Source organism: Micromonospora sp. WMMD882 (assembly GCF_027497255.1).
Taxonomy (GTDB): Bacteria; Actinomycetota; Actinomycetes; order Mycobacteriales; family Micromonosporaceae; genus Micromonospora.
Genome location: NZ_CP114903.1, coordinates 5974541 through 6087453 on the forward strand (window position 1 = coordinate 5974541; position 112913 = coordinate 6087453).

Below are 112913 nucleotides of genomic sequence, written 5' to 3' on the forward strand. Positions count from 1 at the left end.
CGGCGGTGAGCCGTTGCCACTCGTTGCCCCGGGTGCCGGCGAGCTCGGCCAGCCGGACGGTGAGCGGCGCGGTCTCGTCACCGCCACCGGCGAAGATCAGCGCGACGAGCAGGTCGTTCCAGACCCAGAGGAACTGGAAGATGCCGAAGGCCGCCAGCGCCGGGGTGACCAGCGGCAGCACGATGGTGCGGAAGATCTTCGGGTGGGTCGCCCCGTCGACCCGGGCCGCCTCCATCAGGTCCTTCGGTAGCTGCGAGATGAAGTTGTGCAGCAGGAACACCGCCAGCGGCAACGCGAAGCAGGTGTGCGCGAACCAGACCTGGACGAACTTCTCCTCGTCGGCGAGGTCCCAGGCGGGCATCAGGGTGACGCCGCCGACGCTGACCCCCGTGGAGAAGAAGCTGAGCAGGGGCACCAGGGCCATCTGCAGCGGCACGATCTGCAACGCGAAGATGCCGATGTAGATCCAGTCCCGGCCGCGGAAGTTGATCCACGCCAACGCGTACGCGGCGAGCGCGGCGAAGGCGAGCGGGAACAGCACCGACGGCAGGGTGATCACCAGCGAGTTGACGAAGTAGCTCGCCAACTGCCCGGAGGACGCCGACCGGCCGAAGAGCACGTCCTGGTAGTTCTGCAGGGTGAACTGCGGGTCGGTGAAGAACGTCCACCAACCGGTGGTCTTGATCTGGTCCTCGGGCCGGATGGAGGAGATGAACAGCCCGAAGGTGGGGATGGTCCAGACCACCGCGATGACGATCGAGACCAGGGTGGCGGTACGGCTGTTCAGCCGTTTCCGTACCCGGGCGGCGGCGGTCCTCGGCCGGGGTTCGGCCTGCGTGCCCGCGGCCACCGGGGGCGTGGTGGTGGTCATCTCAGCCCTCCCGCTGCTGCCGCAGGTTGCGGATCTGGTAGATCACGATCGGGATGACCAGGACGAAGAGGAAGACGGCGAGCGCGGAACCCTGTCCGGCCTGGCCGTACCGGAACGCCTGGTTGTACATCTCGTTGGCGATCACGTTGGTGGCGAAGTTGCCGTTGGTGGTGGTCCGGACGATGTCGAAGACCTTCAGCGTGGCGATCGAGATGGTCACCACCACCACGATCAGCGCCGGCCGGATGCTCGGCAGGGTGACCTGCCAGAACATCTGCCACGGGTTCACCCCGTCGAGCCGGGCCGCCTCGACGATGTCGGCCGGGATGGCCTTGATCGCCGCGGAGAGCACCACCATCGCGAAACCGGCCTGGATCCACACCATGATGACGATCAGCAGGACGGTGTTCAGCGGCGAGTCCAGCAGCCACTGCCTCGGCTCCCCGCCGAGGGACACCACGATCTGGTTGAGCAGACCGATCTGCTCCTGCTCCTCGCTCCGGAAGGCGTAGACGAACTTCCAGATGATGCTGGCCCCGACGAACGAGATGGCCATCGGCATGAAGATCAGCGACTTGGCCAGCGCCTCCATCCGGGCCTTGTCCACCAGCACCGCGTAGAGCAGGCCGATGGTGGTGGCGACCAGCGGAACGAGGGTCACCCAGACCAGGGTGTTGACCAGCACCCGGACGATCTCGTCCTGGGAGAACAGCCAGCCGTAGTTCCGCAGCCCCACGAAGTTGTCGCTGCCCCTGTCCATGAACGACAGGAGCGTGGTGCGCAGGGCCGGGACGACCAGCCCGATGAGCAGCAGCAGCACCGCCGGCAGCAGGAAGAAGACCGCGAAGAGCCCCTCCCGTGGCTTGGCCCGGTGGGCGGGGGCCGGGGCGCCGCCGGCCGACGCCGCGACCAGGTGGGCCTCCCGCCGTCGGGCGAACCAGGCCGGGACCGCGTCGAGCAGCAGGAGCAGCCCACCCACCACCACGACGAAGGCCACCAGGCCGTACAGCAACATGACGAGCTTCGGTGACTCGTCGGCGAAGTCGAAGTTCATCCGCACTCCCGGAGTTCTCGGCCCGGACGCCGGTGGCCCGGCCCGCGGGGCGCGGACCGGACCACCGGGCGACTCACTTGGGCCAGCTGCTCTCGATGCTGCCGAGCACGGACGCGGTGTCCTTACCGTTGATCCACTCGATCATCTGCTTCCAGAACGTCCCGGTGCCGACGGCGCCCGGCATCAGGTCGGAGCCGTCGAACCGGAAGACGGTCGCCTGGTCCTGGAAGATCTCGACGGAGAGCTTGTCGATCGGGTTGGCCACGTTCGCCACGTCGAGCTTGTTGTTCGCCGACGCCCAGTTGCCGAGCTTCGCCCGGGAGTTGGCGTACTCGCCGGAGGCGAGGTAGGTCTGCACCGCCTGCACCTCGGGGCGGTCGGCGAAGGCGACGGTGAACTCGCCGCCGCCGAGCACCGGCTTGCCCTGCGAGCCCTGCCGGGTCGGGAAGTAGAAGGCGAAGATGTCGCCGTCCTCGGCGACCTTGGTGCCCTCGGGCCACTGGTTGGCGTAGAACGAGCCCTGCCGGTGCATGGCGCACTTGTCCTGCAGGATCGGCGTGCCGGCCTCCTGGAAGGAGGTGGTGACGATGCTCTTCACCCCGCCGAAGCCGCCGTTGACGTACTTCTCGTTCTTGAGGATCGTGCCGGCCAGGTCGACCGCCTCGACGACCTTCGGGTCGTTGAACGGGATGCCGTGGGTGGTCCACTGGTCGTAGACCTCGGGGGTCTGGGTCCGGAGCATGAACTCCTCGATCCAGTCCGTGGCTGGCCAGCCGGTCGCCTCACCGGACTCGATCCCGACGCACCACGGCTTGGTGCCGTCGGCCGCGATCTTGTCGCTGAGCGTGACGAGCTGCTCCCAGGTGGTCGGGACCTCCCAGCCCTTGTCCTTGAAGGTCTTGGGGGAGTACCAGACAAACGACTTCACGTTCGAGCCGAGCGGGGCGCCGTAGAACTGACCGCCGACGGTGCTGTACTTCAGCCAGTCGGCCGAGTAGTTCTGCTCGGCCATCGCCTTGGTGTCGGCCGACGCGGGCTTGAGCTTGCCCGACTCCGCGAACCGGGCGAGCAGGCCGGGCTGCGGGATGAACGCGATGTCCGGGGCGTTGCCGCCGTCGACGCGCACCTGGAGCTGGGCCTCGAACTCGCCGCTGCCCTCGTAGTCGATCTCGATGCCGGTGCAGTCGACGAACTGCTCCCAGGACTGCTCCAGCAGGTCCGCCTCGGCGTCCCGGATGGATGCGTAGATGGAGACCTTCTTGCCGTCGTTGCCCTGGTACTTCTCGTATGCTGTGCACTCCGCCGAGTCGGCGTTGGTGCCGCTGCTGTCGTCGCTGCCGCAGGCGGTGGCGGTGAACGCCAGTCCGAGCGCGCCGATGATCGCGATGGCCTGGCGTGGCCTGGCGGAGACCGCCATGCCGTCCTCCTTCTCTAGGCGGCGCGGTCGTCGTCTGGTGACCTCGCCGATCCGATTGGGCGTCTCCACATGTAAGCGCTTGCATCCGGCTCGGTCCAGACCTCCCCGGACACGAGCGAGTAACAATCCAGAAACTCTCACGTTCGGATCAGGGTGGCCTGGGCTGCGCAAAGAGAGATCAGATCGATGCCTTTCGAACGGTGGAGTTTTCTGTCACGCTGACGAGTGACATCGAAAGCTTTCAACATCGGAGGATGCCCGTGCGTAAGAAGCGGTTGTCAGGGATGGCGGTGGCGGCGGCGCTACTGGCCGCGGCGGCGCTGCTGCCGGCGGCCCCGGCGCTCGCCGCGCCGACGTTCAAGGTGCCGTTCCCCTGTGGACAGTCCTGGTCCGGTCAGACCCGGACCAACCACAGCCCGCCGTACTCGATCGACTTCAACCGCGCCGACGACCAGGGCGACCCGGTGGTGGCCAGCGCCCCCGGCACCGTGGACCGGGTCACCGACCTGGGCGGCACCAGCTACGGCAAGTACGTCCGGGTCGCGCACAGCGGCGGCTACCACACCTACTACGCCCACCTCAACGGCTTCGCCGGCGGTATCACCGTCGGCAAGAGCGTCGGGTACGGCACGGTGCTCGGGTACGTCGGCACCACCGGCGGCTCGACCGGCCCACACCTGCACTACGAGCAGCGGCTCGACGGCAGCGACATCCAGATCCGGTTCAACGGCGCGCTGGCCCTCTACTGGGGCACCAGGACCTACACCAGCGACAACGGCTGCTCCGGCTCGACGGCCAGCGGGACGGTGAACACCAGCGGCACCCCGCTGACCGTCCGCTCCGGGCCGGGCACCGGCTACGCCGCGGTGGGCAGCCTCGCCGACGGCACGAAGGTCACCATCGGCTGCCAGACCACCGGCACCACCGTCACCGGCACCTACGGCACCAGCAACATCTGGGACCGGATCGGCTCCGGCCGGTTCATCGCCGACGCCTACGTCTACACCGGTCACGACGGTTTCATCCCGAACGTCCCGCGCTGCTGAGCGCCCGACGTGCGTACCCGCCGGCCCCGAGGCGTCCGCCCGGGGCCGGCTCAGGCCCCCGGGTCCGCGCTCAGTTCATCCTCCAGATGGCCAGGTTGAGCGCGGCGGCGAAGCTCACCCAGGCCCAGTACGGCAGCATCAACGCCGCCGCCGGCCGGCTCAGCCGCCAGAACAGCGCCACGGTCACCCCGATCAGCAGCCACAGCGCGACCACGACGAGGAAGGCCAACCCGTACCGGCCGGCGCCGAAGAAGACCGGCGTCCAGATCGCGTTGAGGACGAGCTGCGCGGTCCACGCCCACAGCGCCGGCCCGAATCCGCCCCGCCGCCAGGCCAGCCAGCCGGCCACCGCGATCAACGCGTACAGCAACGACCAGACCGGGCCGAACACCTCAGACGGCGGCGCCCAGGAGGGCTGGCGCAGGTTGGCGTACTCGTCGGCGGTCTGCGGCACGCCGAGCACGCCGATGCCGGCCGCGACGACCACCGCCGACCCGAACCCGAGCAGCGCCCACCAGGTCCGCGCGCCGCGCGTCCGGCGCGCGCTCCGTGTCGTCGTCATGTCGGAGGAAGTCCCCGGGCCACGGGGTGGGCAAACCGGCCCGGGGGAACCGGCCCGCGCACACGAGGACGCCGGGGTCGTCGGCGCCGGTCTCGTGTCTGGGAGGACTGAGACGCGGAATCGACGACCCCGGCGGGTCTTCGGGGGGTCGGGGGACGGGTAGTGCCGGCGTCAACTGAAGATGCTCACCCCACCGGGGCCGACGAGCAGGCCCACCACGATGAGCACGACGCCCCAGAGGATCTGCCGGCGGAACAGCGCCAGAATGCCGGCGACCACGAGGACTACTGCGAGAATCCAGAGAATCAGCTCCATGGCTGCTGAATACCCGGCGCGTCGATTCGGGAAACCTGGCTCAGTCGGAGTGGTTGCCCAGGTGGAAGACGCTGTAGGCCTGTTTGATCACGGGGTGCGCGACGTTGCGGACGCGTACCCCGCCGGGGGTGGTGCCCCGTTCGCTGCCGGCGTGCGCGTGCCCGTGCAGGGCCAGCGCGGTGGGCGCCGAGTCGATCGCCTGACCCAACTGGTACGCGCCGAGGAACGGGTAGATCTCCAGTGGCTCCCCGGCCAGGGTGTCCGGCACCGGGGCGTAGTGGGTGAGCGCCACCAGCACGTCGCACTCCAGGCCGCGCAGCGCCGCGCCCAGCCGGTCGGCGCTGTCGGTGGTGGTCCGGACGAACGCCTTCATCTCCGGCTCGCCGAAGTCGCTGGCGCACCGGCCGGCGAAACCGCCGCCGAAACCCTTCACCCCGGCCACGCCGAGCCGTTGGCCGTCGATCTCCAGCACCGTGCCGTCGCCCTCCAGCACCGTGATGCCCGCCTCCTGGAGCACCTTGACCACCTGCGGCACCTGGTCGCACTGGTGGTCGTGGTTGCCGAGCACGGTGATCACCGGGACGCCGAGCCCGCCGAACTCCTTGGCGACACAGCGCGCCTCGCTCTCCGTGCCGTGCCGGGTCAGGTCACCGGCGAGCAGCAGCACGTCGGCACAGTCCGGCAGCTCCTCCAGCGCCGGCCGGAACCGGCCCACCACGTCCTGGTCGACGTGCACGTCGCCGACGGCGGCGATCCGGATCATGACGTAACCCCCTTCACGGCAGTTCCTCGAAGCCGGTCGGGGCCTGCGCCCGGGTCACCCCGATGTCGTTGATCACCGCTACGTCCGGGAAGCTCTCGCTCACCCGGCGCAGGATCTCGTCCCGGCGGCGCGGGCTCTCCACCTCGCCGTACAGGACCAGGCCGTGCTCCCGGCGGGCCACGGTGATGCCCTGCTCGGCGACGGCCGGATCCTCGGTCAGCAGGCGCTGGATCTCGGCCTCGACGTACTCGTCCGGTGGCCCGGTGGCCGCCCTGAGATGCTCGGTCACGGTTGCTCCCTTCCTTCCGGGGCGCCGGCGTACGGCACCACGTCGAGCCGGTCCAGCAGCACCAGGAACGCCTCGGCGTACGGCGAGTGCTGGGTCTCCTTCCGTACCCGTTCCCAGTCGATTTGCTCCCGCAGCGAGCGGGCCAGGGGCAGGCCCCGGGCGAAGTCGCAGTAGTGCTGGGAGAAGCTGAGCAGCTTGTGCACCATGAGCTGGGTGGCGGAGAGCACCGGCATGTGGATCGCGTCGACCGGACGGACCACGGTGTCGGCGAAGGTCTCCTGGGTCACCGGGGTCTCGATGGGGCGGTGGATGAGATCCACCATCCGGCCGTCGTCGTAGACCTTGACCAGCCAGTCCTCCGGGGGGCGCTCGGCGGTGAAGCCCTCCGCCACCAGGGCCTCCAGGGCGGCGTCGACGTCCTGGTGCCGGATCAGGAAGTCGACGTCGTGCTCGCTGGAGTGCCCGCCGTGCGCGTAGACGGCGAAGCTGCCGCCCAGGGCGAAGGGGATGTCGGACTGTTTGAGCACGGCGGCGACCCGCTTCAACGTGTGCAACAGACTGGCGTCCCCGTTTTGGGCCATCGGAGTCTCCCCTGGGTCGGTGGGCGGGACAGGAGGTCGCAGTGAAGTTGCGTACCCGGCATTCCGATCCGCCACACCTGGCAACCGCCGTGGGGACTGCGGCCTACCGCAAATTTTAAGCGTTATGAGGCTTTTGGCAGTAGAGTGACTACCTATGCGGCGCGCCTCCGATATCCTCGGGCGGGTGGCCAGATCACAGCGGGCACGGCGCGGCACGGCCCGGCTGCGCGCCGTCGCCCTGATCGGCATCGACGGCTCGGGCAAAACCACCCAGGCGCACCGGCTCGCCGACGCGCTCACCCGGGCCGGGCTGCCGGCCACCTACCACCGCAACGCCGGCGGACGGGCCTGGCTCGGCCACCTCGCCCAGCGGGTCGGCCGGCGCGACGCCCAGGCGCTGGTCGGCCGCCGGGGCATGTTGACCGTCGAGTCGGTGCTGCGCTGGCTCGCCATCACCCGGGCCCTGCTCACCGCGCTCGTCAGCGGCCGGACGGCGGTGATGGACCGCTACGCGGTCTGCCAGTACGCCAGCATCCGGGCGCACGGGGGCCGCCCGGGGACGGCGTCCGGGGGCAGCCCGGGGGAGCGGCTGGCCCGGCTCGCCTACCGGCTCTTCCCGGCGCCGCAGGTGACCATCCTGCTGACCGTCGACCCGGCGGAGGCGTACCGGCGGATCGAGCGGCGCGGCACCGACCACGAGCCGATCGGGTACCTCGCCGCGGCCGACGCCGCGTACCGGTCGCTGCCGGAGTTCCCGACGTTCGTGCTGGTCGACGCGAACGGGCCGCCCGACGAGGTGGCCCGACGCATCCACGCCCACCTGGCGGCGTGGCTGCCGGCCACCGGGGCGGGCGTGCCCACGCCCCGACCGCCGCTGCGTACCCCGCTGCCCGCCACCGCCGCCGTCCTGCCCGCCCCGACCGCCGCCCCCTGATCGACTGCCGCCCCCTGACCGGCCCACCCCCGGTCAGGTCGCGGAAGTCCGGTGCGGGAGCGGCTTGCGGACAGGTCGGCGCGGGGCTCAGGCCCGGCCGTAGACCGGCACGGCGGCGCCGCTGGTGGGGGCGGACTCGTCACCGGCCAGGAAACGCACCACCGGGGCGATCTCGGCCGGGGCGACCCAGCGCGAGTGGTCGGCGTCCGGCTGGGCGGCGCGGTTGGCCGGCGTGTCGATCACGCTCGGCAGCACCGTGTTGCACCGCACCCCGGCCGACCGGTACTCCACCGCGACCGCGTTGGCGAAGGCCAGCACCGCCGCCTTGGCCGTCACGTACCCGGCCACCCCGGGAAACGGCGCGAGCGCGGCCCGCGCCGCCACGCAGACCACCGCGCCCCCGCCGGCCGCCACCAGCGCCGGCAACGCCGCCCGGGTCACCAGGTGGGTGGGCCGGAGGTTGAGGGTGAGCATCCGGTCGAACTCCTCGACCGGCGTCTCGTGCACCAGCCCGCCACCGGCGTACCCGCCGACCAGGTTGACCACCGCCCGCAGCGGGGCCGCCGGGTCGCCCGCGGCGGCCTCGACGGCGTGGGCCGCGCCGGCCGGGTCGGTGAGGTCCGCGGCGACGCCGGTCAGCCCCACGCCGTCGACAGGGCGCAGGTCGGCCACCACCACCCGCCAGCCGGCGGCGACGAACGCGGCGCTCACCGCCCCGCCCAGACCACCCGTCCCACCGGTCACCAGCACGCTCCGCTCCACCATGCGCCACAGGTTAGCGCCGCCGCCGCGCGGCCACGGGCGGCGGCCGGCGGCCCGGCTGTTCCGGCGGCCCGGCTGCGCTGCCGGCGTAACCGTTCTGCCCACGGCTAACCGGGCTGGTTCCGGGGCGCGGTCCGGTCCAGCATCGTGGCCATGCGACTGCTCATCCTCGGTGGTACCCAGTTCCTCGGCCGGGCGGTGGCCCGCCTGGCCCGTGCCCAGGGGCACGACGTCACCTGCGCCGCCCGGGGGGTCTCCGGCGCCCCCGTGCCGGGCGTCCGGTTCGTCGCCGTGGACCGCGACGACCCGGCCGGGCTCGCGCCGCTGGACGGCGACCGGTTCGACGCGGTGATCGACGTGACCCGACGCCTCGACCACGCCCGGCACGCCGTCGCGGCCCTCGCCGACCGGGTCGACCACGTCACCTTCGTCTCCAGCATCTCGGCGTACGCGCAGCCCGTCCCGGTCGGCAGCGCCGTGGCGGACACCCCGCTGCTGCCGCCCGCCCCGGCCGACGTGCTGGCCCCCGGCCCGGATTTCGAGCACTACGGCGAGCTGAAGGTCAGTATCGAGCAGGAGTACGCGGCGGCGTTCCCGCGGCTCTTCGTCTGCCGGGCCGGCCTGATCATCGGGCCGGAGGACCCCACCGACCGGTTCCCGTACTGGGTGCGACGACTCGCCGCCGGTGGGGAGGTGCTCGCCCCCGCCCCGCCCGACGCCCCGGTGCAGTACGTCGACGTCGACGACCTGGCAGGCTGGCTGCTGAACGCCGGCGCGACCGGGCTCACCGGCACGTACGACGGCATCGGCGCGCCGGTGCCCCGGGCGGAGGCGTTGCGCGCCGTCGCGGCCGGCGTCGGCGTGCCGGACGCGGAGCTGACCTGGGTGGATCCGGGTTTCCTCCAGGCGCGGGACGTCCGCCCGTGGTCGGGGGAGCGGTCCCTCCCGCTGTGGGTGCCCGACCCGGAGTGGGCCGGCTTCCTGGCCCGGGACGCCGGTCCTGCGCTCGCCGCCGGCCTGGTCACCCGCCCGGTCGCCGACACCGCCCGGGTGACCCTGGCCTGGATGCGGGCCCATCCGCAGGACGTCCGGCAGGGTGGTCTCGAGCCGGCGGAGGAGGCGGGAATTCTCCGGGAATGGCACGCTGCGGAAATCGGGTAACCCGATCGGGGATTGTTTTCCCGACAGGCTGGATCGTGGTTGACGCCCACGCCTGATGAAAGTAAGTTTCATCCGTGGCGAAGAGTCCGAAGATTTCCGCGAGAGGTGAGTCCGCTGGCGCGGGCCGGACGGAGCCGGGCGGCCCCGCGGGCCAGAGCCACGAGCCCGGGGGGCTGATCGTCCACATCAGCGGCCTGCTCCCGTCGCTGTCTCCGGCCGAGCAGCGGGTCGCCCGGCTGGTCGTCGCGGACCCGGCCGACGCCGCCCGCCGGACCATCACCGACCTCGCCACCGCCGCCGAGACCTCGGAGGCGACCGTCATCCGGTTCTGTCGTTCGGTCGGCATGGACGGCTACCCGCAGTTGCGGATCCGGCTGGCCGCCGAGGCGGCCCGCCGGGTGGAGCCGCCGGACGCCCGGGTGGTCGGCGGGGACATCCCGCCCGGGGCGGACCTCGCGCAGATCATCGCCACCATCGCGTTCAACGACGCCCGGGCCGTGGAGGAGACGGCCGAGCAGCTCGACCCGGCCGTCTGCGAGCAGGTGGTGGAGGCCATCTCGCACGCCGGACGCATCGAGATCTACGGCGCCGGGGCCAGCGGCTTCGTCGCCTCCGACTTCCAGCAGAAGCTGCACCGCATCGGCCGCACCGCGTTCTACTTCCCGGACGTGCACACCGCGCTCACCTCGGCCGCGCTGCTGGGCCGGGGGGACGTGGCGGTGGGCATCTCGCACACCGGCACCACCTCCGACGTGATCGAGGTGCTGGAGCAGGCCCGCGCGCGGGGCGCGGTCACCGTGGCCCTGACCAACTTCCCCCGGTCACCGATCACCGAGGGGGCCGACTTCGTGCTCACCACGGCGGCCCGCGAGACGACCTACCGTTCGGGCGCGACGGCCAGCCGGCTCGCCCAGCTCACCGTGGTCGACTGCCTCTTCGTCGGGGTGGCCGCCCGCAACCGGGCCCGGGCCCGCAAGGCCCTGGAGGTCACCGCCGAGGCGGTCCGGTCGCACCGGGTCGGGTCGAGCCGGAGGAAGGCATGACCACCGACCAGGCGCCGACCGGGGTCCGGCCGGCGGTCCGGGTGACCGCGCCGACCGAGCGGCGCAACCCGCTCAGCGCCGACCTCGACCTGATGTCGACCCGGGAGATGCTCGCCGTCATCAACGAGGCCGACCGCCGGGTGCCGACCGTGGTGGCCGGGGTGCTCGACGAGACCGCCGCCGCCGTGGACCTCGCGGTGACCGCGCTGCGGGCCGGGCGGCGGGTGCACTACTTCGGCGCGGGCACGTCCGGCCGGCTCGGCGTGCTCGACGCGGTCGAGTTGCTCCCCACCTTCAACTCGCCCCGGCACTGGTTCTGCGCCCACCTCGCCGGTGGACCGGACGCGATGTGGCAGGCGGTGGAGGACGCCGAGGACGACCGGCGGGCCGGGGCCGCCGAAGCCGACGAGTGCGTGGTCGCCGGGGACGTGGTGGTCGGCCTGGCCGCCAGCGGGCGCACGCCGTACGTTCTCGGGGCGCTGGCCGCGGCCCGGGACCGGCAGGCCCGTACGGTGCTGCTCTGCGCCAATCCGGAGGCCGAGTCCGCCGGGGACGTGGACGTCTTCATCGGGGTGGACACCGGCCCGGAGGTGATCACGGGGTCGACCCGGATGAAGGCGGGCACCGCGCAGAAGCTGGTGCTGAACGCGTTCTCCACGGCGGTGATGGTCCGACTCGGCCGGGTCTACTCGAACCTGATGATCGACGTCGTGGCGACCAACGCCAAACTCCGGGGCCGAATGATCACGATTCTGGTCGAGGCGACCGGGTGCAGCGAGGACGCCTCCCGGCAGGTGCTCCAGGAGGCCGACGGAGACCTGAAGACCGCCCTGGTCTCGCTGGTCTCCGGCGCGGGGGTCACCGACGCGCGGGCCGCCCTCGCCCGCTCCGCCGACCAGGTGCGCGGCGCGCTCGCCCTGCTCGCCTCCTGACGCCCGGCCCGCTCGTGCCGACTGACCGATCGGTCGGCGCCGCCGGCCACAGCCGACCTGTGGTCGGGCCGACCGGATACTTCCCGGCCCCCGGGGGTAATCCTGGACGGCATGGATGAACCGACGGCGCGCCGTACGCGTGTCTTCCAGTGACCAGGATCGCAGGCCGGCGGTGACGTGGATCGCTGTGCGTACGGGTACGTGATGGTGCGATACCCGTGGGCGGACGACCGACCTGTCGCCATTGCGCGCTGCCCACCGGTCGTCATTTCGGTGGGGTGCTGACAGCAAACATCGATCGGGCTTTCAGCTAGCACTCAGACACTCGTGACACTTTCGAACCATGACATGGAATCCCCGACGCTTCCCATCTGTTGTGTAGGTGTCAGCACCGGTGGGCACAGCGGAGATTACGGGGGAGGGCTGATGGACGTGGGGATGGCAAGGAACCGGGCGACCGGCGCGAGCGAGGGGACCGTGGGCAACGTGGACAAGAACATCGGCATGCGAACCGACGAGGTCGCCGAGGAGCGTGACCTGGTCGGAGTCTACCTTCACGAGATCTCCCGGACGCCGCTGCTGGACGCTGCCAAGGAGGTCGACCTCTCCAAGGCGATCGAGGCCGGCCTCTACGCCGAGCACCTGCTCGGCGAGGACCGGGTCCCCGACGGCGTGGACCGGGAGGACCTGGAGCGGCTGGTCGTCGAGGGGGAACGGGCCAAGGACCTGTTCATCCGGGCCAACCTTCGGCTGGTCGTGTCGATCGCCCGGCGCTACGTGCGTTCCGGGATGCCCATGCTGGACCTGATCCAGGAGGGCAACACCGGTCTCGTCCGGGCGGTCGAGAAGTTCGACTACGAACGGGGCTACAAGTTCTCCACCTACGCGACGTGGTGGATCCGGCAGGCGATCAGCCGGGCCATCGCCCAGCAGGAGCGCACCGTGCGACTGCCGGTGCACCTGGTCGAGGACGTCAACCGGATGCGCAACGTGGCCCGTCAGCTCACCCGTGAGCTGGGCAGCGACCCGGAGCCCGAGCAGATCGCCAAGGCCCTCGGCGTGACCGTCGAGCGGGTCAACGAGCTGGTCCGCTGGTCGCAGGACACCGTCTCGCTGGACACCCCGGTCGGGGACGACGGCGACACCAACCTCGGTGACCTGGTGGCCGACAGCGACGCCCCGTCGCCGGAGGAGATCGTCCTCACCGGCCTGGAGCGGCAGCGCATCGAGGGGCTGCTCAACCACCTGGACGACAGGTCCGCCGGCATCATGCGGGCCCGGTACGGCCTGGAGGACGGGCGGGAGCACTCGCTGACCGAGGTCGCGTCGCGCTTCTCGCTCTCCCGGGAGCGGATCCGGCAGTTGGAGATCCAGGCGCTCGGCCGGCTGCGTGAGCTGGCCCGCGCCGAGGGGCTCCAGGCCGCCTGACCCGAACGGCCCGAACACGTCCGGCCGGCGTCCGAAAGGGGGACGCCGGCCGGACGCGTTCGTCGGGCCGCTCACCGTACCCGGCCGTACCCGTACGGGGGCATCAGGTCGACGTCGCGGATCTCGACGTTACGGCCGAAGGTCGGCGCGTGGATCACCTTCCCGTCGCCGACGTAGAGCGCCACGTGCCCGAGACTGCGGTAGAAGACCAGGTCACCGGGGCGCAGCTCGGCACGGCGGATGTGCGCCACCACGTTCCACTGCATCGCGGTGTTGTGCGGCAGGGACTTCCCGGCCGCCCGCCACGCCGCCGAGGTCAGACCCGAGCAGTCGTACCCGCCGGGGCCGTCCTCGCCCCACCGGTACGGCTTGCCCAGCGCGCCGTACGCGTACCGCACCGCGGTCCCGGCCCGGCCGGAGGCGGCGGGCGTCTTCGTCTTCGGGGCGGCGACCGGCTTCGCCGCCGGTTTCTCGGTGGCCGACCCGTACGCCCGGCGGCGCAGCTCGTAGAGCCGGCTCAGGTCCGCCTCGATCTTCTTCCGGCCGGTGGCCAGCTCCCGGGACTGGGCGGCCTGCCGGGCCAGGGTGGCCTCCAGGCGGGTCTTCTGGTCGAGGAGCTGCCGCTGGGTCGCGCCGAGGCCGGCGACCTGCCGGTCCCGGTCCCGGGCGAGCTGGTCGAGGGTGCTCAGCCGGACGAGCAGCTCGTCCCGGTCGGCGGTCTGCAACAACACCTCGGCGGTGCCCAGCCCACCGGTCTTGTACGCGGTCACCGCGTACCGGCCGACGTCGGCGCGGCCCTGTGCCACCTGCTGCTCCAGGGGGCCGATGCGGGCCGTCAGCTTCGCCACCGCCGCCTGGTTGGCCTTGATGCCCTCGTTGAGCCTGTTCCACGACTCGACGACCCGTTCCAGCTTCGTCGAGTTCTGCTCGATCTGACGGGTCAGCTCCGCCGGTGTCGGCTCCGCGCGGGCCCCCGCCCCCGGGGCGAGCAGGGCGGCGGTCAGACCACCGACCAGCAGGGACCGCGACAGGATCCGTAGCGACGACACGAGTGGCGGGCTCCTCTCCCCAGGGCGCGCCACCGGATGCGCGCCCGGCGGCCCGGAGGCCGGCGGTCACCGGCGGCGTCGGCCGGTCGACCGCGACCGGCGTCCCAACCTAACCCGTGACGCCAGTGACGGACAGGGCAGCCGGGACGGATGGGGCGACCGGGTTCAGCCGGCGACCGGCTCGGGGACGCGGTCCCGGCCGGCGGTCACCCAGCGGCTCACCCGGCGCTCGGCGTAGAAGGAGACGAACGGCACGGTGCCGGCGAGCATCACCAACGCCATCCGCCTCAGCGACCACTCGGCCCGACGGGCCAGGTCGAACGCGGCGACCAGGTACACCATGTAGAGGAAGCCGTGCGCCGGCCCGATCGTCTCGACCACCACCGGCTCGTCGAACCCGTACTTCAGCGGCATCCCGATCACCACGAGCAGGATCAGCACCACGCCGACGATCCAGGCGATCACGCGGTACCGGGTAAGGGCTGCGCCCACGGTCGTTCCGTCCTTCCGCTCCGGCCGGCTCAGCCGGGGTAGTCACCGGGCCGGGCGCCCGGATTGGCGTTCAACCAGGCCAGGTAACGGTTGTACGCGGCGAGGTCGGCGTCGCCGCCGTCCCCGGGCGGCACGCTGGCCCGCGCCACCCGCACCGGCCGACGTACCGGCGGGACGCCGGACCGGTTCGGCCCGCGCCCGCCGGTCGGTGCCGTCCCGTCCGGCGCGTCCGTCCCGCCGGCGGAATCCCTCCCGCCGGTCGGGTGTGCCCCGTTCCGGGCGGCCGCCGTCGTGGCCGGCGGTGCGTCCGGGCCGCGCAGGGCGTGCCGGACCTCCCGCCACCAGACGAAGACGACGAAGGCCGCGAAGATCGGCCACTCCACCGCGTACGCCCAGCTCGACGAGTTCCCGCCGGCGACGGCCCGGTCGATCTGCCACCAGCCCAGCGCGCAGAACCCGACGACGAGCACGACCATGGCCACGTGGCGGGCGATCCACCCCGGTGTCCAGAGCCGCTTCATGGCATCGAGCGTACCGGGACCGTCAGGCGTCTCCGACGCGGTGTCGTAGCGGGGCCCGGTGGTTTGCCGCCGCGCGTCCTGGGCACCCGTATAGCTGCCAGCCCACACGAGACCAGGGGGGCGAACAATGACCGGACCGGTACGACAGGACGGCTTCCCGCCGCGCGACGCGGCGGTCGACGCCAGCCCGGAGCAGCGGCTACCCGAATGGGACGGCGACCACCTGCACGACATGGCCGCCACCGGCCCGGACCCGGAGGGCGACCTGCCCGGCGTCGACCCCGCCGAGCTGGCCGACGAGGACCTGATCCGTGAGTTGCGCAGCCTGCACCGCACCCGCCTGGACACGCTGCGGCACGCGGCGGACTCCGCGCTCGCCAACCATCTGCGCCGCACCGCCGAGCTGGAGACGGAGTACCTGGCCCGCCATCCGGGCCGGGAGGTCGACCCGAGCCGGCTGCGGGACGCCTGATGGCCGCGTACGGCGAGCGGGGCATGTCCGCCCCGCCGGAGGTGGTGTTCAACACCGCCACCGACCCGGACCGGGCGTCGGCCTGGCTGCCGGAGCCGCTGCTCGCCGACGGCGCCCAGCGCCCGGAGCTGCTGTCGGACGGGCTGCGGGCCCGGTGGCGCGGCCCGGACCCGCCGGGGCTGACGGCGGAGATCCGGGTCGAGCCGGCGGACGCCGGGGGCGCCCGGGTCCGGTTGGACCTGGCCGGCGACGACGCCGACCGGTCCTCCGACGACACGCTCGCCGACCGGATCCTGGCCAACCTCGCCCGTGAGGTGGCCGAGAACCTCACCGCGGGCTGAGCCTGGCCCGCGTACCCCTACGCAAGGAGAGACGCTGGTGTCGCAGAGCGGTCTGAAGGACAGGGTGGCGCGGCTGCGCCGGGCGTACGCGCCGCACGAGCACCGACCGCTGGACGGCTATCTGGCGGCGATGGGCACCTACGCCGGCGTGACGGTGGCGATCGCCGGGCTGGTCAAGGCCACCGGACGACCGGTGCCGGAGCGTCCCGCGCCGGCCGACGTGGTGCTGCTGTCCATCGCCACGCACAAACTGAGCCGGCTGCTCACCAAGGACGCGGTGACCAGCCCGCTGCGGGCCCCGTTCACCCGCTACGACAAGCCGATCGGCAGCGGCGAGGTGATGGAGCAGGTCCGCGACTCCGGCAGCACCACCCGGCACGCGATCGGTGAGCTGCTGAGCTGCCCGTTCTGCCTGGCGGTCTGGGTGGCCACCGGGCTCACCGGCGGCCTCGTGCTCGCCCCCCGGCTGACCCGCCTGGTCGCCACCGCGTTGACCGCGGTGGCCGCCTCCGACTTCCTCCAGATGGCGTACGCCGTCTCCCAGCAGGCCGCCGAGGGCGGCGGACCGGGGCAGGACGACGACCGGGACTGAGCGCCCGGCGACGACCGACGACGAAGGGGGAGGACGCCCGCGGGCGTCCTCCCCCTTCGCGTGCCGCGTCCCGGTCAGCGCTGCATACCGGACCAGCCGCGCGGCGACTCGCTCTCCCGTTCCTCCTTGTCCTCGCCGGTGATGATGTCCCGGTCGACGGCGGTCTCCTCGTGCTCGTTCGCGAAGTCCGGCTCGGGAAGGGTGTCGGCGCCCTCCGGAGGCTGCCCGAGGGCGGGGATCCGCTCGTGCCGCTCGTCCCGATCAGTCATGTCCCTGTCCTCTCCGTCGTCCGGGTCCCCGGCCGGCAGGCCGGTCAGCGTCTGACCCCGGGTCAGACCGACGAGCCGCCGAGCAGGTCGGCGACCTCGTCCATCGCGTACTCGCCCTGCGGCAGGGCGGAGATCCGGGTGAGCAGCTCCGCGGGCAGCTCGGCGGCCACCGCCCGGCGCTGGATCTCGGCCTGACTCACCCGCTCCTGCCCGTGGTAGATGTCGTCGAGCAGGTCGTCGAGCATCATCCGGTTGGCTGGTTCGTCGGTCACGGTGATCAGCTACCCGCGCCGGAATCGGTCAAACGTCGCCCCGACCGCCCGGAAGACAGGTGACAGTCGTCACCGTCGGGCCCGGAACACCGGGCGCCCCGGGCCGGTTGTGTGAGGTGTCGGTGTGACCAGTGTCCCCGGGCCTCACCAACATGCCTTCGCGGAATACCGTTCGGCTGGAGCCGCGTCGTGCCACTCGCCGAGAGGCGACCTGCACACCGACGCCAGCGCCGCCCCGGGTCAGCCCGGGGCGGCGCTGTTGCTGTGCGCGTGACGTCAGGCCGCAGCGGCGCTTCCCCGGCGCGGCGCCGGCGGTCAGGCCGGGGCGGGGGTGTGGGCGTGGGCGCGACGGGCGCGGACGGCGGTGGCGAGGTCGTCGAGGACCTGGGCGGTGTCGGGCCAGCCGAGGCAGGCGTCGGTGACCGACTGACCGTAGGTCAGCTCCCGGGTCGGGTCCAGATCCTGCCGGCCGGGCTCCAGGAAGCTCTCCAGCATGATGCCGACGATGCCGCGCTGCCCGGCGGCGAGCTGCCCGGCCACGTCCGCCGCGACCACCGGCTGACGGCGGTGGTCCTTGCCGCTGTTGTCGTGGCTGGCGTCGATCACCAGCCGCTCGGGCAGGTTCGCCGCCCGGAGCTGGGCCAACGAGTCCGCCACCGAGTCGGCGTCGTAGTTGGGCAGGCCCCGGCCGCCGCGCAGCACCAGGTGCCCGTCCGCGTTGCCCCGGGTGTGCAGGATCGCCGGGGTGCCGGAGACGTCGATGCCGGGGAAGACGTGCGGCACGCCGGCGGCCCGGATCGCGTCCACGGCGGTGCCGATGCTGCCGTCCGGGCGGTTCTTCATGCCGATCGGCATGGACAGCCCGGAGGCGAGCTGCCGGTGCACCTGGCTCTCCACCGTCCGGGCGCCGATCGCGCCCCAGGCCACGGTGTCGGCGATGTACTGCGGGGTGATCGGGTCGAGGAACTCGCAGCCCACCGGGAGGCCGAGGCGCAGCACGTCGAGCAGGAGCGCCCGGGCCAGCCGCAGGCCGGTGTTGACGTCACCGGAGCCGTCCAGCCCCGGGTCGTTGATCAGGCCCTTCCAGCCCACGGTGGAGCGGGGCTTCTCGAAGTAGACCCGCATGACCACCAGCAGGTCGTCGGCGTGCCGCGCGGCGGCTGCCCGGAGCCCGCGCGCGTACTCCAGGGCCGCGGCCGGGTCGTGCACCGAGCACGGGCCGACCACCACCAGCAGCCGGTCGTCGGTACGGTCCAGCACCCGGCTGACCGCCCGCCGGCCGGCGAGCACGGCCGAGGTGAGGGTGGTGTCCAGGGGGAGTTCGTGGTGCAGCAGGGCCGGGGTGGTCAGCGGCACGATCCGCTCGATCCGCTGATCGATGACCTGGTCGGACTCCGGGGTCGTCACGGTGGGTTTCCTTCCGCCGACCATCCCCGGGGCCGGCGCCCGGGATCGAGCCGGCTGCTCGTTAGCAGAAGACGGCAGGGGACCGCCTGATCCCCGCCTGGCCGGCTCGAAGAGTGGTGACGTCAGCTCAAGGTCGAGTCACCGGCTGCGAGCCGGCTGGCTAAACCATCGATACGAGCGCGTCACGCCGGCCAGCGTACCCGACCGGAGCGCCGAGAGCTCATCCCGATGTCGGAGAACAGACCCGTGGCGTTCACGAAAGTCGATGAACCGGGCCGTAGCTTCATCGACCGTCGTCCTCGTTTACGGGAGGTTTCAGTGGAGCGTCGCACCCTGTTGCGTGGCACCGTGGCCGGTGCTGTCGCCGTCGCCGGCAGTCTCTGGTCGGGGGTCGCGTCGGCCGCCCCGGCCCAGCCCGGCACCAGCCCGTACGGGCCGCTCGGCGCGGCCGACGGCAACGGGATCCTGCTGCCGGCCGGCTTCACCAGCCGGGTGGTCGCCCGCTCCCGGCAGGCGGTCGCCGGCACCGGGTACGGCTGGCACGACGCGCCCGACGGCGGGGCCTGTTTCGTCGCCGGAACCGGCTGGATCTACGTCTCGAACTCTGAGATCTCGACGACCGGCGGGGCCTCTGCGGTGCGCTTCGACGCCAACGGGAACATCGTCTCGGCGTACCGGATCCTGGGAAACACGAACCGCAACTGTGCCGGTGGGGCGACCCCGTGGGGCACCTGGCTCTCCGGCGAGGAGGTCAGCCGGGGCTACGTCTACGAGACGTACCCGGAGGGCGGGAAGGCCGCCGTCCGGCGGGCCGCCCTGGGCCGGTTCACCCACGAGGCCGCCGCCTGCGACCCGGTCCGCAAGGTCATCTACCTGACCGAGGACGAGACGACCGGCTGCTTCTACCGGTTCCGCCCGACGGTCTGGGGCGACCTGTCCGCAGGCGTCCTGGAGGTGCTGGTCGCCGGCACCGCGACCAGCGGCCCGGTGAGCTGGGCCCGGGTGCCCGACCCGGACGGCTCCCCGACCCTCACCCGCAACCAGGTCTCCGGCGCGAAGCGGTTCAACGGCGGCGAGGGCTGCTGGTACGCCGACGGCACCTGCTGGTTCACCACCAAGGGCGACAACCGGGTCTGGGCGTACGACGCGGTCAACCAACGCATCGACCTGGCGTACGACGACTCGCTGGTCTCCGGCACGCCGCCGCTGACCGGGGTGGACAACATCGTCGGCACCCGGGGCGGGGACCTCTACGTCGCCGAGGACGGCGGCAACATGGAGATCAACATCATCACGCCGGCCGGCGTGGTGGCGCCCTTCCTGCGGATCAGCGGGCAGTCCTCGTCGGAGATCTGCGGCCCGGCGTTCTCCCCGGACGGCAGCCGCCTCTACTTCTCCTCGCAGCGCGGCACCTCCGGATCCTCCTCCGGCGGCATCACCTACGAGGTCCGCGGCCCGTTCCGCTGACGAGGGCACGGCGGCGGGCGTAGCGGCGACGCGGCCGGGGTATCAGGGCGGCCATGAGTGACGATCGGAGTGAACAGGACCGGGTGAGCTCCCGCGCCGAGCACCTCCTGCCGGAGGAGCGGGCGGCCGGCAGCGACGACCCGCAGGCCCAGGCGTCGGCCATCCTCGCCGAGTCGGACCGTCGGGAGGAGGACCGCAACGCCGCCCCGGACACCGTGCTGGAACGGCGTACCTCGGATCAGACTGTCGTCGCGGTCGAGCCGCCCGACTGAGCGTTCGCGCCCCGGGCCCGCCGCGACCCCCGGTAGCTGCGGGCCCGCAGGCGGGCCAGCGGGCCCACCGCGCGCAGCCCGGCCGGCAGGTTGCCGACCGGGTCGAAGGCCAGGGCGGCGTCCGCCGCGGCGTCGAGCGAGTCGCCGAGCCGGACCTCGCCGAACGGCCGCCACGGCCCGAACGCGGACGCCACCGCCAGCACCAGGCGGACGGCGCCGGTACGGGCCACGGCGGTCACCTGCGCCAGCCGGTCACCGGGGTCGGCCGAGCCGGGGGCCGGCAGGGCGGCCAGCCAGAGCCGCCGCCGACCCGCCCGCAACGGCATGATCGTGCTGTACGGGCCGGCGAAGCGTCGCCGGGGCAGCGGCAGGCACCGCAGCACCGGGGCGGCGCCGCTGGAGCTGACCAGCAGGTCGAACGTCCACCGCTGGCCGTCGCCCGGGGCGTCGCCGCAGCGGGGGTCGGCGTCGGCGTCGCCGCCGTCGGTGTCGGCGGCGCGACCGGCCCGGTCACCGACGGTCGGGTCGGACGGGACGTGCACCCGTACACCGAGGCCGAGCACGTCCGGCCAGCCCGTCGGCGTGGGGACGCCCTTCGAGAACCGGACGGTGGCCCGGTACCGGCCCGGCCGGTCGAGCAGCGGCACGCCGGTGGCCGCGCCGGTGACGCCCCGGATCGTCACCTCGCCGTCGAAGGAGCGACCGGCGGGGTGCAGCAGCCGGGCGTCACGCCACCGGGCGAGCACGGCGGCCACCTGTTCGACACCTGACGCGACGGGCATGTCCTGCTCGTACCCGACGACGCGCGATTGAAGCGTCGACCGGGCGGCACGGCGCGGGCGGCGTGATCGGATAGCGTCGTGCCCATGCCCGACAGCGGTTACCCCTGGCCGATCGAGACGACCCGCCTGGACAACGGTCTGCGCGTGGTGGTGAGCGAGGACCGCACCGCCCCGGCGGTCGCGGTGAATCTCTGGTACGACGTCGGTTCCCGGCACGAGCCGGCCGGACAGACGGGCTTCGCCCACCTCTTCGAGCACCTGATGTTCGAGGGCTCGACGCACGTCGCCAAGACCGAGCACATGAAGCTGGTCCAGGGCGCGGGTGGGTCGCTGAACGCCACCACCAACCCGGACCGGACCAACTACTTCGAGACCGTGCCCGCCGAGCACCTGGAGCTGGCGCTCTGGCTGGAGGCCGACCGGATGGGCGGCCTGGTGCCCGCGCTGACCCAGGAGACGCTGGACAACCAGCGTGACGTGGTCAAGAACGAGCGCCGCCAGCGCTACGAGAACGTCCCGTACGGCGACGCCTGGCTGCGGCTGCTGCCGATGCTCTACCCGCCCGGTCATCCGTACCACCACGCGACGATCGGCTCGATGGCCGACCTGAACGCCGCCGACCTGGCCACCTTCCAGAGCTTCCACCGCACGTACTACGCGCCGAACAACGCCGTGCTGACCGTGGTCGGCGACGCCCGCGCGGAGCAGGTGTTCGCGCTCGCGCAGCGGTACTTCGGCGGCATCCCGCCGCGGCCGGACATCCCGGCCGCGCCGGACGGCCGCACGGTCGCCGCGACCGGCACGCCGGTCCGCGAGACGGTCGTCGCCGACGTGCCCGCGCCCCGCGTCTACCTCGGGCACCGCACCCACCCCTTCGGCACCCCCGGGTACGACGTGGTCACGGTGCTCGCCACCGTCCTGGGCAGCGGCCGGGGCAGCCGGCTCTACCAGCGGCTCGCCGACGGCGAGCGGATCGCCCAGCCGGATCTGGTCGGCGCGTACGGGGTGGACCTGGCGCACGCCCCCGCGCCGCTGATCGCCACCGCCACCGCCCGGCCCGGGGTGAGCGCCGAGCGGCTGGCGGCCGGCCTGGCCGAGGTGGTCGACGAGCTGGTCACCGTGCCGGTCACCGCCGCCGAGCTGGACCGGGCCAGGGCGCTGCTCACCACCGCCTGGTGGCGGCAGACGGCCACCGTGGACGGCCGGGCCGACCTGCTCAGCCGGTACGCCACCCAGTTCGGTGACCCGGCCCGGGTCGCCGACCGGCTGCCGGCGTGGCTGGCGGTCACCGCCGAGCAGATCGCCGAGGTGGCCGCCGAGGTGCTCGCCCCGCAGGACCGGGCGGTCCTCAGCTACCACCCCGAGGCAGCCGCCGCCGGGGCCGCTCCCGAGGTCGCCGCCGCCGGGGCCGATGCCGCCCCGGCGGGCGCCCCCGAGGCCGGTGGCCCCGAGGCGGGCGGCCCGAGTGTCGTGACCGAGACCGGAAGGAAGCCCCGATGAGTCTGATCGCCGAACGTCCCGGCCCCGGCGCCGCCCGGCCGTACCGGTTCCCGCCGGTGACCCGCCGGACGGTGGCCGGCGGCGAGATCGTCGCCGCGCACCTGCCCGGCCAGAACCTGGCCGTCGCGCTGCTGCTGCTCGACGCCGGCGCCGGCCGGGAGCCGCTCGGCCGGGAAGGGCTCGGCGGGGTGCTCGCCAAGGCCATCGAGGAGGGCACGGCGCACCGGGACGCCACCGCGTACGCGTTGGCCATCGAGGCGCTCGGCACCGAGCTTGTCGTCGGGCTGGACTGGGACTCCTTCCAGATCAGCGTGCAGGTGCCGGTGGACCGGCTGACCGCCGCCGTCGAGCTGCTCGCCGAGGCGGTCCGCACCCCCCGCCTCGACCCGGCCGACATCCTGCGGGTCCGCGACGACGAGGCCACCGGGCTGCGGATGGACTGGGCGAACCCGGGGCCGCGCGCCGACGCGGTGCTCCGCGCCGACCTGTACGGCGCGGACAGCCGGATCGGCCGCCCGCTGTACGGCGACCCGCGGTCGGTGGCCGGCCTGGGCGTCGACGACGTGCGGGTCTTCCACTCCGAGTGGTTCCTGCGGCCCGGCACCCTGGTCGTCGCCGGTGACCTGGACCGGCTCGACCTGGACGCGCTCGGCGCGGCGGCGTTCGCCGGGGCCGGTGGCGGCCCCGCCCCGCAGGACGGGCCGATCGAGCCGACCTTCCACGCCGGGCGGCGGATCCTGCTGGTCGACCGGCCCGGATCGGTGCAGTCGACGCTGCGGCTCGGGCACCCGGCCCCGCACCGGGCGCAGCCCGACCACGTGCCGACGACGCTGGCCGGAACGGTGCTCGGCGGGGCGTTCACGTCCCGGCTGAACCACCTGATCCGGGAGGTGCGCGGCTACACGTACGGCATCCGGGGCGAGTTCGGCGCGGCCCGCCGGTTCGGCCGGTTCGCCGTGGCGGCCGGGGTGCAGACCGCCGTCACCGCGCCGGCGCTGGTCGAGTCGGTCGGCGAGATCGCCCGTACGCAGCTCACCGGGGTCACCTCCGACGAGTTGGCGGTGGCCCGCTCCTGGCGGGCCGGTCAGCTCTCGGTCGAGTTGCAGTCGCCCCGGGCGATCGCCTCCGCGCTGGTCACCCTGGTGGTGCACGGGCTGCCCGACGACTACCACGCCCGGCTGCGGGAGTCCCTGCTCGCCGCCGACGTCGAGCAGGTCTCCGCCGCCGCGGCGGCGCACCTGCGGCCGGAGTCGTTGACCCTGGTCGTGGAGGGGGACGTCGCGGTGATCCGGGACGAGCTGGTCGCCACCGGGCTCGGCGAGGTGGTCGACGTCGTGGACTGAGCCGGTGTGACGTGCGTCGTTCCGGGTCCGGGCGGTGGGAATCCGGTCCCGGTCCGACCGTCGACGTGGGTAGCCTCGCGGGCATGAGGATCGGCATTGTGGGTGCCACCGGCCAGGTCGGTGGCGTGATGCGGCAGGTGTTGGCCCAGCGGGGGTTCCCGGTGGAGGAGCTGCGGCTGTTCGCCTCGGCCCGGTCGGCGGGGCGGGCCCTGCCGTGGGGCGGCGGCGAGGTGACCGTGGAGGACGCGGCCACCGCCGACTACCGGGGACTGGACGCGGTGCTCTTCTCGGCGGGCAAGGGCACGTCGAAGGAGCTGGCCCCCCGGGTCGCCGGGGCCGGCGCGGTGGTGATCGACAACTCCTCCGCGTACCGGACGGACCCGCAGGTGCCGCTGGTGGTGGCCGAGGTCAACCCGCACGCCGCCGCCGTACGCCCGAAGGGCATCATCGCCAACCCGAACTGCACGACGATGGCCGCGATGCCGGTGCTGCGTCCGCTGCACGCCGAGGCCGGCCTGGTCAGCCTGGTCGTGGCGACGTACCAGGCGGTCTCCGGCGCCGGCGTGGCCGGGGTGGCCGAGCTGGACGAGCAGGTCCGCAAGGTCGCCTCGGACGCCGCCGCGCTGGCCTACGACGGCGCCGCCGTCGAGTTCCCCGCGCCGCGTTCCTTCGCCCGACCGATCGCCTTCAACGTGCTCCCGCTGGCCGGCTCGATCGTCGACGACGGCTCCGACGAGACCGACGAGGAGCAGAAGCTCCGCAACGAGAGCCGCAAGATCCTGGAGATCCCGGAGCTGAAGGTCTCCGGCACCTGCGTCCGGGTGCCCGTCTTCACCGGCCACTCGCTCCAGGTCAACGCCGGTTTCGCCAACCCGATCACCCCGCAGCGGGTCCGGGAGCTGCTCGCCGACGCGCCAGGCGTGGCGCTGGCCGACGTGCCGACCCCGCTGCTCGCCGCCGGGCAGGACCCGACCTTCGTCGGGCGGATCCGGGCCGACGAGACGGTCGCCCACGGCATCGCCTTCTTCTGCTCCAACGACAACCTCCGCAAGGGCGCCGCGCTCAACGCGGTGCAGATCGCCGAGCTGGTCGCCGCCGAACTGTCCTGACAGCCGGCCACCTCCGCCGACGTGGCGGGGGCGGTCATCTCCGCCGGCGTGGCGGGGCTGGTCACCTCCGGGAGGTGGCGGGCCGGTCGGCGACGCGCCCGGTCTCCTCCGGCGGGCCGCGAGGTCGATGCGGTTGGATGGACGCGACCACCGGTCCGACCCGACGTGGAGGGGACAACCGTGCCGGACACCGAGTACCAGGACGCCCTGCTCGCCCTGATCGCCGACCGCCGGATGGGGGTGCTCGCCACCATCCGGCGGGACGGCCGGCCGCAGCAGTCCACCGTCATGCACGGCTTCGACCGGGAGGCCCGGGTGATCCGGGTCTCGGTGACCGACGGGCGGGCCAAGACGAAGAACCTGCTCCGGGACCCGCGCGCCAGCTACCACGTCAGCAGCGCGGACGGCTGGGCGTACGCGGTGGCCGAGGCGCGGGCCGAGCTGACCCCGGTCGCCGGCGACCCGCACGACGCGGTCGTCGAGGAGCTCGTCGAGCTCTACCGGTCCCTGTCCGGCGAGCACCCCGACTGGGACGACTACCGGCGGGCCATGGTCGAACAACGGCGGATGGTGCTGCGGCTGCACGTCGAACGGGTCGTCGGCATCCCCCCGCGCGGCTGAGCCCGGCGGTCGACCCGTCACCCGCCCACGTGCAGCAGCCCCGCCCACGTCGACGGCAGGTTGGGGTACCTGTCCCGCAGTCGACGGGTCGTCCGGTGCACCGCGTACGCCGCCCGCGCCGGGTCGGGCTCCCCGGCCAGCAGCAGGTCGTAGATCGATCGACACTGGTCGATCGACACCTGGTCGTCGGTCTGCCACAGAGTGCCGACTACCTGCGGAAAACCGGCCTGTTGGAAGGCCGACGCCGGATGGATCGCCTCGTCGGACAGGCCCGGGGCGGTCCGTGCGGTGTCGCACGCCGACAGGTACGCGAACGCCGCGTCGGTCAGCCGTAACCGGGCCACGTCGGGCACCCGCAGCGGCGCGTCGGCGTGGTCGGCGAGCAGGAGCCGGCTCTCCGACGGGTCCTGCGGATCGTGGTGGCCGTGGCAGGCGAAGTGCGCCCAGGTGGCCGTCGGCAGGGCCGCGAGCACGGCCGACCGGACGGCGTCCGCGCCGACCAGGAGCATTGCCCCCGGCAGCCGGTCCCGTAGCAGGGCGGCCTCGGCGTCGGCGCCGGGCAGGTCCGGCGCGTCCGGGGTGTGCGGCATGGCCACCACCAACGGGCGCACCGGCGGGGAGCCACCGCGGCCCCGGCGGGCCCGGGACCGGGCGTGGCCGAGCGCCCGCACCGTCGGGACGACCGACGAGACCACCCGGTCCAGCGCGTTCGCCCCGGCGGGGTGGTGCCGACCCGCGGCGGCGAGCGGAAGCAGACCGAGGGACCCGACCGGCACCCACCAGACCCGGGGCCACGGGCGCTCCGGCGACGGCGCCCCGGTGTGGCCCAGACCGTCCAGGACCGGGCCGACCACCGCGTCCCAGAGCCAGGTGAGGGTATCCCGCACCACCCGCTCGGTCGCCGGACCGGGGCCGTCGGCCAGCGCGGAGTGGAACCGGGTGACGCGGTCCCGTACCGCCCCGGCGGTGAGGCCCGGCAGTCGCTGCGCGCGTAGCCCGTCCGCGGTGAGCAGCAGCGCGTCGCACCGGTACCGACTGACGTTGATCAGCACGACCGGCCCGTCAGCGGCCTGCCCGGTCAGCTCGGCCAGCGACGGCGGGTCCAGCACGTCCGTCCCGCCCGGCAACGCCCGGAGCTGCCCGAGCACCGTGTCGAGTTCGGCCGCCAGGGCGAGCCGGTCCCGGACGGTGGCCTCCGCGTCGAGCTCGGCGGCGAGCGCGGTGAACCGGTCGACCAGGTCGGGGGCGACCGCCGCCAGGTCGGTCAGGTCGGTGCGGGTGTCCAGCGCCTGGGCGAGCAGCACCCCACGGCCCAGTTCCAGCAGGGTCACCGCGGCGACCTCGTCGCCCACGGTCAACGCCCAGGCCGCGGCGTCGGCGGCGAGCCCACCGAACCGGGCCAGCCAGTGCTGGGCGTCCGGTCGGCTCAGGTGTCGACCGGCCAGCCGGGGGAGCAGCCGTACGGCGGTGGCGAAACCCTCGGCCGCCGCCTGCGCGCCGCCGGCGCCGACCCGGTCCGCGTCGGCGGCGAGCATGCCCCACGCGTTGGCGGCGGCCACCCGGGTGAGCAGGGGCGCGGTCCGTGCCGCCACCGCCCGCCGGTACGCCGCCAACGCCCCGTCGAGGTCCGCTTCGTCGCCGCTGTGCCGGAACCGGGCGCCCAGGGCGTCCCCGAGGGCGCTCAGCCCCCGCGCCGTCGTCGGGGTGTCGGCCGGCAGCCGGTCCACCGCCGCGCGGGCGAGCGTGACCGCCTCGTCCAGCAGCGCCGGGCCGGCGTCGACCGGACGACCCGGTCCGCCGGCCGTCGTCGTGTCGTCGGTCGTCGTGTCGTCGGTCGTCGTGTCGTCGGTCGTCGGGCCGTCGGTCGTCGGGCCGTCGGTCGTCGGGCCGTCGGTCGGCGGGGCGGAGCCGACCGGCCCTCCGCCGCCCGCCGCGGACTGCGACTCGACGAGCGCGCCCGCGAGGGCGATCATGGCGTGGGCCCGTTCCGGGGAGTCGGCCGGGGCCGCCGCCAGCGCGGCGCGGTGCGCCACCACGCACCGGTACAGGTCGGCCGGGTCGCCGGCGCGTTCGTAACGCAGCAGCAGCGCGCCCCCCAGGTTGCTCAGCCGCAGCGCGCGGTCGGGATGCCGCTCGCCGCTCGCCGCCACCGCCGCCTCGTGGACGCGCACCGCCTCCTCGAGAGCGCCCGACCGCCCGGTGTGCCGGGACCAGTCGACCAGCGCCGCCCCCAGGTTCGACAGGTGGCTGCCGTGCCGCGCGCTGCGGTCCGCGCCGAGGCGGGCCGCCGCCCGACCGGCGTCGACCGCCTGGGCCAGCAACCCGACCTCGCCGACGGCCAGGTACCTGCGGTGCAACGCGGCGCACAGGTTGGACAGGTGCACGGCCTGCTCACCCGGATCGTCGGCGGTCTCCGCCGCCCGTCGGCCCACCGACACCGCCTCCTCCAGCAGCGCCTCGTCGCGGGTCTGGGCGAAGAGACCGTGCAGCGCGGCGGCGAGGTTGCCGAGACGCCTGGCGAGATGCGGATGGTCGGGCGCAGTGGCGGCCACCACCCGACGGTGGACCGCGACGGCGTCCACGAGCACCGCCGGATCGCCGGTCGCCCCGCCCAGCTCTCCCAACGCGACGCCCAGATTGTCCAGCCGGCGGGCCTGGTCGGGGTGACCGGGCGGGGTGGCCGCCACCGCCTCCCGGCCCGCCGCGACGGCCCGCTCGATCTCGGACAGGTCACGGGTGTGCTGGAACACCGCCGTCCGGTAGCCGCAGATGTCGGCGAGGAGCCCCGCCCGGTCGGTGGCGTCCGTGGCGTCGGCGGCGGGCTCGGCCCGCCCGGTCGTCAGCCGGGCCAACGCCTCGCGGCCGGCACGCAGGCGCTCCCTGTTGTCGAAGTAGGCCGGATGCCCCGGCGGGGTGATCGCCTCCGCCGCCGCGGCCACCGAGACCTGTTCCGCCAGGTCCGCCCGGGCGCCGGTCACCGCGAACCGGTCGCCCAGCGCCGCGTGCAGGACCGTCATCCGGTCGAGCCGACCCGGCTCGTGCGACGGGGTGGCCGCGACGGCCCGGCGGGCCGCCTCGATCGCCTCGTCCAGCGCCCACCGGGCGCCGGTTGTCCGGTGCCGGCGTCTCAGGCAGAAAGCGAGATAGTGCAGACAGCGGGCCGCCGTCGGCTGGTCCCCGTCCGGCCCGTCGCACTCGGCCACGGCCGCGCGGGCCACGTCGACGGCCTCGTCCAGCGCCGCCAGGTCGCCGGTCTGCTGGTGCGCCTCCGCCAACGCGACCACCAGGTTGCACCGACGGTCGGCCCGGACCGGGCCGTGGCTGCCCTCGGCGACCACCGCCGCCCGGCTCGCCTCGATCGCCGCGGTCAGCGTGGCCCGGTCGGACGTGTGCTGGAACCGGCTGAACAACAGGGTGCCCAGGTTGTCCAGGAGACGGGCCCGGTCCGGGCCGTCGGCCGGCACCAGCGCGCTCGCCCGGCGCACCCCGGTGATCGCCTCGTCCAGGTAGCGCAGGTCACCGGTCAGGGCGAAGGCCGCCCGCAACACCCCGCCCAGGTTGCCCAACGCCCAGGCCCGGTCGGGGCCGTCCTCGGCCGCCGCCCGTCGGCCCGCCTCGATCGCCGCCTGGACGGTGTCCGTCGTCGGGACGTGCCGCATCACGGCCAGCGCCTCGTCGAAGCGGGCGACGGCCGATTCCGCGAGCTGCCCGGTGTCCTCGGATGGCGCCGGGTCCCGCCGACGCCGCCAGGGCATCGTCAGTCCTCGTCGACGGGCTGGCGGGAGGTCCCGGCCGGCCCGGACGGGGGCAGCTCAGGCTCCTTCCGCGGGTTCTTCGGCGAGTATCCCCGGCTGCGCGCGTTGGCGAGCAGGGCCTGCTCCTCGGGCGACAGCTCCGGATCCGGGGTCTGTTCCACCGTTGTCCGCCTTCCTGGGGTCCGCTCCCGCCACCGGCGGGACGAGGAATTCGAGAACGTCGAAGTCATCCGCGCGCAACAGGAGCCCGCCCGTCCCGTCCACCCGGGTCCCGAACCGGCCGTCCCGGTCCACCGTCCACGCCGACTCCAGGAAGAGCTCGGCCGGGTGCGGGAACGAGGAGGCGTACGAGCTGGCCCCGTACCAGCCCCCGGCCCAGTTGCCGTCGGTCAGCCGGACCCGGACGAAGCACGACTCACGATCGTGGAAGGCGTGGTCCCAGGCGGTCGGCACGGGCCGGTAGCTGGCCCTGCGCCGACGGGACTCCCACCAGGAGACCGACGCCGCCATTGCGGCGGGGACGACCAGGAAGAGCAGGGCGGTCACCGCGCCGACCAGGCGGGGCCGTTCCAGGAGACCGGTCCAGTCGCCCGGCCCGGCGCCCCGGGCCAGCCGCACCAGGTGCGGACCGGCGGCGAGCAGGTACGCGGCGTCCAGCACGATCGAGGCCACGACCGCCCGGAGGAGGCGCTCCCCGAGCACCCGTTCCCCGGCGACCGGCCCGCGCCAGCGCTCCCGCAGGAACTGGTACGTGGCTCCGGGCAGCACCAGCAGGATCAGGAGCGCGACCTGCATGACCGTCGATGGCGCCTGCACCCGTCCGTCCCTCCTGTCGGGGTTCGACCTCCCGGCACTGTGCCACACCGTAGCCACCCCGGTTACCCACGGCGATCCGGGCGGCCCCGGCATGCGGCGCGGGCGGACGGGTAGACCGTGGGACCACACCGAGAGGGGATCGAGATGACGACGGTCGGAGAGTTCATGACGACCCGGCTGGTGACCATGGACGCCAACGACACCCTCACCGCCGCCGCCCAGCAGATGCGGGACAGCGCCATCGGGGACGTGGTGGTGACCGACGGTGACGGCGTGGTCGGCATCGTCACGGACCGGGACATCACCGTGCGGGGCGTGGCCGAGCGGCGCGACCCGGACACCACCACCCTGCGGCAGGTCACCAGCACCGAGCTGATCACGGTCAGCCAGCACGACGACGCGGTGTCCGCCGCCGACCTGATGCGGACGTACGCCGTACGCCGGCTGCCGGTGATGGACGACGGCCGGCTGGTCGGCCTGGTCTCCATCGGCGATCTCGCGGTGGAACGCGAGCCACAGTCGGTGCTGGCGGACATCAGCGCGGACGAGCCGAACAACTGACCCGCGCCGCACGTCCGACCCGAGCCGCACGTTCCATCCACCCGGGCACGCCGGTCTCCGCCGCGACGGAGACCGGCGCGCTTGCCTGCCCGGGGTCCTCGCCGCCGTCCGGACGGATCCTGCCCGGGCGCACGCTCTCGGGCGCTTGCCGCCGGCGACTCACCCGGACCGGGTGAGATTGACCGCCGCGCGACCGGGGACCCTGCACCGGCGGTGACCGCGTCACCGGCCGGGGCGGCAGCCACGGTCGGCGCGCGGGACGAACGACGGGGAGGGCGACCGGATGGTGGACGCGACCACACGGTACTTCGAGGAGCTGAACCGGCGGGGCTTCGAGCCGACGCTGGCGAAGACGTCCGGAACGCTGCGGATCGACCTGAACGAGGGCGCGCGGACCACGCACTGGCTGCTGGCCATCGACCGGGGGCGGCTGCGGGTGAGCCAGGAGGACCGGGAGGCGGACACCGTCGTCGCCGTCGACCCGGGGCTCTTCGAGAAGATCGTCACCGGTCGGGAGAACGGGCTCGCGGCGCTGCTGCGCGGCGACATGACGATCACCGGGAACGCGCGGCTGCTCGTCCAGGTGGAACGGGTCTTTCCCGGCCCGCCGGACGCCCGTGGCCCGCGCCGGCCCGCCGGCAGGAGGGCGTGCTGATGGCCGAGAGCAACACGGTCCGGATCCTCGACGGGAACACCTTCGTGGTCTGCGAGAGCACCGGCGACATCGAGGCGACGCCGTCCGAGCCGAGCGGCCTGTTCTCCATCGACATGCGGTTCCTGTCGACCTGGGTGCTGACCCTCAACGGCGAGCGGCTCCACCCGCTGTCCTACGACGACCTCCAGTACTACGAGGCCCGGTTCTTCCTGGTGCCGGCGACGGCCACCCACTACACCGACGCGAAACTGTCGGTCATCCGCGAGCGGGCCGTCGGGGGCAGCTTCCGCGAGGAGCTGATCATCCTCAACCACGACGAGCAGCCGGTGGACCTGGAGGTCCGTATCGACGCGGCGGCCGACTTCGCCGACCTGTTCCAGGTCAAGGACGAGATCGTGAACAAGAAGGGCGAGTTCTACACCGACGTGCAACCGGACGCGCTCCGGCTCGGCTACCGGCGGGGCAACCTCGTCCGGGAGACCGTCGTCACGTCGTCCCGGCCGGCCCGGTTCGACGCCCAGGGACTGGCGTACACGGTGCGGCTGGAACCCAACGAGCAGTGGCGCACCGAGCTGGACGTCCGGACGGTCGCCCTCGGCCCCGGCGGCCGGGACCTGCGGATGGGGCTGCGGGCCCACGGCGTCGAACGCCAGGCGCTCCAGCACGACCTCCAGGACTGGCTGGCCGCCGCGCCGACGGTCAACTGCGAGTGGGAGACCCTCGACCGGACCTACCGGCGCAGCCTGGTGGACCTGGCCGCGCTGCGGTTCTCGCCGATCTCGCTGCCCGGCGCCACCCTGCCCGCCGCCGGTCTGCCCTGGTTCATGACCATGTTCGGCCGGGACAGCATCCTGACCTGTCTGCAGACGCTGCCGTTCACCCCGGAGCTGTCCCGGACCACGCTGCGGATCCTCGCCGCCCTCCAGGGCACCCGGTTCGACGACTTCCGCGAGGAGGACCCCGGGCGGATCCTGCACGAGATGCGGTACGGGGAGACGGCCGCCTTCGAGGAGCAGCCGCACTCGCCGTACTACGGCTCGGTGGACGCGACCCCGCTGTTCGTGGTGCTGCTCGACGAGTACGAGCGGTGGAGCGGGGACGCCGCGCTGGTCAAGGAGCTGGAACGGGAGAGCCGGGCCGCGCTGCGCTGGATCGACGAGTACGCCGACCTGGTCGGTAACGGCTACATCTGGTACGAACGCCGCAACACCGACACCGGTCTGGAGAACCAGTGCTGGAAGGACTCCTGGGACTCCATTTCGTACCGGGACGGTCGACTGCCCGGGTTTCCCCGGGCCACCTGCGAGGTGCAGGGTTACGCGTACGACGCGAAGGTGCGCGCCGCCCGGCTGGCCCGGGAGTTCTGGGGCGACCCGGCGTACGCCGACCAGCTCGAACGGGAGGCCGCCGAGCTGAAGGAACGGTTCAACCGTGAGTGGTGGGTGGCCGACGGCGAGTACTACGCGATCGCCCTGGACCCGGACGGCCGGCAGGTCGACACGCTCAGCTCCAACATCGGGCACCTGCTGTGGAGCGGGATCGTCGACGAGTCGCGGGCGGCCAAGGTCGCCGCGCACCTGGTCGGCCCCCGGCTCTGGTCCGGCTGGGGGGTGCGCACCCTCGCCGAGGGGGAGGCTCGCTACAACCCGATCGGCTACCACAACGGGACGATCTGGCCGTTCGACAACTCGTTCATCGCCTGGGGTCTGCGCCGGTACGGCTTCGCCGAGGAGGCCGCCCAGATCGCCGACGGCATCATCGCCGCGTCCGCGTACTTCGACGGGCGGCTGCCCGAGGCGTTCGGCGGCTACCGGCGGGAGCTCACCAAGTTCCCGGTGGAGTACCCGACCGCGTGCACGCCGCAGGCCTGGTCGACGGGCGCGCCGCTGCTGCTGATCCGTACGATGCTGGGCATCGAGCCGCACGAGGGGCACCTGGCGGTCGAGCCCCGGCTGCCGGTCGGCATGGGCCGGATCGAGGTGCTGGACATCCCGGGCCGGTGGGGCCGGGTGGACGCCTTCGCCCGGGGCCGCCTCGAACTCCACACCCCCGCCGACTGACCCCTTCGCGCCCCCGTGATCGACCCCGCGCGCCCCGTGATCGACCCCGTAGCCGGCTCCGTATCGGGGAAACGGGGGTGTCCCGAGGCGGCGAAGGCCCTACTTCAGGGATGTGGAGTCGGCACTTCAGAGATGTGGAGTCGGCCGAGACTCACGCCGCTCGTCCGGGCCGGTCGGCGGGCGACGAGCCGGTGAAGTAGGGCTCGGCGGCCTCAAGTCGGGGCGTCCGCACCCCCACTCGGCGTGCTTCCGCCAGGGTGTCGCGGCAGATCGCGCGCAGTTCCTCGGGGTTGGCGTGGGCCTCCGTCACGACACGCATCGGCGGGAAACGACCGAGCAGCCAGGCCAGTGCCGGCGCCGCCAGCCAGACGGGCGCGGTGAGGGGCAGCAGCTCGGCCCGGTGTCGCCGCAGGTCCACGCCCCGGGCCTCGACCAGCGGCAGCAGCTCGCGGGTGGCGAGGATCGCCTCGCGTACGTCGCGGGGCGACAGCCCGGCCAGGGAGCCCCGCCGCAGGGCCCGCGTGTGCAGACCCGCGTTCTGCACGAAATGGATCGACAGCCAGCCCCGGAAGTCGGAGTTCTCCTGAATCCTGAACCCGGCCTCGCGGAACACCTGCCGTACGGCCCGTTCGCGCCCGGTCGGCGGCTGGTCGAGAGTGCCGAGGAAGACCGCGGGCAGCAGGGCCGCACGCAGCACGCCGTCGTCGCTGATCGCCAAGGCCCGCGAACTCTTCGCCAGCGGCTGCTTCGACCTGCGTCTCGACGACTTCGCCAAGCTGGCCGGCGTGGGCACCGGCACGCTCTACCGCCATTTCCCCACCCGGGAAGCCCTCGCCGAGGCGGTCTACCGTGAGGAGCTCACCGCCTTCGGCGACTGCCTCCGCGAGTTGCAGGCCACCCTCCCCGCCGACGAGGCGCTGGAATCCTTCCTGCGTGGCCTCGTGGACCACCTGCACGCCAACGAGGGCCTCGCGCGCACCCTCGCGGGGCTCATGGCCGCCCGCTCGGGCACGCTGGCCGAGGGCGCCCAGGCCCTGGGCCAGGCCGTCGCCGACCTCCTGGCCGCCGCCGCCGAGGCCGGAACCGTCCGCGACGACGTCGGCGCCGGAGCCGTCATGATCGCTCTCCAGGGCATCTGCGCGACCTACGGCCAACCGGCCCACCGGGCCGACGCGGACGGCATCATCACTCTCGTCCTCGCCGGCCTGCGCCACCCGTCCGACCTGTCGAATTGATCGACTCCTTCTCGGGGAACCGGGGCTGTTCCATGGGGACGAAGGCCCCGTTTCCACGAAGTGCAGTCGATCAGGTTGGAGTCGTTCACGCGGCTGGGCGCCGGAGGGGTGTCGGTCCGGGGCTGGTCCGGTCCGGTGTCGGGGTGTCGCCGGCAGGGTAGTCTCGGCCAATGCCGGAACTCGTGTACCCGCCCGTGATCGCCGCCTGCAAGACCATGTTCCGGGTTCTCGACCTGAAGATCACCATCGAGGGCGCGCACCACGTGCCCCGGACGGGCGGGGCGGTCATGGCCGCCAACCACGTCAGCTACCTCGACTTCATCTTCTGCGGCCTCGGCGCGCAGGAGTCCAGGCGGCTGGTCCGGTTCATGGCCAAGGAGTCCGTGTTCACGCACAAGGTGTCCGGCCCGCTGATGCGCGGCATGCGGCACATCTCGGTGGACCGGACGGCCGGCACCGACTCGTACAACGTGGCGGTCGACGCGCTGCGCCGGGGCGAGGTGGTCGGCGTCTTCCCCGAGGCCACGATCAGCCGCTCGTTCACCGTCAAGAGCCTCAAGAGCGGCACCGTCCGGATGGCCAAGGAGGCCGGCGTGCCGGTGCTGCCGGTGGCGCTGTGGGGCGGGCAGCGGCTCTGGACCAAGGGTCGCCCGCGCACCCTCACCCGCCGGCACGTGCCGATCACCATCCTGATCGGCGAGCCGATCGACCCGGCCGACTACGCGTACGCCGGTCGGATGAACGCCGAGCTGAAGTCACGGCTGATCGCGCTGGTCGACCGGGCGCAGCGGGAGTACCCGGACCAGCCGGCCGGCCCCGACGACACCTGGTGGCAGCCGGTCCACCTCGGCGGCACCGCCCCCACCCTGGAGGAGGCCGCCGCCCTGGAGGCCGCCCGCCTCCAGCGCGCCGCCGAGAAGGTGTGAGCCGCCCCCCGGCCCCGGCGGTTCGCCAACGCCGATCCGGCGTGAGACCGCGCCGACCGCCGACCGCCGGTCCGGCGTGACCGGATCGGTCCGCAGCCGGACGTGATGGTGCCTGTCGTCGGCGCGCCACGGCGACCAGGATCGACGACATGAGCCGATCCGCACTCGTCGTCGTCGACGTCCAGGAGTCCTTCCGGCAGCGCCCGATCTGGGCGTACCGCTCGAATCCCGACCTGGCGCCCCGGGTCGCCCGGCTGGTCGCCGCCGCCCGGACGCGGGGTGACCTGGTGGTCTGGGTGCTGCACGCCGAACCGGGCAGCGGTGGCGTGTTCGACCCGGCCAGCGGGCACGTCCGGCTGCTCGACGGGCTCGCCCCGCGCGCCGACGAGCCCCGGCTGACCAAGACCGCGCACAACGCGTTCACCACCACCAACCTGCAACACCTGCTCACCGTCCGGGGCGTCCGGGAGCTGGTGGTCTGCGGCATCCGCACCGAGCAGTGCTGCGAGACCACCGCCCGGCTCGGCGCCGACCTCGGCTACCAGGTCACGTTCGTCACCGAGGCCACCACGACGTTCCCCACCCCGCACCGGGACCTGCCGGCCGACGCCACCGTCGAGGAGATCCTCGCCGACCCGCGCACGCTCTCCGCCGACGAGATGACCCAGCGCACCGAGTACGCGCTGGCCGGTCGGTTCGCCACCGTCCGTACCGTCGACGAGGTGGTCGCGCGCTACGCCGAGCCGGTCGGCTGACGCATGCCCAGGGTGGTCTTCCTGCTGGTCCCGCAGGTGCACCTGCTGGACCTGGCCGGCCCGGCACAGGTCTTCTCCACCGCCGCCGACCTCGGGTACGACTACCGTCTGCACCACGTCGCCGAGCGGAGCCCGGTGCCGTCCGTCCAGGGCGTGCCGCTGGTGGCGGACGCCGACTGGCCGGAACTGACCCCGGACGACCTGGTGGTCGTACCCGGTTGGCGGGTCGCCGGGTACGGCCCGGCGGGCTGCCCCGACCCGGTCGGCCCGGCCGACCTGCGGCGGCTGGCCGACCACCACGCGGCCGGCGGCGTCGTCGCCAGCGTCTGCGCCGGCGCGTACGCGCTCGGCCGGGCCGGGCTGCTCGACGGTCGGCGCTGCACCACCCACCACGAGGTGCAGGACGAGCTGGCCCGCCGGCACCCGGCGGCCCGGGTGGTACGCGACGTGCTCTACGTGGTCGACGACCGGGTGGTGACGTCGGCCGGCATCGCCAGCGGCATCGACCTGGCGCTGCACCTGATCGCCACCCGGCACGGGCCGGCGGTGGCCGCCCGGATCGCCCGCGCCCTGGTCGTGCCCACCCGACGCAACGGCCACGAGCGGCAGGAGAGCGCGATGCTGCGGCACCGCGACCACCTCAGCGACGCCGCCCACCGGGCGCAGGACGTGATCGACGCCCGTTTCCCGGAACGGCTGCCGCTCGCCGAGCTGGCCGCCGCCGGCGGCGTCGCCGAACGTACCCTGACCAGGCTGTTCCGGCAGGCCACCGGGCTCACCCCGCTCGGCTACCAGAACCTGCTGCGGACCGAACGCGCCGAGCACCTGATCGGGCACGGCGCGACCGTCGAGGCCGCCGCCCGCGCGGTCGGCTTCGCCGACGCCCGGATGCTCCGCCGCCTCCGCGCCCGAGGCGTCCGCCGCTGACTGACCGACGCGAGCCCGGCCCGGTGGCTTCCGCAGGGGTGTCCGCCGGGGTCGGCGCGATCATCGACGCCCGTCGCCGGCCCGCCGCGCGTGCTGAGGTGACGAGCTGACCGCGAAGACCACGGCGCGGGTCACCACCGCCTTCGCCAACCCGGTCGCGGCGGTCTCGACCACCGGCATGCGCGGCTCCCCTCCGTGGACGACCGGCCCTGGTCGGGTGGGGAAGCCCTGGCGATCAGGGGTGTCCGGTCCACATCGGAACGGCGACGGTCAGCAGGCCGGGCCGGGTCCGCCGGCGGCCGGTCGGCGCACCGTCACCCGACGGGGCCGGCCCCCCGGCCGGTAGTAGTCGTCCCTGGTGAGGAACTCCAACGGCAGCGCGCCGGGCAGGGTGACCGGCACGCCCCGCACCACCGCGGCGGTGCCGGCCCGACGCAGCAGCACGTCCCGCTCGGCCGCCGACAGCTCCACCAGGGTCGGGTTCGCCAGCCGGAACGCGGCCACGGACCGGCGCACCAGCCGGGCCAGCACCCCCAGCTCCCGCGCCGGCAGGCCACCGAGGGCCAGGGCGGGCTGCCGGAGCGTCCGCAGACTGTCGCAGACGATCAGCAACTCGTCGGGACGGCTCGGGTCGCCGGCCCGCAACTCCAGCCGGGACGGCCACTGCCAACGGATCTGCCCGCTGACCGGGCGGGCCGGCCGGAGGCTGCGCCGGTGCCGGGGGCCGTCCCCGTCGACCGGGGCGAGGGTCAGGTCGTCGCAGACGTGCACGACGCGCCGGTCGGTGACGGTCACCGAGGCGGCCGGGCCGAGCGCCCACTGCCGGCGGTCACCGGCCGGGTCGAGCAGCTGACCGGAGAGGGCCAGCCGGTAGCGGGCCAGGACCCGTTCGCCCGGCTCCGGGACGGGAGCGTGCCGCCGGTCGAGGACGGGCTGGTCGGCGGTGTCGGTCGCGTCGAAGCGGTGCGGAGCGATGAAGAAAGGTGACCCGTCGTCGGGGGACATCAGCACCTCCCGGTGGCGCACGGTGACGGACGGTCGTCCGTCGAGCCTTGCGTGCCGGTCGGGCCGCTGTCATGACACCCGTTAGGGGGTCGGCCGGTCGGGCGCCGCGTACGACTGGTAGGTGCCTATCTCCTCGGGACGGACGAGGCCGTCCTCGATCGCCCGGGCGAGCAGCGCCGCCTTCGTGGCGGCCGGACGGCCCACCCGGCTGTACTTGATCCGCGCCCGGTCGACGTACTGCTTCACGGTGTGCTCGCTGATCCGCATCCGCCGGGCCACCGACGCCTTCGACATCGACTGGAACCACAGCAGCAGCGCCTCGCGCTCCTTGTCGGACAGCGCCGGCCGGTCCGGGCGGGCGTCCCCGACCAGCGCCCCGGCCAGCGTCGGCGGCACGTACGCGCGGTCGTCGGCGGCGGCCAGCACCGTCGCCACGCAGTGTTCACGCCCCTCGTGTTTGGCCAGGAACGCCACCGCGCCCGCCTCCACCACGGCCAGCATCGTCTCCGGGTCGGTGTGTTCGGAGTAGACCACCACCCGGCGGCCGTTCGCGGCCAGCCCGGCCACCCGGTCCACCATGGTCCGGCCGTGCAGCCGCAGGTCCAGCAGGAGCACGTCGGCTTCCGGGGCCGCGCGCAGCACCGCGTCCGGGTCGTCGCCGGTGGCCACCACGGTCAACCGGGGCTCGACGGCCAGCCACGACCGGATCCCCTCGACCACCACCGGATGGTCGTCGACGATCGCCACCCGCACCGGCCTGCTCACCGGGACGCCGTCCACCGGGTCCGGATCCATCTGACCTCCCCGTCGCGTTCCTGCTCGTACTCGACCGGGCCGTCCCCCGACGCAGGGACGACCTCCTCAAGAGTGCCCCGGTCCGGAGTGACCAGACTGATCTCCACCGCGTCCGGGGTGGCCAGGACGGTCAACCGGGCCCGGTCGTCGGCCTGCGCCAGGGCCGCGGTGAGCGGGTCGACCAGCCGGCGACGCACCTCCACCGGCAGCGGCGGCGGACCGCCCAGCGTGATCAGGTCCACCGCGACACCCCGCCGCTCGGCCAGGTCCGCGCCGGCCCGTAGCTCGTGCAACAGTGGGTCGGGCACGTCGTCGGACTCGGCGATCAGGCGGCGCAACCGGGCCGCGGCGAGCGCGCAACGCCGCTGCACCGCCGGGTCCGTCGGATCGGCGCGGCCGGCGGCCAGATCGGCGAGGACCGCGCCGGCCGCGGCGTCGACGAGCGCCAACCGGGCCAGCCGGTCCCGGTGGGCGTGCGCAGCGGCGAGCCGCTCGGCGGTCACCGCCGCGCCGGCCGCGGCGGCGCGGGCCCGTTCGGCGGCCAGGGCGCGCAGGGTCGCCGCGCCGACGGCGAACGCGATCGGCAGCGCCGCCACCCCGTACACGTACATGGCGTAGCGGCTCAGGTCGGCGGCGTCCGCGCCCTGCCCGAGCACCGCGACCAGCGCGATCACCGCGCCCGCCGCGATCGTGGCGACCAGGTCCCGCAGCGGCCGTCCCCACAGGAACAGCACCGCGAACCAGCCGACCGTGCCCCACCCCCAGTTCGCCGAGTGGAACAGCAGCTCCGCGCCGCTGGCCGGGAAGACCACCGCGTCGACCAGCAGCAACCCCACCACCAGCGGCCACGCCGGCAGCGGCCCGCCACGCAGCAGCCGCCACCCGGCGAATCCGCCGGCCGCCGCCACCGCCAGCCAGCCGCCGCCGACCAGCCACGGCCACCGCAGCGCCGACCAGCTCAGCAGTACGGCAGGCAGGCTGATCAGCAGATGCCAGCCGTACGCGATCACCACCGCCGCGATCCGGGCCCCCCGGTCGGATGCGCTCACCACCGCGCCCGCGCCGCCCGCCGTCCCGCCCCGCGCGACAGCCGACGTGCTGCCCGGGGTCGTGCTGCCCGGGGTCGTGGTGGCAGCCGTCGTGCTGCCCGGGGTCGTGGTGGCAGCCGTCGCGCTGGCCGGCGGTCCGACCTGGTCAGCCGGCATCCGGCCACTCCAGGATGATCCGGGCGCCCCGGCCGGGAGCGGAGTCCACGGTGGCCCGGCCACCGGCCGCCGCCATCCGGCCACCGATCGACTCACGCAGCCCGTACCGGTGGCCGGGGACCCGGGCCGGGTCGAAGCCCGGCCCGTCGTCGACCACCTCGACCACGACGGTCCCGGCGATCCCGGTCAGGCGCAGCCACGCGGTCGCGCCCGGCGCGTGCCGTTGCACGTTCGCCAGCGCGGCGGCGGCGCTCTCGGCGATCGCCTCGGCCACCACCGCCGGCACCCGCACGCCTCCCGCCGGCCCGTCGGCTTCCGTCGGCCCGTCGGCCGCTGCCGATCCGCCTGCTTGCCGGTCCGCTGCCGTCGGGTCGTGGCGCACCGGGGGGCCGGCGGGCCGGCCGGTGGTCGTCGGCGGGTCCCCGGTCGTCTCGACGATCACCGGCAGGTCGGGGAAACGCGCGGCCACCTCGCGCAGACGCACGTCCAGCGGCGCCGGTCGACCGCCGGCCGGCGCGCCGGCCGCCGGGCTGACCGAGGGTGGCTCCGCCGACGCGCCGGCCGCGGAGAAGGCGAGCAGGTCACTCGCGGCCCGGTCCCGCAACGACGCCGAGCCGGAACGGACCGCGCCCAACCCCACCATGGTCAACGTGGACAGCGCCGTGTCGTGCAGGTCCCGGTTGTGTCGCCGCTCGGCCTCGCGGGCGGCCCGGGCGACCAGCGCGTCCCGGGCGACGCGCTGCCGTTCGGCGAAGGCCAGGTCCGCCCGCCGGCTGCTGCGCCGCAGCACGACGGCCAGCGCCGTCCCGGAGGCGGTCTGCACGACGAGGGTGGTCGCGTGCGCGACGGCCTCGGCGTCGTTGCCGGCCAGGTGCGCGCCGTACGCGTACGCGCCGGTGACCAGCAACCCGGCCGGCACCGCCCACCGTGGCCGCAGGGCGAGCTGGGCCACGATCACCGTCGTGCTGGCCAGGATCGCCACCCAACTCACCTCGCCGGGCAGCACCTCGGCGGCGACCAGCCGGGGAATCAGCAGACACGCGCCGACGGTCAGCGCGACGTCCACCGCGATCAGCGCGGGGGTGAGGCCGTGCCGGCCACCCACCCGGGCGAACCACCCCGACCAGGCGGTGAGCACGCCGACCACCACCAGCAGCAGCGTCTGGTCGACCGGCTCGGACCGGACCGCCAGGGCGGCTGCCGCGCCGGCCAGGCCGCAGGTCACCCGCAGCACGACGGGCAGCGTGGTGAACACCCGCCCCAACGCGTCGGCGGCCGGGCTCTGCGCGACACCCGGGATCGGCGGTGGCGGTGGCGGAGCGGTGGTGGGACCGTCCGGCGCTCCCACCGTGGGCATGCTGACGACCGGCATTCGGGGGAGGCATCCTTCCGGCTGTGATCCGTACGGGCGCACGACGGGATGCAACGGCCGGAGGATAACACGCACCGAGGGCAGAAAGGGCCGCCCCGACCGCCTCCGACGGCCTCGAGTTACGCCACCGGGTCGTGGGTGCCCTGAGGGACGTCGGGACGGCAGCGGCGCAGCCGGTCGGCGGTCAACCGTCCGCCCACCGCCAGGCCGTACCGCTCCACCGCGGTCAGCCCGTACGCGCTGCACGTGGGGGTGAAGCGGCACCGGCCGGGCCAGTGGGCCGACAGCCAGCGCCGGTAGCCGAGGATCGCCGCCCGCCCCGCCCGGTCCACCACCGGCGTACGGCCCGGTCGGCTGCCGCCGGCCGGTCGGCCGGCGTGCCGCTGTGGACGGGTCACCGGGCCGGCGTGCCGCTGTGGAGGCGTCACCAGGCCGGCGAGCGTCGCGCCCAGGGTCAGCAGGAACGAGAACAGCCCGAAGTCGCAGCAGGCCGGGCCGTCGCAGTCACAGCCGTCACAGGAGCCCCAGTCGGACTTCCGCTTGCGCTTCCTGCGGGCCCGCCCGTGGCCGGTCAGTTTGATCATGCGGCCATGATGCGACACGCTGTCCACGCCTCCGCGGGACGCCCTCCGGGGGACGCCTTCGTCGCCGTCGGCCGCCTATGGTGCGGGTATGACGACTCGCGCCGAGGTGCCGCCCCTTCGCCTGGAACCGATGACCGAGGACGGGTACGACAGGTACCGCGCCGGATCCGAGGCCGGGTACGTGGACAGCATCGTCGCCAGCGGCTCGATGCCCCGCGCGGAGGCGGAGGAGAAGGCGCGCGCGGACCTCCGGCGGCTGCTGCCCGACGGGCCCCGGACGGCGGGTCACCACTTCTGGACCCTGCACGACGACGGGGCCGGGGTCGAGGTCGGCATCCTGTGGCTGCACGTCGAGACGAAGTCCGACGGCCGGCACGCCTTCGTCTACGACGTCGAGGTGCACGAGGGGCTGCGCCGACGCGGCTACGGCCGGGGGATCATGCAGGCCGTCGACAGGTGGTGCCGGGAGGCCAGGGTGGCGACGGTGGGACTGAACGTCTTCGGCCACAACACCGGCGCCCGCGCCCTGTACGAGGAGATGGGCTACCAGGTCACGTCCGTCCAGATGCGGAAGTTCCTCTAGCGGTTCTCGAGCGCGGGGGCTTCCCGCCGACCGGATCCACTGACACCATCCATCGAAAGGTCTCACTCTCGATTGTGGAGGTTCGGATGCGGTCTCGTCTGGCGAGTGTCCTCGGTGCCGGCGCGTTGCTGGCCACCGCCGTGCTGGTGCCGGCGTCCCCGGCGTCGGCGGCCCCGTCGTTCCGGGTGCCGTTCCCGTGCAACCAGAACTGGTCGGGGCAGACCCGGACCAACCACAGCCCGCAGTACGCGATCGACTTCAACCGGACCGACGACCACGGCGACCCGGTCAAGGCCAGCGCGCCCGGCACGGTCGACGTGGTCACCAACCTCGGCGACACCAGCTACGGCCGGTACGTGCGGATCAACCACGGTGGCGGCTACACCACCTACTACGCCCACCTGAGCGGGTTCAACGTCTCCGTCGGGCAGAGCGTCAACTACGGCACCACCATCGGGTACGTCGGCAACAGCGGCGGCTCCAGCGGCTCGCACCTGCACTACGAGCAGCGCCTCAACGGATCCGACATCAAGGTGCGGTTCAGCGGCAACCTGGCGCTCTACTGGGGTACGCAGAACTACGTCCGTACCGCCGGCTGCTGACCGGCGGGCGGTCGCCGTACCCTGGCGGAAAATCCCGTCCACCGTGGAGGGTGACCGCCCGTGGAGCCCACGCCCGACGACCCGTACGCCGAGCTGCGGCAGGCGCTGGAGGCGGTGCTCCGCCGCCGCAGGGGGGCCGACCCGAGGGCCCTCCTGACGGCGCTCGACCGGATCGCGGAGCGCGGCGAGGAGCCCGCCGAGCTGCTCGACGCGATGCGGCTGCTGGTGGAGAACCAGATCGCCGTCCAGGACCGTGACTACGCCACCCTGCTGCTCATGCCGGGCCGCTTCGAGGAGATGCTGGCCCGGGTCGGGCCGGACGCCCCGTACGCGGGCGCCCTCCGGGCCGCCGCCGGGGTGGCCAGGGCGATGGGCCGGTTCGCCGCCGCCGACCCGGACGTCGTCCCGGCGCTGGCCGACGAGCTGCGCGCCACCGTGGCGGCCCTCGGCGAGCACGAACCCACCCGGGCGTACCTCGAACTGCTCGACCACCGGGTCGGCCTGGCCCGCAAGGCGTACGCCGCCGAGCTGGGTTCCGACGGCCCGGGTTCCGACGGCCCGGGTTCCGACGGGCCGGGTTCCGACGGGCCGGGTTCCGACGGGCCGGGCGGTCGGCCGGGGGACGACGAGATCAACCGGTTGCGCCGGTTCGCGGCGCTGAACCCCTCGATCGGGCCGGTCGAGCAGGCCGTCATCTTCGCCGACGTGGCACAACTGCTCATGGCGCAGGTCGCGGACCGGCCGCACCTCGCCACCGCCGCGATCCGGGACCTGCGTACCGCGCTGCGGATCGCGCCCCCCGACGACCCGGACCGGGTACGCTTCCGCGCGCTGCTCGGCAACGCGCTGCTGCGCCGGGCCGAGGCCGCCCTGGCCGCCTCCACCACCGGTCGGGCGCTGGCGATCCGGCCGGCGCTACGGCCGCGCGTCGCCGCCCGACGTGACGTCGACCAGGCGTTGACGCTGCTCGACCAGGTGGTGACCGAGGCCGAGGAGACCCACCACCCGCACCGGGCGTGGGCCGGCATGACGCTCGCCGACGGGTACCGCCGCGCCGGCCGGCACGCCGAAGCCCGCGCGGCCGGGCTGCGCGCCCTGCGCGGCCACGCCTGGCAGGTGCTCCTCCAGTCGCACGCCGTCGCGGCGGCCACCGCCGGGGTGTTCGCCCCTGAGGACGCGCTGCGGATCGCGCGCTGGTGCATCGCGGACGGCGACGCCGAGGGCGCGGTCACCGCGCTGGACGCCGGCCGGGGGCTCATCCTGCACGCCGCCACCGAGACCGACGACGTGCCGGCCAGACTCGTCGCGGCCGGCGCGCCCGAGCTGGCGGCCCGCTGGCCCGGCGGGCCGGACGCCGTTCCCGACGCCGACGGCCAACCGGTCGGGCCGGCGCCCGTCGAGCTGCGCCGGGCCGCGTTCGCCCGGCTCACCCTGGACGGCACGCTGCTCGACCCGCCCAGTCCGGACGAGATCCGGGCCGCCCTGCGGGACGCCGGCTTCGACGCGCTGGTCTACCTGGTGCCCGGCGCGCCCGCCGAACCCGCCTCGTTGGTGACCGGGGCCGCCGCCGAGCCGGCCCGACCCGGCGCGGCTGTGGTCGTCGACGTCGACGGGTCCACCACCATCCACCCGCTGCCGGAGCTGACCGCCCCGCCGTACCCGGCGCGACTCCCTTCCGCCGCCGCGGTCGGAACTGCTGGCGCAGCCGGTCCCGGTGGCGTGATCGGCCCTGGTGCTGCTGCCCGCGCCGGTGGCGAACGGGATCTGAGCTCACCGAGACCCCGACCGCCGGACGAGCTGGAACGACTCTGCGGCTGGGCGTGGCGGGTAGCGGTCGGGCCGCTGCTGGACACCCTGCCGTCCCGGCCGGATGCTCCGCCGTCCCGGCTGGTCCTGGTGCCGATGGGCGAGCTGGCCGAGGTGCCCTGGCACGCCGCCCGACACCCGGACGGCGGGTACGCGACGCAGCGCGCCGTCTTCTCGTACGCGGCGTCCGCCCGGATGCTCTGCCACGCCGCCGCCGTGACCGGGGCCCGCCCCGCGCCCCCGGCCGCCGCCGGAGCCGAGGTCGGGCCGGTGCTGATCGTCGGTGACCCGGACCCGGCGGGGACGGCCGCCGACCTGGCCGGCGCCCGCCGGGAGGCGCTGGCGCTGCGCGACACGTACCCCGGGGCCCGGTACGTCGGCCGGCTCGCCGACGGCGCGCCCAGCCCCGAGGGCACGGGTACGCCGGAGGAGGTGCTGGCGTTCTCCGGCAGCGTCCTGCACCTGGCCTGCCACGGGGTGGTCCGCGACGGCTGGGGCGCCGACGACACGTCGTACCTGGTGCTGGCCGGTGGGCGACGGCTGGCCGCCGAACGGCTGATCGCGGCGCGCGGCGCCCGACGACCCGCTGTGGTGGTGCTGGCCGCGTGCAGCAGCAGCGTCTCCGGTCGGGGCTGGGACGAGGCGTTCAGCCTGACCACCGCGTTCCTCGCCGGGGGCAGTGGCGCGGTGGTGGCAGCCCGGTGGAGCGTCCCCGACGAGGAGACCGCCGCGCTGATGCTGTCGTTCCACCGGCACCTGCGTGCCGGTCACCCGCCCGTTGACGCCCTGCGCGCCGCCCAACTCGACCAGATCCAAACGGGTACGGCCGCGCTCCGCGCCTGGGCCGCCTTCACCCACTCCGGCCGCTGACCTCCGCCCGCCCCTCCTGCGCCCGTGCCGCCCGCCCCTGCCGCCCCGCCCTGCGCCTGCCGCCCCGCCCCGCCCTGCGCCTGCCGCCCCGCCCTGCGCCCGGTGCCAGCCGTCCCTGCCCTGGTGATCAGGAGGTTCTGGCGCCGATCGGGCTGGAATCCGTGCTCAAAGCTCTTGATCAACGTGGTGGTGGAGGGGCGGTGTTACGGTCGCGGCAGCGCGGGGTCTGGGGATGGAGTCCATGGTGGGCAGAACGAAACTCGGCGGGCTGGTCGCCATCGGGGGGATCTCGGTGGCGGCGGTTGTCGGCGCGGTGCTGGGCACGTACCTCGCCGATCGGGACGAGCCCGAGGCCGCGCCTCGGGCCGAGCCGACCGTGACGGCGAGCCGTACGCCGTCGGCCGCCGACCCGGTCGCCAGCCTCGCGCCGTCCGCCGCCGAGCCGCGCTCCAGCGTCGCGCCGTCCTCGGCGGCTGCGGGCGGCAACCGGACGTACCCGATCGGCCGGGTGATCCACAGCGAGGAGTCGGCGACCGTGACGCTGGTCAGCGCCGAGGTCAACGGGGACGCGATGCGGCTGAACTTCAGGTACCGCAACAACTCGGCGGGCGTGTGGGAGCTGAGCTGCCCGGCCGTGAGCCTCGACGCGGAATTCGCGTACCTGGCCCTGCCGGACGGGCGGGTCGTCCGCACCACGAGCACCTGGTGTGGCACCACCCGACCGGGGGAGTCGTTCAGCCTCCGGCCGGGTGAGCAGCTCGACAGTTGGGGCGTGTTCGCGTCGACGCCGCCGGTCGGCTCGACGTTCAGCCTGTCCTGGTACGGCTACACCGTCCACGACCTGCGGCTGGGCTGATCCGGCGGCCCTCGTCGACGGCTGGTCGTGCTCAGCGCGGGGCGTGCCGGAGCCGGGTGAGGAAGGTGGACCAGGCGGCGGGAGCGAAGCTCAGCACGGGGCCGGTCGGGTCCTTGCTGTCGCGTACGCCGACGACGCCGGGCAGATTGTCGGCCACCTCGACGCAGTCACCGCCGCTCCCGCCGCTGCGGGTGCTCTTGCGCCAGACGGCGCCGGCAAACTCAGACATGATGCTCCTCGATGATCGACGTGATCAACCGTGCTGATTCTGCCTCATCAGGGGCGAGCGTTTCGAGATCGCGCCAGACATGTTCGTAGGCCGCGACTTCGGTCGGCCGATCCAGGTAGAGCGCGCCGGTGATGTTCTCCAGGTAGACCGTCGTCGGCTCGGTGGCGGCCCGGCCGAGCGGGCGCGGGAAATCCAGCAGCACGAAGCTGCCTGTCTCGCTGGCCAGCGGTGGGCCGGCGGAGAACGGCAGCACCCGGACCGAGACGTTCGGCAGCGCGGCCACCGAGAGCAGGTGCCGCAACTGCCCGACCATGGCCAGCCGGTCGGGGATGCCGCGCCGCAGCACCGCCTCGCTGAGCACCACCCTGAGCGCCGGGGCCGCGGGCAGCCGACGGACGAGAACATGCTGCCGGTGCAGACGCACCTCGACCATCTTTTCCCGTTCCGCCGCGCTGAGGTGTGGATTCTTCCGACGGAACAGTTCGGCGGCGTACTCCCGGGTCTGGAACAGACCCGGGATCAGCTCGGCGTCGTATCGGCGCAGCATGGACGCGGACGATTCCAGGCCGACGTAGAGCGAGAACCAGGACGGCACGACGTCGCCGTAGGAGTGCCACCAGCCCTTCGCGCGGGTCTCCTTCGCCAACCCGGCGACGATGGCGCGCATGTCGTCGGAGACCTGGTAGAGGTCGCACATCGCGCGGGCGTCGACGGCCCGGATCGGCACCAGCCCCTTCTCGATGCGCCAGAGCTTCTGCCGGGAGCAGTCGAGCGCCTCCGCCACCGTGTCCAGGGTGACGTGGGCCTCCTCGCGTAGCTCGGTGAGCAGGCGACCGAGCTGCCGGCGGGGAACAGTCGAACCGCTTGTTTCTTCCGTCATGCAACATCACCGAATTCCTTCCTGCAACGGCTGCCGTTTCCCGCCGTACACAATTCCGGGGTGGTCGTCGTGGGTGCCGGCTAATCGAGCCTAAGGAGGGGGAGTGGATTGCGCAACGTGGTGTAGTTGCCACATGCTGACAGATGTCGCTGGCGGGTTTCGGCGGGTACGGGTCTCGGCCCGGTGGCGATTCTGGTATAGCCGCTTGCCGTCCATCCGAATGGATAGCGCAATTTCCTGGAAAGGGGCCTAATGCGGGTGACCTATGCGGAGTACGTGGCGGCAGTGGCGCTGACGCTGGCGCGTCGGCACCGGCCGGTGTGGAGTTGGGCTCGCTGGCGCAGGGTGTGCCGGTGTGGTGGTGAGCTGCCGTGCCGGGCGCGGCACCGGGTTCCGGTGAACCGGGGGCACTGGCCGGGAGAGGGTCGGTGACCAGCCACGGGCCGACGATGCCGGAGTGGACGTGTGGCGGGTGCGGGCTGCCGTGGCCGTGCCCGACCCGGCGGCGGGAGCTGCGGGCGGAGTTCGACGGCGCCCCGATGTCGCTGACCATCCACATGCGGTCCTGGTTCGCCTCCGCCGCCGAGGACCTCGGCACGGCGCCGGCCGGGGCGTTGCACGCGCGGTTCGTCGGATGGACGACGTGACGACGCTGAAGGCCGGCGACCTGGTGCAGGTGACGAGGGCGGCCAGCGTGCAGTTCGTCCAGCCGATCACGTTCCGGGTGATCCGGGTCCTCGACTGGCCCGCGTACGACAGGTGGATCTGGTTGGACGGCTACCAGCTCGACGCCTCCGGCGACGCCGTCGCCCGCCGGACCATCTACGTACAGCCGGCGGGATTGCTGGCGCAGCGGGCCCGGCCCGCTCCCGCGCCGCGCGGCCCGGCGACGTCACGGCGGCCCGGCGCGCGGGGACGTCAGCCTGACTGAACGGTGATGTCGGGGTCAGCGTCGGCAGCCGTGGCGAAATTCGCGCTGGCGGCCTTGAGGCAACGCGAGTTGTGTCGGCTGTCGGGAGGAACGTCTACGCCGGCAACGGCAACGAGTTCGTCATATCGTGCCGGCCGGAGCGTGTCGGTCCCCGTCAGCAGGAGAAGTGGAACTCCTCGGCGTGCGGCCTCGCTGGCCTCGAATCGTGTCCATAGTGTGTGCAGGTAGTTCGGCGACACTACGGCAATGAACGTTCCAGCGGCTTCCAGCGCACAGGTGACCGCGAAATGCCTGTCAATATCATGTGGATGATGTAGATCGTCGATGTAGACGCTTTTCAGGTGGCCGAGCAGCGCCTCGATCTGGACGAGTCGTTCAAGACTGTTGTCGCGTCTGCTGTAGCTCACGAAGGCAGTCATGGCGAACCGTGGCTGCTGATGAGGTGGCGCCGTGGCTGGGCGGTGTCGGTGTCGATGCCGGGAGAATCGGCCCGATCCGGCATCGTCAGGTGGCGCCCATGGTCGCTCTGAGCCGACGCTGACAAGCGTGGCTGAAGGAATCGGTAAGCCGAAAGAAGTAGGCTGCCGTTCACCGTGGCTAGCGGCGACATGGCCGTGTGAAGGGCCTTGAGCGCGGCATCGCCAGCAAATTCCCCTGGTGGTGAGGCATTGATGTCAGACTTACTCATGCCCACGTGGTGATGGTGTCAGATTATTTTGGCAAGTGCCAGTTGACTATTTCCGGCAGATAGGTTAAAAGGCGTCATTCCGGTTGACGCCCGACATCTGTGGGTAGCGGACCGCCGTCATTACGAGGACCGCGGCGAGCAGCACGAACCCGGCCTCAACCAGCAGGAGGACCGCGACGAAGGCGGTGGTTCCCAGGGAAGCGACGATCTCGGAAAGCTTCCTCGACGGTCGTTCGCGGCCGGTCAAGAGGTTGATGACCTCCATCGATCCCCCGTGCCGGCACGGTCACCTGCCGTGGCAACGTCGTGGACGGCGCGAGGGAACGCCCCGGGGTGGTCGGCGACACGGTTGATCGGCGGAACCCGGCTCTCAAGGGCGGCGACCGAGTGCGGTACGCCCGCTGTTCTGTCCCCAAGTTGCCCCCACACTCATCGGGGCGGCCTGCGGGGGCATCCTCAGCAGTCCGCTTCGCATGCTCACGGTGTGTGCGCCTGGCAGGATTCGAACCTGCGGCCTTGGGATTAGAAGTCCCCTGCTCTATCCGCTGAGCTACAGGCGCATGGCGTGCCCGGCGAGGCCGGCGGCACGTGTGGTGCGCCAAGAGGGTACCGCCGAGCGGGGGTGTCGCGGTGGTACGGGGCCGGACGCCGTACGCGCTGCGCCGCCGCGCCCACTGTGTCACCGCCCCCGCCCACCGGACACCCGGTTTCCGCCCACCGGACAGCCCCGCCACCGTCCGCTGGATCGACCAAGGGCTTCGTGGGCGGATCCGTACCCAAGGTTCTTGACCGACAGCGGCGGGCGGCGGGGCTGGTGGCGGGGGTGGTCAGTTGGGGATGGGGTCGGCGGGCTGGTCGGGGGCGGGTGGGGGCAGGTCGCGCAGGTGCTTGTTGTTGCGGGGCTCCTGGCGGGTCTTGGCGTCGTTGAGCCGCCGCCGCAGGTCGTCCCGGCAGTCGTTGAGCGCCGCGTGCAGGTCCTCCTCGGTGGAGGTGGTGACGATCTTCTGCTGGCCGGCGATCCAGCACTCCAGGGTGACCTTCTGCCCCCGGGCCTCGCGGTCCTTGACCGACACCTCCAACTCGGTGGCGTCGGCGTGGAACCCGGCCAACCGGGCGTCCAGCGTCGCGAACTGCTCGGCGATCCAGTTTCGGTCGCCCTGGGAGAACCCGGCCCCGACGCGCAGGCACTCGGCGACGGTGGCGGGGTTCGTGACCGCGCTCATCGCCGCGCCTCACCGTGGGCGCGGGCGGCGACGTTCGTACCGGAGGGGCACGTTCTCGACATGGTGGTTGACCTTTCCCTGGGGCGATGCGGCGCTGTGGTCCGCGGGTCGTTCCGGTCCGTGGCCACGTCCGCTCCTTTCCTGGTACGCCGGCAGCTACGGCCGGTTGATCGGCAGGTACCCCGTCGGGGGCCCACCGGAAACGCGTTGCCGGTCGCTGCGGGCGCTCTGATCGTCGCCCGGCGTGCGGCCCCCGCCCCAGGGCCGATGGTCATAGCACACCGGGACCTTGATCAGGTTGTTGTCCACAGGCGGTCCCGTTGTCCACAGGTCGGCGACTCGGGGTGGCCCGGCGGGCGGCGGTGGGTCAGGCTCGGCGGCGAGTCGACTCACCTCACCAGCCCGGATCTCCCCTGGAGGGACGATGTTCGATACCTACGTCACGATCGTCGGCAACGTGCTGACCGCCCCGGAGTGGCGGCGGACCACCCAGAGCGGCACCCTGGTCGCCAACTTCAAGGTGGCCTCCACCGCCCGCCGGCTCGACCGGGACAGCGGCCGGTGGGTCGACGGCAACAGCCTGCGCGTCCGGGTCAACTGCTGGCGCAAGCTGGCCGAGGGGGTGGCCGCCTCGGTGATGGTCGGTGACCCGGTGGTGGTGGCCGGCCGCCTCTACACGCGGGACTGGATCGACGACACCGGCAACCAGCGCACCCTCTACGAGCTGGAGGCGGTCGCCGTCGGTCACGACCTGGCCCGGGGCCGGGGGCGGTTCGTGCGCAACCGGCCGAGCATGGCGACCAGCGCCGTCGAGGACACCGAGGCCGAGCGCCGGGTGCACGGCGAGCCGACCCAGCCGGTGCCCGACGACCAGGCGCCCGCCGCTCTGGACGAGCGCCCGCTGGACGACGACTTCGAGCTGCCCGCCCTGGGCGCGCCGCGTCGCCTGTCCGGTTTCCCGGTCCGCGCGACCGACCTCGGGCCGGACCCGTTCGACCCGGCCACCGACAGCGAGCCGACCGACAGCATGCCGCCCGACAGCGCGTCGGACGGCGGGGGGCTGACGGGCTGGGCGGCGACGGGCCGAGGACTGGGCGGGCGGGCCCTGGACGGGCGGGGCGAGATGGGCGAGGGAAGCGACGACGGGTCGGCGACGGCCGTCGACGCGTACGCCGTCGGGGCTGCCACCGGGTCGGCCGACGAGCTGGACCCGCTGCCCGAGGAGCCGGAGCAGGAGCAGGAGCCGGGCACGCCGGCCGAGGGCGTCGACCGGGGGGTGACGGCGTCGGGCCAGCGTGGCCGGCGCGGGCGCGGCCGGCAGCCCGTCCCCGCCTGATCGACCACGGTCGCCGTGCTCCCGGTGACCGTCCCGGCACGTCGCCGCCGTCGACCCGGACGGTCGACGGCGGCGACTAGGCTGACCGTCCGGAGGTGGTACAGGTGCGGCAGGCAGGCACCGCGGCCGACGCGGTGGGACTGGTGGCCGGGTACGCGCTGGACGCCTTCCTCGGTGACCCCAGGCGATGGCATCCGGTGGCCGGTTTCGGTCGGGTCGCCGGCACGGTGGAACGGCGGCTCTACCGGCCCGACCAGGCGTCCGGGGCGGCGTTCACCGCCCTCGCCGTCGGTGTGCCGGTGCTGCTCGGCGCGGCGGCGGCCCGGGCCACCCGGCGTCGGCCGGTGGCCCGCGCGGCGCTGGTCGCGGCGGCCACCTGGACGGTGCTCGGCGGTCGCACGCTGCGCGACGAGTCACGGGCGATGAGCTGCGCGCTGCGCCGGGGCGACGTGCCGGCGGCCCGACGTCGCCTCAGCCACCTCTGCGGCCGGGATCCGTCAGCGCTCGACGAGCCGGAGCTGGCCCGGGCCACCGTCGAGTCGGTCGCGGAGAACACCTCTGACGCGGTCGTCGCCCCGCTGTTCTGGGGCGCGGTCGCCGGGCTGCCGGGGCTGCTCGGCTACCGCGCGGCGAACACGCTGGACGCCATGGTCGGCCACCGGTCACCCCGCTACGCCCGGTTCGGCACCCCGGCCGCCCGCCTCGACGACCTGCTCAACCTGGCGCCCGCCCGACTGACCGGGCTGCTCACCGTGGCGGTGGCCCCGGTGGCGAAGGGTGACCGGGAGCGGGCCTGGCACGTGTGGCGACGCGACCGGCACGACCACCCGAGCCCCAACGCGGGGCAGTGCGAGTCGGCCATGGCCGGGGCGCTCGGGGTGCGGCTCGGTGGGCGCAACGTCTACGCCGGCCGCTCCGAGGTGCGCCCGTACCTCGGGGACGGCCCCCGCCCGGAGGCCCGGCACCTGAAACGGGCCGCCCGGATCTCCGGCGCGGTCGGGTTGTCCGCGCTGGCGGTCGCCGCCGCCCTCACGCTCGGCCGGGCCGCCGCCGTCTCCCTCGGCCGGGCCGCCACTGGCGCGTTCGGTCGGGCCGCCGCCCTCACGCCCGGCCGGGCGGACGCTGCCCCGCTCGGTCGGGCGGACGCTGCCCCGCTCCGGTACCGGGGGCGTGGGCGGTGAGCGGAGGGCTCCTGGTCGCCGGCACCACCTCGGACGCGGGCAAGAGCGTGCTGACCGCCGGCATCTGCCGCTGGCTGCGCCGACGCGGGGTGAAGGTCGCCCCGTTCAAGGCGCAGAACATGTCCAACAACTCGGCCGTGGTGGTCGGCCCGGACGGCCGGGGCGGTGAGCTGGGCCGGGCGCAGGCGATGCAGGCCGCCGCCTGCGGGCTCGCCCCGGACCTGCGGTTCAACCCGGTGCTGCTCAAGCCGGGCAGCGACCTGGCCAGCCAGGTGGTGCTGCTCGGCGAGGCGGTCGACACGGTCACCGCCGGGAACTTCCACGCCCTGCGTCCCCGGCTCGCGGCGACCGCCCACGCCGCCCTGGCCGAGCTGCGCGCCGAGTACGACGTGGTGATCTGCGAGGGGGCCGGCAGCCCTGCCGAGATCAACCTGCGGGCGGGCGACTACGTGAACCTCGGGCTGGCCCGGCAGGCCGGGCTGCCGGTGATCGTGGTCGGCGACATCGACCGGGGCGGCGTGTTCGCCTCCATGTTCGGCACGGTCGCCCTGCTGGACGCCGCCGACCAGGCGCTCGTCGCCGGCTTCGTGGTCAACAAGTTCCGCGGTGACCTGGGCCTGCTCCAGCCGGGGCTGGACATGCTGCGCCAGGTCACCGGCCGCCCCACGTACGGGGTGCTGCCCTGGCGCCTGGACCTCTGGCTGGACGCGGAGGACTCCCTCGCCTACGGGCGGGTGCTCGGCCGGCCGGCCGCGCCCAGGGGCACGGAGTGGCTCGACGTGGCCGTGGTGCGGCTGCCCCGGATCAGCAACGCCACCGACGTCGAGGCGCTCGCCACCGAGCCCGGCGTACGGGTCCGGCTGACCGTGGAGCCGGCCGAGCTCGCCGCCGCCGACCTGGTCGTCCTGCCCGGCTCGAAGTCCACCGTGGCCGACCTCGCCTGGCTGCGGGAGACCGGGCTCGCCGACGCCGTCCGTCGCCACGTGGCCCTCGAAAAGCCGCTGCTCGGCCTTTGTGGCGGCTTCCAGATGCTCGGCCGGGCCATCCACGACCCGGTGGAGAGCCGACAGGGAACGGTGCCCGGGCTGGGGCTGCTGCCCGTCGAGGTCACCTTCGACGCGCGCAAGACCGTCCGGCGGTCGACCGGCACCGGGCCGGGCGGGGTCGAGGCACACGGCTACGAGATCCACCACGGGTACGTGTCGTCGGCCGATCCCGGCCTGCCGCCACTGCTCACCTACGCCGACGGCGAGGAGGAGGGGGCCCGGCTCGGCCCGGTGTCCGGCACCCACTGGCACGGGGTGTTCGAGTCCGACGACTTCCGCCGCCGGTTCCTCACCGAGGCGGCCCGGCAGGCCGGGCGGCACGGGTTCACGGTCGCCCCGGACACCTCGTTCGCCGCCGCCCGGGAACGCACCCTGGACCTGCTCGGTGACCTGGTCGAGGAGCACCTGGACACCGACGCCCTGTGGCGGCTCGTCGAGTCCGGCCCACCCGCCGGCCTGCCCTTCGTCCCCCCGGGCGCGCCCCCGCCTGACCGACCGGAACCCGGCTGATGCCGTGGCCGGGAAGCGGAGCGGCGACGACGGCAGCGGGCCCGGCGGCGGGTGCCGGCAGGTAGCTCGGTGACAGCCGGGCGACAGCCCGGGTGAGAGTGGTCCGACGGTAGCCCGGGTGGCGGCGGGTCGTGGTGGACGGCGGCTGCTCAGCGGCGGACGTCGGCGGGGTGGTCTGACATCGGCAGGCCCGCCGCGCGCCACGCCTCGACGCCGCCGATCATGTCGGTGGCCCGGAGCAGCCCGAGCGTCCGCAGGCTCGCCGCCGCCAGGCTGGAGCTGTAGCCCTGTCGGCACACCACGATCACCTCCAGGTCGTAGCCGGTCGCCTCGGGGATGCGCCAGGCGCTCGCCGGGTCCAGCCGCCACTCCAGCACGGTACGGTCGATCACCAGCACGCCGGGCAGCTCGCCCTGCTCGTGGCGCTGCACGTCGGTGCGGGTGTCGACGACGAGGGCGCCCCGACCGGCGGCCTGGACCGTCTGGTGCGGGGTCAACCGGCGCATACCGGCCCGGGCCTGTTCGAGCAGGGCGTCGACGCCGGGACTCATCACGGAATGGGACACGACCCGATCATGCCGTCGGCGTCGGCGCTCCGCCCGCCGAACCAGCTCCGGCCACCCGTTCGGTAGTCCCCCGTCCGGCGACCGCTGCCCGGCGTGACCACCGGTGACGCGGGCCTGTCGCGCCAGCGCGGCCTGACGGCCGGCGCGGGCCGCGCTCGGGCCGGTAGCGTCGGCGGACGTGGTGACGGTGGTCGAGGCGTACGCGGAACTGGCCCGTCGGGTGCTGGCCGGGCCGGCGCGGCTGGGGCGTACCCGACTGGTGGCCGTCGACGGGCCGAGCGGCGCGGGAAAGAGCGTCTTCGCCGACCGCCTGGCGGACGCCCTCGCCGCGCTGCCCGACGGTGGGCGACCGGCGGTGGTGCGCACCGACGACCTGCTCGACGGCTGGGCCGACCAGCTCACCTTCTGGGCCCGGCTGGAGGAGCAGGTGCTTGCCCCGCTGCGGGCCGGGCGGCCGGGCGGCTACCGGCGGTACAGCTGGGTCCGCCGGGAGTTCCTGCCCCGGGTGGTGCCGGTGCCGGTCGCGCCGGTGCTGATCGTGGAGGGGGTCAGCGTGGCCCGGCAGGTGATCCGCCCCGAGACGACCCTGACCGTGCTGGTCACCGCGCCCGCCGAGCTGCGCGCCGCCCGTGCGGTCGCCCGGGACGGCGCGGCGATCCTGCCCGAGCTGCGGCGCTGGCACGTCGGCGAGCGGGCGCACTTCGCCGCCGACGGCACGGAGTCCGCGGTGGACCTGGTGGTCGACGGCGCGCCGACGCTGCCGCACGACCCGCGCCGCTACTACGCCCGTCGCCCGCCCGTCGCCCGCAGCCCGGAGCACCGTCACCCGTCCGCCGCCCGGAGCCCGTCCGCCGCCCGGAGCCCGTCCGCCGCCCGGAGCCCGTCCGCTGTCGGGGGCCCGTCCGCTGGCGGGGGGCCGGAGTGCCCGGGCGGGGAGTGGGGGTCGCCAGGTGGGACACCGGCCGGTCGGGAGCGGCATACGATGCGGGTCATGACCTCTCCGATCATGACCGAGGCCGAGCTGCGGGCGGCCGTCGCACGCGAGCTTCCCGGTGTCCGCGCCGACCTGGAACGTCTCGTCCGGATCCCCGGGATCGCGTTCGACGGCTTCGACCACAGCCAGGTCGACCGGTCCGCCGAGGCGGTGGCCGAGCTGCTGCGGGGCTGCTCGCTCGACGTACGGATCGTGCGGTCCGGTGGTCAGCCCGCGGTGATCGGGAGCCGGCCCGCCCCGCCCGGCGCGCCCACCGTGCTGCTCTACGCCCACCACGACGTCCAGCCGGTCGGTGACCGGGCGCTGTGGGAGTCCGATCCGTTCGTGGCGGTCGAGCGGGACGGCCGGCTCTACGGGCGTGGGGCGGCCGACGACAAGGCCGGGATCATGGCGCACGTCGCCGCGCTGCGGGCGTTCGGCGACGCGTTGCCGGTCGGGGTGGTCCTGTTCGTCGAGGGCGAGGAGGAGTACGGCTCCGACTCGTTGGAGCGGCTGCTCGCCGAGCACCGCGACGAGCTCGCCGCCGACGTGATCGTCATCGCCGACTCGACGAACTGGGACGTCGGCGTGCCGGCGCTGACCACCTCGCTGCGCGGCATCGTCAACTTCTTCGTCGAGGTCCGCACGCTGGACCACGCGGTGCACAGCGGCATGTACGGCGGTCCCGTCCCGGACGCCCTCACCGCCCTGGTACGACTGCTCGCCACCCTGCACGACGACGCGGGCGACGTGGCCGTGGGCGGGCTGACCAGCGCCGACGCGGCGACCATCGACTATCCGGAGGACCGGTTCCGGGCCGAGGCCGGCCTGCTCGACGGCGTGTCGACGATCGGCGCCGGCCGGATCACCGACCAGCTCTGGCGTAAGCCGGCGCTGGCGATCCTGGGCATCGACGCCCCAGCCACCGCCGAGGCGCCGAACGCTCTGACCCCGGCCGCCAAAGCCAAGATCAGCGTACGGCTCGCGCCGGGCGACGACCCGAAGCGGGCGTACGCGGCCGTGCGGGCCCACCTGGAGAAGCACGCCCCGTGGGGGGCGCGGGTGGACGTCACCTTCGAGCACGACGGCGCGCCCTGCGTGATCGACTCGTCCGGGCCGGTGTTCGACGCGGCCCGCGCGGCCTTCCGTACCGCGTGGGACGGCACGGCGCCGGTGGAGATCGGGGTCGGCGGCTCGATCCCGTTCATCGCCACCTTCCAGGAGATGTTCCCGCGGGCGGCGATCCTGGTGACCGGCGTGGAGGATCCGCACGCCCGGGCGCACGGACCGAACGAGAGCCTGCACCTCGGCGAGTTCGCCAGGGTGTGTCTGGCCGAGGCGTTGCTGCTGGCCGGGGTGGCCGGGGTCGGCGCGGAGCGCCCCTGACCGGTCCCGCCGTGAGCTGAGAGGGCGCGCGCATGCGACACGACGCACAGTCGTCACAGGCCGACGCCGGGTCCACGGGACGACCCGGCGGATCGGGCGGCGCGCGCGGACCGGACGGGCCCGACCGGCACGACGCCCACGCGGGCCGCGGCGGCGGCCAAGGGCATGGCGGCGGTCAGGGGCACGGCGGTCAGGGGCACGGCACGCACGCCGGTCACGACCCGGAGACGTTCCGGCGCAGGTTCTGGCTGAGCCTGGCTCTGACCGTCCCGATCGTGGCGACCAGTCACATGGTGATGGACTGGGTCGGCTACACGCTGGACTTCCCCGGCATGTCCTGGGTCGGCCCGGTGCTCGGCTCGGTGGTCTTCTGGTACGGCGGCTGGCCGTTCCTCGCCGGCGGCGTACGGGAGCTGCGTGACCGCGCGCCGGGGATGATGCTGCTGATCTCGATGGCGATCACCGTCGCCTACGTCGCTTCGCTCGCCACCAGCGTCGGCGCGTTCGACCTGGACTTCTGGTGGGAGCTCGCCGCCCTGGTCAGCATCATGCTGCTCGGGCACTGGCAGGAGATGAAGGCCGTCGGTCAGGCCCGGGGCGCGCTCGCCGCTCTGGCCGCGCTGCTGCCCGACGACGCCGAACGCCTCACCGACGACGGTGGGGTGGAGCCGGTCCGGGTCGCCGACCTGACCGTCGGCGACGTGGCGCTGGTCCGTCCCGGCGCGCGGGTGCCGGCCGACGGGCGGATCGTCGACGGCGAGGCCGAACTCGACGAATCCATGATCACCGGTGAGTCCCGGCCGGTCCGCCGCGTCACGGGCGACCGGGTGGTCGCCGGCACGGTCGCGACCGACTCGGCGGTCCGGGTCCGGGTCGAGGCGGTCGGCGAGGACACCGCGCTGGCCGGCATCCAGCGGATGGTCGCCCAGGCCCAGGCCGCCGGCGGTCGGGCCCAGGCGCTCGCCGACCGGTTCGCCGCGCTGTTGTTCTACGTCGCGATGGCCGCCGCCGTGCTGACCTTCCTGGCCTGGTGGGCGCTCGGCGGCCTCGACGAGTCCGTGGCACGCACCGTGACGGTGCTCGTGATCGCCTGCCCCCACGCCCTCGGGCTGGCCATCCCACTGGTGATCTCGCTGTCGACAGCGGTGGCGGCCCGGGCCGGCATCCTGGTCAAGGACCGGCTCGCGCTGGAACGGATGCGTACCGTGCAGGCCGTGCTGTTCGACAAGACCGGCACGCTCACCCGGGGCGCGCACACCGTCACCGGCGTCACCGCCGCCCCCGGCCACACCGGGGACGAGGTGCTGCGCCTGGCCGGCGCGGTGGAGGCGGCCAGTGAACACCCGCTGGCCAGGGCGATCGTGACCGCCGCCGGGCCGACCGGGCCGCCCGCCGCGACGGACTTCCGCTCGCTGACCGGTCGCGGCGTGCAGGCCACCGTCGACGGCACGCGGTACGCCGTCGGTGGTCCGGCCCTGCTGCGTGAGCTCGACGTACGGGTGCCCGACGACGTCACCACCAGCACCGACGAGTGGTCCCGGCGCGGCGCCGCCGTCCTGCACCTGCTTCGACTCGACGGGGAGCGGGCCCGGACGATCGGGGCGTTGGGCCTGGCCGACGAGATCCGGCCCGAAGCCCGGCAGGCGATCAGCCAGCTACGCGAGCAGGGGGTCGACAAGATCGCCATGATCACCGGTGACGCCCGGTCGGTCGCCGAGGCGGTCGCCGCCGACCTCGGGTTCCGGCCCGGTGTCGACGAGGTGTTCGCCGAGGTGCTGCCGGCCGACAAGGAGAAGGCGGTGCGCGACCTCCAGTCCCGTGGTCTGACGGTGGCCATGGTCGGCGACGGGGTCAACGACGCCCCGGCCCTGGCCCGCGCGGACGTGGGCATCGCGATCGGCGCCGGCACCGACGTGGCGATCGAGTCCGCCGGGGTCGTGCTCGCCTCCTCGGATCCGCGGGGAGTCACCGGGGTCATCCGGCTCTCCAGGGCGTCGTACCGGAAGATGTTGCAGAACCTGGCCTGGGCCGCCGGCTACAACGTCGTCGCGATTCCCCTTGCCGCCGGGGTGCTGGCCTGGGCCGGGCTGACCCTGAGCCCGGCCGTCGGGGCGGTGCTGATGTCTGCCTCCACCATCGTGGTCGCCCTCAACGCCCAACTGCTCCGCCGGGTGCGTCTCGCCCCGCCAGAGCAGTGAGCGCGCCGCCCGAGGGCCCGGCCAGCCACGTCGAACCGGCCACCCCTCGGACCGGCCACGGTCGGAACGAGCCATGTCGGACCGGCCGGCGGCGTCGGTGCACCGACTGGCGCGCCACCTGCGGGATTCCGGCACGCGACGACCGGCGGTAGGTTAGCCTCTCGAACATGAGTACGAACGAGGTGATGGCGCGGTTGGGCGCCGCGGTCAGCGCGTTGGGGGACGTCGACGTCTCCGCATGGCCCGACGAGACGCTCCACGAGCGGCTCGGTGAGCTTTCCACGGCCCTGGTCGCGCTCGACGCCGTGCTGGCCAGGGTCGCCGGCCAGGTCCGGGACCGGGGCCTACGGATCGAGGAGCCGGTGACGGCCTGAGCCGGCCGGTCCCGACCACCAGCCGGGGGTCGGCGGGCCGGTGACCCGGGCGGGTCGCCCGCCGGACGCCCCCGGCGGCCGGGGTCCGCTCCGGGCCACGCCGCTGGTGGGCGCGACCGGGGCCTGGCGCTGACCAGGAGCCGTCGGCCCGGTCAGGGCGGTGTTGTCGGGGTGGCTGGCAGGATGACACCGTGCGATTCCTCGACCTGGCGGCCACCTCCGCCGCGGTCGGCGCCACCAGCGGCCGACGGGCCAAGGTGGAGCTGCTCGCGGAGGCGCTGCGCGCGCTCGACCCGGCCGAGGTGCCCGCCGGGGCCGGCTGGCTCGCCGGTGAGCTGCGGCAACGCCAGACCGGTGTCGGCTGGGCCAGCCTGCGTGACCTACCGGCGCCGGCGGTCGAGCCGACGCTGACCGTGGCCGCGGTCGACGCCGCCATCGACGGGATCGCCGCCGTGCGCGGGTCGGGCTCGCAGGCCCGTCGGCGGGCCCTGCTGGGCGCGTTGTTCGCCGCCGCCACCACCGCCGAGCAGCGGATGCTGGTCGGCCTGTTCAGCGGGGAGCTGCGCCAGGGCGCGCAGGGCGGGCTGCTCGCCGACGCGGTCGCCCGGGCGGCCGGCGTGCCGCTGCCGGCGGTCCGGCGGGCGCTGCTGCTCTCCGGTGACCTGCGGACGGTGGCGGTGGCCGCGCTCCAGGGCGGGGCCGCCGCGCTTGCCGGGTTCGGGCTGCGGGTGGGGCGTCCGCTCGCCCCGATGCTGGCCCAGAGCGCGCCCACGGTGGCCGAGGCGCTCACCGCCACCGGCACGCCCGCCGTGGTGGACGTCAAACTCGACGGCATCCGGATCCAGGCGCACCGGTCCGGCGCCGACATCGCCGTCTTCACCCGCAGCCTCGACGACATCACCGCCCGGGTGCCCGAGGTGGTGGCGGCCGTGCGGGCGCTGCCCGCCCGGGAGCTGGTGCTCGACGGCGAGGCGATCGGGTTGGACGCCACCGGCCGGCCGCTGCCGTTCCAGCAGACGTCGAGCCGGGCCGCCCGCCGCGCCACCGTCGCCAACGCCGGCATCGACAGCGCCGGCATCGACAGCGCCGGCATCGACAGCGCCGGCACGGGCAGCGCCGGCACGGGCAGCGCCGGCACGGGCAGCGCCGGCACGGGCAGCGACGCCGCCAGCGCCGGGAGCGGTCGCGGCGTCGGGCCCACCGCCGTCGCCCCGGCCGTGGTCGCCGCCGCCGCGTCGACCGGGGCGACCGTGCTGACGCCGTACTTCTTCGACCTGCTGCACCTCGACGGCGACGATCTGATCGACGCCCCCGGTCGGGAGCGCTGGGCCGGGCTCGCCCGGGTGGTCGACGCGGGTCTGCTGGTCGGCCGGGTCGAGGTCGACGGCCCCGAGGCGGCGGCCGAGGCGTTCACCGCCGCGCTGGCCGCCGGCCAGGAGGGCGTCGTCGTCAAGGACCCCGACGCGGCGTACGAGGCCGGCCGGCGCGGCGCGGCCTGGGTGAAGGTGAAGCCCCGGCACACCCTCGACCTCGTCGTGCTGGCCGTCGAGTGGGGCAGCGGCCGGCGGCGGGGCTGGCTGTCCAACCTGCATCTGGGGGCCCGTGACCCGGCCACCGGCGGTTTCGTGATGCTCGGCAAGACGTTCAAGGGCCTCACCGACGAGGTGCTGCGCTGGCAGACCGAGCGGTTCCTCTCGCTGGCCGTGGAGCGCGGCGAGCACGTGGTGCGGGTCCGCCCGGAACAGGTCGTCGAGATCGCCTTCGACGGGGTGCAGACCAGTCCCCGCTATCCGGGCGGGGTGGCGCTGCGCTTCGCCCGGGTGGTGCGCTACCGCGACGACAAGAGCGCCGCCGAGGCCGACACCATCGACGCGGTACGCGCCCTGCGTCCCGGGTCGGGGGAGCCCACGGTCGGTTAGCCGGCGGCCTCGGCCGGCGCGTCCTCGGGGACCCGGTCGCCCGTCTCCTCCGGGACCCGGTCACCGGTGGGACGGCTGATGCCGGCGGCCCGGCGCGCCTCCCGGCGGGCCACCCACCCGTACGCGACGAGCGTCATGCCGGCGAAGAGCCACCACTGCACCACGTACCCGAGGTTCTGCCAGTTGTTCTCGTGTCGGACCGGCACCGCCTGGAAGACCGGCTCGGCCGCCGGGGTCTGCCCGTCGAGCAGCAGGTACGCCCCGTACAGCGGGTAGGGCAGTTCCCGGGCGAGCTGGGGCACCGCGATCCGGCGGCTCTCCAACCGGCCGTCCCGGCGCTCCACCGTGCCCCCGCCCTCGCTGAGCCGCACCCGGCCGACCACGGTCACCTCGCCGTCCGGGGTGGGCGGCAGCGCGGGGCGGGCGGTCGCGTCCCCGGCGACCGGCGGCGGCACCCAGCCCCGGTCCACCAGGATGGCCGTGCCGTCGGCCAGCCGCAGCGGCGTGACCAGCTCGAAGCCGACCTTCCGCTCGACCGGGCGGGCCCGGATCCAGACCGAGTTCGCCGCGTCGTACCGGCCGGTGACGGTGACCCGGGTCCAGGTCGTCGCGTCGTCCGGGGCGGGGCCCGGGACGCCGACCCCGCCGCCGGGGGCGGTGAGCGTGTCCCGCAGCGGCACCGGCGTCATGGTGGCGGTGGCGTCGATCCGCTGGTTGATCTCCGAGCGCCCCCGGTAGCGGTCGAGCTGCCAGTTGCCGAGCTGCGCCATGACCGCGGCGGCGACCAGGGCCAGGGCGAGATAGCCCAGCCAGCGCGGCGTCAGGAGGAACCGGTACACGCCCCGAGGCTACTCGTATGACCGGGGCCACCGCCCCGCCACCGTCCGGCAGGTCGCTGTCCGGCCCGCCGCTCGACCGTCGCGCCGGTCGACTGTCCCGTCGTGTGGCGGGTCGGTTACCACGATTCGGCCGGGTCGTTGGGTATCGTCACGCGGACGACCCGCCGGGTCCGCGTACGCGCCTGCCCGCGCGTGCGCCGTCGACCGTGCGCGTGCGACGCGTACCGCCGCCACCGAGGAGTCGATGATGAGCGCCGTACCGCGTCTCGTGGTCGCCGCGCCCTCGTCCGGGCACGGCAAGAACGCCGTCTCGATCGGCCTGCTTGCCGCGTTCCGGGACCGGGGTCTGGACGTCGCCGGCTTCAAGGTCGGCCCGGACCAGGTCGACGCCGCGTACCTCGGGACAGCCGCCGGGGGTCGCCCCGCCCGCAACCTCGATCCCCGGCTGCTCGGCGCGCGGCGGGTCGCGCCGCTGTTCGCGTACGGGGCCGCCGGGGCCGAGCTCGCCCTGGTGCAGGGCACCATGGGGCTGTACGACAGTGTCGCCGGCCCGCCCGAGGTCGAGTCGACCGCGGCGGTGTCCACCGCGCTGCGCAGCCCGGTGGTGCTGGTGGTCGACGTGTCGGCGATGGGGCAGTCGGTGGCCGCCCTGGTGCACGGCTTCCGCGCGTACGACGAGCTGCTCTGGCTGGGCGGGGTGATCCTGAACCGGGTGGCCTCGGCCCGGCACGAGGAGCTGCTGCGCGAGGCGCTCGACGACATCGGCGTACCCGTCTTCGGGGCGCTGCGCCGCCGGGACCTGCCACCGGTGTTCCCGAGCCGGCGGCACGGGATGGTGCCGGTGCTGCGCGGTGACGGCGAGGTGACGCAGGCGGTCCGGCGGCTGGGTCAGGGGGTGGCCGGCGGGGTCGACCTGGAGGCGCTGCTGCGGCTGGCCCGGTCCGCGCCGCCGCTGGCGGTCGAGCCGTGGTCGCCGGCCCCGCCGCCGGGCTTCGCCGTCGCGGGCCGTCCGGTGGTCGCGTTGGCCGGCACGCCGGTCGGCGGCTACGGCTACGTCGAGACGGCCGAGCTGCTGACCGCCGCCGGGGCCGAGGTGGTCACGGTCGATCCGCTGCGCGACGAGGCGCTGCCGGCGGGGGCCGTCGCGCTGGTCGTCGGGGGCGGGCTGCCCGAGGCGTACGCGGAGGAGCTGTCCGCCAACCGGCGGCTCTGCGTCGCCGTGGCGGAGCTGGCCCGCCGGGGCGGCCCGGTGATCGCCGAGGGCGCCGGCCTGCTCTGGCTGGCCCGGGAGGTGGACGGCCTGCCGATGTGCGGGGTGTTGGACGCCGTCGGGGCGCGCCGGGACGGCCTGGTGATCGGCTACCGGGAGGCGACCGCCGGCGCGGACAGCCCGGTGGCCACCCGGGGCGCGGTGCGGATGGGCTACAAGCAGCACAGCGCCGTGTTGACCCCACGGGCCGGTGCGCGTCCGGCGTGGAGCTGGGCCGGTGGCGCGCCCGAGGGGTTCGTCTGGCGTGGCGGGTACGCCTCCCAGCTCGTCCTGCACTGGGCCGGCGCGCCGGAGATCGCCGCCCGCCTGCTCACCGCCACCGCCGCCGCCACCGCCACGCCCGCCGCTGCCGTCACGCCGACCACCGGCGTCACGTCCACCACCGAGGTCACGCCCATCACCGGCGTCACCCCCGCCACCCCCACCGCCCCTGCCGCCGCCGGCGTCGCGCCCACCGGCCCTGTTCCTGCCGCGGCTGCCGGCCCTGCCGCCGCCGACGCTACCGCCACGCCCACCGGCTCCGCCCCCGGCCCGGCCGCCGGGCCCGCCGGTGACGCCGTCGGGCCGCCCGGTCCGGGGTCGACGGGCACCACGCCGATCACCATGATCACCGGCGGCGTGGTGGCCGGTGGGCCGGCCCGGAGCGTGGTCGGGCCGGAGGTTCCGGCGTGATCGGCCAGGTGGCGGTACGCCGCTTTCCCGAGCTGACCGTGTCGACCCCGCGCACCGAGGTACGCCGGCACCTCGCGCCGGACACCGAGGCGGTGTCGGCGATCTTCGCGGACCGGCTGACCCAGCGGTGGCTGCCGTTGGCCGAGGAATCGGGGCAGATCGACGGGGCGGCCTGGTGCGCCGACCTGGCCCGGCAGCGCCGCGACAGCGGCGACGGCGACCATTTCGCGGTGGTCCGCCGGGAGGACGCCCGGGTCGTCGGCTGTCTCTGGACGAAACGGACCGACTGGGGCTCCCGGCTGACCGAGGTGTCGTACGCGATGGCGTCGGAGGCACGCGGCTTCGGGCTGGCCGCCGAGGCGGTGATCGCCCTGGCCATCGTGCTGATCATGGAGCACGACTTCCAGCGGATCGAGCTGCGGGTGGCCCCGGGGAACGTGGCGTCCCGGCGGGTGGCCGAGAAGGCCGGTTTCACCTACGAGGGGCTGCTGCGCAACGCGGGCTACGTCCGGGGCAACCGGGTCGACCTGGAGCTCTGGTCCTTCGTCACCGCCGACCTGCACTGATGGTCACCGCCGACCGGCACTGACGGTCACCGCCGACCTGGCTGCTCGGAAGGAGTCACCGCCGACCTGCGCTGACGGTCACCGCCGTCAGCCGCCGACGATCCGGTCGGAGGGCGGGGTGAAGTCGCGTTTCGGCTGGTCCTTCAGGGCGTCCCGGAGGGTGTTCGCGACCGCCTGGACCGGCGTCTGGGACTGCCCGTCGCCCACCGCGTTGAACGGGTTGTCCGGATCCGAGATGAAGCTCGCCGCGGCCAGCTCCGGGGTGTAGGCGACGAACCAGGCGGACCGGGTGCTGTCGGTGGTGCCGGTCTTGCCGGCGACCGGGCGGCCGACCGTGCCCCGGACGCTGTCGGCGGTGGACCAGCCGCCGCAGCTTCCGCGGGCCGGCGTGTCCCCGGTCGGGCAGCGGGCCGCGTCGGTGGCTGCCCGCGCCGTGTCGGCGCTCACCACCTGCCGGCAGCGCGGCTTGGCGACCTCCCGTTGCAGGCCGGACGCGGTCCGGTAGGTCGCCGGGGCGCCGTCCCGGGTGGTGATCGACAGCACCGGGATCGCCTCGCAGTACCGGCCGTCGGCGCTGACCGCCGCGTACGCGTTCGCCAGCTCCAGCGGGGTGGCGTCGGAGACGCCGAGGGTGAACGCGCCCCACTTGTTGACCCGTTCCGGGGCCGCCTGCCGCCGGTCGACGTCGGTGCGCCAGCGCAGCCCGAGCTGCTCGGCCATCCGGACCGCCCGTTCCGCGCCGACCTGCTCCTCCAGCCACACGAAGTACGTGTTGACCGACTTGCCGAACCCGGACCACATGGTCTGGGTGCCGGTCATCGCCCCGCTCGCGTTCGACATGACCCAGTTGTCGTAGACCTTGGACTGGTACCGGTGCGGGGCGTTGAACGTGCTGGACAGCGGCATGCCGGCCTCCAGCGCCGCCAGCATGGGGAACATCTTGAACGTGGACCCGGCCTGGTAGCCGGCCAGGTCGCCGCCGCCGAGCAGGGGCAGGACGGTGTTCGGGTAGTTCGCCTTCGACTTCGGGCCGGCCTCCGGGTTGCCGTTCGGCCCGTTCTCGCTGGTGTCCAGGGAGTACGTCCGGTTCACCGCCATCGCCTTCACCCGGCCGGTGCCCGGCTCGGAGACGACGATCCCGTTGGCGAACGGGCTGCCGGTGGCCTCCTTGGCGCCCACGTTCTTCTCGGCGGCGGCCTGGGTCTTCGGGTCGATGCTGAGCACGATCCGGTAGCCGCCCCGGCGGAGCTGGTCGACGCGTTCCATCCGGTTCTCCCCGAACGCCGCCTGCGCGCTCCACCAGTTCTTCAGGTAGTCGCAGGCGAAGCCGAGGGCGTTGTGCTTGGCCGGGACGGAGGCGCAGTCGTTGCGCGGGTCGCTCTGGTCGATCCGCAGCGGCTCGGTGCGGGCCCGGGCCGCCACGTCGGGGGAGAGGTAGCCGAGCTGCCCCATCCGGTCCAGCACGTAGTTGCGCCGGCCGATGGCTTCCTGCTGGTCGGAGGTGACCGGGTCGTACTCGGACGGGGACTTGACCAGGCCGGCCAGGGTGGCGGACTCGACCGGGGTGAGGTCCTTGGGCTTCTTTGAGAAGAAGATCTGCGCGGCGGCGTAGATGCCGTACGCGCGGTGCCCGAAGTACGCCGAGTTGAGGTAGCGCTCCAGGATCTGCTCCTTGCTCATGCGCTTCTCCACGTCCAGGGCGAGGCGCATCTCGCGTACCTTGCGGAGGCTGGTCTGGGCGGTCGCCTCCTGCACCTCCCGGGGCGTGGTCGCGCTGTCCCGCAGCGCCATCCGGACGTACTGCATGGTGATCGTCGACGCGCCCTGGGAGACCCCGCCGGACTGCGAGTTGGCGACGAAGGCCCGGGCCACGCCCTTCGGGTCCACGCCCCGGTGCTGGTAGAAGCGGGAGTCCTCGGCGGCCACCATGGCCTGCTGCATGCTCGGCGCGATCTGGGCCAGCGTCGCGTACTGCCGGTACTCCTCGTAGAACATGGTCAGCAGGGTGCCGTCGGCGGCGTAGAGGTAGGAGGTCTCGGCGGGCAGCGCGGTGCGCAGCAGGTCGGCCTTGTGCTCGGAGAAGTCCGCGCCGGCCTTGGCGCTGATGCCGGCCACCGCGACGAGCGGGTACGCCACGGCGGCCACGATGATCCCGGCGATCAGCCCGGCGCGCAGCAGCGGGACCCAACGACCGGCGGAGTTGAGGAGTCGGTTGCTCACACGGCCAAGCTAGGACACATCCCGGTAAGAGATGCGAAATATTCATAATTCCTACGGGTGACGATCGGCCGTGACGTGCCCCACGCCCCGATGCGCTGTCCCGCGCGCCGCCTTCCCGGCAGGATCGCGGGCATGCGTGGTCAGCCGAGAGGAGCGTCCCGGTACGCCGTACCCGAGCCGGACCTCGGTCACCACGGTGACGCCGAGGTGGCGGCCGGGCTGGTCGACCTCGCGGTCAACGTCCGCCGGGCCGCCCCGCCGCCCTGGTTGGCCGGGCCGCTGACCGCCTCGCTGACCAGGCTCGCCGACTACCCCGACCCGTCCCCGGCCCGCGCCGCGGTCGCCGCCCGGCACGCTCGCCCGCCGGCCGAGGTGCTGCTCACCGCCGGGGCCGCCGAAGGCTTCGTGCTGATCGCGCAGGCGCTGCGCGGGGCCCGCCGCCCGGTGGTGGTGCACCCGCAGTTCACCGAGCCGGAGGCCGCGCTCGCCGCCGCCGGGCACCGGGTGGACCGGGTGCTGCTGGACCCGGCCGACGGGTTCCGGCTCGACCCGGCCCGGGTGCCCGCCGACGCCGACCTGGTGATGATCGGCAACCCCACCAACCCGACCTCCGTGCTGCACCCCGCCGCGACCGTCGTCGCCCTGGCCCGTCCCGGCCGCGTCCTGGTCGTCGACGAGGCGTTCGCCGACACCACGTACGCGCCCCGCGTGCCCGGTGAGCCGGAGTCCCTGGCCGGCCGGCGCGACCTGCCCGGCCTGCTGGTGCTCCGCAGCCTCACCAAGACCTGGGGGCTGGCCGGCCTCCGGATCGGCTACCTGCTCGGCGAAGCGACGCTGCTGGACCGCCTCGCCCGGGTCCAGCCGCTCTGGGCGGTCTCCACCCCGGCGCTCGCCGCCGCGACGGCCTGCGCCGGCCCCGAGGCGGTCACCGCCGAACGCGCCATCGCCGTCGACCTCGCCGCCGACCGCGACCACCTGACCACCCGCCTCACGGCCCTTCCCCGGGTACGGGTGGCAGGCCGCCCGGCCAGCGCGTTCGTGCTGGTGGAGATCCCCGGCGCGGACCGGATCCGGCTCGCCCTGCGGGACCGGGGCTGGGCGGTACGGCGGGGCGACACCTTCCCCGGGCTCGGCCCGGACTGGCTGCGCGTGGCGGTACGCGACAGGCGTACCAGCGACGCGTTCATCGAGGCACTGGCGGAGATCCTGGAGGCGTGATGCTGGAGCAGACGATCGGGGCGGTCGGGCCGCTCGACGAGACGGCGATGACCGCCGCCCGGGACCGTCAGGCCCGGCTGACCAAGCCCGCCGGCTCCCTCGGCGCGCTGGAGGACCTGTCGGTACGCCTGGCCGGCCTGGCCGGGGCCTGCCCGCCGCCGCTGCCCGAGCCGGCCGCCGTGGTGATCTTCGCCGGGGACCACGGCGTGCACGCCCGGGGCGTGACCCCGTGGCCGCAGGAGGTCACCGCGCAGATGATCGGCAACTTCCTGGCCGGCGGCGCGGTCGTGAACGCCTTCGCCCGGCAGGCCGGCGCGACGGTGACCGTGGTCGACGTCGGCGTGGCCACCCCGATCCCCGGCGTCGACCCGACCGGAGTCCCCGCCGCGGCTCCCGGCGCGGGCGGGGAGCCGGCCTCCGGCGTCGGAGCGCTGTCGTCCCGGTTGGTGACCGCCCGCGTCCGGCCCGGCACCCGGGACATGACCGTCACCGCCGCGCTCACCCGAGAGGAGGCCCGGGCCGCGGTGGAGACCGGCATCCGGGTCGCCGACGAGCTCATCACAGGCGGCGTCGGCATCCTGCTCACCGGGGACATGGGCATCGGCAACACCACCCCGTCCGCCGCGCTGGTCGCCGCGTTCACCGGGGCGGACCCGGCCGAGACGACCGGCCGGGGCACCGGCGTGGACGACGTCACGTACCAGCGGAAGGTGGACGTGGTCCGGCGGGCGCTGCGCCGCCACACGCCCGACCCGACCGACCCGCTCGGCGTGCTCGCCGCGGTCGGTGGCCTGGAACACGCCGCGCTGGCCGGGTTGATCCTGGCCGCCGCCGCCCGCCGGACGCCCGTGCTGCTGGACGGGGTGATCGCGGTCAGCGCCGCCCTCGCCGCCGCCGCGTTCGCCCCGGAGTCGGTCGGCGCGATGGTCGCCGGGCACCGCTCCGCCGAGCCGGGCGCGACCCTCGCGTTGCGGCACCTCGGTCTGGACCCCCTGATCGACCTCGGACTGCGTCTCGGTGAGGGCACCGGCGCGCTGCTCGCCCTGCCGGTGGTCACCGGCGCGGTACGCGTCCTGCACGAGGTCGCCACCTTCGACGCGGCGGGAGTGGCCGAGAAGTGAACGCGAACCCGTACCCGCTGGGACTGCGGCTGGCCGGCCGCCGTGTCGTCGTGGTCGGCGGCGGCGCGGTGGCGACCCGGCGGGTACCGGCGCTGCTGGACGCCGGAGCGGACGTCCTGCTGGTCACGCCGGACCTCACCCCGGCGCTGCGCGCCCACTCCGACGCCGGCCGGCTGCGCTGGGAGCCACGCCGGTTCACCCCCGCCGACCTGGACGGGGCCTGGCTGGTGCAGGTCGCCGTCGACGACCGGGCCGCCGCGGCGGCGGTCAGCGCCGCCGCGCGGGAACGCCGGATCTTCTGCGTACGCGCCGACGACCGGGCCGCCGCCACCGCCTGGACCCCGGCCGTCACCCGGCACGGCCCGGTGACCGTCGCCGTGCTCGGTGGTGGCGACCCGCACCGCGCCAAGGCCACCCGCGACGCCATCCGCACCCTGCTGGACGCGCGGCAGGGCGCCCTGTCGACGCCCAGCGCCCAGGAGACGGCCCGGGGCGGGCGGGTCGCGCTGGTCGGGGCGGGGCCGGGCGACCCGGAGCTGATCACCGTCAAGGGCTGGCGGCTGCTCACCGAGGCGGACGTGGTGGTCGCCGACCGGTTGGTCCCCGGGCTCCTCCTCGACGAGCTGCGCTCCGACGTGGAGCTGGTGGACGCCTCGAAGATCCCCTACGGCCCGTCGAGGACGCAGGAGGAGATCAACCGGATCCTGGTCGACCGGGCGCTGGGCGGGGCGTTCGTGGTCCGGCTCAAGGGCGGTGACCCGTACGTGTTCGGACGTGGTGGCGAGGAGCTGCTCGCCTGCGCGGCGGCCGGCGTGCCGGTGACCGTGGTGCCCGGGGTGACCAGCTCCATCGCCGCCCCGGCGGTGGCCGGGGTGCCGGTCACCCACCGGGGGGTGGCGCACGACTTCACGGTGGTCTCCGGTCACCTCGCCCCGGACCATCCGGACTCCCTGGTCAACTGGGCGGCGCTGGCGGCGCTGCGCGGCACGCTGGTGATCCTGATGGGGCTGAAGAACCTGCCGACGATCACCGCCACGCTGGTCGCGCACGGCCGCGACCCGGCCACCGCCGTGGCGGTGGTGCAGGAGGGCACCACGACGGGCCAACGGACGCTACGGACCACGCTGGGCGAGGCCGCGAAGGCGGTGGCGGACGCCGGCCTGCGCCCGCCGGCCGTCGTGGTGCTCGGCGACGTGGTCACCGCCCTCGACCACCCCTGACCCGCGCCCGCGCCGCCCGCCGCGTCCCGCCTGTGGCGCCCCCGCCGCCCCCGCCCCCGCCCCCGCCCCCGCCCCCGCCCCCAGCCCCCGCCTCGCCCCGCCGCCCGCCGCCCGCCGCTTGATCGACTCCGTTTCGGCGAAGTAGGGCCATCAGGCGTCCCGGTCACCGCCCTTTCGCCGAAACGGCGAGCCCCCTCGGGCGGGACGCGGTGGGCGCGCCCCCTCGGGCGGGGCGGGCGGGGCGGGCGTGGCGCCGGACGTGGAACGGCGGCGGGGGCCAGGGGCCCCCGCCGCCGTCACCGGTCACGCGTCGGTCACACCTTGAGCATGTTGTCCAGCAGCAGGGCGCAGCGGATCAGCCCGAGGTGGCTGTACGCCTGCGGGTGGTTGCCCAGCCCGCGCTCGGCCAGCGGGTCGTACTGCTCGGGCAGCAGCCCGGTCGGGCCGGCCGTGTCGACCATCTGGTGGAACAGCTCCTCGGCGTCGGTGCGCCGGCCGGTGCGCAGGTACGCCTCGATCAGCCACGCCGTGCAGATGTGGAAGCCGCCCTCCCGGCCGGGCAGGCCGTCGTCCCAGTGGTACCGGTAGACGACCGGGCCGCTGCGCAGGTCCGCCTCGATCCGCAGGACGGTGGAGAGGAAGCGCGGGTCGTCCCCGGCGAGCAGGCCGGACAGCCCGATCCAGAGCGAGGAGGCGTCCATCTCCTCGTTGCCGTACGCGACGCTGTACGCCTCGACGCCCTCGTGCCAGCCGTACTCCAGCACGTTCGCGCCGATCCGGTCGCGCAGCTCGACCCACTCCGGCCGGTCGCCCGCGCCGTGCCGCCGGATCACGTGCAGCGCCCGGTCGACGGTCATCCAGCACATCACCTTCGAGAAGATGTGGTGCCGGGGTGGCAGGCGGGCCTCCCAGATGCCGTGGTCGGGCTCGTGCCAGCGGCGGCGGACCGCCTCGACCATGTTCTCCAGGACCCGCCACTCGGTCTCCCGGACCGAGCCACGGGCGTCGGCGACGGCCGCGATCAGGTCGGCGATCGGCCCGAAGACGTCCAACTGGAGCTGGTGGTTGGCGAGGTTGCCGACCCGCACCGGGCGGGAGCCGGCGTAGCCGGGGAGGGTGTCGATGACCGCCTCGGCGCCCAGCTCGTACCCGTCGACGGTGTAGAGCGGGTGCAGCCGCTCGGGGTGTCCGCCGGTGCGCTCGACGCAGCCGTCCACCCAGCGCAGCAGCCCTTCGGCCTCCTCGACGGAGCCGAGGTCGACGAGCACCCGGGCGGTCATCGCGGCGTCCCGCAGCCAGCAGTAGCGGTAGTCCCAGTTGCGTACCCCGCCGAGCTCCTCGGGCAGTGAGGTGGTCGCCGCCGCGAGGATCGAGCCGGTCGCCTCGTGGCACAGCCCGCGCAGCGTGAGGGCGCTGCGGGCGACCAGGTCACGGGCGGTCTGCGGCAGCCGCAGCGAGGCCACCCAGTCCTTCCACGGCTGCTCGGCGGCGGCCTGCCGCTCGTGCAGCGGCACCCGGTGGTGCTCCAGGCTGTGCGTGCCGAACCGCAGCTCCAGGGTGACCTGCCCGCCGGCGGCGGAGAGGTCGACGACCGCCTTGGCGCTCTCGTAGCCGCCGTCGGCGCTCACCTGCCACTGCACGCCGGGGGAGTAGAGCGCGACCGGCTCGTTGGAGCCGAGCACGAGCAGCCCGTCGGCGAGCGGTTGGAGCTGGACGGCCACCTGCCCGAACTCGGGCCGGGGGGCGAACTCCAGCCGGACCCGACCCGAGCCGCTGAGCACCCGGATCAGCGTGGAGTCGCCGGAGACGACGGTGGCGCCGCTCGGCACGTGGTCGGTGGAGGGACGGTCCAGCCAGTCGGTGACGGTGAGCCCGGACCACCGGGTCTCCACCGTCATGGTGCCGTTGCGGTAGCGCTGCCCGAGCGGGATGCCCTCCCGTTCCGGGGCGACGCTGAAGTGCCCGGCCGGGCTGCCGCCGACGAGGTCGGCGAAGATGGCCGACGAGTCCGGCTTGGGGTGACACAGCCAGGTGATCTTGGCGGCCGGGGTGAGCAGCGCGACCGTACGCCCGTTGGCCAGCATCGAGTGCCGCTCGATGGGCACCGCCCGCTCGCCGAACAGCCAGTGCCGCCGGGTCTCCAGCAGCAGGGCCAGCGCCCGGGCGGCCTCGATCGGCTCGGCGACCCGGAAGTCCGCCTTCGTCTCGCCCGGGCCGATCTTGATGCCGACGTCCGGGCCGTGCAGGTTGCCGAAGGCGTTCTCGTCGGTGACGTCGTCGCCGATGAACAGCACCGCGCTCGCGGAGAGCTGGGTACGGAGCTGGTCGACGGCGGTGCCCTTGTGGGTGGCGACCACCGACAGCTCGATGACCTCCTTGCCCTGGGTGACCGTCACGCCGTCCCAGCTCGCCGGCCCGTTGCGGACCGCCTCGACCGCGTTCGCCGCGACCTGCGGCGGCACCCCGCGGGTGTGCACGGCCACGCTGGCGGGCTTGCGTTCCAGGCGGACGCCCGGGTGGGCGGCGGCGATCTCCCGCAGCTCGTTGCGCAGCCGGCTCCGGACGGCGACCAGCTCGGGGCTGAGCCGCTCGACGAAGCCGATGTCGAACTCGGAGCCGTGGCTGCCGACCAGGTGGACCTCGCTGGGCAGCCGGGACAGCGCGGCCAGGTCGCGCAGCGCCCGCCCGGAGACCACCGCGACGCTGGTCTGGGGCAGCGCGGCGAGCGCCCGTACGGCGGCCACCGACTCGTGCAGCGGCACCGCCTTGCTCGGGTCCTCGACGATCGGGGCGAGGGTGCCGTCGTAGTCGCAGGCCACCAGGAGCTGGGGGACCCGGGCGATCCGGCCGATCGCCGCCCGCAGCTCGGGGGCCAGGCCGTCGGACGGCGCGTTCTCGTTGGCGGCCGGGTTCACGCGGCCTCCACGTCGGGGGTGCCGAGCTCGGAGAGGAACGACTTGGCCCAGTGGCCCACGTCGTGGGTCCGCAGGTGCCGCTGCATGATGCGCATGCGTCGGCGGGCCTCGGTCCGGTCCACGTGCACGGCCTTCAGGAGGGCGTCCTTGACCGCCTCCGGGTCGTGCGGATTACACAGAAACGCCTGGCGCAGCTCGGTGGCCGCGCCGGCGAACTCGCTGAGCACCAGCGCGCCGCCCTGGTCGGCGCGCGATGCCACGTACTCCTTGGCCACCAAATTCATTCCGTCTCGCAGAGGTGTCACCATCATCACGTCCGCCGCAACATACATGGCGGCGAGCTCACTGCGAGAGTACGACTGGTGGAGGTAGTGCACCGCCGGCACGCCGACCCGGCCGTACTCGCCGTTGATCCGGCCGACCTCGCGTTCGACCTTCACCCGTAGGGCCTGGTAGTGCTCCACACGCTCCCGGCTCGGGGTGGCCACCTGGACCATCACCGCCTCGGGAACTGTCAACTTTCCGTCAGAGAGCAGCTCGCGGAAAGCCTTGAGGCGAAGCTCGATGCCCTTGGTGTAGTCGAGCCGGTCCACGCCCAGGATTATCGTCTTCGGGTTGCCCAGCTCCTCGCGGATCTGTTTGGCGCGGGCCTGGATGGCCGGGTCGGCGGCGAGCCGTTCCATCTCCTGGACGTCGATCGAGATGGGGAACGCGCCGGCCTTCACCTGCCGGCCGTCGACCTGGATCATCTGCCCCTCGTAGCGCAGCCCGAGCAGGTGCCGGGCCAGCCGGACGAAGTTCTGCGCGGCCAGCCGCTGCTGGAACCCGACCAGGTCCGCGCCGAGCAGGCCGCGCAGCACCTCGGCGCGCAGCGGCATCTGCATGAACAGCTCGATCGGCGGGAACGGGATGTGCAGGAAGAAACCGATCCGCAGGTCCGGGCGCAGCTCGCGGAGCATCGCCGGGACGAGCTGGAGCTGGTAGTCCTGCACCCACACGGTCGCGCCCTCGGCCGCGACGTCCGCGGCGGCCTCCGCGAACCGGGCGTTGACCAGCCGGTACGCGTCCCGCCAGCGGCGCTTGTAGGCCGGTGTCTCGACCGCGTCGTGGTAGAGCGGCCAGATCGTCGCGTTCGACTGGCCCTCGTAGTAGCGCTCCAACTCGTCGGCGCTCAGCGGCACCGGGTGCAGCCGGATGCCCTCCAGGTCGAACGGCTCGGGGGCGGCGCCGGTGCCGCCGGCCCAGCCGACCCAGGTCCCCCGGTGCTCGGCGAGCACGGGATGCAGCGCGGTGACGAGACCACCGGGACTGCGACGCCACTGTCGTCCCTCCGGGGTGCTCACCTCGTCGACCGGTAGACGGTTCGCCACAACGACAAAGGAGCTACGGACGGTCACGATCGGCCACCTCCGGTAAGCGACGGGTCCACCGCATGAGCGTACTGAGGGTAGCTGCGATGCATGTGGCGCAGTGCGGGTCTTACTGCCCACATCTCCGAGTGGCGAACCGCGCCGTGATCAGGACAACTGTGGTCTGCGGCACGCGCGGCGGCGCGGTCGTCGGCGGCGGGACGGGCGTCGTCCGGCGCGGCCGGCGTCGCGACGGCGCCGCCGGCGTGCTTCGCGGGCGGGGCGATGTGGGCGCAGCGTGTCGTACCTGTCAGGATTGACGGTGGCGTGCGTGCGCCCGGCCGACGGCGGCCGGCGGCACGCGGCGGCCCGGTCCGCCCTTCGCTCGCCGGCTCCCAATCGCAACGTACGGAGGTAGCCCGCACCGTGGCCCAGTTCATCTACGTCCTGGAGAAGGCACGCAAGGCGCACGGCGACAAGGTCGTGCTCGACAACGTGACGCTGAACTTCCTGCCCGGTGTCAAGATCGGCGTGGTCGGCCCGAACGGCGCGGGCAAGTCCAGCCTGCTCAAGATCATGGCGGGACTGGACCTGCCCAGCAACGGCGAGGCCCGGCTGATGCCCGGCTACACCGTCGGCATGCTGGCCCAGGAGCCCCCGCTCAACGACGCCAAGACGGTGCTCGGCAACGTCGAGGAGGCGGTCGCCGAGACCAAGGCCAAGCTGGAGCGGTTCAACAAGATCGCCGAGCAGATGGCCACCGACTACTCCGACGAGCTGATGGAGGAGATGGGCAAGCTCCAGGAGGAGCTGGACCACGCCGACGCCTGGGACGTCGACTCCAAGCTCGAACTGGCCATGGACGCGCTGCGCTGCCCGCCGCCGGACGCCGACGTCACCCAGCTCTCCGGCGGCGAGCGCCGCCGGGTGGCGCTGTGCAAGCTGCTGCTGGAGGCCCCCGACCTGCTGCTGCTCGACGAGCCCACCAACCACCTGGACGCGGAGAGCGTGCAGTGGCTGGAGCAGCACCTCGCCAAGTACGCCGGCACCGTCATCGCGATCACCCACGACCGGTACTTCCTGGACAACGTGGCCAACTGGATCCTGGAGCTGGACCGCGGCCGGGCCTACCCGTACGAGGGCAACTACTCCACGTACCTGGAGAAGAAGGCCGCCCGGCTCTCCGTCGAGGGCCGCCGGGACGCCAAGATGAAGAAGCGTCTCGCCGACGAGCTGGACTGGGTGCGCTCCAACGCCAAGGCCCGGCAGACCAAGTCCAAGGCCCGGCTGGACCGGTACGACGAGATGGCCGCCGAGGCGGAGAAGACCCGCAAGCTGGACTTCGAGGAGATCCAGATCCCGCCGGGCCCCCGCCTGGGCAACACCGTCATCGAGGCGGTCGACCTCACCAAGGGCTTCGGCGACCGGGTGCTGATCGACGGCCTCTCCTTCTCGCTGCCGCGCAACGGCATCGTCGGGATCATCGGCCCGAACGGCGTCGGCAAGACCACCCTGTTCAAGACCATCGTCGGGCTGGAGGAGCCGACCGCCGGTCAGGTCCGGGTCGGCGAGACGGTCTCCCTGTCATACGTGGACCAGAACCGGCAGGGGCTGTCCGGCGACAAGACCGTCTGGGAGGTCGTCTCCGACGGGCTGGACCACCTCATGGTGGGCAAGGTCGAGATGCCGTCCCGGGCGTACATCGCGGCGTTCGGGTTCAAGGGCCCGGACCAGCAGAAGCCGACCAAGGTGCTCTCCGGCGGCGAGCGCAACCGGCTCAACCTGGCGCTGACCCTGAAGATGGGCGGCAACGTGATCCTGCTCGACGAGCCGACCAACGACCTGGACGTCGAGACGCTGTCCAGCCTGGAGAACGCGCTGCTGGAGTTCCCGGGCTGCGCCGTGGTCATCTCCCACGACCGGATGTTCCTGGACCGGGTCGCCACGCACATGCTCGCCTGGGAGGGCGACGACGAGAACCCGTCCAGGTGGTTCTGGTTCGAGGGCAACTTCGAGGCGTACGAGAAGAACAAGGTCGACCGGCTCGGCGCGGAGGCGGCCCGGCCGCACCGGATCACCTACCGCAAGCTCACCCGCGACTGAGCCGCCGGCATGAGCGACCGGTTCGTCTACCACTGCACGCTGCGCTGGTCCGACCTGGACGCGTACGGGCACGTCAACAACGCGCGCTTCCTCACCCTCTACGAGGAGGCCCGGGTGGCGTTGATGTTCGCCGGCGGCAAGGCGTGGGGGGTCGGCTCGTTCGCCGAGGGCGTGGTGATCGCCCGGCACGAGATCGACTACCTGCGTCCGGTCGACTACGCGCTGGGTCGGGCCACCGCCGACGCCGCCCCGACCGTCCGGATCGAGCTGTGGGTGGCGGAGATCCGCAGCGCCTCCTTCAGCATCGGCTACGAGCTGTACGACGGGGAGGTGCTGGCCAGCCGGGCACGCTCGGTGCTGGTGCCGTACGACCTGGCGGAGAAGCGGCTGCGCCGGCTCACCCCGGCCGAGCGGACCTTCCTCCAGACGTACGCGCTGCCGTCGTCGGAGGGCGAGCCCGGATGACCGGGCCGGGGCGCGAGGGCGGAGCCGGGTACGCCGGAGCGGTCGCGCCGGACGCCGGCGCGTCGGCGCGGCACGGCCTGGACGGGGTCGCCGACGCTGGCGCGTTCCTGGCCCGGCTGGCCCGGTTCGACCCGGCGGCGGTGGTGCGGCTGCGCTCGCTCGACGCCGCCGCGCGGACGGCGCTCTGGGGTCGGCTGCCGTGGGGGGTGCTGGTCTCCCGCACGGTGACCGGCCCCGGCCCGGGCGACGCGACGGTCGTCGCCGCCGATCTCCTGGCCGAGCTCGACCGGGCCGGCGCGGCGCTGCCGCCGCGGCGGGACGACCGGTGGCGCTGGCCGCTGCCGTCCGTTCCGGGACGGGTGGTGGAGACGGTCCCCGGCGGCGACCTGCGGCGCGTCGCCGAGGCGGCGGCGGGCACCCTGCGGGCCGCCGCCACGCACGGCGTGGCGGGTCGGGCCGTCGGCCAGCGGGCGATCCGGGACGCCCTGCTCGACCACGTGGCCGTGGTGGTCACCGGGGACGGCGGGGAGCGGGTCGAGGTGACCCAGCGGCTGGTCCAGGGGGTCGTCCGGATGGGTTTCCTCGGCGCCGCCGGCCGGGACGCCCCGGCGGAGGTCCAGGTACGGCTGGCGAATCGCTGGGTCGGTCTCGTGGCACCGTACGGCGGCGTATGGTGGCAGAAAGTGGCAGATCTTCTCATAAAACCGTCCGGTGATCATCCGAACGGATGACCCGGGCTCCTTCTTCCGTCCCGGGGCTGGCGTTGGGGGGGTGCTTCATGCCGGCTGTCCGGGTACCGTCCATCCTCGGGTCCAACGCACCGTAGGCGTCCGGATCCGCTGGGGAGTGAGGTGCACGAGCGATGCCGTGGTGGTCATGGCGCCCCGGTCACGCCAGTGGTGGCGAACCGGACAGTCGAAGTGGGATCACAGTGGAAGGCACCGTCCGAGTCGGACCACCGGCGCCACGCGAGCCGGGAGACGACTGTCTCGCCGCCGCCGACCGGCCGGTGCGCAACAAGGAGATGTCGGCGGCCGTCGCGCCGGTCACGCTCGGCCGGGTCTGCGAGGCGCTCGACCTGCTCGACGTCCGCTATCTCGCCGACGGTGACGGCAACCTGCTGGCCATGTGGGAGCGGCACGCGGTGCTGGTCACGCTGGAGGGGCCGGAGGACGAGATCCTGGTGATGCGGGCCCGTCCGCACGCCACCGTGCCGCCGGACTGGGCCGACCGGGCCTACCGGGTGGTCAACGAGTGGAACCACACCCGCCGGTTCTGCAAGGCGTACATCGGTGACCCGACCGAACGCGGTCAGTTGCCGATCTACGCGGAGCTCCAGGTGCCGCTGGGCGCGGGGGTGCACGACGCGCTGCTGGTCGAGGTGCTCGACTGCGGCGCGGCGGTCGCGACGAACTTCGTCGACTGGCTGCACGACGAGGGCGCCCTGCTCTGAGGCGTGACCCGCGCCGAGGGCGCGGGAGACGGCGCGTGGCGATGCCGGCCGGAGACACGTTCCGGCCGGCCGCCGCCGGGTCACCCGGCGGCCCGTCCGCGCCGAGACGCCGGGCGCTCAGCGTACGGCCGGATCCTCCATCGCGTTCACCATGAAGTACGCGGCCCGTTCGAGGTAGTCCCACAGCGCCGTCGCCAGGTCCGGCGGCAGGTCGAGCGTGTCCACCGCTTGACGCATGTGCCGCAGCCAGGCGTCCCGCTCGGCCGCGCCGATCCGGAACGGGGCGTGCCGCATCCGCAGCCGGGGGTGGCCACGTTGCGTGGAGTAGGTGTTCGGGCCGCCCCAGTACTGCATCAGGAACAGGGTCAGCCGCTCCGCCGCCGGGCCGAGATCCTCCTCGGGATACATCGGGCGCAACAGCGGGTCGGTGGCGACCCCGGCGTAGAACTCGTCCACCAGCCGGCGGAAGGCGGGCTCGCCGCCGATCGCCGCGAAGAGGGTCGTCGGCGGCTGCGTCCGGTCGGAATCGCCTGCGGAAGTCACCGTTCCATCCTGCCAGGTGCCCGTGGGCGTGGTCGGCGCGGCGGCTGCCCCCGCAGTGCGGGCTCGGTCACAGCGTGGCGGTGCCCCCGCCGGACCACCGCCCGCCCAGCGGCCCCTCGCCCCGGGTCTGCGGCTCCTCGCCTCGCGACTGCGCCCCGGGACCCTGCGGGACCGGCTCGGCGGCGGGTCGGGCCGGCGCGGCAGCCTCGGCCGCCGGTTCCGGCGGGGCGGTGGTGGCCGCTTCCGGTGGGGTGGCTGCCCCGGTGACGGGCTCCGCTGGCGTGACCCCGGTGGCGGGCTCCGCTGGCGTGACCCCGGTGGCGGGCTCCGCTGGCGTGACCCCGGTGGCGGGCTCCGCTGGCGTGGCCGCGGCGGGGGCGGTCGGGGGCGGGGTCGTGGCGGCGCCGACCCGGGCGGCGGCGATGACCGCGTCGAAGGCCGCCGGGCGCGGCCACCGGCTCACCACGACCAGCATCAGCAGCACCCCGGCGGCGCTCCACAGCCCGACCACCTTCGGAATGGAGAAGCGGTCGGCGAGCAGCCCGGTGACGATCACGGCGAGCCCCTGGATCACCTGCATGCCGGTGGCCATCACCCCGAACGCGCGGGCCCGGTAGCCGTCCGGGAGGGCCCGGACGAACAACCCGTTGGCGACCGGCAGCAGCCCGGCGACCGCGAAGCCGCAGACCGCGACGAGTCCGGCCACCACGGCCGGTGGGGGGTCGAGCAGGGCGGGCACCAGCACCAACGGCGCCAGGACGGCGAACGGACGGATCAGCGCCACCCGGCGGGCCGGTCGGACCGCGCGTCCGATGATCAGCCCGCCGAGGATGAAGCCGACCGGAGCGGCGGCCATGATCATCGCCTGGGTGGTGGCGGCGTCGACCCGGCCGGCGGAACGCTCGCCGGCCCAGGCGCCGGCCAGCCCCTCGGGCACGATCGAGAAGAGCATCGAGCAGAACACCAGCACCGCGATCGCCCGCAGGACGGGGGTGCCGAAGACCATCCGGAACCCGGCCGCGGTCTCCTGCAGCAGTGATCCGCGTGCCTCGGGGGCCAGCACCCGGGCGTGGTCCCGGACGCCGAACCGCACGATCAACGCGGACAGCCCGAAGCTGGCCGCGTTGACCAGCAGCGCCGTGGTCGGGTTCGCCGTGGCGATCATCGCGCCGAGCAGGTACCCGACCACCTGCGCGGCCTGCCCCACGCTGCTGTTCAGGGAGAGACCGAGCACCAGTCTGTCGCCGGTCAGGATCACCGGCATCAACGCGGAGCGCGCGGCCTGGCTCGGCGGGTTGGCCAGGGTGGTGGCGAAGAGCAGACCGAGGATCGCCCAGACCGGCAGGTGCGGCACGGCCACCAGGGCGACCAGCACCATCCGGAACAGGTCGGAGTTCACCATCACCGACCGGTAGCGGCAGCGGTCGGCCACCGTGGACAGCAGCGGCCCGCCGATCAGCCAGGGCAGGTAGCTCACCGCGAACGCGGCAGCGGAGAGCGCCACCGACTGGGTCTCCCGGTAGACCAGCACGGTCACCGCCGCCTTGGCGATGTAGTCGCCGATCCAGGACAGGGTGGTGGCCGTCAGGACGGCCCGGTACTCGCGCTGGGCGAACACTTCACCGAAGGTGGCCGGACCTTCGTGGAGGGGTCGCTCGTCGGACACCGTGGCCTCCATCGTTCCCGACGGTCGGCCGCTCGTGGCGGCCCGGCCGGGAATCGTCGTCAGATCTACGGAGCAGCGAGGACGTGATCACGCTCCGGAGGAGCTCGTTCCCGGATTCTGCCCGATCGTCTGAAGGCTGGCTAGGGTGAACGGATAGATCGTCGCATCTCCGACTGAACGAACGGACGATACCCGAGGGGCCGCGCGGATCGCGACCCCTCGGTGGACGGTCAGCCCGGGTGGGCCGGTACGGCCGCAGCTCAGGTGGCGGTGCCCGACCTCCCGGTGGGGGCGGTGGTCGGCCCGGCCGTCGGGCCCGGGGCGGGAACGCCGGCCGGTACGCCGGGGAAGAAACGTGCCGCCGCGATCTTCGCGGTGATGCCGGAGTTCTCCAGCGCCTCGGCCAACCGGCGACGCAGCTCCCGACCGACGGCGAACTGCCCGTCGGCGCTCGTCTTGACCACCGTACGGATCACCGCGCCGTCGATGGTCACCTGCTCGACGCCGAGCACCTCCGGCGGCTCCACGATCTCGGGGGCCAGGTCCGGGTCGAGGGCCACCGAGGCCGCCGCGGTACGCAGCACCGCGCTGGCCTCCTCGGTGCTGGCGAACCCGATCGGCAGGTCGACCACGACCAGCGCCCAACCCTGGCTCTTGTTGCCCACCCGGACGATCTCGCCGTTGCGGATGTACCAGAGCACCCCCCGGCCGTCGCGGACCGTGGTGACCCGCAGCCCGACCGACTCGACCACCCCGGTCGCCTCGCCGACGTCGACCGTGTCGCCCACGCCGTACTGGTCCTCCAGCAGCATGAACAGGCCGGCGATCAGATCCTTCACCAGGCTCTGCGCGCCGAAGCCCAGCGCCACCCCGACGATGCCGGCGCTGGCCAGCAGGGGAGCGAGGTCGAAGCTGAACTCCCGCAGGATCATCAGCAGGGCGATGCCGAAGACGAAGGCGGTGACCATGCTGCGCAGCACCGAGCCGATCGCCTGGGCCCGCTGCCGGCGACGCTCGGGCACGAACTCGCCGGGGCCGGTGGTCGCGCTGGGGATCCGCTCGCGCAGCGGCTTGAGCATGGTGGGCACCGAGGAGTCGCTGGTGGTGCGGACCAGTCGCTTGATCGCCCGGTGCAGCAGGAACCGGGCGACGACGGCGAGCAGCAGGATCAGCGCGATCCGCAGCGGCTTGAGCAGGATCCAGTAGCTGCCCTCGGCGAACCACGTGGAGCCGGTGATCTCGTAGACGTTGGCGCAGAGCGCGTCGGCACGGCAGTCGGTGCTGAGCTCGGGCTCGGGGCTGGCCACGCCGGGCAGGGCGAGCGGCGTCGGGTCGGCGGCGGTCACGTCTGTCTTCGTACCGCACCCGGCTGCGGGCCCGCCGCCCGACCCACCCCGTCGGTCCCGGCCCCGGTCCTCGGTCGCCCGACCCCGACCTTGGGCGTCCCGACCGGTGGAGCTACGAACGAGTTGACCGGTGCGCATTGCTTGATCAACAAGTCCGAAAACGGCCATCCTCGCACAGCCGGAAAAAGCTTCGGGAGGGGGCCCGGATTAGTACGTGCAATCCGGGGTCCGATCAGGGACGATTGGCGCACGGAACGTCGGTGATCCCTCCGGCGTCGACCGCGGTCAGTGCCGTGCTGCCCGGGGTCGGCCGCGATCGGGCTCGACGGAAGCACCGGGAGGGTGAGCACGATGCCTGACATACGACCCGTGACTGGCTCCGGCGCGTTGGTCCTCAACGCCACCTACGAGCCGTTGTGTGTCGTGTCGGTGCGTCGGGCCGCGATCCTGGTCCTCACCTCCAAGGCGGTCTGCGTGGCCGATGGTGACGGTGTTCTGCACAGCGCGTTCGACGCCCTGCCGGTGCCGTCGGTGGTCCGGCTGACCCGGTTCGTCCGGGTGCCGTACCGCACCCACGTCGGCCTGTCCCGGCGGGCGATCTTCGCCCGGGACGGCGGGCGCTGCGCGTACTGCCGGGGGCCGGCGGAGACCATCGACCACGTGTTCCCGCGCAGCCGGGGTGGCCGGCACGCCTGGGAGAACGTCGTGGCCGCCTGCGCCCGCTGCAACCACACCAAGGGCGACAAGACCCCGGCCGAGCTGGGTTGGCGGCTGCACGCGCTGCCGGCCGCCCCGAGGGGCACCGCGTGGCGCGTGCTCGGTCACCGGGCCCCCGACCCCCGCTGGGCGGACTGGCTCGACCTGCGGGAGAGCGAGGCGGTGGCCTGAGTCGGCCGGGGTGGCCCGAACGGCGGGCGCCCGGGCCGGCCGCCGGTCCCGGCTCACGGCTCACGGGCCTGCACCAGCGAGGCGAAAACCACCACGTTGTCGGCGTACCCGGTGGGGCCGCCCACCCACCGGCCGCCGCACGTGATCAACCGCAGGTTCGGGCGGCTGAAGTCGCCGTAGACCTCGTCCACCGGCAGGCGCTCCTTGGCGAACCGTTCCACCGCGTTCACCTCGAAGACCGCCACCGACCGGTCGGCCCGGTCCACCTCGATCCGGTCGCCGGCCCGGAGCCGTCTCAGGTCGTGGAAGACAGCCGGCCCGGTCGAGGTGTCGACGTGTCCGACGATCACCGCGGGTCCGTACTGGCCCGGGGTGGGGCCCTGGTCGTACCAGGCGGCCTCGTGGGCGCGCCGCTCGTCCGGCACGCCGATCGTGCCGTCCGGGGCGAGGCCGACGTGGTGCACCGGGGCCCGCAGGTCGATCGCCTGGATGTCCAGCTCGACCGGCGTGCTGGCGGGCATCACCGGGAACTTGCGGGGCGGTGGGCGCAGCCCTGCGGTGAACCGCTCCGGCAGCAGACTCGTGCCGGTGACGTGCTCCACCCCGAGCATCGCCATGATCAGCGCCATCAGCGTGGCGACCACCAGCACCGGCGCCCCCGGGCCGGAGCGGGTCAGCCGTCGGGCCGGCCACCGGCGCGACGGGCCCGGCCGCTCGTCCCGGCCCCGCACCCCCGCTCCGGGCCACGTCGCTCCGGGCGGTGGCGCTCCCGTTCCGGACTGCGTCGCTCCGGACGGTGGCGCTCCCGTCGCTCCGGCCGTGGGTTGCGGCGTTCCCGGTGGCGGCGTCGGGGTCCGGGTCGGGTCGACCTGGGCATGCCGGACGGCAGGGTCGAGGAGCTGCACGCCGGCCCGGCTCGCCTCCCCGGCGACCTTCCGGATCAGCCCCAGGCCGCGTCCCGCTCGCCGGCCCAGCAGCGCCAGACGCTGACGCATGCCCGGTCAGGGGCTCCCGGGCCGACCGTGGCGGGTGCCGAACACACCCAGCCCGGCCGCGACGGCGGCGACCACCAAGCCGCCGACCACCAGCAGCGCCCCGGTGCTCCGACCGCCGGCGGCGCCACCGCCACCGGTGGCCGGGCCCTTGGTCGGCTGCGTCATGTTCAACACGGTCAGCACCGTCGTGGCCCGGTTGCCGTTCGCGCACCGCAGGTCCACCGGGTAGTCACCCGGCTGGGTGCTGTCCGGGACGGTCACCGCGCCGGTCAGGAAGCCGCTGTCGGCCCGACCGGCGTTGCTGCCGTTGTCGCCCGGCCCGTTGTCGGGGCGTCCGTTGTCGGGGCGTCCGTTGTGGGGGCGCAGGACCACCCGGCCGAAGGCGTCCGAGGTGACCTCCGCCTGGCGGTTGTTGTCGTTGTCACAACTCGCGCGGATGTTCACCCGGTTCCCGGCCTGAACCGTGCTCGGGTTGACCTCGACGAATACGTTGTCGCCGGCGCGGGCCGGCGCCCCCGCGGCGAGGACGAACGCCCCGAGCAGCGCGAGCATGACCGCCACCGCCGAAGCGGCGCGGCCGGATCCGTGAGCCCGCATGATCCTCCCCTTCCCGGCACCGGCGGTGTGCTGGGCGCCCGCCCTGCATTCCCGCTGCCCGGCCGGCAAACCCGGGCGGCCGTCAGGACGGGGGGAACGGGGTGACCGGCCGCCAACCCAGCGGCGTGGAGAGGACCATGGTGCTGGACGGCTGGCCGTACGGGGCGAGCCGGTCGATCAGCGCCTCGAACGCGTCGATCGAGCCGGCCGCCACCTTCAACATGCTGCACGCGTCCCCGGTGATCCGGTGGATCTCCAGGATCTCCGGCCAGTGGGCGACCGTCGGGTCGTGCAGGATGCACCGGCTGCCGTAGCAGGACATCCTGATCAGGGCCAGGACGCTGCGTCCGGCCCGGGCGAGGTCGACGTGGGCGTGGTAGCCGGTGATCACCCCCGACTCCTCCAGCCGGCGGACCCGCTCGGCGACGGCGGGTGGGGAGAGGTGCACCCGGCGGGAGAGCTCACTGAACGACAGTCGCGCGTCGGCCTGCAACTCGCGTAGCAGCGCCCAGTCCATGTCGTCCACGCTTGGCTTTCCTTTCCTGAGGCGATTGCGCTGTTCGACCTTCGGCGTGACAGGCGGCGGAGGGGAAGGACCGTTGCTCCGGCATTCCGTCGGAGGATCCGACCGCGGGATCATGAGGTTATCGGCTCATGGAGGGAGACACAGGTGGAGAAGACGGACCTGCGGGCGCCCACCCTGACCGCCACGGTGCGCCCGGCCACCCCACGGCAGCGGGTGGCGCGAGCGGCACGCAACGGTGGTCGCCCGACGCTGGAGTTCACCGAGCGGGTGCCCTACGACACGTACGTGCACGCCAGCACGCTGCACACCCTGCAACAGCCGCTCAGCGGCGACCCGGGTGAGATGTCCTTCCTGATGGTCAGCCAGATCATGGAGCTGTACTTCGGGCTGACCTGTCACGAGCTGCGTGAGGCCCGCCGGCTGCTGCGCGCCGACCGGGTGTGGGACGCGCTCGCCCCGTTGCGCCGTACCGCCCTGCACCTGGAGGGGCTCAACGCCGCCTGGCGGGGCCTGCGGTGGATGACCCCGGCGGACTTCAACCGGTTCCGTGACCTGCTGGGTGAGGGCTCCGGTTTCCAGTCGGCCATGTACCGGCAGTTGGAGTTCCTGCTCGGCCTGCGCGACCCGGCGCTGATCCGCCCGTTCCGCCGGCAGACCGAGACGTACGCGCAGCTCCAGGCCGCCCTGGCCGCGCCGAGCCTGTGGGACGAGGTGACCGCCCTGCTCGCCCGGCACGGCTTCGACCTGCCGGCCGAGCTGCTGGACCGGGACGTGCGCGAGTCGCACGAGTCACATCCCACGGTCGAGGCGGCCTGGGTGGAGATCTACGCCGACACCGGGCCGGACAACCACCTCCGGCTGCTCGGCGAGGCGCTCACGGCGGTGGCCGAGGAGTTCGGCGACTGGCGGTACCAGCACCTCAAGGCGGTACAGCGGACGATGGGGGCCAAGGTGGGCAGCGGCGGCTCGGCCGGGCTCGCCTGGCTGCGCCGGAGCATGGACCGGGTGGTCTTCCCCGAACTCTGGTCGGCCCGCACGGCGATGTGACGCGCCCGCACGGCGATGTGACGCGCCCGCACGGCGATGTGACGCGCCCGCACGGCGATGTGACGCGCCCGCACGGCGATGTGACGCGCCCGCACGGCCGCGCGGCGCGGTGACGTGTCCGCCACGAGGTGGCCACCCGGCGAGCTGCCGGACCATGGCCTCAGCTAACGTGAACAGCGACGGGGTCGATCTGGGCGACGCCTTGACGTCCGAACGGTCCGGTCGGCCTGGTCTCTCTTTCCGCCTGGGGGCGTTGGGATTGTCTGTTACCGAGACGTTGCTGATCTTTGTCGGCATCCCGGCGGCGGCGACGCTGGTGATCGCCGGGTTGGCTCTCGCCGGTGGTGGCCGTGGTGGGCAGGGCGGCGCGAAGCGCTACCGGCCGGGCCGGCCCTTCGACTTCACGCCGGTCTGGTTCCTCGCCCGCCCGGAGCAGTTGGCCGACTCGGCCGGCACCGCCCTGGCCGCGGGCGCGCAGGCCCCGGCGCTGACCAGCCGCAAGCAGGAGCAGGCCGGCATCGAAGCGCCGGCCGGGGGAACCGGAGGCGCAAGTGACCGTTGGTGAGCAGCAGACCGAGGCGGGCAACCCGCCCGAGGTGCTGGACGGCCCCTTCTCCACCCGGCAGCTCCTGCGCATCGACGAGGCGCTGCGCCTCGCCGACCAGGGCACCGGCCTGGTCTTCTCGGTCTTCGTCGGTGGTCTCGACGAGCCGACCCGTGAGCACGCCGAGCGGCTGCACCGTCAGCTCGCCGAGCCGGAGCGTTCCGTGCTGATCGCCGTGTCGCCGAACCAGCGCCAGTTGGAGATCGTCACCGGCCGGCAGGCCCGCAAGCGGATCCCCGACACGTACACCAAGCTCGCCGCGCTGTCCATGGTCGCGGCGTTCGGCGGCGGCGACCTGGCCGGCGGGATCATCATCGGTCTCGACCAGCTCGCCAGCCACGCCGGCAAGGGCTGACACCGACCCGTAACGCGACACCCGGCCCCCGCGAACGGCGGGGCCGGGTGTCGCGTCGTACGCGCGGCCGGTCGGCTCAGCGCGGCCAGGCGGACGGGTCGAGGGTCATCGGCCACGGCTCGGTCACCTGGACCGGGTCGTCCGGGCCGACCGTGCCGGATCCGGCCGGTGGGGTCACGTGCAGGCTGCCGTCGATGATCTCGTAGCGGTTCCCGTCCGCCGGCAGGTCGAGCAGGTCCCGCTCGCGCCAGCCCTGCTCGGGCGGATGCCACTCGTAGGTCGGCTGTGCCATCTGGTCCACCTCCGTCCGTAACGGTAACGACCGGGGTCGGCGCAGGTCACCACCCACGCCGCCCCGGTCACGTCGCCACAAGGGTCAGGCGCTGCGGGCGTCCCGGGCGCGGGCCTTCAACGCCCGGACCACGCCGTCACGGCCCTCGGCCACCAGGCGGCGCAACGGGGCCGGGTGCCCCTCGCCGGCCAGCCAGGCGTCGGTGGCCGCCACGGTGTCCTCCTCCACCAGGAACGCCGGGTACGCGAGCTGGGTGAACTCCTGCGCGGGCTCGCTGTCCCGGGTGGCCCACACCTGCGCCACCGAAGCGAAGTACCGCTCCCGGTACGGTGCGGTCAGCTCCACCTGCGCCGGGTGCGAGAAACCCTGGAGCAGGGCCCGGTGCCGCCAGTTCGGCAGCGCCTCGGCCCCGGTGAGCTGCGCCCACACCGCGGCCTTGTTCTCCGGCGTCGGCACCAGCGCGTACGCGTACGCGGCCTCCCGTTCCCCGCTGGCGGTCTTGTCCCGGGTCAGCTCGGCGTCGATCTCGGCGGCGCCGGCCCGGTCGTTGGCGACCAGGGCGTGCAGCAGCGTCCAGCGCAGCTCGGTGTCGATGGTCAGCCCCGCCGGCACGTCCGTGTCGTCCAGCCAGCTCCGCAGGCAGGCCAGGTCCTCCGCGGACCGGGCCGCCGACGCGTACGCCCGGGCCCAGGCCAACTGGAGGCCGCTGCCCGGCTCGGCGGTGCGCAACGCCGCCTTCGCCGCCCGGGACAGCTCCGCCCAGCCGGTCGGCGCCCACTCCGGGTCGGCGTAGAACGTCAACGCGCTGGCCGCCTGGCGCAGCGTCGGGGTGACCAGGTTGACGTCGACCTCGGCCGGCAGCCCGGCGGCCACCAGGGCCACGTAGTCCCGGGTGGACAGCTCGGCGTCCCGGACCATGTCCCACGCGGCGGTCCAGCACAGCGCCCGGGCCAGCGACGACTCGAACCCGGCGATGTGCTGCACCACGGTCGACAGGGAGGCCGCGTCGAGCCGCAGCTTCGCGTACGTGAGGTCGTCGTCGTTGAGCAGCAGCACGTCCGCCGCGCGGGCGCCGTGCAGCGCGGTCAGCTCGGTGCGCTCACCGGCCACGTCGACCTCGATCCGCTCCCGCCGGACCAGCCGGCCGTCGGTCAGGTCGTAGAGACCCACCCCGAGCCGGTGGGTCCGCAGCGTCGGGTGCCCGGCCGGGGCCTCCTGGGTCACCACCACCTGCTCGTACGTGCCGTCCGCGCCCACGGTCACCTCCGGGCGCAACGTGTTGACCTGGGCGGTCTCCAGCCACTGGGCGGCGAACTTGCGCAGCTCGCGCCCGGAGGCGGCCTCCAGTTCGGAGAGCAGGTCGTCGAAGGTGGCGTTGCCCCAGGCGTGCTTGGCGAAGTAGGCGCGCAGCCCGGCCAGGAACGGCTCCAGCCCGACGTACGCGACGAGCTGCTTGAGCACGCTCGCGCCCTTGGCGTACGTGATGCCGTCGAAGTTGACCTCGACGGCCGCGAGGTCCGGCATCTCGGTGTAGACGGGGTGGGTGGAGGAGAGCTGGTCCTGCCGGTAGCCCCAGTTCTTCCGGACGGCCAGGAAGGTCGTCCAGGCGTCGGTGAACCGGGTGGCGTGGGTGTTGCACCAGTGGCTGGCCCACTCGGCGAACGACTCGTTCAGCCACAGGTCGTTCCACCAGCGCATGGTGACCAGGTCGCCGAACCACATGTGCGCCATCTCGTGCAGGATCGTGTTGGCGCGCTGCTCGTACTCGTAGTCGGTGACCTGGGAGCGGAAGATGTAGTGCGACTCGGCGTGCGTGACGCAGCCGAAGTTCTCCATCGCGCCGGCGTTGAAGTCGGGCACCCAGAGCTGGTCGTACTTGGGCAGCGGGTACCGCACCCCGAAGTGCTCGTGGAAGAAGTCGAAGCCCTGCTTGGTGATCAGGAACAGGTCGTCCGAGTCGAGGTACCGCGCCATCGAGGCCCGGACGAAGGCGCCCAGGTCGATGCCGTCGTGGCTGTCCCGCACCTCGTGGTACGGCCCGGCGCAGAGCGCGGTGATGTAGGTGCTCATCCGCGCCGACTCGGTGAAGTGGACGGTCTTGTGCCCCTCGTCGACGGGCTCCTCCCGCTCCACCGGCATGTTGGACACCACCCGCCAGTGCGCCGGCACGGTGGCGTGCCAGGTGTAGACGCTCTTCAGGTCGGGCTGGTCGAAGCAGGCGAACACCTTCTGCGCGTCGGCCGTCTCGAACTGGCTGTAGAGGTAGGTCTCCCCGTCGACCGGGTCGACCGTGCGGTGCAGGCCCTGGCCGCTGTTGGAGTACCCGAAGTCGGCGTCCACGACCAGCGTGTTCTCGGCGGCCAGGCCGGGGATCACCAGGCCCTTCTCGGCGGACCACTCGCGCAGGTCCAGCGGCGCGCCGTTGAGCGTCGCCGACCGGACCGACTCGGCGGCGACCTCGATGAAGGTGCTCGCGCCCGGCTCGGCGCAGCGGAACCGGACCTCGGTCACCGAGTTGAAGGTGTGACCGTCGGCCGGTCGCACCGCCGACGACAGGTCGAGCCTGATGTCGTACCCGGTCACGTCGATCAGTCGGGCCCGTTCGGTCGCCTCGACCTGCGTCAGGTTACGCACTCCCGGCACTGTGTGTCTCCCACTCTCTGACGGCGTCCTTGCCAGCTTGCCCGTCCCGCGCGGGAACCGACAGCGGAATTGAGTCTTCCATGCAGCTCGGCCCTCCGGTGGCCGAGGTCACGGCGGGTTCCTGCTGCCAGGCCGCCGCGGTCGGTACGAGGATCGGGGGGAAGCGCCGCGCCGCCGGCGTGGCCGGTCCGAAGGGATGCACCGTGACCGAACGCGTCACCGTCGACATGTGGTTCGACCCGATCTGCCCGTGGGCGTGGGTCACCTCCCGCTGGCTGCTGGAGGTCGAGCAGGTCCGTCCGGTGGACATCCGTTTCCACGTGATGAGCCTGGCGGTGCTCAACGAGGGGCGGGACCTGCCCGAGGAGTACCAGGAGATCATGCGCAGCGCGTGGGGGCCGGTGCGGGTCTGTGTCGCCGCCGAGCAGCGGCACGGCCCGGAGGTGCTCCGCAAGCTCTACACCGCGTTCGGCAACCGGTTCCACCTCGGGCAGGAGCGTGACCCGGGCACCGTCGCCGCGGCGCTGGCCGACGCCGGCCTGGACCCGGCGCTCGCCGAGGCGGCCACCGACAGCGGGTACGACACCGCGCTGAAGGCCAGCCACCACGCCGGCATGGACCCGGTCGGTTACGACGTCGGCACCCCGGTCGTGCACGCGCCGGGCCCGGACGGCGACCGGGTCGCGTTCTTCGGCCCGGTGGTGACCCCGGCCCCGAAGGGCGAGGCCGCCGGCCGGCTCTGGGACGGGGTGCTGCTGGTCGCCGGCACGCCCGGCTTCTTCGAGCTGAAGCGTTCCCGCGACGTGGCGCCCAGCTTCTCCTGACCGGCGGGGAGGGGACCCGCGATCCGGCCGGGGCGTCGGCTGGGGTCCCCTCCTTTCACCTGGTGGACCCGGTAGCGTCAGCGGGCATGACGGTCGTGCATCCGATCGCCCGGGCCTGGATCACCACTGGCGGCACCGGCGCGCAGAACTACGACGAGTTCGCCGACGACGCGGAGATCACCGCGATCATCGGGGCGAACCCGCACAGTGCCCTCGGCATCGAGATGCCGCACCGGGCGCCGGAGAGTCTGGGCAGGTCGTTCCTTGACGCCCTGCCGGCCGCGGCGGCGCGGCTGGCCGAGGCGAAGGCCGACGGCAGCTACACCCCGGCCGAGCAGGTGGTGGTGCTGTACCGGATCAGCGCGCCGGGCGAGGAGTCCGCGTACGGCATGTTCGCCATGGTCGACACCGACCAGATCTCCACCAGTCGGGACGAGCCGGGTCTGGTCATCCGCAACGAGGACGTCTTCATCGCCAAGGTCCGGGAGCGGGTCGCGCTGGCCGAGACCCTCGGCCATCTGCTGTCGCCGGTGCTGCTGTTGCAGACCGGCGCCGGCGAGGAGCTGCACGCCCGGCTGGCCGCCGCCACCGAGGCGGCCGGCACGCCCGCCGCCACCGACACCGACCAGGCCGGGCGCACCCACGCGATCTGGCTGCTCGGCCCCGGCCCGGAGCAGGACGAGCTGACCGCCCTCGCCGGCGGTGGCGAGCTGGTGGTGGCCGACGGCAACCACCGCAGCCTGGCCGCGCAGACGGGCGGCTTCCCGCGTTTCCTGGCGGTGGTCACCACACCCCGGTCGGTCGCCATCCAGCCGTACAACCGGCTGGTCGGTGAGCTGACCAGCACGCCCGACGAGCTGCTCGACCGGCTCCGCGCGGCCGGCGCGCAACTGCGCCCGATCGACGGCCCGGTCGAGGTGCCGGCGGCCGGTGGCACCGTCCATCTCCGGCTCGCCGGCCGGGGGTACGCGGTCACGCTGCCGCACGACGGGTCGGCCGGACGCCTGGAGAACCTCGACCACGCGCTGGTCGAGCGGCTGCTACTGCGCGACGCGCTCGGCCTCGACCCGGGCGACAAGCGGATCACCTACGTCGGCGGGGACTACCCGGCGAGCTGGCTGACCGGTGAGGTGGACGCCGGCCGGGCGGAGCTGGCCGTCCTCGTCGCCCCGGTGACCGTGGACGACTTCGTCGCGGTCAACCTGGCCCGGGAGAAGATGCCCCGCAAGAGCACCTGGTTCACCCCGAAGGCCCGGGCCGGCCTGGTGGTGGCGGAGCTGCCGCGCTGACCCGTCGCGCCGTCGTGCCGACCGGCGTCGGGCTGCCCGGCGGGGCCCGGGTCGGCCCGTCGACGCCCCCGCCGGTGTGACCAACCGGCTCCGCGGCGCCGCCCTGGGCGACGCCGCGGATCGGGGCCTGTCAGACTGCGCGGTATGCGCGTCTACCTGGGATCCGATCACGCCGGTTTCGAGTTGAAGGTGCACCTGGCCAGCTACCTGGCCAAACAGGGCTACGAGCTGGTCGACGTCGGACCGCACGTCTTCGACCCCGACGACGACTACCCGGCGTTCTGCCTGCACACCGGGGACCGGGTGGTGCGGGATCCGGGCAGTCTCGGCATCGTCATCGGCGGCTCCGGCAACGGCGAGCAGATCGCCGCCAACAAGGTCCCCGGGGTGCGGGCCGCGCTGGCCTGGAACGTCGACACGGCCCAGCTCGCCCGGCAGCACAACGACGCCAACGTGGTGGCCGTCGGCGCCCGGCAGCACACCCTGGACGAGGCGACGGCGATCGTCGAGGCGTTCCTCACCACCGCGTTCTCCGGCAACGACCGGCACGCCCGGCGGATCGGCCAGGTGGCCGCGTACGAGACCGGCGGCAAGCTGCCCGACCTGCCCTGAGACACCCCGCCGGCGACGGGGCGTGCCCCGTCGCCGCGCTCACCGGTGGGGGCGGGGCAGCTCCTCCCGGGGCACCCAGTTGCGCCGGACCAGCACCAGTCGGGTCTCGGCCTCGGCGAGGTCCGCCCCGGTCGGCTGGCTGGCGTCACGGGCCCGCAGCGCAGCGGTGACGCTCACCTGGGAGGTCCCGGAGCCGACCAGCCCGCGCAGGCCACGGTCGCCGCCACTGTCGCGCTCCTCCGGGCCGCCCCGGCGGACCGCGGCGGCCGGGGCGTCGGGCGCCCCGCCGGTGGCCGTGGCGGCGCCCGCCCGGGGCCGCTCCGGGCCGGGGGACGGGTGTCGCAGCCGCCGTCGCCGTCGCTCGGTCTCCGCCATCAGCCGACCGTACCGCAGGGGACGGGCGCGCGGCGGACATGAGGGGCCTGGCTACCCTCGGAAGGGACGGACCGTTCCGCGGGGCCGGCGTCAGGGAGGAAACGAGATGGCAGACCAGACACAGCCGTGGGCGGAACGGACCGTCGAGGTGCCGAAGGACTCCCACCCGGTTCCACCCCAGCGGGACGGCTTCCAGCGGGGCGTCGCGTCGGTGGGTCGGCCACGCGCCGGGCGTACCGAGGCGTTCCCGACCGTGGAGCACGACGAGCACCTGCACGGGGGTGAGCCGACCGGCTGGTTCTCCGCGGGGCCCAACCGTCCGCTGAGCTGGTATCTCGCCCAGTGGCGCAACGGGGCCGAGTGGAGCGCCGCAGGCGCGCTGTTCGCGTTCGTCTGCTGGGGCGTGTGGGCGATCTCCGCCCGGGGGGACCTCACCTCCCCGGTGGTCACGTTCCTGCTGACGCTCCTGGTCGCGGCCGGGCTGTTCGCGTTGTCCCGGCTGCTCGGGCGGCTGGTGTGGGAGCGCCAGCTACGTCGGGTGCGGCGCAGCGCCCGGGGCGCGCACGCGGTGACCGCAGTCTTCCTGGCCGGGGTCGGGATCGCCTACCTGCAGCAGACCGAGTGGGTGGTGTCCGCCTGGAACTGGATCACCGGCGGCTGAGCCCGCCCGCCGCGACGCTCACCGCCGCCGGCGGCGGGGCAGCGTGACGCCCGGGGGACGGCTTCCGGCCGTCCGCCCGGGCGTCGGCGTCGCGGGTCCGCCGCGACCGTGGTCGGCCTCCACCAGGCCGACCGGGCTTACCCGGCCGACCGCGGTTCATCCCCGCCGGTAGGCGACCGGGCGGCCCGGCTCAGTGCTTTCCGCCGTGCCCCTCGGCGTCCGCCCGGGGCGAGGCGACCCGCGCGGCCGGGTCCTCCACGCCGGGTTCGCCTCCGTCGGGGGCGACCGCCCCGTCGTAGTTGTAGACCGTGGTGTCGTCGTCGTGCTGCTTCGTGGTGCGTACGTACCGGTGGATCAGCCCGTCGAGCTCCAGCTCCACCAGGGCCGCGCCGCCCGCGTCGTGGGCGCTGCCGTCCCGGGGGCCACCGACCAGCCATGCGTCCGTCTTCGTCTCCATGGCGCGTCCGGTACCCGGGCGGCGGTACGCGGAAACCGCCGCCCGGGCCGGTCGGACGGTCAGCCGGCGGGGGCGGTGCAGGGCGCTCCCGCGCAGGTGTCGACCAGCTCGCCCGAGTCGAGGAAGCGCGCGATCATCGCCCGGATCTGCGGCGAGTTGGCCGGATGCCCGTGCGGGTCGAGGCCGTCCCGCGGCGGGACGTTGCCGGCCGGCGGGGCGGGCGAGCCGCTGTCCACCGGGACGAGCACACTGCCCGCGTACGGCAGGGCCGGAACCGCCGGAATGCCCCAGAACGGCACGACGTCCGGGCTGCGGCCGGCGGCCAGGGCCGGGGTGCGCAGCCGGGCCCCGATGGTGCGGGCCTGCGCTTCGGTGGCGACGTTGGCCACCTGGTGGTCGCCGAACGCCTCGATCATGATCACCCGCTTGGCCGGGGTGCCGGGCAGCGGGTCGGCGGTGAGGTGGCGCAGGTATCCGTTGGCCTCGCCGCGGTCCCAGAGCATCTGGGCCAGCGCCAGGCAGAGCTGCCTGTCGATCGGGTCCGGGTACGCGGTGTGGAACACCGGGTGGAACTCGTCGAAGTCCACGCTGCGGTCCAGCAGGGTGGAGTAGTTGGCCGCCGGCACGCCCAGCGAGCAGCGGGTGAAGTCGGTGGCGACCGCGCAGAGCGCCCCGCCGAGGATCCCGCCCTGGCTGTTGCCGAGGTAGACGAGCTGACCGTCGCCGGCCCGGCTCAGCGGCCCGGTGGCGTCCCGGAACGCGTCGAGGCCGGTGACGCCGCCGCGGGTGTGGATCAGCGCCCGACCGAGCCAGAGGAAGTTCAGGAAGCCCTGCTGGGTCCGGTCCGGGATGGAGCCGAACTGCGAGAAGTCGGCCAGGGAGCGGACGACGTTCGGGATGTCCCCGCTGGCCATGCCGATCCACGCGGTGGCGCAGAGCATGGTGTTCGACTCGCGGGCGTACTGCTTGAGCTTGCGGGAGTCGATCTCGGTGGGCGAGCCGAGCAGGCCGTGGCCGTACAGGGCGGGGCGGGCCGGGGTGGCGGCGGTCGCCGAGTGGGGGATGTTGCAGTGGAACTTCGCCACCTGGGTGTTCAGGTCGCGTTGCTCGGGCAGCCCGTCGGGGCCGTAGCGCAGTCGGGCCCCGGGCGGGCCGAACAGCGTGTCCAGGTAGCTGGGCACCCGTACCGTCCCGGTGACCTGGCGGCGGATGTCCGGGTCCTGGTCGGGGCCGTGGTCGGTGACGGTGTCCACGGTCACCGCCGGCGCCCGGGCGCCCAGCCGGTCGAACGCCTCGTCGCGCAGGTGCCGGATCCGTTCGGTGAGACTGCGTTCGCTGGCCACGGTGAAGTCCCAGGCCAGGTGGAGGCTGGCCGGGTCGACGCCGACGGCGGCCAGCGCGCCGACCGCCCGCTGCGCGTACTCCCACCGGCGGCGTAGCGCGGGGTCGGCCGGGGGAGCGGGAGCCCGGAGCGTGACGAACAGCTCCGAGGCGGGGATCGGCGCGCCGGTCGCGGTGCGCAGGTGGCGCAGGCCGACCGCGTACCGGGTGTTCTCGTCGAGGTTGCGGGCGGGCCGGATGACCAACGCCTGCCGGTCCGGGGCGCCGGCCGCGTTGGCGTCGAGCTCGGCCCAGTACGGGTGCCGTTCGCCGGTGCGGGTGTTGACCAGCACGATCGGCGCGTCCGGGGCGAGCGAGCGCCCGATGTCGGTGGACGGGGCGAGCCCGGTGACCGTCGGGTCCAGCCCGGGCACCCGGGTGAGCAGCATCGCGCCGGGGGAGAATCCGTCGTTGCGGTTCCAGTCGGTGGGGTCGATGCCGACGCCGAAAACGTTCTTCGGCATGACGGAGCGGTCCAGGGCGACCCGGATTCCGGTGTCGGTGGTCGGGTCGGCCACCGTGTGGAGGTCACTCGGGAACGGCAGCAGACAGGCGGCCGGGTCGACCGGGTCGCAGCCCTCGGCGGACTGCGCGTCCGGCGCGGCGGCGGGTCCGGCCGCTGTGGTGGGCCCGGCCGCGGCGGCGGGAGCGGGCCCGGCGGCGGTGGGTACGGCGAGCAGCAGGGCGAGGAACGCCGACCGCAGCACGCGACGAGCTTCTGGTGGGTGCACGGATGCCTCCGGGAGGGGTTGCCGGTGGGTTACGGACAGCACACACCTTGTAAAGATCAAGGTCAATGTGAAACACAAATGTAGTTCGCGTCGAGCGGGAAGGTTGGGGCGGATGGATCGTGGTATGACGGATTCGGAATACATGCAGTCTATTGCCTAGCGTCGATTTCTAAACGTAGGCTCCCGGCATCGTCGTTCCGGCGTCGCCCCACGAGGCGCGCCGGTCAGGTCCGGGAGGCCCCCCCATGGCACGTTGGCGCAGTTTCCTCCGCCGTACGGCCACCGCGTTGGCAGCGGTGACCGTCGGCTCGTTCGTGGTGGCCGCCCCGGCCGTCGCCCAGCCCCAGGCCGACGTGACCCCGTACGTGGTGGGTGGCACCCGGGCGGCCCAGGGCGAGTTCCCGTGGATGGTGCGGCTCTCGATGGGCTGCGGCGGCTCGCTCTACAGCCCGACCCTGGTGCTGACCGCCGCCCACTGCGTCGGCCGGACCGGCTCGAACACCAGCATCACCGCCACTCTCGGCACGGTCGACCTCCAGTCGTCGAGCCGGATCACGGTCCGGTCGAACTACGTCTACCGGGCCCCCGGCTACAACGGCTCGGGCAAGGACTGGGCGCTGATCCGGCTGGCCACCCCGGTCACCTCGCTGCCCAACCTGAAGATCGCCACCAGCACCGCGTACGACAGCGGCACGTTCACGGTGGCCGGCTGGGGCGCCGCGCGGGAGGGTGGCGCGCAGCAGCGGTACCTGCTCAAGGCCCAGGTGCCGTTCGTCAGCGACGCCACCTGCAACGCCAACTACGGTGGCGACCTCATCCCGGCCGAGGAGATCTGCGCCGGGTACGCCAGCGGCGGCACCGACACCTGCCAGGGTGACTCGGGCGGCCCGATGTTCCGCCGGGACGCCGCCAACGCCTGGATCCAGGTCGGCATCGTGAGTTGGGGCAACGGCTGCGCCCGCCCCAACTACCCGGGCGTCTACACCCAGGTGAGCTACTTCGCCTCGGCGATCGCCTCGGCCGCGGCCAGCCTCGGCGGCTGACGGACCGTCGGCGCGGGACGTCCGCGCCGGCCCGCCCCACGCCGGTGACCCGGTCGACGGAATTGCGTCGACCGGGTCGCCGGCGCGCCCGGTCCCGCATCTGCCGGATGACCTGGACATTCCATCTCCGGCAATGCCGTCACGGAAAGTTACATATTCCAATGCTTCAATTACTGCTCTAGTGTCCCTGCGCAGCGGTCGGTGATGTCGATCGATCACGGTCGACGTCGACGTCCGCGCCACCGACGGGCGGGACGTGGGGGGACGGCATGAGAACCGGGGACACCGGCTCGGCGATACCGGTCCATTCGGCAGCCGGCCTCAGCTACCGCTACACGGCCGCCCGGGCGGGGATCCGGGACGACGGGGACCGCGCCGCCGCCGCGGCGCTGGCCGCCGTCGAGCTGGTCGACCGCCTCGGCCGGGAGCTGCCCGTCCGGGTGCTCTCCGGCACGGCGGCCCTGGACCTGTCGGACTGGCCGACGGCCCTGCGCCACCTGCCCGGCGACCGGGCCCGCGCCGCCGTCCGCCACCACGCCACCCCGCTCGCCGCCACCGCGCCCGTGTCCGTGTCCGTGTCCGTCGCGCCGGCCGTCACCGTGCCCGCCGCCGCCGTCGCGCCGGTGTCCGTCGTGCCGGCCGTCACCGTGCCCGCCGCCGCCGTCGCGCCCGTGTCCGTTGCGCCCGTGTCCGTTGCGCCCGTGTCCGTCGCGCCCGTGTCCGTCGCGCCCGTGTCCGTCGCGCCGGTGTCCGTCGCGCCCGCGCTGGCCGCGCCGGCCGGGGGCGTCGACGCGGGGACCGCCGACGGCGAGCCGGGCGGGGCCGGGCCGTTGGTCGTGCTGCTCGACGAGGAGCCCGCCCCGGAGCTGGCCACCGTGCCGGTCCTGGTCAGCGCGACGGCCACCCCCGACGGGGTCTCCGTGGTGGTCCGGTGCGCCCCGGCCGACCCGTGGTCGGTGAGCGTGCCGGCGGTGGCCGAGGTGTTCGCCGAGGTGTTCGCCGCGCTGCTGGCCGACCCGCTGCTGCCGTCCGGCCGGGCCTCGGCGGTCGGCCCGGCCACCCGGGCGCTGACCCTCGGCCGGCTGGCCGGGCGGCCGGTCGACGACGCGCCGTTCGAGGCGATCCCGACGCTGATCGAGCGGTGCGTCGACCGGGGCCCCGACCGGCCCGCCGTGTCGTTCCGGGACCGCCGGCTCACCTACCGGCAGCTCGACGAGCTGGCCAACGGCTTCGCCGCGACCCTCGCCGACCGGGGCGTGACCCGGGGCGACGTGGTGCCCGTGCTGCTCGCCGACGGACTCGAACTGCCGGTGGCGTACCTGGCCGCGATGAAGCTCGGCGCGGCGTTCGTACCCCTCGACCCGGGCTGGCCGGCCGACCGGCTGCGCGCCGCCCTGACGGTGCTGCGCCCCCGCCTGGTCGTGGTCGGCGCCGGGCCGGCGGACCCGACCGGTCCCGACGGGTTCCCGGCGGAACCGGTGTCGCTGGACCGGATCCGACCCACCCCGGCACGGCCCGCCGTGCCCATCGCGCCGGCGGACCTGATCTACGGGATCTTCACCTCGGGCACCACCGGCACCCCGAAATGCGCGATGAACCGGCACGACGGCCTGGCCAACCGGTTCCGGTTCATGACCCGCTGGTTCCAGGCCACCGGGGACGAGGTGGTGTTGCAGAACAGCCGGCACACCTTCGACTCCTCGGTGTGGCAGTTGTTCTGGCCGCTGACCACGGGCGGCCGGGTGGTGGTGCCGGAACAGGGCGGCTTCCTGGACGTGGCGCGCACCGTCGACGTCATCGCCGCCGAACGGGTCACCATCACCGACTTCGTGCCCAGCATCCTCGGTCTGCTGGTGGCCATGGTGGACCGGGACCCCGACGCCCGCCGCGGGATCGCCACCCTGCGGCACCTGATCGTCGGCGGCGAGGAGATCGACCCGTCCACCGTGCACCGCCTCGGTGAGCTGCTGCCGGCGATCGCGGTCACCAACGGGTACGGGCCGACCGAGACGTCCATCGGCATGATCTTCCACCCGGTCGTCCCGGCCGACGGCGACACCATCCCGATCGGCCGACCGATCGACAACTGCTTCGCGGCGGTGGTGGACGCCGACCTGCGTCCGCTGCCGCCCGGCGCGGTCGGCGAGATCGTCGTCGGCGGCGTCTGCCTCGGCGCGGGCTACCGGGACGCGCCGGGCCGCACCGCCGAGGTGTTCGTCCCGAACCCGCTGCCCGAGATCCCCGGCCGGCGGTTGTACCGCACCGGCGACCTCGGCCGGCTCGACCCGGACGGCCGGCTGCACTTCGTCGGGCGGCGCGACTTCCAGTTGAAGGTCAACGGGGTCCGTATCGAGGCCGGCGAGATCGAGACCGCGGCGACCCGGCTGGCCGGCGTGAGGCAGGCCAAGGTGATCGTCGCCCGGGACGGCGGCAGCCGCTCGCTGGCCCTGTTCGTCGCCGCCGACCACGCGCTGCCCGAGCCGGTCCTGCGCGAGCACCTGCGCCAACTGCTGCCCCGCACCAGCGTCCCCCGGCACCTGGTCGTCCTGGACGCCCTGCCGCTGACCCGCAACGGCAAGGTGGACCGGCGGGCGTTGCAGGCCCGGCTCGACCGGACGCTGCGCGACCGGGCCGCCCGGCTCGCCGACGACCGGGGCGGCGACACCCTGCCGGCGACGGTGCTGGCCGTGTTCCGGGCCGTCCTCGGTGACCCGGACCTGACCCCGGACACCGACTTCCTGGCCGTCGGCGGTGACTCGTTGCAGGCCGTCGCGGTCACCACCGCGCTCGCCGCCGAACACGGCGTCCCGCTCGGCGTGCAGGACCTCTTCGAGCAGCCGACCCCGGACCGGCTCGCCGCGCTGCTCGCCCGGCGGCGACGGGCGCCCGTCGAACCGGAGGCGGAGCTGGTCGAACGGGACGCCCGGCTCCCCGCCGACCTGGTCGTCCGGGCCGCCGACCCGCGCCGTGAGCTGCGCGCCGTGCTGGTCACCGGGGCCACCGGCTTCGTCGGTAGCCGGCTGGTGCACGAGCTGCTCACCGGCACCGACCTGCGGGTGCACTGCCTCACCCGGGCAGCCGACGACACCGAGGCCACCGGCCGGGTGGTCCGCGCCCTGGCCGACCGGGGCCTGTGGACGCCGGGGCTGGCCGACCGGCTCACCGGGCACGCGGCCGACCTGGCCCGCCCCGCCCTCGGCCTGGCCGAGCGCGCCTGGACGCGCCTGGCCGACGACTGCGACCTGGTGCTCAACGTGGGCGCGCTGGTCAACTTCCTCTTCGACTACCGGGCCCACCGGGCGGCCAACGTACGCGGCGCGGCCGAGCTGCTCGCCCTGGCGACGCAGGGCCGCCCGAAGCCGCTGCACCACGTCTCCACCCTCGGCGTGCTGGACACCGAGGCGGCCCGGCACCGTCTGCCCCTGTCCGAGACGTACGACCCGGCGGTCGCGGTGCCGCCGCGCAGCGGCTACAGCCGCTCCAAGTGGGTGGCCGAGCGGTACCTGACCGCCGCCCGCCGCCGGGGCGCGACGGTCACCCTGCTCCGGCTCGGCGAGGTGCTGCCCGCCGCCGACAACGGCACGCCCAACCGGCACGCCCTCACCCATCTGCTGCTGGCCGCCTGCCACCGGCTCGGCATGCGCCCCGACGCGCCCGTGCGGTCCGACTGGACGCCGGTCGACTGGGCCGCCCGGCGGATCGTCGCCACCGTCACCGACCGCAGCGCCTGGGGCCGCCCGATGCACCTGCTGCACCCGACCAGCGTCGACTTCACCGAGCTGCCGGCCGGCGGCGACCGGGTGCCCCGGGTCAGTTGCGCCCAGTTCCTCGCCGCGCTGCGGGACGCGGTCACCGACGGCGACCGGGACGCCGCCGCGCTGCTCGCGCTCTTCCCGACCCGCCTCGGCACGGACGAGGAGCAACTCCGGGCGGTCTTCGGCACGCTGCTCACCGACAACCCCCGGCTGTTCCGGCGGGACGGCTGCGAGCGGCTCGAACGACGGCACGGCCTCACCGACGGGGACCTGACCCCGTCGATCGACGCCTACCGCGGCTGGCTGGCCGCGCAGGAACGGCACGGCGGCGACCGGACGCCGCTGCCGGCCGGGTGAACCGAAGGGACAGTGCATGCGCTATCGCAGGTTGGGTCGGCTCGGCTGGCAGGTCAGCGAGGTCGGCTACGGGATGTGGGGGATCGGCGGCGGCCCCGGCGGCTTCACCGGCTGGGACTACGACGTCGCCCCGCGCTGCCTGGACGAGGCGGTCGAACGGGGATGCAACTTCTTCGACACCGCCTGGGTCTACGGCCGGGGCGTCAGCGAGCAGCTCCTCGGCGGCCTGGTACGCCGCCACCCCGACCGGCGGCTGTACCTGGCCACGAAGATCCCGCCGAAGAACCGGGAGTGGCCGCCCCGCCCGACCGACACCCTCGACGACGTCTTCCCGGCCGAGCACATCCGCGAGTACACCCGGCACAGCCTGGCGAACCTGGGCGTGGACCGGATCGACCTGCTGCAGTTCCACGTCTGGGAGGACCGCTGGGCCGACGACGGACGCTGGCAGGAGACGATCGCCGAGCTGAAACGGGAGGGCCTGGTCGACGGGGTCGGCATCAGCGTCAACCGCTGGGAGCCGACCAACTGCCTGGCCGCCCTGGACACCGGCCTGATCGACGTCGTCCAGGTCATCTACAACATCTTCGACCAGGCCCCCGAGGACGAGCTGTTCCACCGGACCCGGCGCGACGACATCGGCGTCATCGCCCGCGTCCCGTTCGACGAGGGGACCCTCACCGGCACCCTCACCGCCGAGAGCACCTGGCCGCCGGAGGACTGGCGCAGCACCTACTTCGGCCCGGAGAACCTCCTGCCCAGCGTGGCCCGCGCCGAGAAGCTGGCCGTCGACGTGCCGGCCGGCACCACCATGGCCGAGCTGGCGCTGCGCTTCATCCTGCACCACCCGGCGGTGGGCACCGTGATCCCCGGCATGCGTCGCCCCGAGCACGTCCGGGCCAACCTGGCGGTCAGCGACGGGCAGCCGCTCGACCCGGAGCTGCTCGACCGGCTGCGCGGGCACCGCTGGGACCGCCGACCGACCTCGTGGTCCCAGTGACCCGGCCCGCCCGGACGACGCCCCGGGTGGCGGCCTGCGCCCCACCGCCCGGGGCGGTCGTCCGCACCGGGCCGCGCCGTCCCGTCCCGCCCGTGCCCCCCTCCCGGCCCGCCCGACGGGGCTGCCCGGCGGCGCCGGCATGACGCTGATCGCCATGTGGGCGCACCCCCGCGCCGTCTCCACGGCCTTCCTCCGCATGATGATCGCCCGGGGGGACGTCACCGTGGTGCACGAGCCGCTGGTGACCCTGGTCGACACCGGGCGGGTGGAGCTGCCCACCGCCGACGGCGGCGTCCGCGTCGTGACCGGCCCGGACGAGGTCACCGCCCACCTGGTCGCGTTGGGCCGGGACCGTCACGTGTTCGTCAAGGACACCCTGGAGTACCGGTACGGGCACCTGTTCGCCGCGCCCGAGCGGATCGCCGACGTGACGCACACCTTCCTGGTCCGGCAGCCGGCCCGGACGATCAACTCGCACTACGCGGTCAAGCCCACCGTGCAGTGCCACGAGATCGGCTACGAGCACCAGTGGGAGCTGTTCGAGCTGGTCCGGGCCACCGCCCGCCGGCCACCGGTGGTGCTCTCCGCCGAGGCGCTGCTCGCCGACCCGCCACGGGCGGTGGCGGCGTGGTGCGCGGCGGTCGGCCTGCCGTACCGGCCGGAGGCGCTGACCTGGGCCCCCGAGGACCGCGCGGAATGGGCGCGGACCCGGATCTGGCACCTCGACGTGGCCGGCACCTCGCGGTTCCGGCCGGTCGACAAGGAGTTCGCGGTGACCGTCGAGAACGACCCGGTCCTGCGCGCGTACCACGACCACCACCAGCCCTTCTACCAACGCCTCATCCAGCACGCCATTCCGGTCGAGGAGCAGACATGACCACCGTCGCCGCGCCGCCCGTGACCCGCTCGCCCGGCGAGGAGTTCGCCGCCGCGTACGCCGCCGACCCGACCGGCGCCGAGGTCCGGTTCGACTTCACCATCACCGACGCCTTCCAACCCACCAAGGAACGGCCCCGGGTCACCGTCCGCAACCTGTTCCGGAAACGGCCGGTCGGCACGGATCCGGTCCGGTTCTGGTGCGAGCGCCGGCCGGACGCCGCCGAGGCGGCCCGGGTGCACGAGTCGGGGCTGCGCCGGGAGGCCGCCTTCCGGTTCGGCATGGCCCAGGCCGGGGTGCACCCGGTCCGGGCCTGGGTGCAGCTCCCCGCCGAGCTGGCCGAGGACCCGGAGGGGCTGGCGGTCTTCGTCGACTACCGGCTGCTGGTGCGGCTGGCCACCGCCGAGAACCAGGCGCTGACCATCGGCGAGCACGGCCTGCTGGCACACCCGGAGATCGCGAAGCTGCCGTACCGGCACGACTGGCTCAGCGGCCTGCTCGCCGCCTGCGACGAGATCGAACAGACCGGGGCCACCCCGCATGCGATGATCGTCAATCCCCGGGACTACTACACCCACCTGCTCGGTCGGGACGCCCTGCTGGCGGACCTGACCCGCAACGGGGTGCAGATCAGCCGTACCCGGATGGTGGCGCCGGGGGAGGCGGTGGTGGGTGACTTCGCGATGGCCGCGCGGCTGCTCGACGCCGGCCGCTCGGCGATCCGGGTGGCCGAGCCGCCGCCCGGGACGTTCGCCACCCCCGGGCCGGCCGTCTGCGCGGAGATCCACGAGGGACTGGCCATCCACCTGCCCACCCACTTCTTCCACGTCGTGCCCGCCTGACCCACCCCACGCCGTCGTACCCGCAGAATCGAGGAACGCCCATGACCGCGACCACCGTCGGCGGCCGGTTGAGGTTCTACCGGCCGTACCTGCCGCTGTTCGGGGCGATCCTGTCCGCGCTGCTCGGGGCCGGGGCGTCGCTGGCCGTGCTGCCGTTTCTCGTCCTCGACGACCTGGGCGGCAGCCGGTTCGAGGTGGGGCTGGTGATCGCCGCCCTGGCGGTGGCCGCGGTGATCTCCCGGCCGATCGCCGGCCGGATCGGCGACCGGCACGGCTACCGGACGGTGATGCTCGCCGGGGCCGGGCTGTGCGTCCTGGCCGGGGCCGGCTACCTGGTCGCCGGGAACGTGCCGGCGCTGGTCGCGGTCCGGCTCGTGCACGGGGCCGGCGAGGGCGCCGTCTACACCGCCGGGGCGGCCTGGCTGGTGGCGCTCGCCCCGCCCGAGCGGCGCGGTCGCATCGTCGGCCTCTACGGCATCCACATGTGGCTCGGGCTCACCGTCGGCGCGCTGCTCGGCACGGTGCTGTTGCGCGCCACCGGCGGGTACCCGGCGGTGTGGGTCTTCGCGGCGCTCACCGCGCTGGTCGGGGTGGCGCTGGTGGCCACCCGCCGCCGGCCGGAGCAACCCGCCGCGGTCGGCCGGGCCGCGCTCCTGCCGGGCAGCGCGGTCGCCCCGGGCGTCGCGCTGACGCTCGCCGGTTTCGGGTACGCGGGCCTCGCCGCCTTCGCCGCGCTGCACCTCGACGCCCGGGGGGTGGACAACGGCATCGCCGCGTTCAACGCGTTCGGCTTCACCTACGTCGGGGTGCGCCTGTTCGTCGGCGGCCTGCCGGACCGGCTCGGTCCCGCCCGGGTGGCGCTCTGGTCGGCGGTGGTGGAGGCGGTCGGGCTGCTGCTGGTGGCGGTGGCCACCAACCTGTGGGTGGCCGTGCTGGGCGGTCTGGTCGTCGGGGCCGGGCTGTCGCTGCTCTTCCCGGCCCTCGCCCTGATGGTGATCAACCGGACCGATCCGGCGCACCAGGGCGCGGCGCTCGGGGCGTTCACCTCGTTCTGGGATCTCGGGCTGGTGCTGGGCGGCCCGCTGGCCGGTCTGGTGGCCGGCGTCGCCGGCTACCCGGCCGTCTTCTGGGCCACCCTGGCCGCCGCGCTGGTCTCCGCCGCCATCTCCGCCTCGCCCCGGTTCGCCGGCGTCCCCCGCCCGGCCGCCTGACCCGGGGCCCGGCGTCCCGCCCACTGCCGATCCGGGTCGGTCGGGCCCTGCTCACTGCCGGCCCGGGCGGGTGGCTCTGGTCATTCCCGGCCCGGCCGGGTGGGGCCTGTTCCCTCCCGGCCAGGGTTGGTGGCTCTGTTCACTGCCAGCCCGGCCGGGTGGGGCCTGTTCCCTCTTCCCGGTCCGGGGCGGCGGGTCGGCGCGGCGCGCTGCTCACGTCCGGCGTCGGTCGGTGGGGGCCGGGGCGGAGAGGGCGGCCCGGCCCGGGGCGTACGGGGCCGGGTCCACCGGCGGTTCGACGCCGGCGGCCAGGGCGGCCAGCAGCGCGCCCGCGGCGGGGGCGGTCTGCACGCCGTAGCCGCTCAGCCCGGCCAGCCAGAGGAAACCGGGCGCGGACGGATCCGGCCCGATCACCGGCACGTCGTCCGGGGCGGCGGTGCGCAGCCCGGCCCAGGCGTGCCGGATCCGGCGGACGGTCACCGTGGTCGCCGCCTCCAGCCGGGCCGCGCCGAGCGCGACGTCTAGGTCGTCGGGGCGTACGTCGCCGGGCGGGGTGGGCGTGGCGTCGACCGGGGAGACCAGCAGGTGACCGGACTCCGGTTTGACGTAGAAGGTGCCGGCCACGTCGCCGACCAGGGGCCACCGGGCCGGGTCCACGCCCGGCGGCGCGTCCACCAGGAACGCCGTCCGACGCAGCGGCGTCAACCCCGACGGGGCCACCCCGGCGGAGACGGCGACCTGGTCGGCCCACGCGCCGGCCGCGTTCACCACCACCCGGGCGGTGAGCTCACCGGCGTCGGTGTCGGCCCGCCACCGTCCCCGTTCCCGGCGCAGCGACCGGACCCGGGTCAGCCGCGCCACGGTGCCGCCGGCGTCCCGGATCCCGCGCAGGTACCCCTGGTGCAGGGCGGCCACGTCGACGTCCCGGGCCGCCGGCTTCACCATCGCCCGACGGGCCCAGCCCGGCCGTACGATCGGGCAGATGTCGGGGATCCCGGCGGGGTCGATCTCCCGGGCCGGTGGGTCCACCTCGGCGCCGGCCCGCAGCTCGGCCTCGAACTCGGCCTCGTCGCCGGGCGGGCAGAGGGACAGTACGCCGCGCGGGGTGAGCAGCGGATGCTCGGCGAAGCCGGCCGGCGGCCCGAGGAGGAATTCCCGGCTGGCCCGGGTCAGGGCGCGCACCTGTGGGCCGCCGTAGTACTCGGAGAACAGGGCCGCGGAGCGGCCGGTCGAGTGGTGGCCGGGCACCTGCTCCATCTCGACCAGCAGCACCCGGCCGTACCGGGCGAGGTGGTGCCCGGCGCTGGCCCCGGCGATCCCGCCACCCACCACCATATAGTCAATCGTCACTGTCTCAGGGTAGAGGGACGGGCTCCTCCCCACCGCCTCGTGGCGGGGAGGAGCCCGTCCCGACCCCGGTCAGGGGCCGCAGTACAGTAGCCGGTTGGGGGTGCCGGAGGGCACGCCCGTCACGACGTTGGTGGTGGCCCGCCCGGTCAGGTAGCCCGACACCTGCGCCGGGGTCCAGGTCGGGTTGGCCGACAGGGCGAGCGCGGCGCAACCCGCCACGTGCGCCGAGGCCGTCGAGCCGCCGCTGATCGTGGCGACCGCGGTGTTGCCGGTGTACCAGGTGGAGACGATGTTGGCGCCCGGGGCGAACAGGTCGATGCAACTGCCGTAGTTGCCGCTGGGCAGCCGGGCGTCGGTCGCCGACGTGCCCACCACGGTCAACGCCCCCGGCACCCGGCCCGGCGAGAAGTTGCAGGCGCTCCCGTTGGAGCTGCCCCCGGTGGTCACGTACGTGAAGCCCCGGTTGATCGAGTTGGTCACCGCGGCGTCCAGGGCGGTGTTGGCCGACCCGCCGATGGCCAGCTCCACCACCCCCGGACGGACGCCGTTCGCGGTGATCCAGTCGATCCCGGCGATCACCGTGGCGAGGGTGCCGCTGCCGGCGCAGGACAGCACCCGCACCGGATGGATCCGCGTCTCCTTGGCGACCCCGTGGCTGGTGCCGCCGATGGTGCCGGCCAGATGGGTGCCGTGGCCGTTGCAGTCGTCCGCCGGCAGCGCGCCGTCGACCAGGTCGACGCCGCCGCCGACCCGGCCGCCGAAGTCCACATGGGTGGCCCGGACGCCGGTGTCCACCACGTAGACGTGCACGTTGTGCGCGGTGTTCGGGTAGGCGTACCGGGCGTCGAGCGGCAGGTTCCGCTGGTCGATCCGGTCCAGCCCCCACGACGGCGGGTTGAGCTGGGTGCCGGGTCCGACCAGCGCGGTGACCCGGTTCTGCTCCACGTACGCCACCGCCGGGTCGGCGGCCAGTCGGCGGGCCGCGCGTTCCGGCAGGCGTACCTCGAATCCGGTCAGGGCGCTGCCGTAGACGTGGCCGACCGCGCCGCCGTAGCGGGCGCGCAGCCGGTCCGCGACCCGACCGACCTCGGCGGCGGCGTCCACCCCGGGGGACCGGCGGACGTCGCGGTCGTGCAGCACCACGAGATAGCTGCCCGGTACGCTGTCCGCCGCCCCGGCGTGCCGGATGACGCCCCCGGCGGCGTCGCCGGTCGTGGCGGCGGCCTGGGCGCCGGGCAGCAGCGCCGTGGCCAGGGCGGTCGCCACGGCGAGCACGAGCGTCCGGGACCGGACGGGTGATCTGGTCATCGTTTCTCCTCACGGACGGGACCGGCCCCGGGGCGGTTTCGCCTCGGGGCCGGTGGGACGACGTTCGGTCAGAAGGTGGGCGCCAGGTAGAGCAGCCGGTTCGGGGAACCGGTGCCCGGGTTGGTGATCACGTTGGTGGTGGCCTGGTTGACCAGGTACGCGTGCACCTGGGCCGGGGTGTAGCTCGGGTAGACCTGGAGCACCCGGGCGGCCGCGCCGGCGACGTGCGGGGAGGCCATCGAGGTGCCGCTGATCGTGTTGGTGGCGGTGTTGCTGGTGTACCAGGCGGACAGCACGCTCACGCCCGGGGCGAACAGGTCGGTGCAGGTGCCGTAGTTGGAGAACGAGGCGCGGGCGTCGTTGCTCTGCGAGGCGTTGACGGTCAGCGCGGTGGTCACCGCGGCCGGCGAGGTGTTGCAGGCGTTGGCGGTCGAGTTGCCGGAGGCCACCGCGTAGGTGACGCCGTCGGCGATCGAGTTGGCCACGGCGGTGTTCAGCGAGCTGTTGAGGGCGCCGCCGAGGCTCATGTTCGCCACCGCCGGCTGGCCCGCCTGGTGGTTGGAGGTCACCCAGTTGATGCCGGCGATGACCTGCGCCCAGGTGCCGCTGCCGGAGCAGTTGAGCACCCGCACGGCGACCAGGGTGACGTTCTTGGCCACGCCGTACGTGGTGCCGCCGACGGTGCCGGCGACGTGGGTGCCGTGGCCGTTGCAGTCGGCGGCCGGCAGCGCGTTGTCGACCGCGTCGTAGCCGTCGATCGCCTGGCCGCCGAAGTCGTTGTGGGTGGTCCGGATGCCGGTGTCGATGATGTACGCCTTCACCCCGGTGCCGACGCTGTTGTAGGTGTAGCTGGCGCTCAGCGGGAGGTTGCGCTGGTCGATGCGGTCCAGGCCCCACGGCGGGTTGTTCTGGGTGGCCTGGATCGACACCTCGTGGTTCTGCTCGACGTAGTCGACCGAGGGGTGGGCGGCGAGCCGCTTCGCGGCCTGCTCCGACAGCTTCACCTCGAAGCCGTTGAGGGCGTCGCCGTAGACGTGGCCGATCCGGCCGCCGAACCGCTCGGCGAGCGAGCTGGCGGCGCTCTTCACGGCGGCCTGCCGGGTGCCGGCGCGACCGCCGACGCTGCTGTCCTTGAGTACCACGATGTAGCTGTCGGCCACGGCCGTCGCGCCACCGGCGCCGCGGATCTCACCGACGGACGGGGCTGCGGTCGCCGGAGCGGCGGCCATGGCGGTGACCATGGCGGCGCTGGCGAGCACGCCGACCGCGGCGAGGGTGCGCCGGTGAGTGCGGGGGAGTGTCATCTCCCGGTCCTCCTACTGTGGTGGCCGCCCGACCGTCTCGTGACCCGATCGGGAGGCGCTGGACGATGGGAGAATCCTAGCCGTGATATTTACATCTCTGGATTTCTCTGATGTTCACGATATGAGAATGATATTGATGAAGTTGAAACTCTTGGAGTTGTCTGTCCGGCTGTCGGCGGGGTAGAAACGAGGATTGCCCTCGCACCGTCGGCCCGGCGCCCGCCGACGCGTGGCCCGCAGGAGCAGGTCAACGCGCAGGCGCGCGCGTCAGCTTCCGTGGCCGAGCCGCCGGCTGCGGTCTAGAGTGGGACTCTCCCCCCCCGGCCGAGGAGGGTGTGATGGCGACACTGTGGCAACTCGTGGGCGAGCACATCCCGAACGACCACTCCCGGCAGGTGCACTCCCGGTACTACCTGGAGGAGGAACTGCGGGCGCCGGACGCGCCGACGCTGATGGTCGACCTCGGCTGCGGCGACGGGGCGTCGGCCCCCCTGGCGCGCGGCCTCAAGCCGGACGTCCGCTGGGTCGGCGTCGACATCATGCAGTCCGCCAACGCCCGGAAAATCGACACCGACCAGGTCGTCCTCTACGACGGCGTACGACTGCCGTTCGCCGACGACTCACTGCCGTTGATCTACTCCAACCAGGTGCTGGAGCACGTCCGGCACCCGGAGCCGCTGCTGCGGGAGGTACGGCGGGTGCTGCGACCCGGCGGCGTCTTCATCGGCAGCACCTCCCAGCTCGAGCCGTACCACGCCTGGAGCCTGTGGAACTACACCATCTACGGCTTCAAGGTGATCGTCGAGGACGCCGGCCTGGAGCTGGAGGAGGTCCGGCCGGGCATCGACGGGATCGCGCTGGTGCGGCGACAGTGGTTCGGCCGGCGACCCGAGCACGGCGCCTGGTTCCAGAAGTCACCGCTGAACGAGGAGATCGACGGCTGGGGAGTCGACACCCGCCGCCGGGCCAACCAGATCAACCTACGCAAGCTGCAGTTCTGCGGTCAGTTCTCGTTCCGGGTCGTCAAGCCCGGCGGCCCGCCCCGGAACCGGCCGCCCCGGGCCGAGCCGGAGCGGAAACCGCCCGCGCCCACCCGCCCGACCCCGACCCCGACGCCCGCCCGGTCGCCCCGGCTGCCGTTCCTGCGCGGCCCGCTCCGTCGCGTGCTGCGCCGCCTGGTCCGTCGCGCGCCGCGCCGCCGGGTCCGCGCCGTCCGCTCGTCCTGAAGGGACGGAACGGACGGCGCGGCTTCTGAACGACGCGGCCCTCCGGCGCGCGGAGCCGGTCGCCAGCGGGGCTGTCCGGGCGGGGGTACCGGTCAGAAGTTGACGTCCACGCCGGCCGCCCTGCAGGCGGCGGTGATGTCCGCGCCGGCCTTCTCGAACGCCGGGTTGTCGGCGGCGGCCGCCGGGTCCGCTTCCGACGCCGCCTTGGCGGCCTCCACGCCGAACTGCTTCAGGGCGGTGGCCACCGGGCTGTCGCCGCCCGTGGCGGCCAGACCGGTCACCGCCTTCTCCAGGTCGGTCAGGATCTTCTGGAACACGGCCGGTGTCGGCTCGCTGCCGGAGCTCACCGCCTTGACCAGCTCCGCCTTCATCTCGTCGCCGGCCTTCTTCGCCGACTCGCAGAGGTCCTTGTCGCTGGCGCCGGCCGTCGACGCGGACGGCGCCGAGGACGCGGTGGTGGCCGCCGAGGACGGGGCGGAGGAGGTCGTGGACGAGGACCCGGCCGGGTCGGCGGCGTCCTCCCCGCCGCAGGCGGCGAGGGTGGTCAGGACGGCGCACATGACGATCGCGGAAGTGACGCGTGCAAGATTCACGAGCGGGCACGCTAGCGGACGGCCGCCCTCCGCCCAACTCCGATCCGTCCGCCGACCAGCCGGGATGTGCGCCGTACACTCCTGGCCTCGTGGAATCCGAACCGGCCGCCCGCCGGACTTCGCGTCGCGTCGCGTCCGTCGTCGTGGCCGTGCTGACTGTCCCGGCGCTCGCCCTGGCGGCCTGCGGCCGGACCGACCCGCCCACCCCGTCGGCCGCGCCGGCCGCCTCGGCCGGGTCGCCTGCGCCGCACGCGCCCGCCGGGTCGCCTGCGCCGCACGCGCCCGCCGGGTCGCCTGCGCCGCTCGCGTCGCCGGTCGCCCGTGTCGGCG

Annotated in this window: 107 protein-coding genes, 1 tRNA gene and 2 pseudogenes (2 of these 110 running past the window's edge); 60 read left to right on the forward strand and 50 right to left on the reverse strand. The window is 74.0% G+C overall.

What is annotated here, in order from left to right; genetic code table 11:
• From O7606_RS25785 to O7606_RS25795, 3 genes are all read right to left on the reverse strand, one after another.
• On the reverse strand, positions 1-871 hold the 5' portion of the coding sequence (locus tag O7606_RS25785; protein WP_281596578.1) for a carbohydrate ABC transporter permease. Its footprint begins 95 nt before the window's first position; 871 of the gene's 966 nt are visible here — the first part of the coding sequence; the start codon lies at positions 869-871; its stop codon lies beyond the left edge, outside the window.
• Position 872: 1 nt separating this feature from the next.
• The gene (locus O7606_RS25790; protein ID WP_281596579.1) at positions 873-1925 is read right to left on the reverse strand and encodes a sugar ABC transporter permease; all 1053 of its coding nucleotides are present in this window, start codon (positions 1923-1925) and stop codon (positions 873-875) included.
• 73 nt (positions 1926-1998) lie between these two features.
• Positions 1999-3342: an ABC transporter substrate-binding protein gene (locus O7606_RS25795; RefSeq protein WP_281596580.1), complete on the reverse strand. Its 1344-nt coding sequence runs from the start codon at positions 3340-3342 to the stop codon at positions 1999-2001.
• A gap of 254 nt (positions 3343-3596) precedes the next feature.
• Between O7606_RS25795 and O7606_RS25800 the strand changes: the two genes are divergently transcribed.
• Positions 3597-4388, forward strand: coding sequence for a peptidoglycan DD-metalloendopeptidase family protein (locus O7606_RS25800; protein WP_281596581.1), 792 nt, complete (start codon positions 3597-3599; stop codon positions 4386-4388).
• Between the two features lie 70 nt (positions 4389-4458).
• On the opposite strand, the gene O7606_RS25805 is transcribed toward O7606_RS25800, so the two are convergent.
• The 5 genes from O7606_RS25805 to O7606_RS25825 form a co-directional block, all read right to left on the reverse strand.
• Positions 4459-4950 carry a TspO/MBR family protein gene (locus O7606_RS25805; RefSeq protein ID WP_281596582.1) on the reverse strand — a complete coding sequence of 164 codons (492 nt, stop codon included), beginning with the start codon at positions 4948-4950 and terminating at the stop codon, positions 4459-4461.
• A gap of 171 nt (positions 4951-5121) precedes the next feature.
• The gene (locus O7606_RS25810) at positions 5122-5265 is read right to left on the reverse strand and encodes a GPGG-motif small membrane protein (RefSeq protein ID WP_167179460.1); all 144 of its coding nucleotides are present in this window, start codon (positions 5263-5265) and stop codon (positions 5122-5124) included.
• 40 nt (positions 5266-5305) lie between these two features.
• Positions 5306-6028, reverse strand: a complete 723-nt coding sequence (locus tag O7606_RS25815) for a metallophosphoesterase (protein WP_281596583.1) — start codon at positions 6026-6028, stop codon at positions 5306-5308.
• Positions 6029-6041: 13 nt separating this feature from the next.
• Positions 6042-6317, reverse strand: coding sequence for a hypothetical protein (locus tag O7606_RS25820; RefSeq protein WP_281596584.1), 276 nt, complete (start codon positions 6315-6317; stop codon positions 6042-6044).
• Positions 6314-6898 (reverse strand): nucleotidyltransferase, encoded by a 585-nt coding sequence (locus tag O7606_RS25825; protein WP_281596585.1) that lies wholly within the window; start codon positions 6896-6898, stop codon positions 6314-6316. The genes O7606_RS25820 and O7606_RS25825 overlap by 4 nt, the downstream gene beginning before the upstream one ends.
• 154 nt (positions 6899-7052) lie before the next feature.
• Here O7606_RS25825 and O7606_RS25830 point away from each other — a divergent pair, with 154 nt between their 5' ends.
• On the forward strand, positions 7053-7832 hold the full coding sequence (locus O7606_RS25830) for a dTMP kinase (RefSeq protein ID WP_281596586.1): 780 nt from the start codon (positions 7053-7055) through the stop codon (positions 7830-7832).
• A gap of 87 nt (positions 7833-7919) precedes the next feature.
• Here O7606_RS25830 and O7606_RS25835 read toward each other — a convergent pair whose 3' ends face one another.
• The gene (locus tag O7606_RS25835; protein ID WP_281596587.1) at positions 7920-8597 is read right to left on the reverse strand and encodes an SDR family NAD(P)-dependent oxidoreductase; all 678 of its coding nucleotides are present in this window, start codon (positions 8595-8597) and stop codon (positions 7920-7922) included.
• 150 nt (positions 8598-8747) lie between these two features.
• Here O7606_RS25835 and O7606_RS25840 point away from each other — a divergent pair, with 150 nt between their 5' ends.
• The 4 genes from O7606_RS25840 to O7606_RS25855 all read left to right on the forward strand — a co-directional run bounded on the left by O7606_RS25840 (position 8748) and on the right by O7606_RS25855 (position 13158).
• A complete protein-coding gene (locus O7606_RS25840) occupies positions 8748-9755 on the forward strand; it encodes an NAD-dependent epimerase/dehydratase family protein (RefSeq protein ID WP_281596588.1) in 1008 nt (335 codons plus the stop codon).
• Positions 9756-9928: 173 nt separating this feature from the next.
• Positions 9929-10798 carry a MurR/RpiR family transcriptional regulator gene (locus tag O7606_RS25845; protein WP_281599883.1) on the forward strand — a complete coding sequence of 290 codons (870 nt, stop codon included), beginning with the start codon at positions 9929-9931 and terminating at the stop codon, positions 10796-10798.
• A complete protein-coding gene (gene murQ / locus O7606_RS25850; protein WP_281596589.1) occupies positions 10795-11730 on the forward strand; it encodes an N-acetylmuramic acid 6-phosphate etherase in 936 nt (311 codons plus the stop codon). The genes O7606_RS25845 and murQ overlap by 4 nt, the downstream gene beginning before the upstream one ends.
• 438 nt (positions 11731-12168) lie before the next feature.
• On the forward strand, positions 12169-13158 hold the full coding sequence (locus O7606_RS25855) for a sigma-70 family RNA polymerase sigma factor (protein WP_281596590.1): 990 nt from the start codon (positions 12169-12171) through the stop codon (positions 13156-13158).
• Between the two features lie 71 nt (positions 13159-13229).
• On the opposite strand, the gene O7606_RS25860 is transcribed toward O7606_RS25855, so the two are convergent.
• The 3 genes from O7606_RS25860 to O7606_RS25870 form a co-directional block, all read right to left on the reverse strand.
• Positions 13230-14207: a C40 family peptidase gene (locus O7606_RS25860; RefSeq protein ID WP_281596591.1), complete on the reverse strand. Its 978-nt coding sequence runs from the start codon at positions 14205-14207 to the stop codon at positions 13230-13232.
• Positions 14208-14372: 165 nt separating this feature from the next.
• Positions 14373-14699, reverse strand: a complete 327-nt coding sequence (locus tag O7606_RS25865) for a DUF3817 domain-containing protein (RefSeq protein WP_281596592.1) — start codon at positions 14697-14699, stop codon at positions 14373-14375.
• Positions 14700-14728: 29 nt separating this feature from the next.
• Positions 14729-15220, reverse strand: a complete 492-nt coding sequence (locus O7606_RS25870; protein ID WP_281596593.1) for a hypothetical protein — start codon at positions 15218-15220, stop codon at positions 14729-14731.
• A gap of 127 nt (positions 15221-15347) precedes the next feature.
• On the opposite strand from O7606_RS25870, the gene O7606_RS25875 reads away from it, so the two are divergent.
• The 3 genes from O7606_RS25875 to O7606_RS25885 are packed head-to-tail and all read left to right on the forward strand — an operon-like array spanning position 15348 to position 16625.
• Positions 15348-15692 carry a DUF6158 family protein gene (locus O7606_RS25875; RefSeq protein WP_281596594.1) on the forward strand — a complete coding sequence of 115 codons (345 nt, stop codon included), beginning with the start codon at positions 15348-15350 and terminating at the stop codon, positions 15690-15692.
• Positions 15692-16033 (forward strand): hypothetical protein, encoded by a 342-nt coding sequence (locus tag O7606_RS25880; protein WP_281596595.1) that lies wholly within the window; start codon positions 15692-15694, stop codon positions 16031-16033. The genes O7606_RS25875 and O7606_RS25880 overlap by 1 nt, the downstream gene beginning before the upstream one ends.
• Positions 16034-16070: 37 nt before the next feature.
• Entirely contained in the window at positions 16071-16625 is a 555-nt protein-coding gene (locus tag O7606_RS25885) for a DUF1360 domain-containing protein (protein ID WP_281596596.1), read from the forward strand.
• A 74-nt stretch (positions 16626-16699) separates the two neighbouring features.
• Here O7606_RS25885 and O7606_RS25890 read toward each other — a convergent pair whose 3' ends face one another.
• The 3 genes from O7606_RS25890 to O7606_RS25900 all read right to left on the reverse strand — a co-directional run bounded on the left by O7606_RS25890 (position 16700) and on the right by O7606_RS25900 (position 18597).
• Entirely contained in the window at positions 16700-16894 is a 195-nt protein-coding gene (locus O7606_RS25890) for a hypothetical protein (RefSeq protein ID WP_281596597.1), read from the reverse strand.
• A 62-nt stretch (positions 16895-16956) separates the two neighbouring features.
• Positions 16957-17142 carry a hypothetical protein gene (locus O7606_RS25895; RefSeq protein WP_281599884.1) on the reverse strand — a complete coding sequence of 62 codons (186 nt, stop codon included), beginning with the start codon at positions 17140-17142 and terminating at the stop codon, positions 16957-16959.
• 339 nt (positions 17143-17481) lie between these two features.
• Positions 17482-18597, reverse strand: a complete 1116-nt coding sequence (locus O7606_RS25900) for a 3-deoxy-7-phosphoheptulonate synthase (protein WP_281596598.1) — start codon at positions 18595-18597, stop codon at positions 17482-17484.
• A 294-nt stretch (positions 18598-18891) separates the two neighbouring features.
• Here O7606_RS25900 and O7606_RS25905 point away from each other — a divergent pair, with 294 nt between their 5' ends.
• Together O7606_RS25905 and O7606_RS25910 are read left to right on the forward strand one after the other, a co-directional pair.
• A complete protein-coding gene (locus O7606_RS25905; RefSeq protein ID WP_281596599.1) occupies positions 18892-20040 on the forward strand; it encodes an alkaline phosphatase PhoX in 1149 nt (382 codons plus the stop codon).
• A gap of 53 nt (positions 20041-20093) precedes the next feature.
• Entirely contained in the window at positions 20094-20312 is a 219-nt protein-coding gene (locus tag O7606_RS25910; RefSeq protein WP_281596600.1) for a hypothetical protein, read from the forward strand.
• Here the strand turns inward: O7606_RS25910 and O7606_RS25915 are convergent.
• Entirely contained in the window at positions 20279-21094 is an 816-nt protein-coding gene (locus O7606_RS25915; RefSeq protein ID WP_281596601.1) for a phosphodiesterase, read from the reverse strand. The genes O7606_RS25910 and O7606_RS25915 overlap by 34 nt on opposite strands.
• Before the next feature lie 84 nt (positions 21095-21178).
• On the opposite strand from O7606_RS25915, the pseudogene O7606_RS25920 reads away from it, so the two are divergent.
• From O7606_RS25920 to O7606_RS25935, 4 genes and pseudogenes are all read left to right on the forward strand, one after another.
• Positions 21179-22459 (forward strand): annotated as a pseudogene (locus tag O7606_RS25920) (pitrilysin family protein); the annotation flags it as partial.
• A gap of 131 nt (positions 22460-22590) precedes the next feature.
• Positions 22591-23937, forward strand: a complete 1347-nt coding sequence (locus O7606_RS25925; protein WP_281596602.1) for a pitrilysin family protein — start codon at positions 22591-22593, stop codon at positions 23935-23937.
• 83 nt (positions 23938-24020) lie between these two features.
• Positions 24021-25046 (forward strand): aspartate-semialdehyde dehydrogenase, encoded by a 1026-nt coding sequence (locus O7606_RS25930; protein WP_281596603.1) that lies wholly within the window; start codon positions 24021-24023, stop codon positions 25044-25046.
• Positions 25047-25226: 180 nt separating this feature from the next.
• Positions 25227-25667: a PPOX class F420-dependent oxidoreductase gene (locus O7606_RS25935; RefSeq protein WP_281596604.1), complete on the forward strand. Its 441-nt coding sequence runs from the start codon at positions 25227-25229 to the stop codon at positions 25665-25667.
• A 17-nt stretch (positions 25668-25684) separates the two neighbouring features.
• Here O7606_RS25935 and O7606_RS25940 read toward each other — a convergent pair whose 3' ends face one another.
• Positions 25685-29422 carry a CHAT domain-containing protein gene (locus O7606_RS25940; RefSeq protein WP_281596605.1) on the reverse strand — a complete coding sequence of 1246 codons (3738 nt, stop codon included), beginning with the start codon at positions 29420-29422 and terminating at the stop codon, positions 25685-25687.
• Between the two features lie 57 nt (positions 29423-29479).
• Positions 29480-30238 carry a DUF6338 family protein gene (locus tag O7606_RS25945; RefSeq protein WP_281596606.1) on the reverse strand — a complete coding sequence of 253 codons (759 nt, stop codon included), beginning with the start codon at positions 30236-30238 and terminating at the stop codon, positions 29480-29482.
• Between the two features lie 144 nt (positions 30239-30382).
• Here O7606_RS25945 and O7606_RS25950 point away from each other — a divergent pair, with 144 nt between their 5' ends.
• From O7606_RS25950 to O7606_RS25960, 3 genes are all read left to right on the forward strand, one after another.
• Complete coding sequence (locus O7606_RS25950; RefSeq protein WP_281596607.1) at positions 30383-30799, forward strand: CBS domain-containing protein; 417 nt, start codon at positions 30383-30385, stop codon at positions 30797-30799.
• 283 nt (positions 30800-31082) lie between these two features.
• Positions 31083-31454: an SCP2 sterol-binding domain-containing protein gene (locus O7606_RS25955; protein ID WP_281596608.1), complete on the forward strand. Its 372-nt coding sequence runs from the start codon at positions 31083-31085 to the stop codon at positions 31452-31454.
• Positions 31454-33514, forward strand: a complete 2061-nt coding sequence (locus tag O7606_RS25960; protein WP_281596610.1) for a glycogen debranching N-terminal domain-containing protein — start codon at positions 31454-31456, stop codon at positions 33512-33514. The genes O7606_RS25955 and O7606_RS25960 overlap by 1 nt, the downstream gene beginning before the upstream one ends.
• Positions 33515-33665: 151 nt before the next feature.
• Here O7606_RS25960 and O7606_RS25965 read toward each other — a convergent pair whose 3' ends face one another.
• Positions 33666-34211, reverse strand: a complete 546-nt coding sequence (locus O7606_RS25965; RefSeq protein WP_281596611.1) for a hypothetical protein — start codon at positions 34209-34211, stop codon at positions 33666-33668.
• Between O7606_RS25965 and O7606_RS25970 the strand changes: the two genes are divergently transcribed.
• The 4 genes from O7606_RS25970 (at position 34171) to O7606_RS25985 (ending at position 37357) form a co-directional block, all read left to right on the forward strand.
• The gene (locus O7606_RS25970) at positions 34171-34749 is read left to right on the forward strand and encodes a TetR/AcrR family transcriptional regulator (RefSeq protein ID WP_281596612.1); all 579 of its coding nucleotides are present in this window, start codon (positions 34171-34173) and stop codon (positions 34747-34749) included. The genes O7606_RS25965 and O7606_RS25970 overlap by 41 nt on opposite strands.
• 170 nt (positions 34750-34919) lie before the next feature.
• On the forward strand, positions 34920-35675 hold the full coding sequence (locus tag O7606_RS25975) for a lysophospholipid acyltransferase family protein (protein ID WP_281596613.1): 756 nt from the start codon (positions 34920-34922) through the stop codon (positions 35673-35675).
• A gap of 149 nt (positions 35676-35824) precedes the next feature.
• Entirely contained in the window at positions 35825-36430 is a 606-nt protein-coding gene (locus tag O7606_RS25980) for an isochorismatase family protein (RefSeq protein ID WP_281596614.1), read from the forward strand.
• A 3-nt stretch (positions 36431-36433) separates the two neighbouring features.
• A complete protein-coding gene (locus tag O7606_RS25985) occupies positions 36434-37357 on the forward strand; it encodes a DJ-1/PfpI family protein (RefSeq protein WP_281596615.1) in 924 nt (307 codons plus the stop codon).
• A gap of 270 nt (positions 37358-37627) precedes the next feature.
• Here the strand turns inward: O7606_RS25985 and O7606_RS25990 are convergent, their stop codons facing one another.
• The 5 genes from O7606_RS25990 to yidD all read right to left on the reverse strand — a co-directional run bounded on the left by O7606_RS25990 (position 37628) and on the right by yidD (position 42318).
• Positions 37628-38383: a hypothetical protein gene (locus O7606_RS25990; protein WP_281596616.1), complete on the reverse strand. Its 756-nt coding sequence runs from the start codon at positions 38381-38383 to the stop codon at positions 37628-37630.
• Positions 38384-38443: 60 nt separating this feature from the next.
• Positions 38444-39157 (reverse strand): response regulator transcription factor, encoded by a 714-nt coding sequence (locus tag O7606_RS25995; protein ID WP_281596617.1) that lies wholly within the window; start codon positions 39155-39157, stop codon positions 38444-38446.
• On the reverse strand, positions 39124-40362 hold the full coding sequence (locus O7606_RS26000; protein ID WP_281596618.1) for a hypothetical protein: 1239 nt from the start codon (positions 40360-40362) through the stop codon (positions 39124-39126). The genes O7606_RS25995 and O7606_RS26000 overlap by 34 nt, the downstream gene beginning before the upstream one ends.
• A complete protein-coding gene (locus O7606_RS26005; RefSeq protein WP_281596619.1) occupies positions 40352-41734 on the reverse strand; it encodes an ATP-binding protein in 1383 nt (460 codons plus the stop codon). The genes O7606_RS26000 and O7606_RS26005 overlap by 11 nt, the downstream gene beginning before the upstream one ends.
• Before the next feature lie 119 nt (positions 41735-41853).
• Complete coding sequence (gene yidD / locus O7606_RS26010; RefSeq protein WP_281596620.1) at positions 41854-42318, reverse strand: membrane protein insertion efficiency factor YidD; 465 nt, start codon at positions 42316-42318, stop codon at positions 41854-41856.
• 88 nt (positions 42319-42406) lie between these two features.
• Here yidD and O7606_RS26015 point away from each other — a divergent pair, with 88 nt between their 5' ends.
• The 4 genes from O7606_RS26015 (at position 42407) to O7606_RS26030 (ending at position 47035) form a co-directional block, all read left to right on the forward strand.
• Positions 42407-42901, forward strand: a complete 495-nt coding sequence (locus O7606_RS26015) for a GNAT family N-acetyltransferase (protein WP_281596621.1) — start codon at positions 42407-42409, stop codon at positions 42899-42901.
• An 86-nt stretch (positions 42902-42987) separates the two neighbouring features.
• Positions 42988-43503 (forward strand): M23 family metallopeptidase, encoded by a 516-nt coding sequence (locus O7606_RS26020; protein ID WP_281596622.1) that lies wholly within the window; start codon positions 42988-42990, stop codon positions 43501-43503.
• Positions 43504-43563: 60 nt separating this feature from the next.
• Positions 43564-46179, forward strand: coding sequence for a CHAT domain-containing protein (locus O7606_RS26025; RefSeq protein ID WP_281596623.1), 2616 nt, complete (start codon positions 43564-43566; stop codon positions 46177-46179).
• A gap of 241 nt (positions 46180-46420) precedes the next feature.
• The gene (locus tag O7606_RS26030) at positions 46421-47035 is read left to right on the forward strand and encodes a hypothetical protein (protein WP_281596624.1); all 615 of its coding nucleotides are present in this window, start codon (positions 46421-46423) and stop codon (positions 47033-47035) included.
• Positions 47036-47066: 31 nt separating this feature from the next.
• Here the strand turns inward: O7606_RS26030 and O7606_RS26035 are convergent, their stop codons facing one another.
• A complete protein-coding gene (locus O7606_RS26035) occupies positions 47067-47264 on the reverse strand; it encodes a DUF397 domain-containing protein (protein WP_281596625.1) in 198 nt (65 codons plus the stop codon).
• Positions 47257-48144 (reverse strand): helix-turn-helix transcriptional regulator, encoded by an 888-nt coding sequence (locus tag O7606_RS26040; protein ID WP_281596626.1) that lies wholly within the window; start codon positions 48142-48144, stop codon positions 47257-47259. Before O7606_RS26040 ends, O7606_RS26035 begins: the two co-directional genes overlap by 8 nt.
• A 428-nt stretch (positions 48145-48572) precedes the next feature.
• Between O7606_RS26040 and O7606_RS26045 the strand changes: the two genes are divergently transcribed.
• Both O7606_RS26045 and O7606_RS26050 read left to right on the forward strand, forming a co-directional pair.
• Positions 48573-48791 carry a hypothetical protein gene (locus O7606_RS26045; protein ID WP_281596627.1) on the forward strand — a complete coding sequence of 73 codons (219 nt, stop codon included), beginning with the start codon at positions 48573-48575 and terminating at the stop codon, positions 48789-48791.
• Entirely contained in the window at positions 48779-49075 is a 297-nt protein-coding gene (locus O7606_RS26050; protein ID WP_281596628.1) for a hypothetical protein, read from the forward strand. The genes O7606_RS26045 and O7606_RS26050 overlap by 13 nt, the downstream gene beginning before the upstream one ends.
• Here O7606_RS26050 and O7606_RS26055 read toward each other — a convergent pair.
• The 4 genes from O7606_RS26055 to O7606_RS26070 form a co-directional block, all read right to left on the reverse strand.
• A complete protein-coding gene (locus O7606_RS26055; RefSeq protein WP_281596629.1) occupies positions 49063-49482 on the reverse strand; it encodes a hypothetical protein in 420 nt (139 codons plus the stop codon). The genes O7606_RS26050 and O7606_RS26055 overlap by 13 nt on opposite strands.
• Before the next feature lie 345 nt (positions 49483-49827).
• Positions 49828-50028 (reverse strand): hypothetical protein, encoded by a 201-nt coding sequence (locus tag O7606_RS26060; RefSeq protein WP_281596630.1) that lies wholly within the window; start codon positions 50026-50028, stop codon positions 49828-49830.
• 222 nt (positions 50029-50250) lie between these two features.
• Positions 50251-50323 (reverse strand) — tRNA-Arg (locus O7606_RS26065).
• Positions 50324-50590: 267 nt separating this feature from the next.
• Positions 50591-50986: an HPF/RaiA family ribosome-associated protein gene (locus O7606_RS26070; protein WP_281596631.1), complete on the reverse strand. Its 396-nt coding sequence runs from the start codon at positions 50984-50986 to the stop codon at positions 50591-50593.
• Between the two features lie 424 nt (positions 50987-51410).
• Here O7606_RS26070 and ssb point away from each other — a divergent pair, with 424 nt between their 5' ends.
• The 3 genes from ssb to O7606_RS26085 all read left to right on the forward strand — a co-directional run bounded on the left by ssb (position 51411) and on the right by O7606_RS26085 (position 55059).
• Positions 51411-52322 carry a single-stranded DNA-binding protein gene (gene ssb, locus O7606_RS26075; protein ID WP_281596632.1) on the forward strand — a complete coding sequence of 304 codons (912 nt, stop codon included), beginning with the start codon at positions 51411-51413 and terminating at the stop codon, positions 52320-52322.
• A 104-nt stretch (positions 52323-52426) separates the two neighbouring features.
• On the forward strand, positions 52427-53503 hold the full coding sequence (locus O7606_RS26080) for a cobalamin biosynthesis protein (RefSeq protein ID WP_281596633.1): 1077 nt from the start codon (positions 52427-52429) through the stop codon (positions 53501-53503).
• Positions 53500-55059 carry a cobyric acid synthase gene (locus O7606_RS26085; RefSeq protein ID WP_281596634.1) on the forward strand — a complete coding sequence of 520 codons (1560 nt, stop codon included), beginning with the start codon at positions 53500-53502 and terminating at the stop codon, positions 55057-55059. Before O7606_RS26080 ends, O7606_RS26085 begins: the two co-directional genes overlap by 4 nt.
• Positions 55060-55208: 149 nt before the next feature.
• On the opposite strand, the gene O7606_RS26090 is transcribed toward O7606_RS26085, so the two are convergent.
• A complete protein-coding gene (locus O7606_RS26090) occupies positions 55209-55610 on the reverse strand; it encodes a rhodanese-like domain-containing protein (RefSeq protein ID WP_281599886.1) in 402 nt (133 codons plus the stop codon).
• A gap of 1021 nt (positions 55611-56631) precedes the next feature.
• Here O7606_RS26090 and O7606_RS26095 point away from each other — a divergent pair.
• The 4 genes from O7606_RS26095 to O7606_RS26110 all read left to right on the forward strand — a co-directional run bounded on the left by O7606_RS26095 (position 56632) and on the right by O7606_RS26110 (position 62475).
• Positions 56632-57984, forward strand: a complete 1353-nt coding sequence (locus O7606_RS26095) for a dipeptidase (protein WP_281599887.1) — start codon at positions 56632-56634, stop codon at positions 57982-57984.
• Between the two features lie 248 nt (positions 57985-58232).
• Positions 58233-60182 (forward strand): copper-translocating P-type ATPase, encoded by a 1950-nt coding sequence (locus O7606_RS26100; protein WP_348651177.1) that lies wholly within the window; start codon positions 58233-58235, stop codon positions 60180-60182.
• Positions 60183-60349: 167 nt separating this feature from the next.
• On the forward strand, positions 60350-60556 hold the full coding sequence (locus O7606_RS26105; RefSeq protein WP_281596637.1) for a hypothetical protein: 207 nt from the start codon (positions 60350-60352) through the stop codon (positions 60554-60556).
• Between the two features lie 191 nt (positions 60557-60747).
• On the forward strand, positions 60748-62475 hold the full coding sequence (locus tag O7606_RS26110; RefSeq protein ID WP_281596638.1) for an ATP-dependent DNA ligase: 1728 nt from the start codon (positions 60748-60750) through the stop codon (positions 62473-62475).
• Here the strand turns inward: O7606_RS26110 and O7606_RS26115 are convergent.
• Positions 62472-63314, reverse strand: a complete 843-nt coding sequence (locus O7606_RS26115) for an SURF1 family protein (protein ID WP_281596639.1) — start codon at positions 63312-63314, stop codon at positions 62472-62474. The two genes, O7606_RS26110 and O7606_RS26115, sit on opposite strands and share 4 nt — an antisense overlap.
• A 247-nt stretch (positions 63315-63561) precedes the next feature.
• On the opposite strand from O7606_RS26115, the gene O7606_RS26120 reads away from it, so the two are divergent.
• Both O7606_RS26120 and O7606_RS26125 read left to right on the forward strand, forming a co-directional pair.
• On the forward strand, positions 63562-65256 hold the full coding sequence (locus tag O7606_RS26120) for a cobyrinate a,c-diamide synthase (RefSeq protein ID WP_281596640.1): 1695 nt from the start codon (positions 63562-63564) through the stop codon (positions 65254-65256).
• Entirely contained in the window at positions 65253-65822 is a 570-nt protein-coding gene (locus tag O7606_RS26125; protein WP_281596642.1) for a GNAT family protein, read from the forward strand. Before O7606_RS26120 ends, O7606_RS26125 begins: the two co-directional genes overlap by 4 nt.
• Positions 65823-65909: 87 nt before the next feature.
• Here the strand turns inward: O7606_RS26125 and O7606_RS26130 are convergent, their stop codons facing one another.
• Entirely contained in the window at positions 65910-68042 is a 2133-nt protein-coding gene (locus O7606_RS26130; protein WP_281596643.1) for a transglycosylase domain-containing protein, read from the reverse strand.
• A gap of 132 nt (positions 68043-68174) precedes the next feature.
• On the opposite strand from O7606_RS26130, the gene cobC reads away from it, so the two are divergent.
• Genes cobC through cobA form a run of 3 tightly spaced genes read left to right on the forward strand, consistent with a single transcriptional unit; the run spans position 68175 to position 71601 of the window.
• Complete coding sequence (gene cobC, locus O7606_RS26135; protein ID WP_281596644.1) at positions 68175-69260, forward strand: Rv2231c family pyridoxal phosphate-dependent protein CobC; 1086 nt, start codon at positions 68175-68177, stop codon at positions 69258-69260.
• Positions 69260-70381 (forward strand): nicotinate-nucleotide--dimethylbenzimidazole phosphoribosyltransferase, encoded by a 1122-nt coding sequence (gene cobT / locus O7606_RS26140; protein ID WP_281596645.1) that lies wholly within the window; start codon positions 69260-69262, stop codon positions 70379-70381. The genes cobC and cobT overlap by 1 nt, the downstream gene beginning before the upstream one ends.
• Positions 70378-71601 (forward strand): uroporphyrinogen-III C-methyltransferase, encoded by a 1224-nt coding sequence (gene cobA, locus O7606_RS26145; protein WP_281596646.1) that lies wholly within the window; start codon positions 70378-70380, stop codon positions 71599-71601. The genes cobT and cobA overlap by 4 nt, the downstream gene beginning before the upstream one ends.
• A 314-nt stretch (positions 71602-71915) precedes the next feature.
• On the opposite strand, the gene otsB is transcribed toward cobA, so the two are convergent.
• Together otsB and O7606_RS26155 are read right to left on the reverse strand one after the other, a co-directional pair.
• The gene (gene otsB / locus O7606_RS26150) at positions 71916-74516 is read right to left on the reverse strand and encodes a trehalose-phosphatase (protein WP_281596647.1); all 2601 of its coding nucleotides are present in this window, start codon (positions 74514-74516) and stop codon (positions 71916-71918) included.
• Entirely contained in the window at positions 74513-75913 is a 1401-nt protein-coding gene (locus O7606_RS26155; RefSeq protein WP_281596648.1) for a trehalose-6-phosphate synthase, read from the reverse strand. Before O7606_RS26155 ends, otsB begins: the two co-directional genes overlap by 4 nt.
• Before the next feature lie 378 nt (positions 75914-76291).
• On the opposite strand from O7606_RS26155, the gene ettA reads away from it, so the two are divergent.
• The 4 genes from ettA to O7606_RS26175 all read left to right on the forward strand — a co-directional run bounded on the left by ettA (position 76292) and on the right by O7606_RS26175 (position 79886).
• Complete coding sequence (gene ettA / locus O7606_RS26160) at positions 76292-77968, forward strand: energy-dependent translational throttle protein EttA (protein ID WP_281596649.1); 1677 nt, start codon at positions 76292-76294, stop codon at positions 77966-77968.
• Positions 77969-77977: 9 nt separating this feature from the next.
• Complete coding sequence (locus O7606_RS26165) at positions 77978-78433, forward strand: thioesterase family protein (protein ID WP_281596650.1); 456 nt, start codon at positions 77978-77980, stop codon at positions 78431-78433.
• Positions 78430-79164, forward strand: a complete 735-nt coding sequence (locus tag O7606_RS26170) for a hypothetical protein (RefSeq protein WP_281596651.1) — start codon at positions 78430-78432, stop codon at positions 79162-79164. Before O7606_RS26165 ends, O7606_RS26170 begins: the two co-directional genes overlap by 4 nt.
• Positions 79165-79295: 131 nt before the next feature.
• A complete protein-coding gene (locus O7606_RS26175) occupies positions 79296-79886 on the forward strand; it encodes a YbjN domain-containing protein (protein WP_281596652.1) in 591 nt (196 codons plus the stop codon).
• A gap of 117 nt (positions 79887-80003) precedes the next feature.
• Here the strand turns inward: O7606_RS26175 and O7606_RS26180 are convergent, their stop codons facing one another.
• From O7606_RS26180 to O7606_RS26190, 3 genes and pseudogenes are all read right to left on the reverse strand, one after another.
• Positions 80004-80429, reverse strand: a complete 426-nt coding sequence (locus tag O7606_RS26180) for a globin (RefSeq protein ID WP_281596653.1) — start codon at positions 80427-80429, stop codon at positions 80004-80006.
• 472 nt (positions 80430-80901) lie between these two features.
• A pseudogene (locus tag O7606_RS26185) lies at positions 80902-82107 on the reverse strand (MFS transporter); the annotation flags it as partial.
• A 248-nt stretch (positions 82108-82355) separates the two neighbouring features.
• Positions 82356-83402: a mechanosensitive ion channel family protein gene (locus O7606_RS26190; RefSeq protein WP_281599888.1), complete on the reverse strand. Its 1047-nt coding sequence runs from the start codon at positions 83400-83402 to the stop codon at positions 82356-82358.
• A 390-nt stretch (positions 83403-83792) separates the two neighbouring features.
• Between O7606_RS26190 and O7606_RS26195 the strand changes: the two genes are divergently transcribed.
• On the forward strand, positions 83793-84329 hold the full coding sequence (locus O7606_RS26195; protein ID WP_281596654.1) for an HNH endonuclease: 537 nt from the start codon (positions 83793-83795) through the stop codon (positions 84327-84329).
• A gap of 53 nt (positions 84330-84382) precedes the next feature.
• On the opposite strand, the gene O7606_RS26200 is transcribed toward O7606_RS26195, so the two are convergent.
• From O7606_RS26200 to O7606_RS26210, 3 genes are all read right to left on the reverse strand, one after another.
• Positions 84383-85324 (reverse strand): class F sortase, encoded by a 942-nt coding sequence (locus tag O7606_RS26200; protein WP_281596655.1) that lies wholly within the window; start codon positions 85322-85324, stop codon positions 84383-84385.
• Positions 85325-85330: 6 nt separating this feature from the next.
• Positions 85331-85876, reverse strand: coding sequence for a hypothetical protein (locus tag O7606_RS26205; protein WP_281599889.1), 546 nt, complete (start codon positions 85874-85876; stop codon positions 85331-85333).
• A 127-nt stretch (positions 85877-86003) separates the two neighbouring features.
• On the reverse strand, positions 86004-86447 hold the full coding sequence (locus O7606_RS26210) for an Lrp/AsnC family transcriptional regulator (RefSeq protein ID WP_281596656.1): 444 nt from the start codon (positions 86445-86447) through the stop codon (positions 86004-86006).
• Between the two features lie 144 nt (positions 86448-86591).
• Here O7606_RS26210 and O7606_RS26215 point away from each other — a divergent pair, with 144 nt between their 5' ends.
• From O7606_RS26215 to O7606_RS26225, 3 genes are all read left to right on the forward strand, one after another.
• The gene (locus O7606_RS26215) at positions 86592-87494 is read left to right on the forward strand and encodes a tryptophan 2,3-dioxygenase family protein (protein ID WP_281596657.1); all 903 of its coding nucleotides are present in this window, start codon (positions 86592-86594) and stop codon (positions 87492-87494) included.
• 277 nt (positions 87495-87771) lie between these two features.
• Entirely contained in the window at positions 87772-88059 is a 288-nt protein-coding gene (locus tag O7606_RS26220; RefSeq protein WP_281599890.1) for a hypothetical protein, read from the forward strand.
• Complete coding sequence (locus tag O7606_RS26225) at positions 88046-88453, forward strand: DUF5130 family protein (protein ID WP_281596658.1); 408 nt, start codon at positions 88046-88048, stop codon at positions 88451-88453. Before O7606_RS26220 ends, O7606_RS26225 begins: the two co-directional genes overlap by 14 nt.
• Positions 88454-88529: 76 nt before the next feature.
• Here O7606_RS26225 and O7606_RS26230 read toward each other — a convergent pair whose 3' ends face one another.
• Positions 88530-88745 (reverse strand): hypothetical protein, encoded by a 216-nt coding sequence (locus O7606_RS26230; protein WP_281596660.1) that lies wholly within the window; start codon positions 88743-88745, stop codon positions 88530-88532.
• Positions 88746-88829: 84 nt separating this feature from the next.
• Positions 88830-91379 (reverse strand): aminopeptidase N, encoded by a 2550-nt coding sequence (pepN, locus tag O7606_RS26235; protein ID WP_281596661.1) that lies wholly within the window; start codon positions 91377-91379, stop codon positions 88830-88832.
• 212 nt (positions 91380-91591) lie between these two features.
• Between pepN and O7606_RS26240 the strand changes: the two genes are divergently transcribed.
• The 3 genes from O7606_RS26240 to O7606_RS26250 all read left to right on the forward strand — a co-directional run bounded on the left by O7606_RS26240 (position 91592) and on the right by O7606_RS26250 (position 94113).
• Complete coding sequence (locus O7606_RS26240; protein WP_281596662.1) at positions 91592-92212, forward strand: disulfide bond formation protein DsbA; 621 nt, start codon at positions 91592-91594, stop codon at positions 92210-92212.
• Positions 92213-92298: 86 nt separating this feature from the next.
• Positions 92299-93501 carry a DUF1015 family protein gene (locus O7606_RS26245; protein WP_281596663.1) on the forward strand — a complete coding sequence of 401 codons (1203 nt, stop codon included), beginning with the start codon at positions 92299-92301 and terminating at the stop codon, positions 93499-93501.
• A gap of 144 nt (positions 93502-93645) precedes the next feature.
• Positions 93646-94113, forward strand: a complete 468-nt coding sequence (locus O7606_RS26250) for a ribose-5-phosphate isomerase (RefSeq protein WP_281596664.1) — start codon at positions 93646-93648, stop codon at positions 94111-94113.
• 39 nt (positions 94114-94152) lie between these two features.
• On the opposite strand, the gene O7606_RS26255 is transcribed toward O7606_RS26250, so the two are convergent.
• A complete protein-coding gene (locus O7606_RS26255; RefSeq protein ID WP_281596665.1) occupies positions 94153-94488 on the reverse strand; it encodes a hypothetical protein in 336 nt (111 codons plus the stop codon).
• A gap of 106 nt (positions 94489-94594) precedes the next feature.
• On the opposite strand from O7606_RS26255, the gene O7606_RS26260 reads away from it, so the two are divergent.
• Entirely contained in the window at positions 94595-95149 is a 555-nt protein-coding gene (locus O7606_RS26260) for a hypothetical protein (RefSeq protein WP_281596666.1), read from the forward strand.
• 190 nt (positions 95150-95339) lie between these two features.
• On the opposite strand, the gene O7606_RS26265 is transcribed toward O7606_RS26260, so the two are convergent.
• The gene (locus O7606_RS26265) at positions 95340-95606 is read right to left on the reverse strand and encodes a hypothetical protein (protein ID WP_281596667.1); all 267 of its coding nucleotides are present in this window, start codon (positions 95604-95606) and stop codon (positions 95340-95342) included.
• A gap of 59 nt (positions 95607-95665) precedes the next feature.
• A complete protein-coding gene (locus O7606_RS26270) occupies positions 95666-97693 on the reverse strand; it encodes a hypothetical protein (protein ID WP_281596668.1) in 2028 nt (675 codons plus the stop codon).
• Positions 97694-97962: 269 nt separating this feature from the next.
• On the opposite strand from O7606_RS26270, the gene O7606_RS26275 reads away from it, so the two are divergent.
• The 6 genes from O7606_RS26275 (at position 97963) to O7606_RS26300 (ending at position 106802) form a co-directional block, all read left to right on the forward strand.
• Positions 97963-98760, forward strand: coding sequence for a serine protease (locus O7606_RS26275; protein WP_281596669.1), 798 nt, complete (start codon positions 97963-97965; stop codon positions 98758-98760).
• Between the two features lie 269 nt (positions 98761-99029).
• Positions 99030-102872 carry a non-ribosomal peptide synthetase gene (locus O7606_RS26280; protein WP_281596670.1) on the forward strand — a complete coding sequence of 1281 codons (3843 nt, stop codon included), beginning with the start codon at positions 99030-99032 and terminating at the stop codon, positions 102870-102872.
• Positions 102873-102888: 16 nt separating this feature from the next.
• The gene (locus O7606_RS26285) at positions 102889-103872 is read left to right on the forward strand and encodes an aldo/keto reductase (RefSeq protein WP_281596671.1); all 984 of its coding nucleotides are present in this window, start codon (positions 102889-102891) and stop codon (positions 103870-103872) included.
• Between the two features lie 139 nt (positions 103873-104011).
• Complete coding sequence (locus O7606_RS26290; protein ID WP_281596672.1) at positions 104012-104749, forward strand: hypothetical protein; 738 nt, start codon at positions 104012-104014, stop codon at positions 104747-104749.
• Complete coding sequence (locus O7606_RS26295; protein ID WP_281596673.1) at positions 104746-105591, forward strand: family 3 encapsulin nanocompartment shell protein; 846 nt, start codon at positions 104746-104748, stop codon at positions 105589-105591. Before O7606_RS26290 ends, O7606_RS26295 begins: the two co-directional genes overlap by 4 nt.
• A gap of 41 nt (positions 105592-105632) precedes the next feature.
• Positions 105633-106802: an MFS transporter gene (locus O7606_RS26300; RefSeq protein ID WP_281596674.1), complete on the forward strand. Its 1170-nt coding sequence runs from the start codon at positions 105633-105635 to the stop codon at positions 106800-106802.
• A gap of 213 nt (positions 106803-107015) precedes the next feature.
• Here O7606_RS26300 and O7606_RS26305 read toward each other — a convergent pair whose 3' ends face one another.
• From O7606_RS26305 to O7606_RS26315, 3 genes are all read right to left on the reverse strand, one after another.
• Positions 107016-108152, reverse strand: a complete 1137-nt coding sequence (locus O7606_RS26305) for an FAD-dependent oxidoreductase (protein WP_281596675.1) — start codon at positions 108150-108152, stop codon at positions 107016-107018.
• Between the two features lie 69 nt (positions 108153-108221).
• Positions 108222-109460, reverse strand: coding sequence for a S8 family peptidase (locus O7606_RS26310; RefSeq protein ID WP_281596676.1), 1239 nt, complete (start codon positions 109458-109460; stop codon positions 108222-108224).
• Positions 109461-109528: 68 nt separating this feature from the next.
• Positions 109529-110764 (reverse strand): S8 family peptidase, encoded by a 1236-nt coding sequence (locus O7606_RS26315; protein WP_281596677.1) that lies wholly within the window; start codon positions 110762-110764, stop codon positions 109529-109531.
• 338 nt (positions 110765-111102) lie between these two features.
• On the opposite strand from O7606_RS26315, the gene O7606_RS26320 reads away from it, so the two are divergent.
• The gene (locus O7606_RS26320; protein WP_281596678.1) at positions 111103-111990 is read left to right on the forward strand and encodes a class I SAM-dependent methyltransferase; all 888 of its coding nucleotides are present in this window, start codon (positions 111103-111105) and stop codon (positions 111988-111990) included.
• A gap of 92 nt (positions 111991-112082) precedes the next feature.
• On the opposite strand, the gene O7606_RS26325 is transcribed toward O7606_RS26320, so the two are convergent.
• Positions 112083-112583 (reverse strand): hypothetical protein, encoded by a 501-nt coding sequence (locus O7606_RS26325; RefSeq protein ID WP_281596679.1) that lies wholly within the window; start codon positions 112581-112583, stop codon positions 112083-112085.
• Positions 112584-112732: 149 nt separating this feature from the next.
• Here O7606_RS26325 and O7606_RS26330 point away from each other — a divergent pair, with 149 nt between their 5' ends.
• Positions 112733-112913, forward strand: partial view of a lipoprotein gene (locus tag O7606_RS26330; RefSeq protein WP_281596680.1) — the 5' end (the start) only. Its footprint extends 467 nt past the window's final position; only the first 181 of its 648 coding nucleotides appear in the window; its start codon is at positions 112733-112735; the stop codon falls past the right edge of the window.

Coding starts and splice junctions, on each gene's coding strand:
- O7606_RS26105 (WP_281596637.1), top strand. CDS start 60,350: ATGAGTACGAACGAGGTGATGGCGCGGTTGGGCGCCGCGGTCAGCGCG.
- O7606_RS25910 (WP_281596600.1), top strand. CDS start 20,094: ATGAGTGACGATCGGAGTGAACAGGACCGGGTGAGCTCCCGCGCCGAG.
- O7606_RS25790 (WP_281596579.1), bottom strand. CDS start 1,925: ATGAACTTCGACTTCGCCGACGAGTCACCGAAGCTCGTCATGTTGCTG.
- O7606_RS25795 (WP_281596580.1), bottom strand. CDS start 3,342: ATGGCGGTCTCCGCCAGGCCACGCCAGGCCATCGCGATCATCGGCGCG.
- O7606_RS25800 (WP_281596581.1), top strand. CDS start 3,597: ATGCCCGTGCGTAAGAAGCGGTTGTCAGGGATGGCGGTGGCGGCGGCG.
- O7606_RS26120 (WP_281596640.1), top strand. CDS start 63,562: ATGAGCGCCGTACCGCGTCTCGTGGTCGCCGCGCCCTCGTCCGGGCAC.
- O7606_RS26175 (WP_281596652.1), top strand. CDS start 79,296: ATGCCGTGGTGGTCATGGCGCCCCGGTCACGCCAGTGGTGGCGAACCG.
- cobT (WP_281596645.1), top strand. CDS start 69,260: ATGCTGGAGCAGACGATCGGGGCGGTCGGGCCGCTCGACGAGACGGCG.
- O7606_RS25940 (WP_281596605.1), bottom strand. CDS start 29,422: ATGCCCTGGCGGCGTCGGCGGGACCCGGCGCCATCCGAGGACACCGGG.
- O7606_RS25950 (WP_281596607.1), top strand. CDS start 30,383: ATGACGACGGTCGGAGAGTTCATGACGACCCGGCTGGTGACCATGGAC.
- O7606_RS25830 (WP_281596586.1), top strand. CDS start 7,053: ATGCGGCGCGCCTCCGATATCCTCGGGCGGGTGGCCAGATCACAGCGG.
- O7606_RS25810 (WP_167179460.1), bottom strand. CDS start 5,265: ATGGAGCTGATTCTCTGGATTCTCGCAGTAGTCCTCGTGGTCGCCGGC.
- O7606_RS26020 (WP_281596622.1), top strand. CDS start 42,988: ATGCGGTCTCGTCTGGCGAGTGTCCTCGGTGCCGGCGCGTTGCTGGCC.
- O7606_RS26275 (WP_281596669.1), top strand. CDS start 97,963: ATGGCACGTTGGCGCAGTTTCCTCCGCCGTACGGCCACCGCGTTGGCA.
- O7606_RS25985 (WP_281596615.1), top strand. CDS start 36,434: ATGCCCAGGGTGGTCTTCCTGCTGGTCCCGCAGGTGCACCTGCTGGAC.
- O7606_RS26015 (WP_281596621.1), top strand. CDS start 42,407: ATGACGACTCGCGCCGAGGTGCCGCCCCTTCGCCTGGAACCGATGACC.
- murQ (WP_281596589.1), top strand. CDS start 10,795: ATGACCACCGACCAGGCGCCGACCGGGGTCCGGCCGGCGGTCCGGGTG.
- O7606_RS26300 (WP_281596674.1), top strand. CDS start 105,633: ATGACCGCGACCACCGTCGGCGGCCGGTTGAGGTTCTACCGGCCGTAC.
- O7606_RS26095 (WP_281599887.1), top strand. CDS start 56,632: ATGACCGAGGCCGAGCTGCGGGCGGCCGTCGCACGCGAGCTTCCCGGT.
- O7606_RS26310 (WP_281596676.1), bottom strand. CDS start 109,460: ATGACCAGATCACCCGTCCGGTCCCGGACGCTCGTGCTCGCCGTGGCG.
- O7606_RS26170 (WP_281596651.1), top strand. CDS start 78,430: ATGACCGGGCCGGGGCGCGAGGGCGGAGCCGGGTACGCCGGAGCGGTC.
- O7606_RS26245 (WP_281596663.1), top strand. CDS start 92,299: ATGACGGTCGTGCATCCGATCGCCCGGGCCTGGATCACCACTGGCGGC.
- O7606_RS26265 (WP_281596667.1), bottom strand. CDS start 95,606: ATGGAGACGAAGACGGACGCATGGCTGGTCGGTGGCCCCCGGGACGGC.
- O7606_RS25925 (WP_281596602.1), top strand. CDS start 22,591: ATGAGTCTGATCGCCGAACGTCCCGGCCCCGGCGCCGCCCGGCCGTAC.
- cobC (WP_281596644.1), top strand. CDS start 68,175: ATGCGTGGTCAGCCGAGAGGAGCGTCCCGGTACGCCGTACCCGAGCCG.
- O7606_RS26070 (WP_281596631.1), bottom strand. CDS start 50,986: ATGAGCGCGGTCACGAACCCCGCCACCGTCGCCGAGTGCCTGCGCGTC.
- O7606_RS26030 (WP_281596624.1), top strand. CDS start 46,421: ATGGTGGGCAGAACGAAACTCGGCGGGCTGGTCGCCATCGGGGGGATC.
- O7606_RS25975 (WP_281596613.1), top strand. CDS start 34,920: ATGCCGGAACTCGTGTACCCGCCCGTGATCGCCGCCTGCAAGACCATG.
- O7606_RS26165 (WP_281596650.1), top strand. CDS start 77,978: ATGAGCGACCGGTTCGTCTACCACTGCACGCTGCGCTGGTCCGACCTG.
- O7606_RS25825 (WP_281596585.1), bottom strand. CDS start 6,898: ATGGCCCAAAACGGGGACGCCAGTCTGTTGCACACGTTGAAGCGGGTC.
- O7606_RS26230 (WP_281596660.1), bottom strand. CDS start 88,745: ATGGCACAGCCGACCTACGAGTGGCATCCGCCCGAGCAGGGCTGGCGC.
- O7606_RS26280 (WP_281596670.1), top strand. CDS start 99,030: ATGAGAACCGGGGACACCGGCTCGGCGATACCGGTCCATTCGGCAGCC.
- O7606_RS25960 (WP_281596610.1), top strand. CDS start 31,454: ATGGCCGAGAGCAACACGGTCCGGATCCTCGACGGGAACACCTTCGTG.
- O7606_RS25880 (WP_281596595.1), top strand. CDS start 15,692: ATGGCCGCGTACGGCGAGCGGGGCATGTCCGCCCCGCCGGAGGTGGTG.
- O7606_RS25900 (WP_281596598.1), bottom strand. CDS start 18,597: ATGGTCGGCGGAAGGAAACCCACCGTGACGACCCCGGAGTCCGACCAG.
- O7606_RS26205 (WP_281599889.1), bottom strand. CDS start 85,876: ATGCTCGCGCTGCTCGGGGCGTTCGTCCTCGCCGCGGGGGCGCCGGCC.
- O7606_RS26195 (WP_281596654.1), top strand. CDS start 83,793: ATGCCTGACATACGACCCGTGACTGGCTCCGGCGCGTTGGTCCTCAAC.
- O7606_RS25995 (WP_281596617.1), bottom strand. CDS start 39,157: ATGGATCCGGACCCGGTGGACGGCGTCCCGGTGAGCAGGCCGGTGCGG.
- O7606_RS25955 (WP_281596608.1), top strand. CDS start 31,083: ATGGTGGACGCGACCACACGGTACTTCGAGGAGCTGAACCGGCGGGGC.
- O7606_RS26320 (WP_281596678.1), top strand. CDS start 111,103: ATGGCGACACTGTGGCAACTCGTGGGCGAGCACATCCCGAACGACCAC.
- O7606_RS25980 (WP_281596614.1), top strand. CDS start 35,825: ATGAGCCGATCCGCACTCGTCGTCGTCGACGTCCAGGAGTCCTTCCGG.
- O7606_RS26255 (WP_281596665.1), bottom strand. CDS start 94,488: ATGGCGGAGACCGAGCGACGGCGACGGCGGCTGCGACACCCGTCCCCC.
- O7606_RS26295 (WP_281596673.1), top strand. CDS start 104,746: ATGACCACCGTCGCCGCGCCGCCCGTGACCCGCTCGCCCGGCGAGGAG.
- O7606_RS25805 (WP_281596582.1), bottom strand. CDS start 4,950: ATGACGACGACACGGAGCGCGCGCCGGACGCGCGGCGCGCGGACCTGG.
- O7606_RS26290 (WP_281596672.1), top strand. CDS start 104,012: ATGACGCTGATCGCCATGTGGGCGCACCCCCGCGCCGTCTCCACGGCC.
- O7606_RS26260 (WP_281596666.1), top strand. CDS start 94,595: ATGGCAGACCAGACACAGCCGTGGGCGGAACGGACCGTCGAGGTGCCG.
- O7606_RS26035 (WP_281596625.1), bottom strand. CDS start 47,264: ATGTCTGAGTTTGCCGGCGCCGTCTGGCGCAAGAGCACCCGCAGCGGC.
- O7606_RS25895 (WP_281599884.1), bottom strand. CDS start 17,142: ATGATGCTCGACGACCTGCTCGACGACATCTACCACGGGCAGGAGCGG.
- ssb (WP_281596632.1), top strand. CDS start 51,411: ATGTTCGATACCTACGTCACGATCGTCGGCAACGTGCTGACCGCCCCG.
- O7606_RS26250 (WP_281596664.1), top strand. CDS start 93,646: ATGCGCGTCTACCTGGGATCCGATCACGCCGGTTTCGAGTTGAAGGTG.
- O7606_RS26285 (WP_281596671.1), top strand. CDS start 102,889: ATGCGCTATCGCAGGTTGGGTCGGCTCGGCTGGCAGGTCAGCGAGGTC.
- O7606_RS25890 (WP_281596597.1), bottom strand. CDS start 16,894: ATGACTGATCGGGACGAGCGGCACGAGCGGATCCCCGCCCTCGGGCAG.
- O7606_RS26315 (WP_281596677.1), bottom strand. CDS start 110,764: ATGACACTCCCCCGCACTCACCGGCGCACCCTCGCCGCGGTCGGCGTG.
- O7606_RS25875 (WP_281596594.1), top strand. CDS start 15,348: ATGACCGGACCGGTACGACAGGACGGCTTCCCGCCGCGCGACGCGGCG.
- O7606_RS25930 (WP_281596603.1), top strand. CDS start 24,021: ATGAGGATCGGCATTGTGGGTGCCACCGGCCAGGTCGGTGGCGTGATG.
- yidD (WP_281596620.1), bottom strand. CDS start 42,318: ATGATCAAACTGACCGGCCACGGGCGGGCCCGCAGGAAGCGCAAGCGG.
- O7606_RS26000 (WP_281596618.1), bottom strand. CDS start 40,362: ATGCCGGCTGACCAGGTCGGACCGCCGGCCAGCGCGACGGCTGCCACC.
- O7606_RS26050 (WP_281596628.1), top strand. CDS start 48,779: ATGGACGACGTGACGACGCTGAAGGCCGGCGACCTGGTGCAGGTGACG.
- O7606_RS26090 (WP_281599886.1), bottom strand. CDS start 55,610: ATGAGTCCCGGCGTCGACGCCCTGCTCGAACAGGCCCGGGCCGGTATG.
- O7606_RS25870 (WP_281596593.1), bottom strand. CDS start 15,220: ATGAAGCGGCTCTGGACACCGGGGTGGATCGCCCGCCACGTGGCCATG.
- O7606_RS25840 (WP_281596588.1), top strand. CDS start 8,748: ATGCGACTGCTCATCCTCGGTGGTACCCAGTTCCTCGGCCGGGCGGTG.
- O7606_RS26005 (WP_281596619.1), bottom strand. CDS start 41,734: ATGCCGGTCGTCAGCATGCCCACGGTGGGAGCGCCGGACGGTCCCACC.
- O7606_RS25855 (WP_281596590.1), top strand. CDS start 12,169: ATGGCAAGGAACCGGGCGACCGGCGCGAGCGAGGGGACCGTGGGCAAC.
- O7606_RS26060 (WP_281596630.1), bottom strand. CDS start 50,028: ATGGAGGTCATCAACCTCTTGACCGGCCGCGAACGACCGTCGAGGAAG.
- O7606_RS26040 (WP_281596626.1), bottom strand. CDS start 48,144: ATGACGGAAGAAACAAGCGGTTCGACTGTTCCCCGCCGGCAGCTCGGT.
- O7606_RS25815 (WP_281596583.1), bottom strand. CDS start 6,028: ATGATCCGGATCGCCGCCGTCGGCGACGTGCACGTCGACCAGGACGTG.
- O7606_RS25915 (WP_281596601.1), bottom strand. CDS start 21,094: ATGCCCGTCGCGTCAGGTGTCGAACAGGTGGCCGCCGTGCTCGCCCGG.
- O7606_RS26200 (WP_281596655.1), bottom strand. CDS start 85,324: ATGCGTCAGCGTCTGGCGCTGCTGGGCCGGCGAGCGGGACGCGGCCTG.
- O7606_RS25835 (WP_281596587.1), bottom strand. CDS start 8,597: ATGGTGGAGCGGAGCGTGCTGGTGACCGGTGGGACGGGTGGTCTGGGC.